Source organism: Pseudoalteromonas sp. CO342X, from assembly GCF_004208915.1.
GTDB classification, from domain to species: Bacteria; Pseudomonadota; Gammaproteobacteria; order Enterobacterales; family Alteromonadaceae; genus Pseudoalteromonas; species Pseudoalteromonas maricaloris.
In genome coordinates this window covers 1-115,343 of sequence record NZ_SGPH01000041.1, presented here as the reverse complement: position 1 = coordinate 115,343, position 115,343 = coordinate 1, and the positions used below count along the sequence as shown (strand labels likewise).

The following is a 115,343-nucleotide window of genomic DNA, read 5'->3' as shown; positions in this document are numbered from 1 at the left end:
CAAAGCCCAGCTTAACCTGCTGCACTTGCGTTGACGCATCTAAGTCAATAACCGCCTCAAGATCGGTATCGTAAAAAATCGCATAATCATCAACGCTGTAAAATTGATCATAAGCAAATTGACCATCCTGCAGCTTAATCGCAGAGCCTTCGGCGGCTAGCGAGGCAAGCGTTATTTCTTTTCCAAGCGCTAAATGAGGTGAAAGCGTTAAACGCGCATCGCCTACCAATTGCCCCAAATCGCTTACATAACTGCGGGCGCGAAGCTGCGTTTCGTCAGTTATCACTAGTGGCTTTTGATATTGCTGAGATTGTAGCGTTGGCTCGCTGCCGTCTAAGGTATAGTAAATAGCCGTGCCGGCAATTTCAGAGGTAATGGTGGCGACAAGCTGCTGCCCATTAATCTCGCTTGAAATAATAGGCTTATGGCTACTATAAGCGGTATTGAGGTGCATCTGCTGGTAGCGTTTTAAAAGCGCGGGTAAACGATATTGGCTGTAATCAGACCACGACTTTTGTGTTTTATTCGACCACAATGTTTCGGCCAGCGCACTCAAGCGCGGAAACAGCATATACTCGGCATGACGAGGTGTTTTTATATATTCAGTCCAAAGTGCACCTTGCGCACCAATAATAAAGGCTTGTTGCTCCGCAGTTAAGTGGCTGGGTTGAGGCTCATATTGATAAACGTTTTTTAGACTTGAAAGCCCGTGGATGGCTTTGGGCTCGTCAAGATTGCGCGATTGATAGGCATCAAAATAAATATATTGATAAGGACTCATGATCACCTGATGGCCCATTTTTGCAGCTTGAATGCCTCCTTCCGTGCCCCGCCAAGACATGATCACGGCGTCATCCGCCACCCCTCCTTCTAATATTTCATCCCAACCAATTACCGTTTTGCCAAGATTTTGGACGATTTTAGCGACCCGTTTAATAAAATAGCTTTGCACTTGCTCAGGTGTGGTTAACTGATGCTGTTGCATCAACTTTTTCACCTCGGGGCTTTCTAACCACTGCTTTTTTATCACCTCATCGCCACCAATGTGGATATATTGGCTCGGAAATAGCTCGGCAACCTCTTTGTATACAACACCAAGAAACGCAAACACGTCTTCACGGGGACATAGCACATCTTCAAAAATACCAAACTGCGGCTGCACCTTTACTGCGCGCTGGTGGCAAGATAACTCGGGATATGCGGCAAGCATCGCACTGCTATGCCCCGGAATATCGATTTCAGGGATCACTTCAATATGTCGCGCCTGCGCGTACTCAACCACGTCCTTAATTTGCGCCTTGGTATAAAAGCCCGATACCGTTTTATTATCAAACAATGGTTGATAATCATAGGTATGGCCAACCACGGTATGAGGCCGTGTTGCCCCAACCTCGGTTAGTTTAGGGTACGCATCAATGGCGATTCGCCAGCCTTGATCATCGGTTAGGTGCCACTGAAAGACATTGAATTTATGCATCGCCAGCCAATCGATATAACGCTTCACGAACGCCACATCGAAAAAGTGCCGACTTACATCTAAATGCATGCCACGGTATGAGAATCGGGGCTGATCTTTTATTTCTACCGCAGGTATTGCCCAATTCGCCTGATTGATGGGCATACGCGACTCTATCTCAGCAGGGAGTAATTGTCGCAGTGACTGCATCCCCCAAAATAATCCGGTCGCAGTATTCGCTTGTATTTCAACCCCTTCAGGCGTCACGCTCAGCGCATATCCCTCTTGAGATAGCGGTATATCGACAATCTTAAAGGCAATACTATTTTTAGTTGTGCTATCAGCCTGAGACACTGGCAACTGATAGCCCGTCGGCGAGCGCAAAAAGTTCGCTAATTGCTGCGCAACGCTTTGAGCTTGCTGCTGGTTAAAGGTAATTTTACTGTCATGGGTAAGGTTAAAGTGACCGTTACCAAAACTAGCACTCAGTGGTTTTGGGGTGATCTGTAGCGCTGCACAAAGTGGTGTGAGCAACAAAGAAAACAGCAATAAACTGCTTTGCAAAAATGTATAAAAGACACTCTGGTTCATAAATAACTTCCTGAGAAAAGCCCGCTTATAGCGGGCTTGAGTGAACTAATGAGCACTGGGCAGTGTGCAAATTAGCAAGGGAAATACAGGGCCTAATGACCTTTGCTATTTAATTTTTGTTCCCCTGAGTGAGTTTTGGTCGCGACGCTCGACTTGCTACATAGTGGGCTGAGCAAAAAGTTAAGCAACAATGAACTAAGCGCACTCAGGTGAACCCGATAAGGCCCTAAAAATTCAGCGTCAGCGATGCGCTGATGGTGCGCCCTAAGATCGGCCGAGCATAGTAATAGTCGTATCCTGCTTGAACATCGTTGATGGCACGCGGATTTCCTTCGGTTAACCCAAGTTCATCACTGATATTGGTCGCTTTCACATGCAGCGCAACCGCGTCGGTAAAGCGATAATTCACGCCCATGTCAATTGTGGTGTAGGCAGGGAGCTCAAACTTATTCTCACCGTCTGAGTAACGCTCTCCTAAGTGGTGAATGGTTAAATAGATATCACCATCGTCAAAGTAATAGGTTGGCGTTAACCTAAGCTGCACTTTAGGTGTGCGCTTCACTTGCTTGCCTTCCCAATGTGCAAATGCCCCGGTAAATCCTTCCATTTTTGGGTCTTGTAACACGCCTGTCAGCTCAAGCTGTAAATTGTCATGCGCCTGCCACACTGTTTCAAACTCAAGACCATCGGTGACAGTGTCTATCGTTTGATTCGCCACCTCACCATCGCTGCCGGTAAAATTACGTTCCACTAAGTCATTAAATTTAGTTCTAAACAAGGTCAGTGATGCGCCAATTGAATCGCCAGCATAGCGAGTACCCAATTCGCTAAAGGTTAAATTAACGCTGTCATTAAAGTCAGCATCAACCCCTGAGTGAATATTCTGACCAAAGCTCATTAACCTTGGCATTTCAAAGGCGTCGGCATAACGACCAAATACTGACACATCATCCGAGAAGGTATAATTGAATCCCACCGTCCATGCGGTTTCGGTTTCGCTACGAGTTTTTGACAGGAATTTGTTTGACGGCATATCGACGTAATTGTTGGCAAGATTGTTATCTATGTCATTACCAGCGCTGTCAAAAGCGCCCGCAACAGGCTGTGCAAATGTGGTTGCGGAGGCGGTGCTATCTAGCTCCAACCACTCAATCCGTACACCACCGTCAATACGAAGGTTATCGGTTGCTTGATATTGTTCATTGATAAATAAAGAGTTGGAAGTACTGGTACCAAAAGCGGTTGCCTGTCCCCAACCAGGAGCATAACCTGTTGAACCGTGGTCGGTTAATTGACCAACCACTTGCTGATTGCTGTTGACTGCAACAATATCGAGTAATCGAGCATTGTCTTTTACTTCCGTTAAAAACTGCGATTCCCATTTATCAACTGGCAAGGAATCCGCATCTACATAGGCAAATAACCACCCGATGGTCAGCGTGTGCTGATCACCTTCATAGGTAAAATTGAGCTTGTTAACAAACTGTTCGGCATCATAGCGCGAATAAAGCGGGTAGCTTGTGGTGACTAAGCCGTTCCCGTTTAAATTGCTGACATCTGTCAGTATTTCACCACTATCGACATATCGATACCGTGCGGCAACGGCGCCATCACTGGCAAACTGGTCCAGCATATTTTGCACATCTTGCTGCCCAAGCCGGGTATTGGCATTGACGAGCGTCGAGTTATCGAAGTTAAGCAAAATATACATGTCGTTTTCAAACTGTGAGTAACGGCCAGCTGTATTTAGCAGCCAACGGTCGCTTAACTCCCAATCTAAGTGATAGCCTATGGTACTAAACTTGGTATGCTGCCCATCTTTAAGGTCTCGTGTTTTATAGCTGCCATCAGGCTGTAGATAGTGTAAAAAGCGCTGACCATTACCAATCAAGGTGCCATGCTGTGGGTCGACACCAGCAATGCCTTTAGGGTCGCTTTGATCTCTAAGCGGAATAGGCACAAAGAAAGTGGTATGGTCATTGAGGTGTTTGGCAGACAGCGTGAGTTGGCCTTTGTCAAACTCACGTACTAAATTGAGTCGAAGTTGGCCGCCGTGATCTGCGGTAAACTCTGTGTCTCTCACGCCATCAGAACGACGATAAGAGCCACCTATCGACATTTTCCAGTTGTCACTAATGGGCGTGCCATAAAAGAACTCGCCGCGATACATGCCGTAATCGGCAGCAGTTAGGCGGATCGTCGCTTCTTCAATGTCATCCGGTTTACGGGTAATAAAGTTTACTAATGCCGCAGGGCCATTGGTGGTCAGTAGACCTGAGGTACCCCCACGAACCGCTTCCATATGTTCAATCGTAATATCTTGACGCTGATAAAAATCAACCCATACGCCGTCGTACACCACAGGTAGCCCGTCTTCTTCAACGCCAATGTAACGGAAGCCTTCACCGCCACGTAGTCCTCTAGGCGCAACATTATTGTTGGTTTCACCCCCTGAATCTTCAACCCAAAAGCCTGGCACACTTTCCAGTAGATCCGCCGTACCTAGCGGTGCTTCTCGCGCCAACTGCTCGGCGTTTAATGTGGTCACTGAGACCGATGATTCCAACTTAGTTTGGCCGCGCCCACCGCTGCCAGTCACGACAATTCGCTCAAGGTCGAGTAGTTTCTTTTTTTCTGTAGTTTCTTGCGTCTCTTTTGCTTTTGTTTGTGCAATCGCTGTGTGTGACCCCAATAACGCGCCACTGATAGCAAGCGCAATAAGGTGTTTGTTATAACGAGATGTATTATTGCTCATGGTATTCCCTTCATTCTTGTTGTTGGCAGAGCAAGTGAGTGAAGCTCTGTAAATCTATAAACGAACGAAGGGAAAGTTTTAGGAATATTTTTTTAGCTAAATTGATTTACCGAATTTTAGTGCGAAATTAAACATTTCTGTACCCAAATTTTTTTGGTTTAAGGTTTGGCGCTTAGTCTATTTAAATATTTTTAAAAATATAAAATTAGTGAAGTAACTTTTTGATACTAAGAGATAAAAAATGACATCGCCAACAATTATTGCTTCACTCTAAAAATTTACTGAAGCCTACCATTTGACAATTGCAATTTATAGAACTATACCCGATAAACTCACAAGGATAGAAAAACGCCTTGATGAGCTGTCCCACGCGTGCATATAAGCAAGGTAAAAGATTTTCCATAACATGCAGATTTCAGTGGGAGTTTAACCCGAAATTTTGTACAATTTACGATAAGGAATTCTTTTATGAAAGTATTATTCACCTTAATTATATTAGTATTCAGTGCCTGTACATTGGCAACTCACACTAAAAATGAGCCCTCCGCTAAAGCTGAACTAGATAATTTACTTATCAACAATCAGCAACCAATTCATTTAAACTTGGTGTCGTCAACCAGTAGAACTCCTCCTTCGTGTGACTGGAGTGAGTGTGTTGACAATTGTGATGAATCTCGAAAAGATTGCCTCAAAGGTAGCAACTCTTCTAAGTGCGGCCCTATTTACGAGCGTTGTAAAGAACGCTGTAACAAGCGCTGTAAATAGAAGCAGGCATTAGAAAGTGATATATATAGGATATAGTATATTTGCCTTAGTACTGGGGTGCTTTATTGGCGCGTCAAATACCCCAGTCGTTGCTTCTTTTTTTGCGGTTGTCGCTGCTTTATTAGGTACTATTTTTGGCGTTATTAAGATTGAGGTTAATTCACCGACTAAGCAGAAACTTAACTTACTCGGTGCATTAATTGCAATATTTTCAGTATCATTACTCATTGGCGCAATCATTGGGGAAAAATATCGAAACTATGAAATACCACTAAAGCAAAAAATAGTTCCGTGGGAAGGAAAGCAAGCACCTTCTAATACGTATGAAGCGCTCGACTGGATAATAACCGCTAAGAAACTCTCGGCGCTTGGATATAGCACGAATCAAATATCAGAATTGTATGACATTAGGCTAATTGAAAAAGTAAGACTGGAAAAAGTCATTGCTCAAGAACAAGAAAGTCGAAATGACTGTTATTCACTTGAAAATACCGCTATATATAACCAATCAAATCCATTTCACACCATGCTTCCGGATAATTTAACAACACCGAAAAAAGCCGCAGCAAGAGGCCCAGCTAGTGAGAAAGACAATTAATCGCTCTGGGCTTAGCTTTCAGAATTAATAATTTCTCATCCAGAAATTAACGAAGTGTTAGGCAGTTAGCAGGTGGTGCACTTGGATTTATGCACCAACAAGAACCTTCAAAACTAATTTTGACCTAATCTGCGCCTTTCTATGCTCATATGGGTACTGAGAATCGGGGTGATCTCTGACTCTGGGGCGGGAGCAAAAAGGTGGTTGCCTTGGATAAGGTGACAACCGTTGAGGTTAAGAGACTTAGCTTGCAACGCACTTTCAACACCTACCGCCACACATTCTACATCCAAGCTCTTTGCCATCTGTACAATCAATTTTGCAATATCATTTTGTGAGGCAACCGACTGAGGGGTCGCAAGGAAAGCCGGTGGAATTTTAATGGTTTCAAACGTGAGCTTCTGCAAGTACAGCATGCTGGTATGCCCGACACCAAAATGATCAATTGAGATCCGCATACCAGTTTGCTCTAATTCCGCCATCACTTCTGGTGCTTTATCAAGTAGCTCTATCAGGTCAACTTCTTTGATTTCTATTTCAATTTGCCGAGATGGCAACTGATGTTGCGCAGCCTGCTCCATAAAGTTTTTTATTACGGTTTTATTGGTGAGTTCAGCAAGCGAAAAATTAAAGCTAACCACGAGATTATCGTACTCGTAAAACCATGTTTTCATCGCCTGAAAGGCCTGTGTTCTGAGCTGTTGTCCAATTTCTACCATCAGATCGCCATCACATGCCGCTTCAAAAAAGTCTTCAGGTACCAACAATTGTTCATCTTGCTGCCACCTTGCGAGCACTTCAAGTTTTTTAATCTTGCGGGTATGCGCATCGACAATAGGCTGGTAATAAGGAATAAACTCTCGATTATCTAACCCCTGAATGATCCGACTTTCTTGCACTAAACGCTGCTCCGATTCGTGATCTAGGCGTGCGTTATAAAATTGAAACTCCGTTTGTGTGGCTTTTTTAGCTCGATACATTGCGGTATCAGCATGCTTTAACAAAGCTTCCGTGTTGTCACCATCATCAGGGTAAATTGCAACGCCAGCACTCACCGTAGCTTTTAGACTAACTTGGCGCAAACAATATTGTCCATTAACGCTACTCAATACTTTACTCACCACCTTACGTACATATTTTTTGTCTTGGATCCCGTCAATGAGTAACACAAATTCATCGCCTCCCATTCTGGCAACGGTGTCACATCCTCGAATTTGCTGAGTTAATCGGCTCGCAATTTCTTTGAGTAATAAGTCGCCATAATCGTGCCCCAGTGAGTCGTTGATTTTTTTGAATTTGTTGACGTCAATAAATACCAAAGCAAATTGATGACTCATGCGCTTGGCTCGTTTACAAGCCTGCACTAAACGGTCATGCAGCAATAAGCGATTGGGTAACCCGGTCAATGCATCGTGATGAGCAAGGTGATTCATTTTTTTCGCCATTAATCTCGACTCAGTCACATCTTGAAAGACCATTACAGTGCCAAGGTAGCTGCCGTCTTTAGCTATAATAGGAGAGAAGGAATCTTGGATAGCAAAGGTAAGACCAAGATGATTGGTAATGGAAGTGAGTTCAGGTAAACAAATGGTATGGCCTTGCTTTAGGCAAAGTTCAGGAAATTTATTCACCGAAGCTTTGGTTTCTTCGTGATACATAGACATAACATCATCAAATCGCCGCCCAACCACTTCTTCATTTAACATCGCGAGAATGGCTTCTGTGACAGGGTTAATATAAGTGATCACGCCATTTACGTCTGTACAGATCACGCCATCACCAATAGAGCTCAGCGTCACTTCGAGCAATTCTTTTTCTTCTTCTAGTGCCTGAGCGAGGCGGTTTTCTCTGCTGCTAGTATTAAAATAACAGAGATATCCTGTAACGGTATCCGCGACTTTAATTGGTAAAGCAACAGGAGTAATAACTTTGCCACTGTGTTTGGTCGTGCAATTACCATAACTTTGCATAACAAGCGCTTCGAACATGCTTATTGCACCACTCTTGCCCTCGCTATCGATGTTACCGCTCACAGTGATTAAATTTTCAAGTTTTAACCCTATTACTGAGCTGCCAACACCCAGTATGGATTGCATTTGCTCATTGGCTTGTAGAATAACGCCATCGCTGTCTAACAACGCTTGTGGCACGCTAGAGTCATCGTCAACCATAATTTTTTTAGTATCTTGTGCCTGCCACCAAAGTAGTGCTACAAACAAAAAAACTAAAGCGCTGATGGCAATAAAAGTAATAGGCAATAATAAGAATAGGCCCAATTTATCGGCCATAAGCATGGTCAAGGAGAGTAAAATACCAACAACTAAGAATATCCGTCTCATTGCCTAATCAAACCTAAGTATGGTGATGATGCATTTAGCGGTGTTTTGTACAATGATTGCCCTTGCCACCTGCACTTCTACGCTAAACCTAAACCCATTAGATAAGTCTATTGGCTGATTACGCAGTAAGTAGGTATCAAACACAAAGAGATGTTTGCATCAGTGTTTAATAACTATTGTTCACAATAGCAACGAATTCAAGTTTTTATCTGTTCTGAAAACGAAAGATTATTGCAATAAAACCTCAGTATTTACGTGTGCTGTAAAGGGGCTTTACAACACATCGTCTAGTTATTTACCTGAGGTTTGAATAAGGTATGTGTTAACTAATTATTTTTAAGCTCAGGTTATTTAGACCACACCGCAAATTCATTGCCGCTCGGTTCAATAAAGTGAAAGCGACGACCGCCAGGAAATTCAAATATAGCTTTGCTTATCTCTCCGCCCGCTTGCTCTACTTTGCTTTGTACGGCTTCCAACTCATCGCTGTACAACACTACGAGCGCTCCACCTTGCGCTTGTTTAGAAGACACATCGGCTCGGAAAAAGCCGCCATCAAGGCCTGAATTTGCAAACGCAATATAATCTGGCCCGTAAGATTCAAATTGCCAATCAAACACCTGCTCGAAGAAAGCTTGTGTCGCTACTAAGTCTTTTGCTGCTAATTCTACATAGTTTATATGGTTGTTCATTTTTTATTCCTTTTAAAATCTGTGCTTCATTTATGCTGTTATCGCCTAATAGAAAGCATTTTGTAGTCGCTTCTAAATCAGTGTTAAAGTGTAGGCAATTTTATTCAGCGTTTATTATTGATTGTGCGATTATTATCTCTGCTCACTACTTTAGGAACTATCACATTCATGAGTTTCATCACTTCAGCTCACGCAACAGCAGCACAAGTGCCACTGACCACTTCGCAAATGCTTGGACAAAAGCTTATGCTCGATTTCCGCTATTACTGCGGTGAAAGCAAAAAGCCAAGTGGAGATTGCAGAGCAGCGATGACAACTTTACCGCCTGAGTTGTACGAATTAATAAGCAAATACGACATCGGCGGCGCTATTTTGTTCGCCGAAAATGTGCAAAACACCGCGCAAATCGTCAGCCTAACCAATGCTTTGCAAAGTGCGGCACAACAAAGTAAAAGTCAACTTCCTTTATTTATTGCCATCGATCAAGAAGGTGGCCGTGTTGCGCGAATAAATCGTGAACAAGCAACGTCGTTTACCGGCAATATGAGCATTGGAGCAACCTATCCAAAACAGGATGATACTTACGCAACCAAAGTGGCAAGCGCAATTGGAAAAGAGCTAAATAGCTTAGGGATCAACGTAAACTTCGCCCCAACGGTAGATGTGAACAGCAACCCGAACAATCCGGTGATCAATGTGCGCTCATTCTCGGAAAATCCGGAAGTGGTCGCCAAATTAGGTCTTGCGCAGGTAAAAGCATTTGAGGCCGCAGGCGTTCTCTCTGCGCTAAAGCATTTTCCTGGCCACGGTGATACACATGTTGATAGCCACACAGGACTACCTCGTGTTGATCACGACCGCGACAAAATTAACCAGCAAGATTTATTGCCCTTTGCCGAGATAATCAAAGCATCACCTCCTGGCATGATAATGACAGCCCATATTCAATATCCGGCGCTCGACAACAGTAAAGTCGTCAACTCTCAAGGTGAGAGCATGATAAGGCCCGCGACTATGTCTTATCAGATCATGACACAACTTCTAAGACACGAGTTGGGATACCAAGGCGTGACCGTCACCGATGCGCTAGATATGGCTGGGATCAGCGACTTTTTTAATCCAATCGATGCGACAATTGAAACGTTTAATGCCGGCGTGGATATCGCGCTAATGCCTATTGCAATTCGCAATCGTGCAGACATCAAACGCTTTGAGCAATATATGGCTCAGCTAGCTAAAGCGCTTGATACCAATAAACTAAACCAAGAACAACTTAGCAGTTCTATGGCGCGTATCGCTAAGCTCAAGACAAAGCTGCCGCAATCGAGCGCTTCTTTGGCCATTGCCAATTCAACACTGGGTAATCCAAGCCATCGTCGCTTAGAAGCAGAGCTTGCACTAGCGGCTATCACCGAAGTAAAAAACGATGGTGTATTACCGCTCAGAGGTAACGCTCAAGTTGTTCACCTTATCATGCCTGATAGGCAAAAATGTTTTGCACTCGAGCAAGCATTACAAACATACAGCAAAACCTCGCTCACGCTTTCTTGTACAAGCCTACAAGCCTACGACCCAAACATTGCACATGATGCAATTAAACAGGCCGACGTGATAATCGCCGCACATGCATCACCACCACAAAGTGCGGTAGAGATTGGTGGCATGGACGATGTGAAAAAGTTACGAGAGCATGGGGTGGCGCGTAATGTACAACCTGAAGCGCTGAAAGCATTACTGCAATACGGTCAGGAACTGGGTAAAAAGCAGCTATTTATCAGCCTAAGAGCACCATACGAAATTAGTACCTTTGGCCCGCTTAGTAACGCAGTATTAGCAAGTTATGCTTATAATGTAGACGTAAATCATGATAAAAAAGTAACTGGGCCTGCCTACACGGCGCTGGCCAAAGTGATTTTAGGAATAGCGAAAGCGGAAGGTTCACTGCCTGTAACAGTAAACCACTAATTGGAGGAATCTATGGATCCCAGTGCTTCTTTAAGTGCACCACATGCAATAAGAAAAATGATCAAGGATGGTGATTATACGGGCCCTACTAAAGGGTTCGTGCCTGGGTTCACACAATGTAATGTGATTATTTTGCCGCAAAGCGAAGCATATTCATTCTTTCGCTTTTGTGAGAGTAATCAATCTGTTTGCAAGCTAATTATTCCGCCCAGCGAGCCGGGTAATTTTAACTTTGACACTTTGGGGAAAGATATAGACATTCGCTACCACCTCCCCAAGTATCAGATTTTAAAGCATGGCCAGCTCGCCCAAGAGTGCCATAATATAGAAGAGCACTGGCGCGACGATTTAGTTACCTTTGCTTTTGCCAGTTATCTTTCTTTTGATAACTTACTCGCGCAGTATGGAATAAACCCGCCATCAGCGAATCCAACCACGCCTTTACCACTTTACATCAGTAACTTGCCTTGCAACTCAGTAGATAAGTACGAGGCGAATCAAATATTGGCGATGCGCCCATTAACCAAGCAAAATCTTATTAGTGCCATTCAAGCGGCAACATTGAGCCGACTTCCCTATGCGTTGCCACTTCATTTTGGTGAGCCAAATGAGGTTGGGATCAAAGATCTTAGCAAGCCCAATTTTGGCGAGCCATTGACTTGTAAAGAGGGGCAGCTTCCGGTTTTTTGGGGTTCCAGCCTGACAGCTCAGTTAGCCATAGCAAAAGCGGCACCTGAGTTTTGTATTATGAATAGTCCGCACCATTTATTGGTGACAGATAGACAAGATTTAGAGCTTGCAGTAACGAAGTAGGAAATAAGCATGTTATTAAATTGCGACTTGGGTGAAAGCTTTGGCGCTTGGAAAATGGGGTTAGACGAACACGTAATGCCACATATCGACATGGCCAATGTCGCTTGTGGTTTTCACGCAGGAGATCCTGATGTACTCGCGCAAACACTAAAGCTGGTCAACACGTATCAAGTGACGCTTGGCGCACATCCAAGCTATCCAGACCGCCAAGGGTTTGGCCGCCGCTCAATGCAACTCTCAGAGCAAGAGATCGTCAACGCCTTACATTACCAAATTGCCGCAATTGAAGGGATGGCAAAGGTGCAAGGCTTAACACTAAATTATGTAAAACCACACGGTGCGCTTTACAACGATATGATGAAGTCACAAAGGATATTAAGCTGTGTTATCAAGGCCATTTCACACTATCCAAGTGAACTTAAGTTGATGGTGCTAGCCACTGCGCAACAAGCAAGTCACCAACAACTCGCCGACGACTATAATGTATCACTGATTTTTGAAGCCTTTGCCGATAGACTGTACACCGATGAAGGCTTACTGACTCCCCGCTCTGAAGCGGGTGCAGTGCATGACAAATCAGCGCTACTTGCGCAAGTTAAGCAATTACACCAGCAAGGCAGTGTTACAACTGCAAGCGGGAAGTCACTTTCCTTACGCGCCGATACCTTATGTGTTCACGGTGACAATGAGGCGAGCATTGCCTTAATTGAAGAAATAAGAAACGTGATAAATCAATAATTTGTGATAGTCTGGCCGTATATGTTTAATAAGTGAAAGTTAACTCAGCGAAAGGACTTTACATGCAGCTCACCACAGAAAGACTTACCTTAAGGCCTATACTTAATACAGATTGGCCGCTTTGGTTAGAACTTCATCAACAACCAGATGTCATGCGTTTTGTCGGTGAGATCACCGATGAAGCTACGCTGTGTGAAAAGTTTAACCATGGTTTAAGCGCCGGACTTGGGCAGTGGCACAAAGAAGATAACACTTGGCTCACCTTAGTGATTGAAGAAACGGCCACAGCGACCCCTATCGGGCTACACGGATTTTTAAGTATGTGGACACCATTTCAACAGGCTGAGTTAGGTTTTATGCTCTCACCCAAATTTCAAGGAAAGGGTTACGCCTTTGAAGCTTCTAAAGCCGTCATTGATTTTGCCTTGCGCGAATGTAATTACCACAAGCTCATCGCCACCGTTACCCAAGGAAATCATGCCTCTCACCATTTACTCAAGAAACTAGGATTTGAGCTTGAAGGCACGCTAAAACATAACTTCCAAATTAACGGCAAGTGGGTAAATGACGAGAAGTTTGGATTATTGAGGATATGATCCGTACAACAAGAACAAAACTTGTTGCACTCACTTCAGAGTATGCAGAGAAGCTTGCCACTTATCACCTAGAGAACCGTGATTACTTTGCACCGTGGGAGCCGTCTCGACCAGAAAGCTACTACTCAATGGAGTATTGGGTGGCACACACAGAGCAAGCCGAATATGCCGCACAATCCGATACCGCTTATCACTTTATTGCGTTATTGCCAGAACGGCCTCAGATAGCTGGGCTATGTAGCTTCACCCAAATTGCACGAGGTCCGTTTCAAGCTTGTTATTTAGGCTACTCCATAGCATCACAATTTGCGGGTCAAGGCTATATGACCGAGATCTTAGAAGCTGCAATCTCACATATGTTCGATCAGCGAAACATGCATAGGATCATGGCAAATTATATGCCCAGCAACGTGGCAAGCGCGCGAGTGTTGCAAAAACTAGGCTTTGAACAAGAAGGCTATGCTAAGCAATATCTACGCATTGCTGGAAAATGGGAAGATCATGTTTTAACAGCCAAGCTGAGAGCAGAATAAACCCCGCGTCGACTATTTTTACATTCATTAACATCAACCTCTGTACTTAAAGACCCTAAAAAGGGTAAGTTTTTAGTAAGTATATTGTAACAATCAGAGAAAATAATAATGAATAAAAAAATATTTCAACTCTCTTTAATCAGCTTAGGATTAGTACACCTGAGTGCTTGTGACCTTTTTGGCGGTGATGATAAGAATACTCCACCAGAAATCGTAACCGCAATCGAAGCAAGCATTGGGGAGCGGAGCTTCCTAAGTGGTGGGGTTACAATTTCAGACAGTGATGGATCAATTTCGTCTCGCACAATAAAACAAACCTCAGGACCAGACGTCATCGATCTTACCTTGGGCGATTCTAGTCTTTCTTTTACTGCACCAGAAGTCACTGAAGATACCAAAGTAGCCTTCTTGATAACTGCTACAGATGATGACGGTGATAAGGCAGAAAAAGAAGTTTCTGTCACCATCAAACAAATAAATAGAGCCCCTCTAATTACAGGGTCAGAACACAGCCTTGAATATAACAACACCTTAGAATTTACTCTGGATGTAAAAGATGAAGATGGCGATGCACTGGAGGTCACTTTCGAGCCGGCACTTTCGGGTGTTGTTGAATTAATTAATGCAACAACGCAGACATACAGCTATACCCCAACTCATAACAACATAACTAAAGAGATTTTGCACTTCGGCGTGAGCGATGGCGACCTCACAAACTCTGCAGAAGTTCAGATAGAAATTATCGATACAACAGCACCACGACTAATGACAAGTTTGCCAGAGTCCTCAGCGACTCGGGTTAGCTTAACAGGTGAGATCCAGCTGCACTTTGACGACAATATGTCCGCGTCTTGGTCAAGTGAAATTGGTACTTCAGAGTGTAATGGCGCAATTCATATAAGAGAATCTGGTAATCAAACTTGCGTAGAATTTTCAGTAGGACAAACACAGCAAGAAGATGGATACGCTTTTTCTTTAACACCAATGGAGCCCCTTAAAGCAGGCACTGAATATGAATTAACCATCTCAGAAACGGTGACCAACTTTTATGGGACTGCCATCGCCCAAGCTGAAAAGCTTACTTTTGTTACTGGACAGAAAGATTTACTTATCACCGAGATTTCATCGTCTAGGTATATCGATGATAACCGCTGGGTAGAAATCTACAACGGTACAGACGAAACTATCGATTTGAGTAATTATCAACTCGTTGCCGAAAGCATCGAGTTGGAAAACTACAATGATGGCGGCACTAAAGTCTTTCCGTTGAAGTCACAGCTACTTGAACCGGGCGAATATATCGTAGTGCAAAATGAACATGGACCTCAAACATGGCAGCGCAGCGTGACAAGCTCTAATCAGTTGATGCTAGTCGGCGATGGACAGTTTGCGCCAGCATGGTATATATCTGGGTATGTCGAATTACAAAACAAGCAAGGTGAAACGGTTGATTTTGTCCGTTTTGGCGAAAGCGATAAAGCACCAGCAACGCCTTCAGAATGGCAAGAGAGTGCCGAGTTATTACCAGTTTCAAATCAACTAGGTCAAAGCCTTGTTAGAACAAGCCTATTAACAGATACCAATTCGATTAGCGATTGGCAATCTGCCGCCTTTTTTACACCTGGCGGCAATAATGATGTGCTCTGTGATAAAGATGAGGACTTAGACGGAATCCCTGATTGTTCAGAGCAGCCTGGTGGCACATTCGCAGGCTTACCTTTATACGAATGGGGTGCAAGAGCTGGCGTCAGAGATATTTTCATAGAAGTTGACTATATGGAAAGTAATGATGCAGGTATTACGCCTCACAAACCCGCACTAGACAAAGTAAAAGCGGCGTTTGCAGCTCAAGATATAGCAGTGCACTTTGACGTAGGTAACTTGTATCACCAAACAGAAGGCTTATCACCTGAACAACATGATTTGGGTGGCGGCGAGCAGCTCCCCTTTGTACAAACCACAACCTTTGCCAGTTCAGAGCAAGCGCCGAGTATTCTTGATCACAAAGCCAAGCATTTTGATCTTAAACGCCGACCAATTTTTCACTATATGCTGATGGCAAACAGTCAAGAAGCAGACGGCAGTGGCGGATCTTCTGGCTTAGCTGAGTTATTTGGCAACGACCTTATTATCTCGTTGGGGAATTGGGGACTGAACTTAGAGTCTGAGCTCATGACCAATGTGACCTACAACTACCAAGCAGGAACGATTATGCACGAATTGGGGCATAATCTCGGTTTGTATCACGGTGGCAATGAAAATACTAACTTTAAGCCAAATCACTTTAGCGTGATGAATTATTTGTATCAACTCAGTGGGTTATCAACCATTGGCAATAACGAAGGCGATCGATACTTACGTCGCTGGTTCCGTAAAAACGAAAACTGCTTTCCGGAAGGCTCTGCAATTTTAAACGGCCCGACAGATGATATTACGAACTTTGTTATTGACTACTCTCATGGTAAAAACCTGCCATTAGACGAAGCCAAATTGGACGAATCAAAAGGCCTTAATAATCCCAACTCAGAAGCCATTGATTTCAACTGTAATGGCAGCACTTCTGATGTTTTAGTGGACTTTAACCTCAATGATGACAGTGAAAACACATCCATTTTGACTGACTACGATGAATGGTCAAGTTTAATACTGAATTTTACACGCTTCTGGAGCGGTGCGAACAGCGGTCATTCGCATCAAACGACTGAAATGCGTCCTAAACGGTCCATCATGCATACCGACATTCAATTAGTGCATGAGGAAACGGCACCACCGAAAGCGGTATTTGAACAAATTAAACATTGGTCAAACTATCAACAATAGATATAACGCACGAATAGGCCCTAGTTTGGGCCTATTTTTTACATTAATCACTATTACGCTCAGAAGGCAGATCACTCATATATTCCACAAACTCAATTTCATATCCGGCTGGATCAATAAAGTAAACGTTTTTTCGGTGTGGATGCTGCGCTCCGACTTTATCAACTGTATAACCCGCTTCGGTTAGCCTATTGACGACACGCTCGATACTTTGAACCACATAGGCAAAATGTGCCAAACCGACTTGGTGACCTTCGAGTGCTCTGTTTTGACCCTCACCGTGATCGCTAAACGCTATATAATGATAGTCATCACCAAAATGCAGCCAGGTTCGTGCTTTGCCGTACCATTCGCCTTGCCCTTTGCTTCTAACTTTCCAGTGAGGAAATGCGGTGCGATAAAAGTGAAGCACCTCTTCTAGGTCGCTAACTACCAAATTTACGTGTTCTAAGTACATACATATCATCCTCTTCTTTGTAAATTCCGCTAACTGGAGGCAACGATAAAACCGCAAGTTAAGTTGAGGTAAAGCACTTTTTTATGGATTTTTAATTTGTTCACCGCAAAGAGTTGATTAAGCTGCAATATGGCGCATAGTGGAAATGATAATTAGAAACAGGATGAGTCATGAAATACTTTCTAGCAGGCGTCGCTATTGCAAGCTCAGCTTGCGCTGTGCAAGCCGCATCGCTTGAGCCAACCGATATATTTAATCTTGAATATGCTAATCAAATTGACATCACCAATGACGGTGACAAAGTCTTCTTCGTACGCAACCGCATGGATATCAAAAGTGATAGAAAAGTCGGTAATATCTGGTCTGTAGACCTTGCTACCAATGCAATGCAGCCAGTTACCTCTGGATTGCACATGGATTATTCTCCTGTGCTGTCGCCTAGTAATGATCGCATCGCTTTTGTTTCTACTCGCGACGGTAGCAGCCAAATTTATGTGAAATGGTTAGCAACCGGTGCCATTGCCAAGATCAGCAATTTAGCCCATGGACCATCAGGACTACATTGGTCACCAGATGGTAAAAGCTTATACTTTAGCCAGTTTGTTCCCAGCCAAAAGGCACCACCGGTATCTGTTGCAGGGAAACCTAAAGGGGCAGAATGGGCAAAACCCCCCGTATTTATCGATGAGGTATACTATCGCGCCGACGGTGCTGGTTATACCGAACCGGGCTTTAATCATATTTTCAAAATTGACGCCAACGGTGGCAACGCAAAACAGTTAACCTCTGGCAACTTTGATCATGGCGGCGAACTGAGTTTTGCTGATGACGCAAAGGCGCTGTATTTTTCGGCTAATCGCCACAAGGATAACCAATTAAACCCAACCAACAGCGAAGTCTATAAGCTAGACCTAAACTCGCTTGAAATCACAGCGGTAACTGACCGAGTTGGCCCAGATAATCGCCCAGAGGTGTCACCTAATGGCCGCTATCTGGCTTACCTTGGTTATGATGATAAAAAAACCAATTACGAGAATAGCCTACTCTATGTCAAAGATCTCAAATCAGGCGAAACCAAAACCTATGCAGCCGATTTAGATAGAAGCCTTGCCTCTGTCACTTGGGCCGCCAACAGCCGTGGCGTCTATGTGAGTTATGACAGTGAAGGGAAAACCACACTTGGCTATCAGCCGTTAAAAGGGCGTTTTGAGCAGATAACGGATGCCATTGGTAGTGTTAGTTTTGGTCGCCCCTATTCCGGTGGTGACTATGCCATCAGTGACCGTGGATTAGTGGCTTTTACACTCGCAGATACCCAGCGCCCTGCCGATGTCGCAATTGTAAAACGCGGCGAGCCAAGACCAATTACAAAGCTTAACGAAGATGCCCTTGGCGATAAAACACTGGCAAAAGTTGAAGAAGTTTGGCTAAAGTCGACACATGATCAACTGCCAATTCAAGCTTGGGTCGCCTACCCTCCTGGGTTCGATAAATCTAAAAAGTATCCGCTCGTACTTGAGATCCACGGTGGCCCAGTTGCAAACTATGGCCCACACTTTAGCGCCGAGGTACAGCTTTTTGCTGCCCAAGGCAGCGTAGTGCTTTACATGAATCCACGAGGCAGCGACTCCTACGGCAAAGAGTTTGCTCAAACTATCCACCATAACTACCCAAGCCATGACTTTGACGACCTAATGACAGGTGTAGATCACCTGATTGGCGAAGGCTATATAGACAAAGACCGCTTGTTTGTTACGGGCGGTTCAGGTGGCGGCGTGCTCACCGCGTGGACTGTCGGTCACACGGATAGATTCGCAGCAGCAGTCGTAGCAAAACCGGTGATCAACTGGTATAGCTTTGTATTAACAGCAGATTTCTATCCATTTTTTGCGGACTACTGGTTCCCAGGAAAACCATGGGAGCACATGGAACATTATATGAAACGCTCGCCTATTAGCTATGTGGGTAATGTAAAAACCCCAACCATGCTACTGACAGGTGAAGCGGATTATCGTACGCCAATCTCAGAAACTGAGCAGTATTATCAAGCGCTTAAGCTGCAAGGTGTAGAAACAGCTATGGTCAGAATTCCAGATGCCTCACACGGAATAACCAAAAGGCCATCTAACCTGCTAAACAAAGTAGCTTATATTCAGTGGTGGTTCGACAAGCACGACCCGAAGAAATAAAACAATTATTCCTCAGGCGCATAACAATTCTGAGGGTGATAAAGTTATCGATATTGTCAGAATAAACTGACCTATATCGATAACTTCCAATATTAATTTAGAACAGTTTCATAGCCTAGTTATTAGAGAGTAAGCAGTGAATAGATTTAAATAATTTTTCTCTAGTCAAAACTCATCCATATTACCAAGAGACCGACAACGCCTCCAAAGCATCATGTGCTTCGTTTATCGCCTCATTTCTCATTTCTTCGCTTGCCCATTGATTAACTGCTGATACCGCATGAAAATCCGTGAGTCCCATGAACCCAAATACAGAACGAATATAAGGTGTACAGAAATCATAGGCTTCCATTGGCGTACCTGACTCATAGCTACCAGCACTTGAGGTAATTAATACCAGTTTTTTATCCGCTGATAGTTTTGGTTTAAAGCCCTCTACTGGGTCAATTGTGAAAGTACGCTCGTTTCGTACGATATTGTCAATGTAGCACTTTAAAGTCCATGGGACGGAAAAATTATACATAGGTGCTGAAATAACAACTCTGTCCGCACTTACAATTTCTTCAATAAGCGCATCTGATTGAGCCAACACATCCCAATCATGTGAACTTTTATCCAAATCTGGAATTGTATTTGATTGAGTCCATTGCAGGTCAGGCCCTTTAACCGGATGGTCTCCCAAGTCCCTAGAAACGACCACACTTTCAGGGAATCGAGTTTGCAACTTCGCAATAAACTCATTTGCAAGCTTATTAGTAAGTGACTGTTCGCTTCGAACACTTGAAGAAATATAAAGAATCTTCATCTATCATTCCTTTTTTGATATATTTTCAATATTACTGTTGAGTTCAACACTAATTTTTTTTGCCAAAGTAAAAAACTGACTAAGCTCGTCTTTATTTACTCCATCAAGTAAATTTACGATCCAGTCTTTATGAGAAAAAGCTATTGATTCAACAAAACTAACTCCCTCTTTTGTTAGCGTGGTATAAACCTGCCTATTATCACTTTCAGAGCGAACTTTTGTTATTAACCCATCTCTCTCCAAACGTTTACATAAGCTTGTCGCCGTAGCAGAGGAAATATCTAGTAGCTTTGAAAAATCACTGACCTGTAAAGATTTTTTTTCTTTGTATAATTTTAAAAGTATTACAAGTCTATTCTCCTGCATATCGTATTTACCTAATTCTTTCTGGCAACTTAAATTAATTAAGTTTGCCATCGATAAAATAATAAAAACGGACTGCATATTTATAATGTCAGTCTTTCGACCTTCTAATGAGAGGAGTAGCTTGTATTTTTCAGAAAAGCTGAACTCTTTATTTTCAGACATAAATCACCTCAATTTTTTAACTTTACACAACACGAAGCATCACAAAGAGAATAAATTTTTAACAAACCACCCATTCTACCATGAGTCGAGTCGATTCAAGCCTTGAAACAGCTAAAATATCGGCGGATAACCAACACTAAAGCATAAATCAACTTAAGAGATGAGGCGCCTCCGAAAACACAACATCAAATAAAACAAAAATTCACACAAAGAAACATTTTTTGTTTTTTATTTACATTGAGTTGATAATTTGATTTACTGTAGCACCAAATAGTTAGATGTCAAGTTATTAGATAGCTAAACAGTTATAGGTTATATGAAAAATGAATACGGCAACAAGGGAAAAAGGGGCTAGCCGAAAAGGACAACTAACCCAATTAGAATTAGATAAATTAAATCATGGGATTACGGAATCTAAGACATTAGTCGAATGCTTGGAGGTTGATTTTGCAGAGTTAGCAACATCTTTGCGTCTGTTCACTTCCGATGACCTTATTTCTATATCTGAATCGAGAAACTTAGGGATCACGAAAAGGATGTCAGCCATGGGAGTGTTGTTAAATTCAAAACTGTCTCCGCGAGATAAATCAGCGCTACAGAAACATCCTTCCGACTTAGTTCGAGGGTGGGTTGCCTACGCTATTGGCTGTGATAACAACCTTAATCTAGAACAAAAAATAGGCTCACTTATACCATTGATTGATGACCATCACTTTGGTGTTCGTGAATGGTCTTGGCTTGCTGTTAGGGCGGACATAGCTTCCGATATTACAGCAGCAATTAGCTTACTGGAACCATTAACATATTCCGACTCATCTAGAATTAGACGATTTGCATCAGAGAGTATTAGGCCCCGCGGTGTATGGTGTAAACATATACCTGAATTAAAGAAAGCTCCTGAATTAGCCGAAGTAATTCTAAATAACCTTAAGTCTGACCAAGACAAATATGTCATAGACTCTGTTGCTAACTGGTTAAATGACTGTGCAAAAGATAATCCAAATTGGGTTTTAAATATATGTAATAAGTGGCAGAAAAGTGAGACACCTATCTCTCATAGATTACTAGAAAAAGCTACACGCTCTATCAAAATCTAAATATTTTTATACCAAAGGAAGTATCACATGGACACGTTGAAATATAAAAAGCTGTCTTTAGAAAACTTAATACCAACTTCAGTTTATCGTTCTTTAGCATTTAAAAAAATATGTAAATCAATAAAAGAAAACAATGGTGTCATATATAAGCTTGCAAATAGTTATGACGAAAGAAAGCAAGCGATAAACTTAATTGATTACATGTATAAAGAGAGAGGCATTATACCTAAAAACCAGCCTATGCCTGAGCTTACAGCCTTCAATCTTAGTTCAAGTTCGACTGTATTTATCGCAAAGAAAGGCGATGAAGTTGTTGGTACTTTATCTCTAATAGAGGACTCATACATTGGATTACCAATGGAGAGCATTCACCAACAAGAGATATTGTCGATTCGTCAAGCTGAAAGGAGAGTTGCAGAAGTAGGTGCATTGGCAGTTAAAAAAGGATTTGGCGTTTCATTGATGCTGTATAACATTATGTTTCGCTGGGCTAAGCGCTCTCGATATATTGATAACCTCGCGATATCTGTTCACCCAAGCAGTCTAAGATTTTTCAGAGATGTGTTGTTATTCAGTCAGCTAGGAAAAATAAAAAATCATCCTAAATATAATAATGCTCTAGCGGTAGCTCTAACTCTCGATGTACCTAATGCAATCCAGAAATTTAAAGAAATATATAATCGCTCAGGTTTTATGATAAATAGCAACACAAATCTTTATGAATTTTTTTGTGAGAAAAAGTTTGACAACGTTTTCATTCCTGAAAGCTCTCCATTTGAGCCTGAGTTTCAAAAAATACCACAATGGAGTAAAGAGGATACTGAACTCGCACTAAGTGAGTTTCAAATTAATTTTGAAAACATGTCGAAAATAAAAGATTTTTATTTTGAAAGTTTTAAATCATTGAATAGGAATGGATAACAATGGACATTGGGCTTATTAAAACAGCATATAGAGAGCTACTTGGACACTCGGACTTTGTTCGAGAGGCTGAACCTGAATTAATTATGGATAATATACCGGCTGTGGAAGCTTACACTGAAGGTGGTAGAGATTCAGGAACTCTGTCTGGCACTTATTTATATCATTTATCCAAAACATGCTCTTTACTATCCCCTAATGATAGAGTGCTAGATTTAGGGTGTGGTTCAGGTATTTTGCTAAGCATGATTGCGCAGTTAAATCCGCAATGTCAATTTTTAGGTGTTGATTTATCACTCCCGATGCTTGAAAAAGCAAAGAAGATATCTAATGATAAAGGGCTTTTTAACATTAGTTTTCGTGAGGAGGATATTTGTCAATTGAGCACTATTAAAGATAATAGTATTGATGTTTTATGTTCTTCGATGGCATTACACCACCTTCCCGATTTACATCATTTAAATGAAACTTTTAAACAAATATCTAGAGTATTAAAGCCTGGTGGATTTCTATACATAAATGATTTCGGAAAATTAAAAAAAGAAAAATCTATAGATTATTTTGTATCCCGCTCTGGCTTGGAGCAAAATTCTATACTGGCAAAAGATTACTATTACTCACTTAAAGCAGCATTTTCAATAGAAGAGTTCAAAAAAGTTGTAAGTGATAACCTAAGTAGTGATTTTAAAGTATTTTCCACACCAATCAGTCCAGTATCTGTAGTTATTACAAACGGGAAAAAAAAGAAAAATAATAGCTTAGATAATTCAATATCTAAAATGTATCAGCGTTTACCAAAGGACAGAAAGTCGGATTTTAATCAACTTAAATTATTCCTACGTATTTCAGGGTTAAATTTTTAAAATGAACGACTTTACAAACTCAACAGATCTGCTCGAGACGTTATTCGATGAGCTATCAGACTCTGTCGAAGCTCACTTTGGTAACAACATCGATCAGCTCTCTATAGCAGACACAATTAAGAGAGCGAGCTCGATACAAGGAGTTGTTTACCCACTTAACGTTGAGGTAATTAAAGATATAGTCAAGATAGCTAACACTTATAATCTCGTACTACATCCTGTGAGTACAGGAAAAAACTGGGGATATGGTTGCGCCGTTCCTCCAACGGAATGCGATGGCCGAATCAGTATTATAGTTAATTTATCCAAGTTAAACGAAATTGTTTATTTCGACGCCGAACTAGGACTTATAGAACTTCAGCCAGGAGTTACTCAAGGTCAATTGTATAAATTTTTCCAAGATAGAAACGCTGACTTTTTAGTTCCTGTTACAGGGGCTGGACCTGATTGCAGTATACTTGGTAACGCACTTGAAAAAGGTTATGGAATAACACCGATTTCAGACCATTTTCAGTCCATAATCTCAATAAATGCAGTGTTGCCGAATGGGGAAGAATATAAATCTCCCATGTCGGAAATTTTGGAGGAAAAGGGATATCGTGCCGCATATAAATGGGGAATTGGCCCATATTCAGACGGCCTATTTTGCCAAAGTAATTATGGAATAGTCACTAGTGCCACAATCACTCTAGCCCGCAGAACACCTGAGGTAATGTCATTTTACTTTTGGCTGCCTGAGTCAGAAAGCCTCGAAAGCATTGTAAATTCAGTTAGAAATATTTTGTCAATTCCCAGCTTAGGAGTTGGTGGGATTAACATTATTAATTCAACTCGCACAATCACGATGAATTCTACACTAGCATCTTTAAGAAATAATAGAAATACCAACCCACTAGATCCAAATGAGATAGAAAAATATGCATCGGTACACAATATCAAATCTTGGTTTGGGTTTGGTGCCATATACGGAACTAAAGACAGTGTAAAGTCAGCAAAAAAATTCATTAAAAAACAGCTGTCCCCTAGTACTGTAAAAATTCTCTTTATCAATAAAGCAAAACTCAGTTTTCTGCAGTCAGCCGTAAGCTACTTGCCTAAGGTTTGCTCAGAAAACGTAACTACACTCCTTGAAAAAATGGGTAAAGGCCTATCAATGATGGCTGGAAAGCCAGACGAAGTAGCCCTCCCCTTAGCATATTGGAGAGCAAGAAATCCTCCACCCGATGAAAACCTCAACCCTGCGAGAGATAAGTGTGGACTGCTTTGGTATGCACCAATAGTATCTATGTCAGGGAAGGATTGTGATCGTTACGTCAAGATGGTTACAGATATATGTAACGTTTATGGCTTTGATGCTCCAATCACTTTAACGAGCATCTCACCTTTTGCTTTTGATAGCACGCTTCCAATACTCTTTTCAGCGAGCAGCACAACCGAAAGTGAGCAAGCGATAGCTTGCTATAAAGCTTTGTATGAGGCCGGTTTACGCAATGGATTTGTACCGTATCGAATTGGCTCTGGGCAAGTACAACTATTTAATGAACGACAGCTAAGTGCACATAAGCTAACTAGAAACATAAAATCTAGTATCGACCCAAATCACATTATCTCTCCAGGTAGATACGTTTAGCTTTCGTTAGATCGTAATTAAGGAAAAACAATGAAAAGCGACTTAATCATAATGGGTTCCGGTATTGCAGGTAACCTAGCTGCTATGTACTTCAGAAAGAAATTCCCTGATATAAATGTAACATTAGTAGGTAAGCAAAAGTCACGTTCTCCTTTGGTTGGGGAATCCACTGTAGAAGTGACCGTCCAATTTTTAAATGCGATTGGATTAAGTACTCTGCTAGAAGAAAAACATTATCATAAATATGGTTTGTCTTATTACTTTAAACAATCTTACGACAAAAAGTGTAACAAATATGTTGTACATGAAGCCCCCGGAATAAACCGACTCCCGTCTTTTAATCTAAATCGCAACGTATTCGATCAAGATATTAGAGATATCAATGCGACATTAGGAATACGTAGAATAGATCAAGATGTACAGGAGGTTATTTTATCTGATAATAGTGACCATAAACATCAAGTTGTTCTCAAAGGGCAAAACGGAGAGACCACCCACATTGACGCTGACTGGGTTATTGACGCGAGTGGAAGACGAAGACTACTAGCCAAACAATTGCAACTGCATAAAGCCCCAGCTTATCAACGCAGCTCTTTTTGGTTCAGGATGAATTCGTTTGACCGTACAAAACTGTTTGAAATGACGGATACTCGAGTTAACCACCACTGCTATGATCCATACTATGTTACCCATCATTTTTATGGCCAAGGATATTGGATTTGGATTATTCCTCTCAAAGCGAGTACAGGCAAAGATCACGTAAGTATAGGCATAACCTATCGGCCAGAGCTATTAGGACAAAAAAATGTTCAGTTAGAATCCTTACTAACTATTCTAGACAATGACCATCCCTCCATTTCAGCCATGATACGTTCGGGTAGCATAGATGATACATGTAGCTACAACAACTACATGTACGAAGCTGAGCAATATTACTCAAAAAGCGGCTGGTATTTACTTGGAGATGCCGCTTTCACTTTTGACCCTGCAAACAGTGCAGGTCTTGCTTATGTTGCACATGAAATCACTCAGATAGCATCTATGATTAGCAAGGATCGAAATCATGAACTTACACAGGATTATGTTGACGCAATGGAGCGTCATGTAAAAGCTCAATTAGCACTCCAAGATAGTTGGAGTAATTGGTATCTCATTATGAACGACCCTCTCAAAATGGCTTGGACACTTAAAGTCGCCAATATGGGCTATTTCCATGTCGTACTACCTAATTTCATCAACGGTAGTTACCTAGATGGCCGCTCTGCTAACCATTTTGCAAAATTGCTTCCCCGCTTTAGTAAAGAAAATGCTCCTAAATGCTACCCTTTTCCAGAGTTACTAGAGCTTATAACTGAACAAATAGATCCGTCTCAACCATTAGCTCCTGAATTAATACCTAACCTCTATGAAAAAACAATAAATTTTAGATTATACAGGGCGACTAACGATAAAGATCGCGCTCGATTCGTTTCTCGATATTTCTTTAAACTAGCTCGACTTCGCCTATATGTGATGAAAAAAGTAAAATGGCAATTCAACATAAAGCATGGAGTAGTCATGACCAAGAGTCTTATTGCAATTGCCTCAGACCTCATAAAGTCTACTGTAATTTTCTGTATTCCCTCGTTTTATGTGAAGAAAGCGAAGGTAAACTCTTCACTTTCTTCTCCGTACACAAATATGGGTGATCATTTACGTTGCTTAACGCACGATAAAAAGCACACCCCCCCTCTGCAGTCGATGATGAAAAATGACGACCAACCGGCTCAGGTTGACTCAAGAGAAATATCAGAAATGGAAATGTAAACATATGTCTGATACACCTTACATATGCTGGAAACGAGGTGCATTTGTTATTGCCGAAGACATTTTGAATGGTAAGGTGACTTCATTCCAAGTCGTACAGGCCGCCATTCAAACATGTCTACGCAACAGTAAACTCAATGCAGTTGTCATTGAGCGTTTTGCTTTAGCTTTGAAAGAAGCGAAGGCAGCGGACTTGATGATCCAATCAGGTAAGGTTGTTGGACCTTTACATGGTGTGCCGTTTACAGTAAAGGAGAGTCTTGGCTTTGAAGGACTTCCTCATACAGTTGGATCAATGAAACGCATAGAAAAATACGCATCGAATGATGCCACTGTTGTCGCCCGTTTAAAAAAGGCTGGTGCTATTGTTATTGGCCTTTCAAACTGCTCAGAAATGGCGTTGTGGCCTGAATGTAGTAATCCAGTCTACGGAAAAACCTCTAACCCTTGGAATTTGAACTACACCTCTGGAGGCAGCAGTGGAGGTGATGCTGCCGCAGTTGGGGCTGGTATCGTACCTTTTGGCGTAGGAACCGATGGTGGTGGCTCAATAAGGATCCCTGCGGCTTTTTGCGGAGTCTATGGCCATAAACCGTCGGGAGGCCTAGTTCCATTAACAGGCCACCCTCCTCTTCATGATACTGGACTAGAAAATCAGGATGCTCAAAAAGTCGCAGCATTTTTTTGCGCAGGCCCAATAGCTAAAACAGCTAAAGACTTAATGCCGCTATTAAAGATCATGGCAGGCCCTGATGGCCTGGATAAGAACGTCAAACATTTACCCGCTTTTTCTAGCTGCGACATTAATATAACAGAAATTTCTGTATTTATGTGCTCATCACCTAAGGTTACCTTTGCAAGAGCTGTTGCCGCAAACGTGAGTGAGCCTATTGATGTATTGGGTCAAATGTTTGCTTCAATGGGGGCCAATGTACAATCATGGAACCACCATGCCATTAAAGATGCATTGATGATATGGATTGAAGCAGTACAGCACCTTTCCATTGCCGAACTTATATCAGATGGTCAAGGAATCCGTCCAATTCAGGAGTTAGTTAAATACATGCTTCATAAAAGCCAGTATTCACTTCCTGCTATTTTAGCAACACTAACTTATCAGTACTCACTCCCAATCCTCAAAAAGTGCGTCAGCCTTGATCCAAAAACACGACTAGGGTTACAAAAAGACATCGAAAATCAGCTTGGAGACAATGGTATATTGATTATGCCTGTATTTCCAAGCGCGGCGCCAAAACATGGCAAAATGCTCTTCCATCCCGCCGATTTCGCTTACGCAGGCTTATTCAATGCACTAGAATTACCAGCTACATCTGTACCTTTAGGTTTTGATGAGAACGGATTGCCAAAGTCAGCACAAATAATTGCAGCAAAAAACATGGACCATCTATGTATCGCTGCCGCCTGTTTGATTGAAGAAAAGTACAAAAGCAGTCTAACCAAATCGGCTGATTAGACTGCTTTGCTAGACTAACAGAGCCAACTTTTTTATTGTTAAAGAAAATCCACAAAAATAAGGAATTCAATATGGATTATGTCTCTCTCAATCGTGCGGCATGGGAAGAACGAGCCAAGGCACATTTTGACTCTGAGTTTTATGACGTCAATCGCTTTTTACAAGGTACCTCTTCGCTCAATCACATAGAATGTGAGCTACTCGGTAATGTATCAGGCAAGAGTCTGCTTCACCTACAATGTCACTTCGGCCTAGATAGCCTATCATTCGCAAGGTTGGGGGCTAAGGTAACTGGTGTCGACTTTTCAACAGAAGCCATTACGCGAGCAAATACATTGGCTCAACAAACTGGGCTTGATGCCTGTTTTATCTGTCGGGATATCACGCAATTTGGGCTTGAGAATACCACACAATTCGACATTGTCTTTGCATCCTATGGCACCATTTGCTGGTTACAAGATTTATCTCAGTGGGCTGCCACTATTGCCCGTGCATTAAAGCCCGGCGGTCAGTTTTGTTTTGTGGAGTTTCACCCAAGTATTGACCTTCATTTAGGTTACCCTTACTTCCCACAAACTCAGCCGGATATTAGCGAAGAATCAACCTATACCGAGAACCACCAAGATAGCAAACAAACCATTGCGACTTGGCCGCACTCAATCGCCGAAGTGATGCAGTCATTAATGCAAACAGGTCTTACAATTACCCACTTTGATGAGCACCCTTTTAGTCCATATAACTGCTTTGAAGGTTTAGAGGCGGTGTCTGGACACGGCTTTCAGTTATTGAATAAAGGGCATCAAGTGCCATTGCTATTTTCAATATTGGCGAATAAAGCGGAGTAGAACTCACTACTCCGCCACATATTTTTTCATCTCCAATACAATCACGAGACTTTTTTGCACAACCCTTACGCACCTAGTTAACTACCAACATACAATATGGTCTTACAAGCTTTCTGTTCCAAGCCAATTATTGCAAAAGACTAAATTAAAGTTTCACTTCAAAAATATTCTTGCTATAGAAGATAAACATAACACTTTGATAAATTAAATTTTTTATCGATTTATTTTTCCGAATATACCAATTTGTTTTTCTGGATTTTCTCTTTCTAATTTGTGAACTAAAGTTTAACACGCAGTTTGAGACACACTTTAATTACGAGGGAACCTCCCATGAATAGAAAATCTAGAACGATGTTGTCTGCCGTCGCGCTCGCAGTAACAACAACGCTATCAGCCCCGAGCTTTGCAGCAATGAGTGAAGCAAAAACCAACCAATTTTGGTGGCCAGAACAACTAAACCTAAGCCCATTAAGACAACACAGCCCAGAATCCAATCCTTACGGCGCAAATTTTGATTATGCTGCTGAATTTAGCAAACTAGATCTTAAGCAAGTCAAAAAAGACATTGAGCAAACACTCACCGATTCACAAGACTGGTGGCCTGCCGACTGGGGTCATTATGGTCCCTTTATGATCCGTATGGCATGGCATAGCGCCGGGGTCTATCGTGTACACGATGGCCGTGGTGGCTCGGCAGGTGGCCAACAACGTTTTGATCCGTTAAACAGCTGGCCTGATAACGCAAACTTAGACAAAGCAAGACGATTATTATGGCCGATTAAACAAAAGTACGGTCGTAGCCTATCGTGGGCAGACTTAATGGTCTTAGCGGGCAACGTTGCGCTTGAGTCAATGGGCTTTAAGACCTTTGGTTTCGCCGGTGGCCGTCAAGACGATTGGGAACCAGATTTAGTTTATTGGGGTCCAGAAGATGCTTTCTTAAAAGACGAGCGTCGCGACAACAAGGGCAAACTAAAGGGCCCATTGGCAGCAGTTGAAATGGGACTTATTTATGTCAACCCTGAAGGTCCACACGGTAAACCAGATCCATTACTTGCCGCAAAAGATATTCGCATGTCATTTGGTCGCATGGCCATGAACGACGAAGAAGTGGTCGCACTTATCGCGGGTGGTCACACCTTTGGTAAAGCACATGGCGCGAAAAAGCCATCTGATTGTGTGGGTAAAGAACCAGCCGCTGCAAAGATTGAAGCACAAGGTCTAGGTTGGAAAAATAAATGCGGTTCGGGTAAAGGTGCAGACACCACAACAAGTGGTTTAGAAGGGGCTTGGACGGTCACACCAACTCAATGGTCAACCAATTATCTCGACAACCTAATGAATTTCAATTGGGTAATGACAAAAAGCCCAGCAGGAGCGACCCAATGGATCCCTGACAACAAAGCTGCGGCAAACCTAGTGCCAGACGCCCACATTGAAGGTAAACGCCACGCACCAATAATGTTCACCACGGATTTGGCATTAAAATTTGACCCTGAATATCGTAAGGTTATTGAACGCTTCCGCAAAGATCCAAAGCAATATGAGTTGGCGTTCGCGAAGGCTTGGTTCAAATTGACCCACCGTGATATGGGTCCAAGAGCCCGTTATGTGGGCTCAGAAGTACCAAGCGAAGTACTGACTTGGCAAGATCCAATTCCAAAAGCGGATTACAAGATGATTGATAATAAGGACATAAGCGCCCTGAAAAAATCAATCTTGAACTCAGGTCTAACAAAGCAAGAACTGATCAGAACGGCATGGTCTGCAGCATCTAGCCACCGTGTTACTGATATGCGTGGTGGTGCAAACGGTGGCCGTTTACGCCTCGAGCCTCAGGTAAGTTGGGAGGTAAACAACCCTGACGAAGTAAACAAAGTACTAGCTACATTGACGGACATTCAAACCCGCTTTAATAAGCGCGCTGGTAAAAAAGCGGTCTCTATTGCCGACTTGATTGTGTTAGGTGGTTCTGCAGCAGTTGAAAAAGCCGCAAACGACGCAGGCTACAAAGTAAATGTAGCGTTTAAACCGGGCCGTACCGATGCCTCACAAGCACAAACAGATGTCTTATCATTTAGCTATCTGGAGCCAAAAGCTGACGCGTTCCGTAACTATTACAGTGATGAAGCATTTATGTCACCAACTGAAATGTTAGTAGACAAAGCCAATATGTTGGACCTATCTGTACCTGAAATGACGGTACTATTAGGCGGCCTACGTAGCTTAGACGCAAACTACAAAGGTTCAGAGCACGGTGTATTTACTGACAAACCAGGTCAGTTGAGCAACGACTTCTTTGTTAACCTGCTAGATATGTCGACTAAATGGTCAAAAGTAGAGGGGCAAGAAGGCTTATATGAAGGTCGTGACCGTAAAACTGGAGAGATAAAATGGACGGCAACACCGGTTGATTTAATCTTTGGTTCTAACTCTGAACTTCGCGCAATTACCGAAGTCTATGCATCGGACGATGCCAAACAGAAGTTTGTAGACGATTTTATCGCCGCTTGGGTGAAGGTAATGCAACTAGACCGCTTTGACTTAAAATAAACCAATTAAGTAGAGCAAACAGGGCCTGATTTAGGCCCTGTTTTTTTATTCGTGCTGCACACCTACTAAGGTCAAAATATAGCTAACATGCGTTTTCGCACCACTTGCCCGCATTGTTTTCATAAGACATTTGTAAATTAGTTTCAGGTACTAGAGATCCCCGGGTAGACAAATATAGTTGATAATTTATCTGACTGGCCGTGGGTAGTTGGCTTTATGCAACAGGTAGAGAGCCGATTCTTCAATTTAGTTTATGCACAAAAAATCGGCGCTTAGCGCGCCGAGTAAACTTAATGATCAATCATATCAGCCAAAATGATGGCTGCGTGGGTTTCCACCGCACCTGAATCGAAACCATACATGTGCCCATATTTGTTCGCTAGCTCGGAATGCACATTATTGATGATCTCTTCTTGCCAGCGTTTGAACCAAATGAAGTGGTTGCCGTCACTAAAAATTGGGGTGTAGGGCGCAACTTCTAATTGTTTACCGACTTCAGTTCTAACATCAGCAATGTATTCCAGCAGATCTTTTACGTCCTTTTTTGAACCTATATTGCCATGACCGCCATTAATAAAGTTCCAGTGCTTACTGAGCGGTTTCCTCAGAAGATTTTGTAGATCCACTTCGTAACCATGGAAATCTTCCGCTCCCGCAAAATTGTAAAACGGCAGCTGATCAGGGTTAATCATGTCAGCGAAATGCAGCACGCGATCGCTTGGAATTAGAATCATCGTGTTATCCGGTGTGTGACCAGAACCTTCTGGTGCCATCATCTTCAGCCTTATGGAGCCAAATTTGACCGTTTTAGCTCTTTTCAAATCGTACACTTCATTTGGTGCAGGAACTTTAGGGGTTCTCACACCGTTTTCGTTCAATTCAGCGTGAAGGTTGATCTTGTCAGCAACGGTTTGACTAGCGATAACACGGACATGACCCACCCTTGGGTAATTTTTCTTAATTAAGTCAATAAGTTGATTACCTCCACCTACATGATCTAGGTGATAATGAGAATACATAATAGCAGTGATCGGCTTATTGGTAATGGATTGAATGCCTCGAAAAAGCGCATCAATACGACCATCACCAAGAGGGTCAATCAGCAACACCGAGTCTTTGGACACCACAACGGTAGCGTTGTAGTAATTTACTCCGATCCAGTAGGTGTTTTTACCCAATTTTTGTACAGTGAATTTACTGTCATCAAACTGGCGTTCATAAAGGTTATTGATTTTTTGGCCGATTTTCAGCGAGTGCTTTGCTGATGGTTCAACTTCGATTTGAGCCGTTTCACCAGGGAATAAAATTGCGTGTTGGTTATTATGGTCATGGCCCAACGCACTGACATTAAAAGTAAACACTGCAGCAGCAATAGGGGTTAAAGCTAGGGTGGGTAGTTTCATTTTTCTCTCCTCAATAAGATGAAAAAAAGATAAAACAAAAACAAATATATCAAAAATGCATGTTTGTTATAGTATGTAGATCATTTACGCATAACTTTATACGGTGATGGCATGGGTGTACCTGAGTTGAATCTACGCAGTATTGACTTAAATTTGTTAACGATCTTAGAGAAGGTGTTGATCCACAAGCATATTAGTCAAGCCGCTCAAGCATTAAACATGAGCCAGCCAGCAGTGAGTCGAGCCCTGATGCGCTTGCGTAAGCAATTTGCTGATCCATTGTTGGTAAAGGTGAAAAATGAGTATCGTTTAACTGCAAAAGGTGAGCGCCTTCGTAGCGAACTGGAGCTATCACTCACAACTATTCGTCATATGTTGGTGGATGATGAGTTTGACCCCCTGCAATACTCAGGCGTGTTCACTATAGGGGCGCTGGATTTCGAAATGATGATGATTGTGCCGAAATTGTTGGCGCGTTTTCAACAGCGTGCTCCAAATTTGAAATTACAAATTGTGTCTTACAACTCGTTTATACCGCTTCATGACTACTTGGAAAAGGTGGCGGATTTATTACTGTACTCCACAGATGAGACACCCACCAACGTATTTAAACAGCGTTTATTTAATGATAATTATGCCATAGTAATGTGTTGTCAGCATAAATGGGCTCATCAGCCTATGACGTTAGCGCGCTATTGCCAGAACCGACATCTAATCGTTTCTGGTAATGGCTTGTGCAAAACGGATATGGATCATGAACTGAAAAGGTTGAATGCTCAGCGGGAAGTAGTGGCATCTTTACCCCATTTTTCGATGGTGCCGGAGTTATTGATTAACACGGATCTGATTGCCACTTTACCAAAGCGGCTGGTCACTCATTTAAGTAGACGTTATGACATCACGGTAGCCGATTTACCGTTCCACACTGCCGATTTTCAAGTTGAACAATTTTGGCATCTCATTCATCACAACAGTCCAATCCACCAGTGGGTGAGGCAGGAAATAAAAAGCTTGGTGGATGAAGAAATCGGTGAAACGGTGTGAGGCGACTCGATTAAATCGCCTTTCCATTCGGTCTCCCAACTAAGCATTATCTTTATCGATAGTTCTGTTATTAAACAGCTAAACTGCGCCTCGCGCAGCTAGACACCCAGAGTTATTTTTAGGTAGTGCAACAAAGCAAAGCCGAGATACGAACTTATCCGTCACCACATCGCTTTGCGCTTTATCGCTACTGTTATAGAGATGCAATTGATTATCTTCAACGAAATAAAATCCCAATTGGTTTAATCGTGCCGCCCATCGGTATCCCGATGCTAAATCACATTTTATATAAGCACTTAACTCTCGATATTGCATTTGCTGATCACCGCCCCACAGCAACTGATAAGGCAAATTTGCACGCTGTAAAGCCCCTTGCCAAAATCGTGATAAGCGCTGATTTCTATCTTTACAAAATACCTTTCCATGTGGATTCCAAAGGCTCAAGATAGCGCCCCGTGTATCAAAGCGGACTGGCTGTATTGGTTGAAAATATACTTGTAAATAAAGCTGCCACAGGTTTGGTTCAATTTTCATGTTTTACTGCTTGTTTGATTGTATTGACTAGTTACCAAGATGGGCTCATGGCTGCAGGTTTGGCTGCTCCACGTAATCGGCCTATACATCTTATCAATAACTAAAAATTATCACTTAACCAATACAGCAACTCGCTTTTGCTCGTTCTCCGTGAAGGTTTGTTTGAGTAGTGACTCGACTTTTTCTTTTGCGATTTGGCTATCACCAAGCTCGGCTAAAATATTTTGCTTTTGCAGCATAAAGCTCTGTAGTTTTTGCTGCCAATGCTGTTGTTGCTTCTGGACTTCAAGTATACGCGTTGCGGCTTCATCGCCGTACTCAGCGCTTAGTTCGTTATAGTGTTTTTGCTGCCAATTTGCGTTTAGGGTGTGTAACTGGGCTGAGGTTTGAAATAACACTTGTTCACGCTTTGGAAGCCCACTGATATGCGTCTCAATTAATTGCTGCTTTTGCGATTCAGATATAGATGCGTCTGACAAAATTTGCCATCGGGTCAAAGCTTGCGTATCCCACGCATTATCATCTTCAAACCAAACTGCAATCACTTCATCCGTAAAAAATTGCCGCTGCAGCGCATGTAGCAGTTCAACACGTTCTTGTAGATTAAGATGTGTGTCCACATCAATTAAAGCCTGCTTAAATTGCACGTAGAGACCTGTAACTTCGTGAAGGCATTGTGGTAATAATTCCAGATAAGCTTGCCACTGCTCGGCTTGGTTATGGTTTTGTAGCTCAAAAAGCCAATCGTCGATTTGGTACTTATGCTGTTTATTAATGGTCTCACAATGTGCGCTTACAGATGCATTCCTTGTGGGTTGTGGGACCTTATGGGCATCATTTTGCTGTTCAGATAACACCGCTAACCGGGGAACATGACGCGGCGTCTCTTGCTGTTCACTCTCAATATAAACCAGCGACAGCATAGTCAAAATGATTAACAAAAGGCCCCACTTTTTCATAGCGCCAAACCTTTTAAGCGGCGAATATGCTGGCGATAAACGGTTAATGGGTCTGTTTCGAACAAGTGATGAATACCAATGGTGTGGTTTACCTGATCTAAATGATTCATTTTGAATTGGTTATTGATCACCTGACCTAAATTACTAGAACAAGCTGATACTAGGCCGTCGTTGGCCTCATCAAAAACTTGAGAGAACAGTGCAAGTGCGTTGTCAGCGGGGTCAAATACGTTGGTCCATGCTTTGCTGCCACTCCATGAGAAATAATGCACACCATTGCTCGCTAGACTTTGCGTTTCGCCACAATAATGACTTGGCACACCCTCTGGGTATTTTTGGTTAAATGCTAATGTGCCAGCCGTGGTCAAAGCACCTAGTGCTTCGAGTGCATCTTTTGGTGCGGTTGCTTTACCAGATAACAAATCAATCAACCCCGCAAGGCCGTTAGCAAGCGACGCTAAAAACTGCTCCGAAAATGAGCCACTGTCTACTCCACCGCGAACAACATCTGCAAAACGACTCCCCCAGTTTACGCCACCAATACTAGTCGCTGAGGCCACCCACTCAGGTTTAACTGAGGCGACGTAGCGAATTGTTTGCGCGCCTTGGCTGTGGCCAATCAAATTAACTTTGTCTTTACCCGTTAATGCTCGAACCAACGCAACTTGCTCTAGTAATTGCTCACCACGCAATTCTGAATTATGGGCTGATGATACTTCTGCAACATAAACCTGCCCACCTTCATCATGGATCACCTGTGGTACGCGATAAAAATAATCTACTCCGAGCAGATTATCAAAACCAAACAGACCGTGAACTAATACCACGGGATACTCTAACTCCTCACCGCTGTGGGCGGGAGAGGTAACGATCGATAGCAACCCAAGCAGGGCGCTGAGAATAAACCTTTTCATGTACTTGCTCCAATTATTACAATTTAGTAACAAATAAACTTTAGATTACAATGGTCAGAGGTCAAGCCAGAATAGTGTAAAAAATGAAATTTTGATGAATGTTACGTAAACAAAAGTAAATAATGGCAGTGTAAGTTAGTACCTAGGCCCAGAGGTTAGCACGCACAGAGTACCCCAAAAGAAGCCAAAATACGGCTCCTTTTGCGAATTTCTAAAAATTAGGATCAATCGAGGGGAAGGTCTACAAGCAGTCAGCGTGAGGATAAGTTGTGAGTTCACCTAAATGCACTTGGTAACTATTGCCGGTAATTGCTGTGGTACCGTAATGTCCGGCATCAGAACCAATAGTAAACGCCTCAGAAGCTGGGATCCCCGCTTTGATAAAGGCTTCAGCATCTGTTTTGGCATTACCATAAGCACGAACGACATCAATGCCCTGCGCCTTTAAGCGATTAATCTCCGCAGTTTTATATTCTGCCGTTTTAAACAGGCTGGTTTCATTGCTAAGTGATGTGCGTAGAAAGCCTTGCGGTAAGCCCATCCAATTTAACCATCCGCGCGTCCCTTTGGCATACCAATACACTCTGGCTGTTAAGAATACGGGTTGATAGCCCAAATCAAGATAGTGGCGAACTAAATCATAGGCGCCATCTTTGGGGTCAGCATGATCTATTCCGGTATAGTCGCCAATTTGCTCGGCATCGGATTCGGTTAATGTACCATCGATGTCAAACAGGACCGCTTGAGTACCTGGCTCAACGACCGTGACATAACCTTGTGCACCGGAGCCGTCAGCTGGTACGCCTGCGTATATACGATACTGACCTGCCGATAATTCAGGCAAGGTGATAAACGCCTTACCATCGCCATTGGTGGTTTGCTCACCAAGATACTGCCAATTTGTGTCCGACTCAGCACGGTAGTAAAACTCCACCGACTCGAATTCCAAGTCTTTATGAGTGATGCTACCGTAGTCAAATTTAGCAGTGATCTGAGTTGCAGCACCGGCAGCGGTTACTTGATCGTGTACCATATGGTAACTCGGCAGCCAAGATAAGTATTTGTTAAATGAGCTAGAAAAGCTACGCTTGACCATATTAGGTGCTGCATAATGGGTTTCTAATGCGGTAATACTTGGGCAAGTAGGGGTTGCCAGCGAAGAAAAAGAAGCGAATAACGCTGCTGTTAAAATAGAATGTCTCATGCACGACTCCGTGTTTATTATTGTCATAACGAATACGTCACCCAAGCAAATAATCGACTTACGTAGGTAACAAAGAGCAAGGCACAACTGGGTTGGCCTTGTCATAAAACGCTAGAGCATAAACTCGAAATGTGTCAAATTTGTTAACTTAAATAATTTATTTAACATTCCATAGATGTTCTACCATCTCTTGTGTACTAACTTCCATGCAACCTTGGCGGTTAACCCCAGCCCAAAGCGGGCTAAAATCGCCACTTCCTTGCTTTTCAGCAGCAGCGCGCAATGGCGTCAAAGCAGCTGATGCGTATGGAAAAGTCGGTACATCTTCATTAATGAAATTAAGATCTATCATTAAGCGATTTTCAATCCCACGCGCAGGGCGACCAGAAAACACATTGGTCACGGCAGACGGTTCAGCCAGTGATTTAAGTGCATCACGATGTACCAAAGAGGTGCTTGCTTCATCACATAGTAAGAAGCATGTGCCTATTTGTGTTCCACAGGCACCCAATTCGTGCATCATAGTGACATCATGATGAGAAGCAATACCACCTGCAGCTACTACAGGAACCGATAGCGCATCAGCGAGGATGGTGACCAATTGACGAGTATGTAGCTGAGACTCAAGAGTTGCCTTTGTAAAGGTTGCTCTATGTCCGCCCGCTTCAATCCCTTGTGCTATCACGATGTCTGCACCATTTTCAGCTAACCATATCCCCTCTTCTAAGGTCGTTGCTGAAGATAAAATAATCGTCCCCCACGACTTTACCAACTCGACCAATTCGGCATCTGGAAGACCAAAATGAAAACTGATCGCGGGAGGTTTATAAGGGGCAATGGCCTCAGCCATTTCCCTATCAAATGGGCGTCTTAAGATCCCCATGTCATCGCTAGGTGTTAACTCCAGCTCATCGTAATATGAAGCCAGCTTTTTCTTCCACTTATCTTGCTGATAAGGGTCAAGTTCCGGCATTTCATGGCAAAAAAAGTTAAGGTTGTATGGGCCAGAAGCATGCGCTTTAAAATGCTCGATTTCAGCAACGATCTGCTCCTTACTCAGCATCCCACAAGGGATTGAGCCGAGTATTCCGGCATTTGTCGCTGCGGCCGCTAAGCGCCAATTTTGCACGCCCGCCATTGGCGCTTGGATCATAGGAATGGAGATATTGAGTAATGTGGTAAGCTGCATCACAAGGTCCTTGTTTTAGGCAAAACGACATAAAGCCGAAGGTGCTTTCAGTGTGGGGAAGAAGCGCTTAACGGTCAATGATTGTTTGCTTTATAAAGCAAACTTTCTCTTGCCAAAACAACCATGTTTGAAATAGTGTTTCTATAACAATACAAGGACGCCGTGATGAATATCTCTCTAAGAGCCATTGATAAACACAACTACGAAGCCATTTGCGATTTAGATGTCAGCCCTGAGCAGCAAGATTTGGTAGCCTGCAACATGTTTTCCATCGTGGAATCAACATTTAATGATGGCTATACCACACGCGCAATTTATCAAGATGATGAAGCTGTTGGGATGCTAATGTGGGTACAAGAGAGTATAGAGCGCATCTCCATTTGGCGCTTTATGGTTGATCAACAATTTCAGCAACAAGGGATTGGGCGTAAAGCGCTCACCCTCGCACTCGAAGAAATCAAGCTGACACCAAACCTTACCACCATAGAAATCTGTTATGTACCGAGCAACCCCGTTGCAAAATCGTTTTACGCGAGCTTTGGCTTTCAAGAAATTGGAATCAATGAAGACGATGGTGAGATGCTAGCGGTGATCAAGCTACCTCTATAATAAGTTGTAATTTATGGTAATTTGCGCAAATGAAACATTAGGTTAAACTCACTTAAAAATGTAAGTTGGCCAATTAAAGGAATTACCATGCACGAGCATACTAAACGCATTTGTGATTTTCTCACCGAAATCCAGCTACCTTTTCGATTTCATGAAGTCGAGGAAAATACGTTTTTACCGGGTCTGAAAACGGTAATGGGGACACTTTATATTGATAATGAGAAATTGCTATATCCTGGCGATATATTGCACGAAGCTGGTCATATTGCCGTATGTGAGCCGATATTCCGCGACCAACTTCATGAAGACGTGTATAAAAATGGCCTAAAAAATGGCAGAGAGAAGCAAGCCATGCAAGGGGAAGAAATGGCCGCCATTGCATGGTCGATTGCTGCCATTCAATATATTGGCTTGCCTCTAGAGGTTGTATTACATAAAGATGGCTATAAAGGCGCCAGCAATAGCTTCGTAAGTGCTTTTAAGGAAGGGAAAGGGTTCGGCTACCCATTACTCAATGCATGGGATATGACTTGCCCAGAACAAGGCTTTCCTAAAATGCAGAAATGGATCCGCGAGCTTCGTTGGATCAATGAATTAAGTTAATCCCTTCACTATCTAAACCTTAAGCTCCCTAGCAGCTCGAAATAAAAAAAGCCCGACTACAAAGTCGAGCTTGGGGAGGCGTGGCGCTTTGGATTGCCACTTGCTTACTGATTAAATTCTTTCTCAGACAGTTTGCCATCTCCGTCGCTGTCTAGCTTATCAAAGATTGAAGCAAGAGATTCTGACAGTGATGCTTCGCTTTTAGAGATAAAACCGTCTTTATCTAAATCAAAATCGTTAAATTCTGCTGCCATTGCTGAGCCGGCAAAAAGTACTGTGGCGGCTGTAATTGCTGTTGCTAACTTTTTCATTGTGACCTCCTAGCCTTTAAAGTTAGAGAATTCAGAAGCGCTTAGCTGACCATTTTTGTCTGCATCTAGCTTCTCGAACTGACCGAGTAGTGTTGATGATACTGATGCTTCTTGCTGGCTGATCTGCCCGTCTTTATCCTTGTCTACATCTTGAAATGACAAGGTTGCTGCCAGTGCCATCGTACTCACCAATACACCTATGGTCGTTGCACATACCGTTCTAAGTTTCATAGCCATTCTCCTCACTATGCCCGTCTCTCATTGCGGCTCTAGTCGCAAATTAACCTTTAAAGTTAGAGAACTCAGTTTCGTTTAGTTCTCCGTCAGCGTTTACATCTAAGTCTTTAAACTGCTCGATAAGCGCTGTATTTACTTTTGCTTCGCTCATACTAATAGCACCGTTGCCATCTGTGTCATAGCTTGCGAAATCTTCACCAGCAATAGTATTTGCTGAAGCCAATGTTAGACCTGTGATTGATAGTGCGATAAGTACATTTTTCATCATTCTGCTCCTAAAATTTCCTAAATATGATTTGCTTTTGGACGGCTTGATTAGCCTTGGTAATTTGCGAATTCAGACTCGCTCAACTCACCGTCGGCATTGCTGTCTAGTTGTGTAAATTGCTCTGCAAGCGACTGATTTACTTTTGCCTCAGTCATGCTGATGGTGCCGTTACCGTCAGTATCATATTTAGTGAAATCTTCACCAGCTAATGCAGAAGCTGAAGCGAATGTTAAACCTGCAATCGAAAGTGCTGCTAATACGTTTTTCATGATAGTCCAATCCTTCTGTCGTTTTCGTAATGGTGTTAAAGGCAGTGGGCGCTATGCCCACCTAGCGATTAACCTTCGTAGTTCGCGTACTCAGATTTGCTTAGCTCGCCATCGGCGTTCGCGTCTAAGTCTGCAAACTGCTCAGTTAACGAAGTGCTTACGCTTGCTTCAGTAACGCTGATTGAACCGTTGCCATCAGTATCTAGTTTTTCGAAATCGCCACCAGCAAATGCTGATGCTGAAACCATTGATAAACCTGCGATTGATAGTGCTGCTAATACGTTTTTCATAATCTAATCCTTCAATTGTGTCATTTTGTTCTGATGAGCTAGGCATGCGACCCAGCTCTTTAACTCATTATAAAATCCAGTGCCAAATTAGCCTTCGTAATTTGCGTATTCTGACTTGCTTAGTTCGCCATCGGCATTAGCGTCTAAATCCGCGAACTGCTCACTCAATGACGCGCTTACGCTCGCTTCTGTTACACTGATTGAACCGTTGCCATCAGTATCCAATTTTGCGAAGTCATCACCAGCGAGTGCTGACGCTGAAACTATTGATAAACCTGCGATTGATAGTGCTGCTAATACATTTTTCATAATCTTTTCCTTAAATTGGGGTATATTTAAAACTTTGCTATTATGTCGTCGGCTCGTGCTTAGCCTTCAAAGTTATCAAACTCAGACTGGCTTAATTGACCGTCTTGGTCGGCGTCAAGGTCTTTAAACTGCGCCATCAAATTTGGATTTGCTTTTGATTCGCCTAGTGAGATGTAGCCATCTCCATCAACATCGTATTTATCAAACTCAGAGTTTGCGTGAGCACCTACTGATGCGAAAGAAAGTACAGCTGCTGATAGTGCGATTGCTAAAGTTTTCATAATCAGTTCCTCTCATATTTCTAAACTTGTCGTTTCTGCTTCTCTACGTTGGTTTGTGTTGAAGCGAATGTTTTTTGCTTTCGAGATAACTATTCCAACTTTGATGCCAAAGTTTAAAAGCAATTAAGAATCAATAGGTTAAAAGTAAAGGTAGATTTTCATTAAGGGCGGATTCAGTGAGATTGTTGCCATTTAGCAACAGGTGACTTTGAGATAAAATAAAAACATATTTATTTTCAATAAGTTAAGATGTCGCATAAAAGCAACACCATAAAAAATTAGGATGTAAGTGCAGCCCAAAGCGGTTAAGTTTCATGCGATAATCATTCACATTCGGTATTGAGTAGAGCCGTCAGAAAAAATTTTTATAAAAATATCGAAAATTTTTTCTTATATTTTCTAAGAAACCAGAAAACAAATAAAAACAGTTAAAAATCAATAGATTAAAACTAAAGCCCATCTTGAAATAATTGCTATAAAAGTGACTGAGTGGGCGGGAAACTGACGAAAAACACAAGTATTTTAAAAAAATAGTAGAGAAAAGAGAGGAGTGTTGCTAAAAAGCAACACCCGCTAGATTGGTGTTAGATTACGAAGCGGTACCCAACCTTGCAGCGCTGACTTTTTACTTGAGCACCACACCCAACCATTGAGTTGGTTATGCCCTAATAAGTGTTCACCATGAACTACCGATAGTTCCTGAGCGGTATAGTCCACTAATGCGATACCTTGTTTGGGATTGACTAAGCGAAACACTTGAGCAGGTACCCAACCAGACACTTGCTCCTCAGTTTCACAGAAAAACCAATTGTCCCACCCCTCTTCGCCCTCATATTCTTCACCAACGGTCAATCTGGCGCCTTGTTTAAACGTGATGGGGGTCGGAAACTCATTGATATGTTCCTTGATTACTTGATATTCGATATCTAACTGCTTATTTTCCAAGTTTTAACTCCATATAGACAGACAGCGGATCCGACTTGTGATCACCAAATTCTTTTCTTTCGATAAAACCAAACTGCGCATATAACCTGAGGGCTTCTGGTTGTTTAACTCCGGTTTCTAACCGTATCAGTGGATATTGACGATTATCTGCAAAAGCGATTAACTCGGACAAGATTGCTTTTGATAAACCAAGACCGCGATGATTTGGCTTTACATACAGTCTTTTCAACTCACCATAGAGACAATCATGATGCTTTTCGACGATTGCGCCGCAAGCAATGATCTCGTCATGCTGGACAATGCCAATAAAATGCGCAGTAGGTGAACATAACTCTTGCAATACCGATAGCTGGTTGCTTTCAGCAGGATATAGCGAATTCATCAGCGCATCGATTTCTGCTATTAATGTATCAAGTGATGGAACACTCGCATCAAGTGCAACGATTTGCATTTATCATTTCCTTGATTTTCGGTATTAATTAACCTGAGCTGCGGATAATTAATGCCTTTCTAGCAGCCAGCTTTAGCGCTAACTGCGTTGAATTCACTTCCAATAGCCAGCTATTGGTGCGTAAATTCGTCTAGTTATCCCTAAAACTCTCTGGCTAGATAAGGGGATAATTTAATGTGTGTTTAAAAACAATTAGTTAGTTCATTCCTTATCCAAACCTCAGGTTAATTAACTAGAGCCGGGGATTAAGCTGAACACCCAAGTGTAACTATTACTAAAAGTACCAAAGTTTGGTAAAGCTCAGCTTCTCACTCAGTTAGCCTTAATGTACATCAGCCATTAGACTGGCGTTTTAACTCTTCTAGCATACGCTCATCGCCCATCAAGTTTTTGAGGATGGCTTTAACCTTAGGGTCTGATGCATTTTCGTAGAGAGACAGCAAATCCTGAGCGATCCTTTGTTGCTGCTTTGGATCAGCGCCTGACTGGAAGTACTGTGACATCAATCCTTCTGCTGCGAGACTTTTCACGTAATCATTAGGCTCTTGCTCTAGCATTTTCACAAACGATTGTGACAAACGCTCATCAACGATAGGTGTACGCGACACAAGCTCAAGCGCCTGTAGCCTCAACTTTTCATCACTCATGTTGTGCGTCATATTGAGGATAGATTCTACTGCTTGATAATCATATTGCTCTAACTCATTGCGATTTAGCATAAACATGTTCATTTGCAGCTGACTCATTGCAGCTAAACGCTCCGCCGCCGGTAAACTGTTATTTAGAATTTTCTGTTTTAAATCGTTGCTGATTTGACTTGCGTACTCAGGATCAGTTTTGATCCGCATTTCGTAGTCTTCGGGTAAGTCTTCATAAAAGCCATAAATCGGGTTTTCTGCTTTCATCTCGTCGATTTTCTGCTGTTCACGCTTTTCTATCAAAGAGAAGATTAAAGACTCAAACTCATCCGGCGCCTGCTCAGAGAGTAAATCTGACTTTTCCATCGACAACGCCTGTAACCTCGTTTCAAGTTTATTGATCCGAGCCATTAACTTAGCAACTTGTTCAGACTCGTCAGTTGAAATCTGAGTGCCCTGCGTATACTCAGTTGCATTATAGTGAGGCTGTTGAGTAGGACTCTGATACACGTGCGTTGCCACCGGAGAGGTTGCTAATTTGGTTTGAATGACATTAAACCCAGAAAAAGCCAATGCAAGAGCTGAGCATGAAAGCGCTATATTGAGTTTAAGATTAGACATGAAAGAGTTACCCTTATAAAAAGTAGCAATGTAATAGATCTGCAAGACAAATACTGTAAATGATTGTACTGTAAATTGATACAGCAAGAGGCAATTACGCAGATAATTATTACACTTTGCATAAGGTGAAAAACGAGCCTCTAAACAGCTTGCCATAATTGCCAACAAGGAAGACTGTGAATAATATACTGCAAACCGTCCACTATAAACCTATCACATTGCTTTTGCTTGGCATTGCGACCGTGACGTCTTTGCTTGGCAGCAGCCTACTTTGGCAAAGTCACCAAGCCTTATTTCAATGGGTTTTACCATCAGTCTCACTACTTCTTGTGTTGCGATTAGGGTGGCATGTTCGTAAAACCAGCTTGGCTACTAGTCCCAGTACTTTACACAAAGACATAAAACTCTGTTGGATAGCCCTGCTCTTATGTACTGGCGGAGATATCGTCAACTTCAATCTCTTTGAGCTTTATCATCGTCAAGATCAAACCATAAAGCATGACTACTTGATCGACTCTATTTGGTTTTTTGCCTTTGGTTATGGGCTTTTACTCGGACTGCTTATTCGGTTTTTAAGGCGAGAATTTGCATTAACATTAGCAACCGCGACCGTATTGGTTGTGGTGTCTATTGCGTTATCGTCGCTTAGCTATCAAATGATGTACCTACCCACGATAAGCCAATACTCCCTGCTGTTGAGCGCAAGTTATAGCTTATTAGTGACCTTGCTCGGTGTTTTTGGTTTTTGGCTTATGATTCAAAACCTTAAACTCAACGAAAAAACCAACTACGCAGTTGCCAGCGGCTTTATTCTAGCAATGCTAGCGGATGCTATTATCGGTCAATTTTGGCTGTTCGCAAACCAAGGGGATGGCTACTTTCCTATTGCAAGGCACGTTAATTGGGTCATCTATATTGGCTCGCAAACGCTACTATTATTGTTTCCTGTTGCCATGATAAAAACTAATGTTGCGAGGTGTAAAGCATAGGCAATAAAAAGGCCGAGCTATGTCGGCCTTAACTATTTATGCGCTATATCGATAAGCGGCTTATCTTTTAACAATCGCATTGTGGTAAACGTTTTGTACGTCATCCACATCTTCAAGCATATTGATTAGCTTTTCGAATGTCTCGATTGCTTCTGGATCTTCAATTTCTACGTGAGTTTGCGGCACCCAAGTGATTTCGTCTACCTCAAACGTGATCCCCTCAAACGCTTCTGTCAGTGCAGTTTTCGCCTTGAAGTATTCAGTGTGAGGTGCGAAAACAGAAACTTGGCCGTCTTCAACTTCTACGTCAGTAACATCAACATCAGCCATCATTAGCGCTTCCAAAACTGACTCGTCGTCATCACCTGCAAATCCTAAGATTGCAAAGTGGTCAAACATATGCGCCACACAACCTGGGTTACCTAAGTTTGAACCAGTTTTGGTAAACGGTAAGCGAACATCTTTGATAGTACGGTTCATGTTGTCTGTTAAACAGTCAACGATGATCATGCTGTTGCCTGGACCGTAACCCTCGTAACGCGCTGGCGTGTAATCTTCACCTGCACCGCCTGCCGCTTTTTCGATTGCTTTATCAATAACGTGTGCAGGAACTTGATCTTTCTTTGCCTTGTCGATTAAACGACGTAGTGACAAGTTCGTTTCAGGATCTGCGCCGCCATTTTTAGCAACAACGTAAATCTCTTTTCCGTATTTTGAGTTTACTTTTGTTTTTGCCGCCGCCGTTTTTGCCATGGCGTTTTTGCGGACTTCAAATGCTCTGCCCATCTTAATGCTCGTTTTTATAAAAATTGGCGAAGATTTTACCAAGACATTTGAGTTACGGCTATACCCTTATTATCCGTGATGATAATTTGCTTTACGTCGCACGATTATATGCTTGTTTTGCGGCTATTTTGTGGCGGACCTAAGCAACTTTACTATAGTTAATATTGTTAAAATTTACCGCTACGGGTGGCTTATATATGATCACGTTTGGCTTGGGAAAAGCAAAAAAGCAAGATGGACAAGATACAGCGCTATTTCAACACTTTAAGGCAACTACGCCTTACTTAGAAGTGGATTATCAAACAGATATTTTTCAGGTTAGTCCAGCCTTTACCCGCTTACTCGGATACCCAGTTACCCACGAGCTGAAATCTCTCGCTTTTATATGTCACACCTCAACCGATGCCGCTGCACTTAAGCGTGGGCTCGCTCAGCTTGAGCACCAAGCACATGTAAAGATAGCGCTCTCTCTCAATACTGCGAATGACCACAAACCGAAGAAGTTGTTACTAGAGCTATCACGTACTCAAGAAGGCAGAATTTTAGTTATTGCGACTGACATTAGTGATTACCTCACAACCATTGCCAACATGAGTGCAAATTTACAAGCTTTATCAGCGTCCTTTGCGATTATCGAGTTCGACATGCACGGTAAAGTGCTAAGCGCGAATGACAACTTTTTGTCTGTTATGGGTTACAGCCTAGAGGAAATACAAGGCAAGCATCACAGTCTGTTTGTTAAGGATGACTACGCAGCCAGTGAGGAGTATAAAGCATTTTGGCAACGCCTAAACAATGGCGAATTTTTTGAAGGTGAATTCGCAAGGCAAACAAAATCAAGTAAAACGATATGGATCCAAGCCACTTATAATCCAATTTTTGATGAACAGAATAGGCCTATCAAAGTCGTAAAATATGCCTCAGATATCACCGCTCAAAAATCAAAAGCCGCTGACTTTCAAGGTCAAGTTAATGCCATCAAACAAACTCAAGCCGTTATTGAGTTTGACCCTTACGGGAATATAAAGACTGCAAACACGCTATTTTTAAATGCGGTTGGTTACACATTAAGTGAAATACAGGGTCAACATCATCGACTCTTTGTGGCACGAGAAGACGCTGAGAGCAGCGAATATCAAGACTTTTGGCACGCTTTACGACAAGGAAAGCATCAATCAGGTGAGTTTAAACGCCTAACCAAATCAGGAAACACTCTGTGGATCCAAGCAACCTATACTCCCATCTATGACGAAAATGGCCAGTTGGGCAAAATCGTCAAATATGCCTCGGATATTACTCAAGCAAAACTGGCGTCTTTCGACTTTGCTGGACAACTCAAAGCCATCAATCGCTCGCAAGCCGTTATCGAGTTTGATTTGCAAGGTAATATTTTAAAAGCAAATGAAAACTTCCTGTCTGTCATGGGCTATAAGAAAGAAGAAATCATTGGCAAGCATCACAGCATGTTCGTCGACAGCTTTTACGCGCAAAGCAGTGAATACAAAGCATTCTGGCAGCGTTTAAAACAGGGCCAATTTGAATCCGGAGAGTTTCACCGTTTAGGCAAAGGTGGTAAAGCAATCTGGATTAGTGCCACCTACAACCCCATTTTAGACGAGCAAGGCAAGCCAATAAAAGTTGTTAAGTTCGCAACGGACATTACCGAGCAAAAGGCCATTGCTGCTGATTTTGATGGTCAGCTTCAAGCCATTCGTAAATCACAAGCCGTCATTGAGTTTGCAATGGACGGTATTATTTTATGGGCCAATGAGTCATTCCTAGATACGATGGGGTACTCACTTGACGAAATCAAAGGTAAACATCACCGTATTTTTGCCACACACGAACAAGCCACTAGCTCTGAATACCAGCAATTTTGGCAAAAGCTCAACCGAGGTGAATTCGACTCAGGACAATACTTAAGATTGGCAAAACAAGGTCGAGAGGTATGGATCCAAGCGTCTTATAACCCTATCCTCGATCAACAAGGCCGTCCCTTTAAAGTCGTTAAATATGCAACGGATATCACAGAACAAAAACAAGCGGTTGAACATATTAAAGATGCTATCTTGGCAATGGAGCAAGGTGATTTAAGGCATAGGATCACCCACCACATAGGTGGCGAGTTCTCGGTGCTACAACAAGCAATGAACGGCTTATTCGATAAATTAAGCAACTTAGTTAACACCATAAACAACGGTGCAGAGCAAGTGTTTGATGTGGCTAAACAAATCGCGAATAACAACGAAGAACTCAATAGCCGCATTGAAAATCAAGCGGCGAGCTTAGAAGAAACCGCCGCTACTATGGAAGAGCTTACCGCTACGGTTAAAAAGAATGCGAGTAGCGCAAGCAATGCCGCAGAGAAAGCGACTATTGTTAGAGAAAAAGCACACTCAGGTAAAGCATCGATTGATGATGCCATTACCGCAGTGGGTAAAATCGAATCTTACAGCACGAAAATCTCTGACATTATTAGTGTCATTGACGAAATAGCTTTCCAAACCAACCTCTTAGCACTCAATGCTTCCGTTGAAGCAGCGCGGGCTGGTGAGGCTGGACGCGGATTTGCCGTGGTTGCCGGAGAGGTGAGAAACCTTGCTCAACGTAGCGCATCAGCGGCGCGTGAAATCAAAGCATTGATCAAAAATAGCGTTGATGCGGTGGCGCAAGGCAGCAAACTTGTATACGAGTCAGGCACGACTTTCGATGAGCTAATGCAATCAATTGCCGAGGTGAGCAAAATGGTGGCAGACATAGATAACGCTGGGAAAGAGCAAGCTGAAGGGATAGCTGCGGTTTCCACCACCATCGCGCAAATGGATAATATTACTCAGCAGAACGTTACTCTGGTTGAAACAACATCTCGTTCAGGTAGAAATATGGAAAATCAAGCCAAACTACTTACCGATCAAGTTGCATTTTTTCAACTAGATGAATAGTTAAGGGCGCGCACTATCTATACAACCACATACAAGTAATTTACTGTAATACCCGTTGTACCTTTAATGCATCGGGTATGTTATGCTCGTCCGGCTGGCTAATCTTCCTTTTGTTTATCGTTTTACCCATTTGGACTGTTTTATTAGGCAAAAGGAAAAATGATGATAAGTCCAGTTACACCAAGCGATTACCAGGAATTACTGGCTGTTTGGGAAGACTCTGTGCGAGCCACTCATGATTTTATCACTGAGGTGGATATCGCTTATTTTAAACCTATTATTATTGAACAGGCGTTTCCAAACGTTACGCTGCACTGTGTAAAAGATAGCGACGCGGATATTGTCGGTTTTATTGGTGTACATGACCGAAAGATCGAGATGTTGTTTGTACTCGCAAAAAGCAGAGGACAAGGTGTCGGTACTGAGCTGCTTCACTTTGCGCTTGAAACACAAAATGTGCAGTTTGTTGATGTCAATGAGCAAAACCCAGAAGCCGTCGGCTTTTATGAAGCAAAAGGTTTTAAGGTATATGAACGCTCACCAACTGACGATATGGGAAAACCTTTTCCAATCCTGCGAATGCGACTTATAGAATCTAATTAATTCATATATTTTAAGCTCAACAGGGGCTAATCGTGTTGAGCTTTACTTACCTCGAAATAAACTACTTAACGGTGAAAAACATGTGGTACGTCAAGTAACGTCAGCATTTCTCCCTCGGGTAAACACTCTTGGTTAATATACTGAGTGAGTTTGGGGTCACGCTCACAAAATAATATATCAAGTGCCAACCTATTTTTGCCATAAATACCGCGATGTATCATATTGGCTGAGAAAGCGAGAAGATCACCCGCTTTCAGTGGAATAGTTTTACCTTCTAACAGACTTTCATGATTATGATGCCCTGATTGCTCTAACCTCACATTTAACTCTTGAACTGTGTCCCAACGCTTGTGGGTACCTGGTATCAATTCTATTCCGGGCTCATCTTCCAGTGCTAACCGAAAGTGAACCACTTCGGGCCCCGACAACAACGCTTGTTTTTGCTCTTCGAGGGTTAAATGGTATTGCGGATCTCGGTGCCAATAATTGAGTTGAGTAGCGTTCACTGGGTTAAAAAATAGCTGAGTATTCATGAACCTAAACTCACCAGAAAATATGGATGCGGCTAGAGACACCAGAGGAGTAGAGGCAATGAATTGAAAAAGGACAAGCCTTTGCTGTTCGCCTAGGTACTTTGGTGCAGTAAGATAGGCAGAATTTACTGCTCTGTTTTGATAAAAGTCATTATTGTCAGCCCGCCACGCATGATGAAACGCTAAAACGACTTGCTTTATTTTGTTAAGTTCGCCGGACGGTATAAAATTGTGTTTTATAACGTAGCCACACTCGTCAAATTCATGGGCTGATTTTACCATCACATATTGACCTCTGACATTGTCGGAAAATTCCAGTAAATAAATTAACCCCCGTGCGGCTTTATAAAAGCTAAGAGGCATTTAGCCCAATCAGAGTGCATATTTATCACCTCTTATCAGTGGCTTAAAAATAGTCGTTCTTTTTCATACCAATTCGCTCAGACAAGCGCACCTTTAGGCCATTCAAAGCGAACTGGTATTATTTACCTGAACTTCAGGTCATTGACTTTTACAGTCATAGAGCATCTAAAATAACTTCTGCTTTACTGACTTCAAATTGCTTAGGTTGTTCTACGTTGAGTGTTGTCACGACGCCGTCTTCAATAATCATAGCGTAACGCTGCGAACGTACACCGCCAAATGAACCGGTATCCATTTCAAGCCCTAGCGCTTTGGTAAAGCTCGCATCGCCGTCTCCAAGCATCATAATTGCTTCTGCATTTTGTGCATCACCCCAAGCTTTCATTACAAAAGCATCGTTTACCGATATACATGCGATGATATCAACACCTTTTTGAGCAAGTTTATCTGCATTCACGACAAAACCGGGTAAATGAGACGCAGAGCAAGTCGGTGTGAAGGCACCTGGAACCGCAAAAAGCACTACTTTCTTACCAGCGAACAACGCTGTCACTTCGTGATTAACCATGCCGTCTGAAGTAAGTTCGCTCAACTCGGCTTGTGGTAATTTTTGTCCAGCTTCAATCATTGTTTAAATCCTTCATCTAAGGGCTAATTGCCTTGAGTTTGTTATATAACCTGAGCTTGGGATAGCTAATTTCTTATCCAAACCTGTGGTTATGATAGTCGAGAAATTGTGACTCATGACTACATTTCGATTCGTTTTATATCTACTTGTGGGATTTCGTAACCGGTAAATAGCAGCCACTGTTTTTCTGCTATATATACAAGCCCGCGACTTCGGCTAAAGCTACGTTCTGGAACTCGGATAATATCTTTATGCGCTTTACTGGCAAAGTCAAAATAACTAATGCGGAAGTCTCCACGACGAACATACAAATAGTAAAGTCCCGCATCGGACACGGACCAGCTTGCGCTCGAAGCCAAGTGTGCATTTTCAAATAACAGCGTGTTGACCCCAGTTGCCAGATCGATACGCCACATTTCTTGTGTCTCGCTTTTATATACGTACAACAACCCTTCATGTTCAAGTGCGGTGGTGCCAGTAGTTAACTTCACTGGAGCGGTTTTTGAATCAAGAAAAATGCGAAATACATTATTGTCATCAGAAATATAAATTGAGCTACCGTCGTGAGACCAACTGGGTTTACCGTGATACTTTAGCCCAGTTTTGAGTTGCGTTACTTGTTTTGTGGCCATATCCAAAAGTTGAAGTTGGCTTCCTTGATGTGACTTTGTGGTAAAAATCACTTTAGTGCCATCAGGTGACCATACAGGGTGCATTGCTTGTAACCCAAGCTCTGTCAGTTGTATTCGTTTATCACCTTCCAAATTAGACACCCAAACTTCATCAAACCCTGATTGGTTAGACACAAAGAGTAAACGCTCCGACACAGGTGAATAGCTGGGATAACGGAAACTAGTTTGTGATTGTAGTAATGGAAAGGGTGAACTGGTGACCTGCGCGTTAAGGTCAAGTTTCATAATAGAAGTATTAATGTTCCAGTCATGAAAATATAAACGCCCTGATTGACTAAAGCTTGGGTAACTTAACCCATCAAACGGCAATGTCCCCAATACTTTACCTTCAAGTGAAAGTTTATACGCGCGACGTGCGCCATGTTCAATCATTGATACAACCAAATAATCATCATTGGGATGCCAACTCACGCCTCGCAGGTCATCATGTCCACTTAATATTTTAACTTCTTTCCCGGTATCCAGATTTTTCAAATAGAGATTTTCAAGTCCGTTCGGCAAGTTGCGACTAATCGCGATTTGCTTGGCATCGGGAGAAAGCGCAATACTTTCAAGCCCACTCCCGTCACAATCTAGCTCACAGCCTAACTCTGTCGCTGTTTTATCGTTTAAATTTAGCAAGGTTACTTTTGGAGGATCCATAGGGCTTTGCTTTGCGATAAATCCAAGGAGGTTTTTTTCAGCTGAATAGCTTAAGGTAGTGGTCGTATCTGCAATACAGCTAGCTATATCTGATTGTGTTTTGGTCACTATATCCAGTGACTTAATCGTACATGCTTCTGAGCGCTTCTCTATATAAAAGAGCGTGCGATTATCTCGCCCCCACACGGATACCGACACATTTCCAGGGCCATCGACTAATACTTCAAGAGGTTCATCAGGACGTTTTAGATTTTTTAAATATAGTCCTGCATGACTGCCAAACTTTCGCCAAGCAAACGCTAGGTACTGCTCATTCGGGGAAACACTAGGAAAAAGCTCACGTCCAGGATAATCCGTCACGCCTTCGAGTTGATGACTTGACTGTTCAACTAAGAAGTATATAAAAACACTCAGTAGAATGAATAATGTAGCGACTCCCCCTGCCACTTTGAGCTTAAAAGGCAAATTTTGCTCGCCTGGCTTACTGGGAGTAGCCTGGATATCGACGAAGGTTGGCTGTGCTTTTAGTCTATATCCAGACTTTCTTATGGTTTCGATCACCTCAAAATCAGCGGTGCTGCTTTCTTCCTCGTTACTTGCAAGTAGGGTTTTAAAAGTTTTGCGAAGATGCCAAATTGCATTAGTTAGCGCTTTCTCTCCAACAAATAGGTTCCCCCCCCAAACCTGCTCAATGATTTCTTCTCGAGTAACCACGCTTGGGTAAGCAAGCGCCAATACTGTCAACACTTCGATAAATTTAGGTTGGACACAACACTCCTGCCCGGCATTGGACAAAATATGCCCAACCGGATCAATATTGACATCTAATAACTGATAAGTCGCACTGTGCTGCATTTTTATAACCATGAGTAAATACGTTGTAAATCATACCTAAATTAGCGACCAAAAGACAAAAGTAACGCGACAAACATCATGGCAACAATGCAACACCTCAAGAAATAAGACTTAACAAATTGAATTATATGCTTATTTTAGAATAGATATTAAATAGAGTTAAAAACGTCAAAGAATAGATGTCCAATTCGTTGCATGAATCATAGTGACGGTCACAATGGCTAAAATGAGGTGCAGTGCTTTTTTGCTTAGTCAAAACAATGAGGTGTGTACTTCTTTCAATAAGCCCTAACTATCTAATAAATAAACAACAATCAGAAATTAAAAGAGGGACTCCCGTGTCACCTAACAATAATATTAAATTACTCGCCCTGTCTATTGCGCTCGCATGTAGCAATACAGCAACTGCAGAAGAGCAACAAATCGACCGCCAACAAGTTGAACAAAGTAGTTCGGTAGTTAAAACGCAAGGTGAAGATAAAGCACTAGAAAAAATCGTCATCACCGGTTCTCGTATCAAGCGTGATAGCTTTTCGGTACCTACTCCTATCGCCACTATGGGGGCTGAGTCTCTCAATGATGCAGGCTTCGGTTCGCTTTCAGATATTCTTTTTGAAGAAATGCCTCAGGTCAGTGAAGGTACAGGCAATGGTAACTCGCAAAGCAGTGTTCAAAATACTGGGCTTTCAACTATCGACTTACGCGAGCTAGGTGTCAGTAGGACGCTAACTTTGATTGATGGTAGACGAGTAGTTTCTAACAGTTATTCAGGCAACTATATAAGCCTATCAACCATCCCCAAAGGTATGGTTGAGCGAGTTGAAATCATTACCGGTGGTGCGTCAGCGGCTTATGGCTCCGATGCAGTTGCAGGTGTTGTGAACATCATAACTCAGCAAGATCAAGAAGGGGCTACATTTAGTGCTCGTGGTGGTGAAAGTACCGAAGGCGGCGCTCGTGAATATACGGTAAATGCTGATTACGGTACGACTTACGATAATGGTAAAGGCTACTTATTTGTCAGTGCTACTTACGACGAAGAAAAAGGACTAAGCTACTGGGATAGAAAGCGTGCACAGCAACAAAATAGCTGGGACTACGATACCGACCGTATGTGCAACGTGATGCTCACTGCCAACTACGACCCTGATACAAAAAGTGCCTATCACTGCATGAGAGATATTGATAAATCCCAGTGGACAAGTTTAAGCGATTCAATTCCAGGTGGTGTATTTAACGAATCAAGTAGCTTTAAACCCGATTCAGGCTTTTGGTATGACGGCACAACCTTAAGGGATGATTGGCAAGAAGAACTTCACGGCATCGACTTTGAGCAATTTACAATGTTAAAGGTGCCTGACAAAGACCTCTCAGCGGCAGTAAAAACAGAGTATGAGTTTGACTCAGGTACAGAAGCTTACTTTCAATTGCAGTACAGCCGCAACACCTCTCGCAATGTAAAGTCGCCTGAAAGCGAAGACGAGTGCGACGCAATTGTGACCTATGACCCAAACAGTAATCAATTTGGCTCAGACTGTATGGGCCGTATTCCTTATGATAATCCATATATGCCAGAAGCAATTCGAGATAAGGCAAGCTCAAAAGGTGTGACCTGGGATCGACTATTCACAGAGGTCGGTAACATAGTGAATAGTAATGAAAGAACAACAATCAGAACATGGGGCGGTCTACGCGGTTATATTTGGGATGACTGGGAGTGGGATGTTTCTGTTGGCTACGGCAAATTTAAGCAAGAACAAACCCGCAGTAACGAAATCTACGTTGCGCGAGTTAAACAGGCGCTAAATGCTGAGCGCCTTGCTGATGGTACGATTCAGTGTAAAGACGAGCAAGCACGTAGCCAAGGCTGTGTACCAATTAATTTATTCGGTGAAGGCTCAATCACACCTGAGGCGGCAGACTATATTCGCGCCAATCCTTCCATTACAACGGATATTGATCAGGTAACGGTATCTGGATTTGTTACTGGTGATTTATTTGAACTCCCAGCAGGCGCCGTTGCTTCAGCTTTTGGTTTTGAATACAGAAAAGATACACAGAGCGTATCGACCAACGTGCCAAATGGTGGCGTCACGTTTAACTATGTGCCCACATTTGAAGGCGATGTAAGTGTTCGTGAAATCTTCGGTGAATTATCGTTACCGCTATTAAAAGACGCACCAATGGCAAAATCGCTTAGCGCCGAGGTCTCTGCTCGTATCGCAGATTACAGTTGGGCAAATACGGGATTAATCCAAAGTTACAAAGCGGGCTTTATTTATGAGCCAATCGAAGGTTATTCCATTCGTGCAAACTGGGCTCGAGCTATGAGAGCACCGACAATCACCGAGCTTATGTCACCACCTCGTGGTGACTATGATAGCTTTGATGATATCTGTGATGGTGTTACCGCGACGTCAACAGATGCAGGCCACGACAATTGCCGTAAAGATGCGGGAATACAAGCCGCTATCGCCACTGAAGGTACTTTTGAAGACGAAAATAACGGCTACTCACCCAACTCAGGAAATAGCGAGCTGTTTGAGGAAACCGCAGATACCATCACCATTGGTTTATCTTTAGCGCCTTCCTTTGCACCGGATTTTAGAATTGCGCTAGATTACTACGATATTCAAATTGATGATGCGGTAAGCTCACTTGCTAACGAAGACATCATTAAGTTTTGTTACGCTTCGTCTATGGAATTCGGTGACAGTAACGAGTTTTGTCGTGATATTAAACGCGATGAAGAAGGGCAGATTTATGAAGTCAATCAACGTGTCATCAACACGGATGAGATCCGCACTAAAGGTTACGATATCGCACTAGAATATGTGTATGACGCTAGCGATTACGGTAGCTTTAAGGTGAAAGCCGATTGGACACACGTGATCGAATACTCAATCACCAGTACGGGTCCTGATGGACAATACGAAGACCTTTATGAAGGCTACCTCAACACCGATATCTTTGAAGACAAAGGCGCTATTTCACTGACTTGGTATAAGAATGATTGGCGTGTACGCTGGAGCACAAAATATAAAGGTGCAGTGGAAGCCAGCCGTTCGAGATATGAAGACTGGCAAGCTGCTATCGCCAAAAATAACGAACGCTGTACAGCTGGTGAGACAAGCTGTATCGCAGATCCAGAGCCGCTCTGGCAAGGTGCGCTGCCATCAGTTACGACTCATAGCTTAACGGTAAACTACAGCATGGAGCTAGGCGATAACCGCACTCTCTCTGTTTATGGTGGTGTGAATAACCTATTTGATGAAAAAGGTCCGTTTATCGTCGGCGGCTCAGGTAACTTTGATAGTGCCTACGGCTCAGGTGTAGGACGTTTTGCGTTTATTGGAGCAAAATACCAGTTTTAGACTTCTGCATTGACTTGAGGGGCTACTACTGAGTAGCCCCTTATCTTTACAAACCAAAAAGTGTATCGCGTAACTTATCTGAGATTTTGTCAATCTCTGCATTGCATTGGTTGTAGCCTTGGCAATTAATAATTGCACTCATAACCATGCTTTCTGACGGCAGATACCAATTTAACGTCGCGTACCCAATCTCAGCACCGTTATGATGATAAACCGGTTTATTTCCGACTTGCTCGCTAAAGATACCCATGCTGTATTGCTGTCCGGTGACATCAGTATCCACCCATACAGATTCGCCTAGCAATTGCTCACGCACCTTAGCGGGAATATCAGGGCTCGTTATTATGATTTTAAATAAGTCACCAAGGTCCTTAGCCGTCGATACAATCGGTGCATCAGCCACACCAATATTGGCATAGTAAGGCTGCGTATTAATTTCATTGCCCTCATCATCAACAAAGTACCCTGATGCAATTTCACCAAACGCCTTTTCGATTCCTCCATAACTCATACTACTTAAGCCAAATGGTTCAAAGATATACTCACGCATCGCCTTTGAGTGATGCTCCCCCAAAACTTTATCCATAATTAGGCCCGCCAATAAATATCCGGTATTAGAATATTTCCACGCAGCTCCGGGTTTGAAATTGGCTTCTTGATTGAGGGCAAACTGCAGTGCAAAGCTATCCGTTTTTATTAAGTCTGGCTGTTGTAATACTGCAGCAAAAAATTCACCGTTAGCATCATTGAGATAATCATATAATCCAGCCGTATGATTGAGTAACTGCCGAACATACATTTCGTCACTGTTTTCTATCTGTTGTAAAAGTTCGTCAGACAAATAGTCACTTATCGGTGCATCTAGATCTAATAACTGTTGTTCATGCAACATCGCCATTAAGAGCGCTGTTACTTTTTTCCCCGCACTGCCATTTGGGATCCTAGCGTCCGTGGTCATGGGTATCGTGTTTTCTTTATCTGCTAAACCAGCCGCACCATAAAATTGAAGCGTAGGCGAGTCAATATAGAGCACAATACCAGGGATACCCGCTTCAACACTTTGTTCGAGCATCGCTTGAAAATCAACTTCGGCTACGGGAGGAGAGACAGGGCTCGGTTTAGGGTTAGACGTCGACTGACTATCATTACAGCCAAATAATGACAGTCCACCACACAATAATGTGACCAGTTTTAGTGTTCTCATGAGAAATACCTCGTTTCGTTTAAGTGATAAAACAATAACTAAGGTATGCGCGCCATGCTGTCTCTGACTTTTTCAAAATGTATCAAACAGTAACGACTTCCTTTATTTTCAGGCATAATGTCAGACCATTATGGAAAGCCAGAACAAGCTGGATACAATTCGATACAACTTGCAGAAAGTCGATACAGCTATACTCGCTTACACTCACTACAGTAACTAGCAAATTAATAACTAATAGAAATTGCTATGAAAACACATTTATTGATTGCAGCCGTGCTTATGGCCGCAAGTGCAGCGCAGGCCAAAAGCACTAACGCAAAAAAAGAAGGTCACGGCTATTTGGCCATTGGTTACGGGATAAATTACAACAGCGATATTTACAATAATGCCGAGACCTCGTTTTCGCCCACTGTACATGGCGCCTACTATTTTAGTAATGGTCTATTTGTCGAATTTCCAGGCCGCGCTGAGAAGTTTGACCCAGCACTTGCACTCGGTTATCAGTTTTATGAAACAGAAAATTGGGAATTTGATGCCCTACTCTCAACCGCTCATGGGCGAATAAATTACCGTTTTGGCGGGACTCGCTATGAGCTAAACACTTCGTCTTATCTTGGGGTAAGAGCTACAGGGGATGTATTTGGCTTACAAATTAGAGCTATTGTTGCACCAAAAGTGATTAACTCAGATTATTCAGATGGTAGCTACGCTTCATTATGGATCGCTAAACCCTGGCAATACAAAAACTGGCACTTTTATAGCGCAGTCGGTGCACAATACCGAAACTCGGCCATGTTAGATTATTACTACGGTGGCGCACCATTTAAAGGTTACGATGCCAAAGGCGGGGCTAATCTTGGGGTAAAGCTCGGATTTTCACGCGCTTTAACAGAAAATTGGATAGTCGATGGCCACGTCAGCTACACCAAATATGCATCAGGTATTATGGATAGTCCTATCACCAAAGCAATTGTCAGTTTTAACGATAGAATTGAGCATGGTGAAAGCATTGGCTTGTCACTTAGCTACGTTTTTTGAGGAGCTAAATATGAAAAAACGACTATTTGGCTTAGCCCTACTCGCAATGCAAACTCAAGCGAAAGAAGAAATTAACGTCCCCGTATGGACCGTAAAACCAGGGCAATGTGTTGCGCTCGAACAAGGTCAGCAATGTTTTATCGACCTCTCAGTGACCTGGCAAACCTCTGTGGCCGGTAACTTTTGTCTCCATGCCGATGAAAAAGAGCTGGTTTGTTGGCAGCAGCAAAAAACCGCGAGTTGGCAAGGCGAGATTTTAGTTGAGAAAGATTTGCTTATTACCTTAGAAGATAACAAGGATATTCTCGCAAGCTATGCGCTGCAATATGCTTGGGTGTTTAAACAACAAAAAAGTAACGCCGTGCGTTGGCGACTTTTCTAGGAGTAGTTGTGGTAGCCGAGTTAGTCCTAATAGAAGACGATAAAGAATTGGCCCAGTGGCTGAGTGATTACCTCTCTACCAAGGGATTTTCAGTGGGGCTATATCATGATGGTCAAGACGGGCTGGAGCACGTTTTAGCCTGTCCTCCCGATTTGGTGATTTTAGACGGTATGCTGCCAAGTTTAGATGGCTTTGAAGTCTGCAAGCAACTTCGTCAGTCGCTAAGCATCCCAATATTAATGCTAACAGCAAGGGATGAGGAAATTGATGAAATTATCGGCTTAGAGATGGGTGCTGACGACTATCTCAAAAAGCCAGTAAGAGGCAGGTTATTAGAAACTCGCATAAAAGCGCTATTAAGGCGCCATCATCCTCAAGATACCGCTCCCAAACAAACACTTGAGTTTGGCGCTCTCTATATCAATAAAGAAGACAGAAGCGTTACTTTTGCTGGGCAGCCCGTTAACTTATCCAGCAATGAGTTTGATGCGCTTTGGGTACTTGCCAGTAAAGCCGGAAAAATTGTTACCCGAGATGAGCTTACTAAAGCACTCAGAGGATTTGATTATGATGGGTTTGACCGCTCTATAGATTTGCGTGTTTCGCGACTGAGAAAGAAGCTAGGTGATGATGGCCAAAACCCATTTAAAATAAAGACGGTATGGGGTAAAGGATATCAGTTGGCGAAGGACGTGTGGTAATGTGGCGCTTCGTGTTTGCTTTGCTAACCATCTTAACGCTCGCAAGCGTTATCACAGGTCTGATATTTGACACACTTATCGCCTCATCCTCAGAGAATAATGAAGCCCACTACGATCCACTTAGCACAACCGCACCAATTATTGCCGCAATGGCTAAAGACAACATACCTGAATCACAAATTATTGCGATCCCACTGCACCAAACACTAACCGCTCAACTTGTACCAAGAGCCGACTATCCACTTCCTGTGAGCTTAAGCCGCAAACTCTCTCAACAGCGGTTTATTTACCTCGAAAGCGAATCATCAGTAAGCGCTTGCATACTTATAAACCAAGAAAGTGTCTATATTTTAACAATGCAGAAGCAATTGCAGACTAAATATGGCCTGCTCATGACCTTGTTATTTTACGCTATCGTTATCGTTGTCGTCGTCGCCTTTTTAACCCCATTTATTGCCAGACTGTTAAAGCTCAAAAATGCCGCACATCAGCTGGGTAAAGGCGAACTCAACGCCCGCGTGCAAGTCGGTACGGTATGGTACTTAAAGGATATTGAGCAAGCGTTTAATCAAATGGCACGACAAATAGCCGGGTTAATGACTGACATGAAGCTATTAAGCAGCGGACTTTCTCATGAGTTACGTACGCCACTTGCAAGGGTAAGAATGGGGCTAGACACACTGGTTGAAACTCATGATGATGAGCTGCGGACACAGTACGAAAATAGGATCAACCAAAACCTTGATGAAATGGAGCAAGTGATTGATGCTATTTTAGATTACGCAAGATTGCAGCACCGTCTTGACGACGTGGAACTTCAGCCTGTTGACTTGAATGCGATGACTCGCCAGTTAGCTAATAACGCCCACCATCATGACTTAACACTAAAACTGTCGTCAAAACCTTGCTGGGTCATCGGTGAAGGTCAGTACTTACGCATGCTAATCAATAACTTATTATCTAACGCGATAAAATATGCCAACGCTAAAGTATCACTAGCAACCCGAGTCGATAATGACAAGGTTAAGCTTATAATTGAAGACGATGGAATAGGTATAAGTAACGAGGTTCGAGACAAAGTGCTACTACCGTTTTATCGCGACGATTCTCAATCGCAATCAGGGTATGGCATTGGTTTGGCCTTTGTGCAACGTATAGTCACTCGTTTTGGCGGTACCATTGTAATTCAAAAAAGCCCCGCGCTGGGCGGGGCCAAAATCACTGTTTCGCTGATACAGACTCAGCAAAAGTAACGTTAACTCTGAAGCTGTGGTAAGCAGTGCTACAGTTCACCGCTTGGCAACGAAACAGTGTACAACAACCTAATATTCAAAGGGAGTTAGGTTAATGTGGTCCACTGTTGTCAGCAGGCGTTTGCCAATTACTCTGCCACACGTAGTTGCCATGGATATAAAGCAGTTTATCAGCCTGAATAAGCCCTCTATCTGCTTCGGTATACCCGAGTGCTTTGTCACTCGCTATGGGCGTTGCTACCTCGGCACGGCTACTCCCGCGATAAGTGAGTGTTGAGTCCACGCCGTAGATAATTTCAAATGCGGCGAGATCGTTTTGGCTATACCAGTTATAACTACTTTCATTCACTTGCTCTGTATTCCAGTAAACAATCGGCAAAGTGAACCGGGTTACTGAGGCATTGTCTTTTAGCATGGCCAAAGCGCGATAATCATATTCCAGCGGTGTAAATCCCCCTGCAAACGTATGATCTTTTAATAGCTTGGGTTCAGCAGGATTTGCAACATCAAACAAGCTCACTTTGGTGCCGGGCTGCACGTTTCCATCAGGGTCTCCAAGGTGCTGACCTACCCCAAGAAGCAAGCCGTCACCAACAGGGTGCAAATAAGAAGAGAAACCGGGGATCTCTAAACTTCCCGCGATTTTAGGCTGTGATGCGTCAGATAAATCCAGAACGTAGAGAGGGTCTATTTGTCTAAAGGTCACGATATAGGCGGTATCGTTAAAATATCTAACCGCATAAATGTCTTCATCCACAAGCCCTGTATCCGGATTAATTTTGCCAATAGGGGTTGGATTTTGGCTATTTGGTAGCGTCGCCACGGTGTTGAGTTCATTCCCTTGTGGTTTGAGCATATACAACTTATGACTATTACCGATATCTGTATCATACTGACTCGTTACTACGCGCAGAACGCCATCTTTTTCATCAAATCGAGTTGCAGCCATCGTATCGCTGACACGAGCAAGTTGACCTTCCACCTCACCAGTTGCTTGGTATGTCACCCCTTCATCCGTTAACAATAACTTATGTAATACTATGCCTGATGGATCCCAGATTGATGTGTTGACATCACCATCACTGTCATTAAAGGAGTAATTGTAAAGATACACAGCTGTTGCAGACATATAAAAGCCAAAGGTGCGCGTACTGACGCAAGTTGTTTTCACCTCATCAGGATTGCGAATGTCAATCTCAGTCACTGTTGTTAAGCCATTATATCCATCTTGCGCAGTAGCATCGGCAGGCAAATAACAGCCATCTGCGGCAACCAGTGGCGCTACACTTCCTTGCTTTAAATTTCTAAATTGAGGTAATAAATCGTTAATGTTAGTGTCCATTAAGCGATTGTAGCTTGCTACTTTGTCAGCGCTATTAAAACCACTGTAGCGTATAGTATGGTCGGCGATAACATAGAGTTTGTCACCGATTAATCTGCTGCCAACTAGTGAACCATCAATTTGAAAGCGTTTTTCGACCTCAGCCTGTGCGGGTAGGGATACGTTACTAAAAGCAAGCTCAATCACGCCTTGATAATTGACCTCAGGTTGCACCTCTTGCGATGACATATCATCAGCAAAATCATACTCATAGTCCATTAATACGCTGATGAGTTGATTGTTTTTAAGGTAAAGATTTTGGCTTGCAAACTCTGAATCTGATACCGCTAATTCATTAACTTGTGTAGGGACATCCGTAGCTTCTGTATCTAAGATCCTAACGAAGGTTTTGCTGTCAGTATCCGCATATGCAACGCTGGTCGAGCCACCGATGAATAAGTAACGGCCATCGAATTTAATCCGGTCGCTTTCTGATACCCCTTCAACCAGTTGATTGGTGCCTGAGTAAGGTGCACTATCTGTGGTTGCTGATGGATTTTCCAAATCATCGCCATTATTCAACCCACCGCTGGCAACGAAAATGCCGTTTTTAATAAACTGACTAAACTGTGCTGATGAAGCTGACTTCAACGGCGCAGAGCTATTATTAAGCGCGTTAAGTTCTGGTAATTTATCTTCATCATTGTCGTTACTACCACCACATGCGCAAAGGCTAGCGGCAAGCGGAAGACTGAGCCAAATTTTGCATCTCATGATATGTTTCCTTGTAAGTTAAGTGCCAACGTAAGCCTAAACTTTCACACTAAAATTTCTGTTATCTTCGCTACTTGTTTTGTTATTTAATGTTACCCTTTCTGGTAATTTGTACAGCGACTGGTAAATTACACTGGTAGTAATAATGCGCTTTGATTGACACCTCTAAAAAGCCAGTGCAAAGCCCAAATTCAGAACTGGAGTTCCAAGTTGAATAAGTTATTAATGGCCTTAACCTTGCTGATTACCACTCAGGTAAATGCCACGGCGGTGCCATGTGACGCCAATGACAGCGAATGTACGCCAGTCGATGAATGGCGATTTGGCATTGCGCTTGGCGGCGGCGTGATCTCCAACCCACTCCATGACGGTGAAAATATTCCCTTAGTTGTTGTGCCCTATATTAGTTATTACGGTGAACACCTCTTTCTTGATAATGGGACTTTGGGCTATACCTTTCACTACACTGATAAATTTGATCTTAGCTTGATCGGCACATTTAATACCGAGCAGGCCTATTTCGAGAAATTTCACCCAAGTAATATATTCGTGCAAAAAATGGGGTTTGATGCCAGCAATGAGCTGCCTGGCGGTGAATTTGCCGCAGAGCAAACCGCTATCTCCTTAGACGATATTGAGTCGAGAAAATGGGCCATAGATGGCGGCGTTTTAGCCCACTGGATAATGAGTGATAGCGTAAAAATCAGCGCATCATGGCTCACCGATATCACCAACACTTATCAAGGTTACAATGCTGATGTTGGAGTTAGCTATCGTTTTAGATTCGATAATTCACCTAACACTTATGTGTTTATTAAGGCAGGGCTAAAATGGAAAAGTCGACAACTGGTGGACTATTACTACGGCATAGACAAAGCAGATACACCGAATAGTGAGCTATGGTATAAAGGCAGTTCAAGCTTCCAACCTTATGTTAGCTTTGCCTACTCTTATCCCGTAAGTGAGTCTTGGACCTTTAAATTTAACGCCAAATATCAGCAACTTGATAGCACAATGACAGATAGCCCGATAGTCGAGGATAGCTATACCGCGACGGTTTTTGTCGGGGGAAAATATGAATTTTAGGTTGTACTTAATCATAATTATAATTTTCAGCGCACCAAGTAGAGCTTTAACCAAACCCAACAATGGCATTAATTTAGAAATAAAACCGATTACATGTATGGTGAAACAAGCAGGGCAACGCTGTGAAATGACGGCAAAAATTGCTTGGCAATCGCCCTCTAAAATGAACCTATGTTTATTTCAGGAAAAACAAAAATTACAATGCTGGGAGCAGGCCAAGGAGGCAAAGTCAACACAAATTATCCAACTCTCAAAGTCCATGCTCTTTACCCTAAAAGATGCTAAAAATAACGTTGTTGCAAAACAAAATATTGAAGTACACACAAGCGTCAACCAACAGTATAGACGCAAACTCAGAAGCGATTGGAGTGTGTTTTAATGGCCAAGGTATTACTTGTCGAAGATGATGTAAAACTAGCGGAGTTAACCGCAAAGTTCTTAATCCATAACGGCTTTGAAGTCGTTCAATTACACAATGGTATTAACGCCATTAAAGCGATAGAAGCCGAAAAACCAGATATTTTAATTTTAGATATTATGCTTCCAGGCCTTGATGGTTTTTCTATTTGCAAAGCTGCACGCGGTGATTTTAAAGGGCCGGTTTTATTTCTTACCGCCAAAGATAGCGACTTCGACCATGTAAAAGGACTTGAAATCGGTGCTGATGATTACATTATCAAGCCCGTTGAGCCATATGTGCTACTTGCCCGCTTGAATGCGCTATTAAGACGCACACAAAATGATGAAGTTCAGTCTGACTCCATTACCTTAGGGGAATTACAAATAGATAAATCGGACCGTAAGGTCTACTTGGCAGGTGACGAAGTTGAACTAACCAGTTATGAATTTGATTTACTAAAGACATTGGCAGGCCATGCGGGCGAAACGCTGAGTCGAGACTATATCTATAAACATGTTGTTGGCCGCGAATATGACGGATTAGATAGAAGCGTTGATGTACGTATTAGCCGTTTACGTAAAAAACTTGGCGACAATCTAGAGCAACCTGCAAGGCTTATTACCGTGTGGGGCAAGGGCTACCTCTGCTCTAAGTCTGCTTGGGGCTAGTGTATTTGTGCTAAAACTATTACTCAGCCTCTATTTGGCTGTGTTTACCAGTATTGTCGTCATCAACCAAGTGAGCGAAGCTATTTGGTCTCATTGGGTGCACTCCGCGCCCGATGAGTTGCGACACGCAAAAGCGGTTGCCAACACACTGAAATCCACGATTTCCTCAGATCAGCTACCCCAAGAGTCAGAAACGCTCAAAATACTCAACATGGACGATGTCGCTTGGCTGCCTGAACAAGCCAGCACTTTAGTTCAAGGTGGTATTTTAACGAGTTTTGATGATGAAGGCCGCGCATGGCTGACTTTCAAAGTACCTGATTCAACATTACTGATGCAGCTAGGGCCATTAGCACCAGCCGCTTCAGCTGCCAATAAACAATGGGTCATCAAATTGCTTTCTTATGCCGTGCTCGCATTTTTACTTATGCTGTGGATACGGCCCTTGTGGCTTGATTTATTGCAACTGAGGTATATCACCGAAAATCTCACTCAAGGTCAACTGCCCAAAGCGACCCGACATTCCCGGTTTTCTGCTATTTCAAATTTAACCGAGCAGATCCGCGATTTGGCATCTCAAGTCGCAAGGCTAATTGAAAATCAAAAACTACTCGTTAATGCGGTTTCTCACGACCTGCGAACTCCACTTGCCAGACTCAAATTTGCTCTCGCCATGTTACCAGAGCAAAGCCGTGAGCAAGCAAACGATATGGCGGATGATGTGGTCGAAATGGAAGCCATGATTGATGAAATGCTAGCCTACGCACGGCTTGAATTTGAAGTAGATAAACTTGAGGTAACACCACTGGATCTTTGCGCGCTTGTCGACGACCAGATAAACAAACTCCGTAAGCTCACCGATAAACAAATAACTCTTAATAAAAAGAGCACACAGGTTATCGTCTCAGGTAACGCTCACTACCTCTCTCGAGCCATTCAAAATATTGTGCAAAACGCCGATAAATACGGTCGCTCAAATATCGAAATTAGTCTTGAATGTGACAAAAGCAACGCTTATCTTCATATTGAGGATGACGGTGATGGAATTCCTAAATCTCAGTGGGAGTCGGTTTTTATTCCCTTCTCGCGCTTAGATGAAAGTCGCAGCAAAGATAACGGTGGCTATGGCCTTGGACTGGCTATCGTACGCAAAATCGCCACTTGGCATCGCGGCAGTTGCCATGTCGGATTCTCTGAACTTGGCGGTGCTAAGTTTACTCTGACTTTGCCACTGGCAAACTAATTTATCTAGGGATAGGTATAGCGGTGAATACCGCATAAAACAAAAATTTTACCTTGACCATTTTATTTGGGTAAAATTTTATACCAGTTGTATTTAAACATGACTTACAAGGAAAGTTTATGGCTTTATTAGACCAAAGGTCTCTCCATCATATTGATCCACGCCTAGCTGGTGTTGAGATGCAATTAAAAGAGGCCTATTACAATTTAGATAAAACCACATCTAGCTTTGATAGCGATCTTGACAATAAATTGAAGCCGCTTAAACGCTATAAGTGGTGGGCAATTGGTATTGCAATCCCGTTACTATTTCTTGCGCCTTTTCTCTTAATCTCAATAATTCCTATCTACTTTTTGTTAAAACACTCTCTTAAGTCTTTCACTAAGGGAGTGTTAACTCGAGCTTATATGATGGCGCCAATTGCTTCAGCACTTAACTTAGAATATTCAGTCGGCGGTAATTTACTTATCTGCGAGGAAGCTATCAGTGCAGGTATATTAACCGAAGGAGGACGAGCTGTAGCTGAAGATGGATTTAACGGCGAAGTGAATGGCATTCATTTTTACTTTACTGAAGTACATATACGCACGCTTCATCAGAATAATGACAGTAAACGTTTGTTTAATGGTGCAGTTATAAAACTGAGTATGCCTGAACCTGTAGATACTCCAATCGTGGTATTACAAGATGCGGGACTTTGGAACATGCTGATAAGTCGACGTCAATCTCTAAAAGGATTACAGCGAGTTAAACTTGAACAAAAAGACTTTGAAAAAGAGTATCAAGTCTATGCTAAAGATGAACAAACCTGCCGCGAAGTACTCACGCCAGAATATATGGCGAAATTGTCGCAAGTCAAAACGTTCTTTTCATCCGGTAACCTACCAAAAGGGTTAAAAATCCCCGAAGTAAAAGCCCAAATGTTTATAGAAGGTAGCGATATACTGATCTCTCTTGACTATGGTGCCAATTTATTTAGTCCAAAAAAACTGCAAAATGAATATGATCCCAGCTGGGCTGAAGATATCGCAAAACAATTTTTACTGATTGAAAATCTAGCAAAAAGCCTGGTGCGCTAGCGGCAGGCTTGTTTTTTGTAGTTGAAAATACGATAACCCGACGATGAATACAGCGACACCCACCAAAAATTGAACGTGGATACAGCGGTGGTAATAACAACCGCTGTAGCAATCTTAACAATCAAGGAACGGAACTATTTAGTGATTTAGTTATTGTTTTACATTAGTTTACACGTGGCTTTACGCCATAGCTGATACAGTGTTCTCTGTTCAAGAGAATAATGTAAATCGCTTACCCCCTGCTACTGTAAGCAGGTTTATCTAGCGCTTAAGGAGAACAGCATGAATATTATAAAACCCGCCACCCCCTTACTTTTTGCAGCCGTCATGCTCACCAATCATGTCTATGCTAACGAAGCCTTTCCAACGCTAGAAGGACCTTGGCTTGGCCAGACACCGCCGGGGTTAACCGCGCAGCTTTTTGCCCCCGATATCATCTCGATTAACGGTCGTTATGAATTCGGCGTGTCGTTCTCTCCCGACCTTACGGAAGTGTATTTTACTGCCTTTGAAGAGCAAGAAAATGTGGATTCAAGCCCACGGATCATGTATTCAAAAATAGAAAACGCACAGTGGACTCAACCTCAAGACGCAAATTTTACTGGTGGAATAATGAGTTATGAACTGGTCCCCCATGTAAGTTTGAACAGCAATCGGATTTACTTTACCGCGCGTTCAGATGACTCCAAAGCGTCCGGAATTTGGTACGTTACCCGTAGCAAAGGTGGCTGGAGTGAGGCTAAAAGGTTCGATTCGGCAATAAATACGGGTAAGTTTTCAGACTTCAACCAAAGCGCGAATGGCGACACTATTTTTTCCAATATGTCAGAACGCAAAATGTATACCGCTGAAAATAAAAACGGCACGCTTACGACTCCCAAAGCCATTGATATTGAGTTTGGATTTCATGGTTTTATTTCGCCCGCTAACGATTACCTATTGGTTAATAGTCGTCACAGAGGCGATAAAAGTCGAAAAGATAACGACCTATATGTCTATTTTAAGGAGCAGGATGGCACTTGGTCTAGCCCTATAAATTTAGGTGAAGGGGTCAATACCCCTTATTCAGAAACCGTCCCAAGAATTACACCTGATGGTAAATACCTGTTTTTTGGTAGATATAATGAACCCGGTGATGTATCAAACATTTATTGGGTAAGCACCGAGGTCATTACCCGGCTAAAAGAAACTTATTTTGCAGGAAAGTCGACTAAGCAGATTTAGCAGCGTATTCGATATGGCAGCTCAACTTCGAGCTGCCAGTTACCTATCTTTAATGGCTAATTTACACTGAGCCGAACTATTTATCTCGTCCGGCAAACTCCACCTCAGCCATCTCGATAGCGCCACGTTTTTGCATGGTAATAAATAAGCGTTTCCCCTCCTCGCCACCAAAAGCCACATTAGTCGGGTGCTTGCCTTTCAGTTTAATTTCTTTCATTAGCTTGCCCTGAGGTGAAACCACAGCGACCACACCAGCACCATAACGGGCGATATAAAGATTGCCTTGGTTGTCCGTGCGCATACCATCTAAGCCAAAATCGGTAAACGAGATAAATAATTGTTTGTTACTAATATTGCCTTGTTCATCTAACTCATAGCGCCATACTTTACGCTGCACGCTTTCGTTCACATAAAGTGTTTTATTGTCAGGGCTAACTTCAATGCCATTGGTGGTGCCCATATCCGCTTCTAATAGGGTTACTACTCCGTTTGTATTTACACGCCAAAGTTTACCGCTACTGGCTTGCCAATTAGGATCGCTGGCGAAAAGAATTCCGTTGTCCATGAGCGCAAGGTCATTAGGTTGATCCATGCGATTATCGTGAGCAAATACCGTCACGGTTCGTGACAAATCACCACCTTGAGCAAGTGCCGCCTTGGTGACTTTGAGCACGTTATGATTGACGTAATCGGCTATATACATATTTCCTTGCTTATCAAAGCGAATACCGTTACCAATAGAGCCATTTTTTAACGTCAGCAGGGTTTCCGCTCTGCCTTGCGCAGTCACTTTACCAATGGTGCCTTGCTGTTGATGGTTAACCGCATACAACACGCCGGCATCATCCACCGCAGGTCCCTCAATACCTTGCGTGAAAACACCATCCGTTATCCAATCTTGTGTATCTACAACCGTGTTGGCAGCTACATAACCACTGCTCTGTAGCAAAAATAAACTGAGTATGACCTTTCTCATGACTTTCCTAATTACAATGAAGGTAAAGCGCTCGAACTGGATATATTCCAGTTATGACCACTTCATCCGTTAAATTTTGCAGCGCTAGCAGCTGGCTATCTAGGTGCGGAGCCTGTAAAGCCCCTTTACAAACCTCAAGCACTTGCTGACTCAATGCAATAAACTGCGTCACCGTTAACGCCGCTGAGTGTGCTTCTGTAAGTTTGGGACTTTGCTGTAACAGAGTTAACGCCTCAAGCCCCGCTTGCCAACGTTGCAATATCGCGCCAATGTGCGCTAAGGCTGTGTTATCACCAGCGATATAGCTTTCGACTCGCTCCTCAAGCAGCCTCACCTGACGGCTTTCAACCGCAACATAGTCGACAAATTTATCAAGCGCTGCAAACTGGTGATACTCGTCGTTTAAGAACTTAATATGGTGACGCGTGTAATAGTGACTTGGTTCTACAAGCTCTGCAAGATGAGTGAGTAATTCAAGCGTAGCCTTGCGCTTTGGCTCATCCAAGGTTGTGCTGATAAGCCTATTAAAACCCGCTTGTTGCTGCGTTTTATGACCTAAGCCAATGACGTTATGTGCAAAATCGCTAATATGATCCAATCGCGCATACATCTGCTTGCTATCTGTAAGCGTTTTAGCGGACCATAAACGCTCAGCAATCACAAAAAGTCGCGGCCATATTCTGACATCAAGATTATGTTCGGTGACCATTTCGCTCCAAATGGTCGCCTCACTACCTAAAATACGCCCGTCGTTTACTTGGCTTAACGGTGTTGAAACCTCGACAGGCTGTGGTTTTTCAAGCGCCTCAAGTGTGAGCGGATAACGGCTATTACCAATCATTGCCGCGCCTTGTTGCTGCGCTGTATTAAACTCAAACTGTAACGGTCCCATCCAACTATCCATGGCTGCGGTAAATTGCTGAGTCTTGCTAGTAATTGGCCTATCTGTTTGTACTAACTGATGGCGATTGTTATTAAGCTTTATAAGCACTTGTCCACCCAACACCACAAGCTCGCCTTTGACTGCGCTGCCTTTTAGGCGTGGGACCGTAAAGGCTAAGCTTAATACTCGCGGCTGAGTGAGATCCACTGTCGGTAAAACCGGATGTGGGTCGTTACGGTAATGAAATGATGAATACTGCGGCTGATCAATATAAAACCCGGTTGATAAAATGCCTTGATAACCTGCTTCTGCAATTGCATTTAGCGAATCATGACCACGCCAAGACTGCACGACAGTATCTTTAGGCAACGCCGGATGAAAAATTTCATCCCACCCCATCATCACACGTTGGTGCTTAGCGATAATCTTTTGTACACGAGTATTAAAGTAGTTTTGCAGGTCATGACCGTCTTTCAACGCATGTTTTGCCATTAGCCCCTGTATTTCAGGGCTTTCCAACCAATGCTCAGGCTCTACCTCGTCACCCCCAATATGCAGGTAGCCGTCTGGAAATAGACTCGTCATCTCAGCCAGTAAATCGTCGATAAAGATGTACACATCAGGACTTGCGATATTGAGCAGTGGCTTAAATACTCCCCAATGGCGCTCCATCTCATAAGGTTGCGATTTAGTCATCAGCTCTGGGTAAGCGACGGCAATCGCGCTTGCATGCCCCGGCATACCAAATTCAGGCACCACGCGGATCCCTAAAAGGCTTGCATACTCAATCACTTCTTTCACTTCTGATTGACGATAATACAATCCGTCTGAGGCCAGTTGAGTTAGCTTAGGAAACACCTTACTTTCCATTCGCCAGCCTTGGTCATCAGTTAAGTGCCAGTGCAAAACGTTTAGCTTTGCCGCGGCCATACCATCGAGTTGGCGCTTTATTGTCGCAATTGGCATAAAGTGGCGAACACTATCAATAAGTAGCCCACGCCAAGGGAAACGGGGACTATCGCTGATAGCCGTGTAAGGGAGTGTTAACTGACTCAAGACCTTGCTCTGAGCTAGTTGTAATAGGCTAGCAAGACCATGCTGCGCGCCGAAAACGGAGGTTGCGCTAAGCACTATTCCATCCTCTTCAATATGAAGCTGGTAGTCTTCTGGCATATTCAGCTGAGGAAACTGTAACTCGGTTTCGATATTTTCCACGCGAATGGTCAAGTCCGCTTTGCCACCTTTTACTACCCGTAAAAGAATAGGTTTTCCAGTAATGCGCTCAATGTATTGCTGCATTCTGGCGAGCAGAAATGCCTGCCTCTGCGCACTAAAGCCGTGTATCGCAACCTTGATTTCGTTTTCAAATACCAGCGAGCCTTCGGTCATACTCACTTGTTGCGGCATGGGCATAAGCGACAGTGGCGTTGCCTTAGCAGTTAAAATCGGCAACAACACGGTGAATAAAAAAACACTAAAGTACGTTCTCATAATGACACTATTCCTGAGTAACAAGCTTTGGCAGAAAGTCGGCGGATATCAGCGCGCCGTGATGCTGAATAGCCTCGGCGGCAATTTGATGTGCAAAGCACGCAGCCGTTTGCAAATCGCAACCTTTCAGCCAATGCGCTAAAAACCCTGCCGCAAACGCATCGCCCGCACCACAGGTATCTAAGATAAGCTGCGGCGCTATGTTTTGCGCCGCGATATAAATAGGTGAAGAATCATCAGCTGGCGCGAGCACGCATGGCTGAGCGCCTTGGCGAATAACTAAGAGTTGTGAGCTTTGCTTTTGATGCTCTGCGATTATTTCGTCCACATTTGCGGTGCCATACACTGCATATTCGTCCTCGTCGGTTAAAAATGCGATGTCCGCCAGCGCCATTACAGCCTGATAACTCAATTTTGGGTTATCGCTACGCCAAAGGGTTTGGCGATAGTTGTTATCAAAAAATATGAGCCCATCTCTGTTTTTAAACGCGGCTAACGCCTCAAACAAGTGCTTTCTCTGCGACTCACATATAATGGCGAGGCTTATTCCAGAGAGGTAAATCGCATCAATAAGCTTGTTGTGAAGTGCCTGAGTTAAGGTCTCATCACGCTTAAAATAATGCCTTACAGGGCTGTGCTCACGGGCAAAGGTAAAGCGTCGCTCTCCTTTCTCATCGAGCGTAATCCAGTACTCGCCAAGCGCGCTATGTGGTTCAAGCGAAATATAGTCTTGTCTGATGTTGGTGTTTGATAACATATCAAGCAAGTTTGTGCTGGCCTTATCCGTACCGATGGCGCTGGCAAAACTGACTGCGATGTGGTTTTCGTGGCTTTGCTTGAGTAACTGAGCCAAGTACCAAGCCGTGTTAAAGGTATCACCGCCAAACGAGCTAGTACCATCAGCTCTATGCTCCACCATACATTCACCAAAGCACACCAACTGTTTTATTGCGCCTTTCATGATGTCACTTCCGTTTTTTCGGACGATGCGGTAACACTGGATTTTGTCACCACACTCGTCAATACACCAAACACCAAAGCACTGATCAGCGCAGGAATAATCGGGTTACCAAAATAAGCCAGCCAATCGTCGTTCATACCAACGAGCAGAGCAGCCACTGAACCTGCCATCAAGGTGACTAAACTGCCTTGCCAAGTATAACCTTGCCAAAAGCGTCCCAATAACCCCATCACACAAAGCCCCGCTAATACAACAGAAATCATTTTGGTGATATAGCTGATAATGTCGCTCGACAACACCGCCATAAATAATGCCAGCGATACGGTAGTCAACATGGCAATACGAGAGACCAAAAGCGGATTGTGTGGCGCAATATTTCCCTTACACCAAGTCAGATAAATATCAGCAACCAACACACTGACTCCAGCAATAGCGTCGGAGCTGGCACTAGAAAGCGTTGCGGAAATACCCGCCAATAAAATAAAGCCGCCAATCAACACCGGCATCGCCGTTAACGCCAAATAGGGAAAAGCAAATGAAGGATTGTCTAAACTCGAGTTAACTGCATAAGCACCAATACCAATCACAGCAGGAATACATGAAAACCCTAAATAAAGTAATCCCGAGATAATAAACGACGTACGAATACTGCTTATGCTTTTAGCGGAGTAGATCCGCTGCCTAAACGATGGTGTTGCCAATACGCCCACCAGCACCGCCAGCGCCATTGAAATAGCAGGCAATAAACCAATATTTTGATATGAAAAGAGCCCAGCTCCCGCTGCAACCGAAGCGCTGGTTAGCGTTTGCCAACCACCGACCACCTCGACTACAAAGTAGGTCATCAACAAAAAGCCCGAAAACAAAATAACGGCCTGAATAGCATCCGTCCAGACTACCGCCGAATATCCGCCTAAGGTCACATATACCGCAAGCCCCAGTCCAATAATCAGTTTTGCACTGGTCTCATCTAGCCCAGTGAGCCAAGCTAAGTACATGCCCCCGCCAATCAAATGTGCGCCAAGCCAGCCGACACTTGCCGCGTAAATCAATATTGCTAAGAGCTTTTTAACGACTTGATGATTGCCTACATAGCTTGCTAACTCTTCACTCATTGTCGCGAAGCGCTCAGCCCTAACCGGCGCAAACAACCAAGCCAGCAATAAAATACCCAGCGCGCCGCCAATGCCATAAAGCGTGCCCGCCCAACCGTGTTGATAGGCAAAGCCGACCGCTCCCATCGACGAGCCGGTGCCGACCATAGTGGCAACGGTGGTGCCTAGCGTCAGCATCAGCGGTACTTTTCGCCCAGCTAATAAATAGTCGCAATTTGACCGTTGCCACCGAGATGCCAGCCAACTCACCAATATCATGGCAGACAAATACAACAGAAAAATAAGCAAATACACTTGCTGACTATCCGTCATGCTTCTCCTCCTGTGAACATTGTTGTTCGTATAACGTCTATTCGCCTTTGTAACAGGTGACATCAACCTCAACTTTACAATCCACGACTAAGTCGGCCACCATGCAAATTCGCGCAGGAGGATGCGCTGAAAAATACTCTGCAAAAACCTTATTAAAGGACTGAAAATATCTTGCGTCAGTTAATACCACAGAAACATGCGTAACATGCTCAAGGCCATAACCTGCCTCGGTCATAATCGCGATACAGTTTTCTATGGCCAGACGCGACTGCTCAACAATGCCACCCTCAACCACTTCACCATCTCGCATTGGCGTTTGCCCCGAGACTTTTAACCAACTGCCAGCTTCAACCGCTCGTGCAAAGGGTAAGTGTTGTCCACCAGTACCCGTACCGCCTTCAGCACCTATTCTTCTTATTGTCATGTTAACCTCTTGATGATTTTTTGATTTTTATTAGTTTTGACGCGTTAAAAATCGTCCTGCTCGGCCGAAATCGACAATGGTGTCTGCATTCGCGCCTTCAACATAGCTGAGCTTGCCATTCACCCAAACCTTCACAATGCCTGAGGCAAGTTGTTTTGGATTGCTGTAACTTGCTTGGTCTAACACCCGGTTGGGGTCAAATAACACCAGATCGGCGAAATAACCAATTTGAATATTGCCACGTTGCCGCAGCTTAAAGCGCGCCGCTGGCAGCGCTGTCATTTTGTGGATAGCCAATGCCAACGGCAGCGATTGTTGTTCTCTACAGTAATGTCCAAGCACCCGCGGAAATGTCCCCCACAGTCTCGGATGCGGATGCGGATCGCACGGCAAACCATCAGACCCCACCATGCTGTGTTCATAACTTACAAACCGCTGCACATCATCTTCCAGCATACAGTGATACACAGCGCCCGCTGGCTGCAAGCGCTTTGCAGCATCACGCTGAGACACTTGCCATTGCGTGGCAATGTTTGCCAAGCTTTGCTGTGCAAGTTCTGGATGAGACTCCGACCAAGTGATAAAAATATCCGTCTCCTCCGTCACTTGATTAAGATCTAAGGTGCTTGAGCTCGCGGCGTAAGGGTAGCAATCGCAGCTCACTGGATGCGTTTTTCTATGCAGTTCAAAATGCGCTAATACCTCAGGCGCTCTGCCCCAATTCTCTCTACCAGCGCATTTTATATGTGAAATAACCAGCGGCAGTTTGGCATGCTCTGCCGTAGCAAAGGCTTCATCCATAGCTCGGATGACTCCTTGAAATTCTGTGCGTAAATGCGTGGTATAGATACCATCAAATGGTGTAACAACCTCGGCCAACGCATTCACTTCAGCTTGACTTGCCCCCTTCGCATTGTAATAAGCAAGGCCAGTACTAAAGCCTATCGCCCCCTGCGCCATCGCTTGATGCAGCAAGGTTTTCATCTGTTCAAGTTCTTGCGCATTGGCGGCTTGAGATAAATCCGTCATGACCTGCGCTCTGAGCGTTGTATGACCAACTAACGTGGCTAAATTGACACTCGGAGCAGCCTTACTAAAGGCGTGTTGATAATCCTGTAGTTCACGATAGGCGAATTCTGACTGTTCCCCGAGTAAGTTAATGGGGTCAAGCGGCGCTTGATCTGCACAATAAGGCACTGCGCTAATGCCACAATTACCGGCAATGACGGTGGTGACACCTTGGCTCACTTTGCTCAGCATATATGGGCCTCGCAGAACTTCAAGATCATCATGGGTATGTACGTCAATAAAACCAGGCGCGAGCACTAAGCCCGTGGCATCGATGCATTGCAGTGCTTGCAAATGGCTGCAGTTGCCAAGCGCAACAATTTTGTCTTTGCTAATCGCGACATCCACCACTTGCGCTTCAGAATCTGGTTCAAAATACACCGTTGCGCCTTGAATGAGGGTATCAACATAAGGAGATGAGCTCAGCATTAATCCCCCAGCGGAAAGCGTTTATCGGCAGGTGGCATATTGCTGTTTTTATCTCGATGCTGATCTAACTGGGTTTTAAGCCGTCGGAGTTTTTCTCTTGAGCGCTTTTGATTACGGATAGCAACTTCGCTCGACAAAATGTCCACCGCTGCCATCATGGCATAGCGTGCAGCGCTGGGCTTAAAGATGTAATCACTTTCTTGAGTTTTGATGACTAAGTGGTGATCGGCAATGTCCGCCAAGTCGCTCACTGGGCAAATAGCAATAATCTCTGCACCATACTCTTTGGCGATAAGCGCCGCCGCTTTCACATCAGGAGAAACACCACTAAGCGAGAGACAAATCACCACATCCCCTTTATTCACCGTCGCAGCAACCATGCGCATCATCATAGGATCGGAGTGAGCATTACTAAGTACGTCCAAGCGAAATAAGCGATTTTGACATTCTTGTGCCATCAAGCTGCTACCACCACCAACCCCAAAAATTAAGCAATGACGTGTGGCGCAAATCACTTCACTCGCCTGCTCCACAACCGCTTCATCGATGAGTCCCGCATTGAGCGTGAGGATCTCCTGAATAGAGGTATAAACATGAGAAATCTTTTCTTTTTCAATTGGCTCAGGATTTGTAAAACGCTCACCAATTGCGGCTGATTGTGTAAGCTGAAACTTAAGGTCACGTACATTGGTACAGCCTAAGCTACGCGCTAACCGTGTGATGCTGGCATGACTGACCTGTGCTTTTTCAGCTAACTCACTAATGGATGCGCTTGCGGCAAAGTTAAGCTCAGCCAAAATAAGCCGGGCAACTTTTTCTTCCGCAGGGCTAAAGTGCCCCAAACCTTCCTTAATTTTGCTAATAATGTCCACAGCTTCGCCTCAATTAAAAATAGGTAGAAATGGTTTGGGTGATCACCCAATCTCGCTCAACAACACCAATTTGTCGCCACTTATCAAAGGTCAAGCAAGGATGAGAAGTCGAAAAACAGATCATATCGCCAACCTGTACCTCGCACCCAGATGCAATACTTACCATAGCATGTTGATCCATGATTTTTTCGACCTTTACCGCGCCGCCTAATGAGCACAGCTGCTTTGACGGCGGAGAGTAAATCAGCTCAGGTGTGGGCATGCCAGCATCAAATGCGACATCCCTTTTACCCATGCCAATTATCGCGACACCCGGCTCTGGAGTCGAAAGCACGTAAGCCCATATACTTAAGCTCGACACCAAACTTTCCCCCAAATCGCAAGCGAGATTGCTCCGTGATAACACCGCTTGCTGCGCATCCTGATAGATCCCAGTATCGTGAATAAGGTAGCAGCCGGGACGGATCACAAAACGAAATTGCTGAGCCTGTTCACTTTTGTTTAGTGTCTTTGTCACAACATCGTACCAAGCAGACCCCGCCCCCGTGATAATAGGTAACGCCTTTGAAAACACGTTTTTTTGTCGTAAATTTGCCGCCGTTTTTATTACTGAACTAACGAATGTGGCAATCCTTTGCTCGGCATTATCACCGTGGATCACGCCTTCATAAAACCCAATGCCAGCTACCTCTAAACTAGCATACTGTTGGCATACATTGGCTAGCTGCACTAACGTTGCAAGATTGCGCCAACCAGCGCGACCACCTTCAACTCCCACCTCGAGTAAAATGGAAATGCACAGCGAATGCTGAGTAAAAAATGTGCCTAAGGCATGGGCATTTGCAATAGAGTCAACAAAACAATAGAGCTCAACGTCAGTATCAGTAAGCATGCTAGCAACTTGCTTCATATGATATTCGCCAACAAGTTGATTCGCTAAGATCACTCGTTTTGCGCCCGCAACTATGGCTACGGAAACTTGTGGTACGGTCGCTACCGTGATGGCCCATGCGCCATGTTCAAGCTGTAGTGTAAATAGCGCTGGAGACATCGTCGTCTTGCCGTGGGGTGCCAATAATACTTGGCTTTCCTTTGCAAAATTCGCCATCCAATTCGCGTTGTGGTTGATGGCGTCTTGCTTTATCACTGCAACTGGCAAACTGACCTGCTCTGCGAGAATATCCCAGCCGCTATCTTCTAGTTGCAGTGGATTGCCAGTGCCTTTCGCTAATATTGTCATCGTTTATTCAAATCCTTGAGTTTAAACATTAATTCTCCACATCAAAATAGCGCATTGACTTACTGCGATTGGTATCAGGCCAAGCTGCACTTGGCCTTTGCTGACGTTAGAAAGTCGCACGGACGCTCAATGCAAAACGTCTATCCGTGGTAAAGTTGAGTGCCTGCGTTTTTGTCCCAGCTTGGTCCATCTGATACTTGGTTTTGGTTTCCGTATCCAATAAATTGCTGGCTTCAAAACCCACTTTCCAATGGTCGTTGATGGTGTAATACAAGCTTGCGTCCATCATACCTGACGCCTCTGCATAGGCAGGGACATACTCTTCAGATTCCCTAAGCGTGAGCAAATACTCAGAGCGCCAAGTGTATGCAAGGCGAAAAGAAATATCCTCGTACTCATACATACCGATGATATTAAAGTTTTGGTCTGAGTAACCTTGTAGCGGCAAACCTCCAAACACTCGGAAGGTATTACGATTATCGGTCAGCGGGTTACCACTTTCATCGAAACCAAGCGTGCCTTTAGAGACTTCATTTGGATCTTCAAGTCCATCTTGATCGATATAGGTAAAGTTAAGTTGCAAACCTAAACCGCTCCATGCTCCCGGTAACATGTCGTAGAATTGAGAATAGGAAAACTCCATCCCACGAATGGTGCCAGAGCCAGTGTTAGCAGGGCCATAAGCAGATACATCATAATCTTCACCGCCATAAGACACATCAAGATCAAAGGCGCGGCTACGGATTATATTATCTAGCTTTTTGTGGAATAACCCTACCGTCACGTAACCTGCGGATGCGAAATACCATTCGGTAGTTAAGTCAGTATTGATCGCTTCTTCAGGCTCTAAATATGGATTCCCAGAAAGTGCGGTTAGACTGATATCGTCTAGCCCAACAACGGGGTTAGTTGCCTCGTCGTAATCAGCGCCGGGAGTTTGCAGCACGCGAGTGTAATCCAAGTTAAGAATACTGATATTTCTGGCATCAACTAAACTTGGGTAATACAGCGCTTTTGATGCGCCAAATCGCACCACTACATCTTCTGATACACCAAAACTCAAATTTAAGCTCGGAAGCAAAGTGCTGTAATCTGTGCCTTCAACGGTACTGAGTTCGGACTCTCCTCCAGCAATGTCGTAATATCGCTTATACTCTGCTTGTTGCATCACATTATTAAGTGATGTCCCCTCTTCACCACGCTTGATAAGGGCCGGTTGCACCAAAGCGCCCGTAGACTCAAGTTGATAGTTTACGTAGCGCAGGCCAATGTTGCCCACCACTGGAATGTCTTGAAACTCGAAGTCAAAATCACCGCGAATGTAAAATTCAGTACGCTTCTCGTTGGTCGAACTTATATTGTGTGCGGCGAATGGGCCTTCAACGCGATTGGGTTTGTCTGCATAAGGTACATAAGTGCCAGAGCATGTGCCGTTGTTTGCCGCACTGTTGGTGGCATTGTGCCAACCATCACGACAACCTTGACGCAAAGAGTCGGCGTAGTTTTTCACCAGATCCATACTTGGGAACAAGAAGTTATTGACCGGCCCCTGTAACACCTGACCATTGTAATAATCTGAAAAATCAACGCGCTCAAATAATTCTGGACGATTTACTGCCGCGGCGGCATTCCGGTCATCTTGGATCCAAGGAGTGCCAATTGCAGACCAGCCCTCGTAAGCGGTATCTCGCACCGTTAGGTCTTTATCTGACATATAAAAACCGGAACTGACACTCGTGAAATGACCGTCTAGCTCATACTTAAAATCCAATTTAACGCTGTCTGACTCTGCCGTATTGCGCTCAACCTGCTCCATACCGCTGCCCAAAAACAGGTTAGGCACAGGTCCATTCCAATCTTCATTGGGTGACCAACCTGCCGTTAGAATATTGTCACTGAGAAACTCCACTGTCGGCCTTGAGCCACGCATATCGAGGAAATAAGGCGAGACAACGTGGACATGGTTTCCCCGTGTTTGACCCGACATACTGTAGTTTTGCACTTCTTTGTCGGAGTCGATCCGCTGGTAATCAAAATCGACCGTCAATCTATCTATTGGTTTTAACGTTAGTTTAAATGAAGTGTCCTTCACGGTATTTTCGTTGTAATTCCAGCGGCTACGATAAAAGAATGGCGTTTCTGGACTCACGCCAAGTGCAATACCGGAAGTCACAAAACCATCATCTGTAGTGAGTGGATGGCCGCTTTCCGTATTTTCAGTCCAATTTTGTGAAGACCCCATGAAACCTTTAAAGCCTTGAGCTGCTTGTCCTATTTGGCGCTCATTCCACTCAAGAGACGCTTCTGAGCGAATGTGCTCTAATGTCGCAACTATGGTCTCATCGGCATTTGCCCACTGCAGTGAAGAGGTTAAGCCGGTACGTTCACGGTCATTAGTTGCTGTGCTCATATGGATAGCGACAGGCACATGCCATACACTGCCAGCTGGTTGCCCTGGTAAAGCGGGGCCATCCACAGGCGATGATGGATCAACACCGGTTATGCCACCCCATTGATCCAAGGTAGGAATAAAGGAATCGCCTCGAGAGTGGAAATTGCCAAGGCCAACACCATCTCCTCGAGTCTGATATTCTGATGAAGAAGCCGCAATTAAAAATCCGAACTTACCTGCACTGGTTTCCCAACTGTCGGAGAACAGCGCTGAAAACGAAGGCGTCACTTCTTCTCTAAAGTCGCCATAATTGGCCTTTGCATTGAACGAGATAAGCCGCTCATCAGAATCGAATGGTTTGCGGGTGATAAGGTTTACCGTGCCAGATATACCGCCTGAAATAAGATCCGCAGTTTGGTTTTTAACCACTTCCACTGCGCCTAGCAATTCAGCAGGAAAGTCTTCATAGCTCAAACCGCCTGACGGATTTGCACTAAAAGCGTCTCTGCCGTTCACCTCAGAGCGAACCCTGTCTAGGCCACGAACCAGCACGCCTGTACCTTCATCAGCATAATGTTTAGGGTCATCGGATGATGCAAATCGCTCAATCGTAACACCCGGCACACGCTGCAGCGCTTCAGTCACCGATTTGTCTGGTAATGCCCCGATATCTGACGCCGTGATCACGTCTTTGACCGTATCAGCGAAGCGCTTAATGTTTTGTGCGCTATTGATACTGCCTCTGATCCCACGAACTTCAATGACTTCAACCGCTTCGTTCTGCTCCGAGATTTTGACATCGCTGTCATTTTGACCCACAGTTTCAGCAGCAACCCAAAGTGGAGAAAGCCCAAGAAGTACAGACGAAACCGCAAGGCTCAGTTTGCTTCGTTTAGGGTTATGTTTACCAATATCGGTGACTAGTTTTGACATTTTGTTGTTCCTTTCTTCTTTTTAAAAACCAGTGAAAAAGCCAGCAATGCCATCACTAGCACCACAGCCCAAAAACCTACCACACAGTGACGTGCTCTAAACGCCCCTACACATCACATGTTACTTACTAACAAAAATCCAATATTACTCTGTTACTTTTTAACATTACAGACTAAAAAGCAAACACTTTTTTGCGAAAAATTTGGCTCTGTGGACTATAGCTTTGAAATATAAGGAATTAAAATTAGTTACATCTAATCTAATGTTTAAGAAAAAAATATTGACAGTTACGTTTACATATCTGGTTAATGACTAGTTCAAGCAGCTTTAAATCGAATGAGTTTTGTATTCAGTTTGCCGTACACTGGCGGGAAAATTAAGAAACCACATCATCAACAACTAAGGTCATTACCAGTTCACCGATCCCCTCAGTGATTTGGTTTGCCCGCGCTTGGTCTTTTGATTCAGGCGCTTCTTTTGCGAGCTTTTTGTTGGCTTGGTTGCTCTGCGTGCTTTTTCAACTTTGGTGGCCTCTAAGATCAGCGTTTTTAAGCGCTCCAAGGCATCTTCCTTATTTTGCTCTTGGGTACGAAAGCTTTGGGCTTTAAGCACAATGACACCCTCTTTGGTCACTCTAGAGTCTTTAAGTGCAAGCAGGCGCGCTTTGTAAAAGTCAGGCAGTGTTGAGCGGTTGATATCAAACCTAAGATGAATGGCACTGGAGACTTTATTGACGTTTTGTCCACCCGCACCTTGGGCACGAATAGCGGAAATATCGATTTCCCACTCTGCTAGAGTGACATTATTTGAGATTTTAAGCATAGTAATTTCAAGCCTCCACTTGCTATTTTAACAAAGTAAGGGAAGGCTTGAAATAGCAGCGCTCAGTGCGGAGCGTGTAGCTATGCTGTTCGAGTTGCGATAGCTGGAGGCACTCTTGCAGCAATCATAGCAGGGTAAGTAACCGCCAACTGACCTGCGAGCAACATTACTATCGCACCTGCAATCAAATAATCACCGGGTACACTGGTAAGCCCAAAGTAATTAACTAAATAAATATTCGCAGTGATTGCGATGACTATGCCTAGTGTAATGCCAAACAAAGACACCACCGCATTTTCAATCATAAAGTAACGTAGAATATCAGCCTGAGTCGCCCCAAGAGCACGACGAGTACCGATTTGCTTACGACGTTTATAAACGGTGTATCTTGCCTGACCAAAGATACCCAGCATAGTTACGCACGCCAGAGCTGCGATCACCACTTTTAGCGTTTGGCTCACCGCATAATCTGCTTGTAAATTTTCCGTTTTTATTTGCTCGAAGGATTTAAAGGCATCAAGTTGACGGCCAGGCTTTTTAAGCATTAAGGCTTGAACTTCATCCATTGCAATTTCTCTTTGACCAGACTTTGCTTTTACTACTATGATGCTTTCTTCATAATGTTCTCTAACCGAACTTATTACGGTCATATCGTAAGCGTACCAAAACCGCCAAGGTGACTTCATAGTTTCAACGATACCCACAACCTTTTGCGGTACCGATTCAACATAAATAGTTTCTCCAATCACACTGCGCCAATCGTTAGGACGAATTTTATGTGCCAAGTCCTGCGAAACTAACACGCTGGCTGATTCCGTATGGCCATCAAAATACGTGTGTACTACATCATTATGTTGTAAGTTTCTACCCGCAACCACTCGCAGTCCAAGCGTATCTACAATGGTGTCATCCGAACCATAGTAGCCTGCGTGAGTTATCCTTTCATCTTCCTCAGGGGTTAAACCAACATCTAGTGAACGGCCCCAGTTAGTAAGCGGCATACTAGTGATCGTACTTACACTCTCAACACTGGCTAGTGCACGGATATCGGCAAGGTCGGTATCAAGAGCTGCATTTTTTTCTTCATCGCTGCCTTCAAAATGAGTTCTAAAGCTGAACAACTGGCTCTCGGCTAACCCTGTCGGTTGCACCAATTCTTGCTCTTTAAGTATCATCATATAAATGGCATTAACCAAAATGGTAAATGTAAGCGCAATTTGCAAAACGAGTAGTAGCGGAGAAGTCTTATTTTTGTTTAAGGTTTTTAAAATTGGCAATAAATCTCTCATGGTCACGCTCCTACAGGCTTTTTAGCTGACTAGATGGTTGTACTTTTGCCGCATGTAAAGTCGGTAGCAAACCAAAAGTCACAGCACTCGCCACAGCCAATACAATCGTCATGATGACTATACCTGCGGTCATCTCAAGCATCTCAGCATAAAGATGGCTGTATAATTGCGCTGTGACACTCAAACCAATTTGCGCAAGTAATAGCCCAAGTATCCCTCCCAAGAGCCCAATAATACAGGTCTCAACAGTAAACTGAGTGATAATATCTTGTTTAGAAGCTCCAACCGCTCTACGAAGCCCAACTTCACCAGCTTTACCATGAAACTTTGCGACCATCATTGCCATACAGTTAAGCAGACAAACCGCAAGAAATGCGAATGCAAGCCACACAGCTACATTGCCATCATCTTTGATAATTTTTCTTTCAATTAATTGCTCCTTCACATTAAATAATTGATGTAAAGGCTCTCGTAAAAAGCGACCATACTCTCTTTGTTCCATCGAGTAATTAACCAAAAAGTCCATGTAATTATCACGCTCTGACGCGGAGTTTAATTCAACCCAGTAGGAGACCCATACGCATTCAGATGCTAAAATTGCCGAAAATGAGTCATCAGCGGGTTCTTTCCAGCATTGATAAGACACGTCGGAGCCTGTCCACAACTCGTTATTAATTTGCGCTTGGAATGGGACAATAACGTCTCTAGGTTTGTTGAAAGCACGAGTTCTGTAATCAAAAAACTTGGGGATAGGATACCAATCGTCGGTAACACCAACCACTCGGTACTGTAAATCTCCTAAGAGCAATGACTTACCGACGGAGTTTTCTCCATCAAATAACTTATCATTCAGCTCGCTACTGATCACCGCAACTTGCAGCCCATCCTGATCGGCAATCTCATCCCATGCACCACCAAACTTAAACGGCACCTCAAACATGGTGAACATGTCTCGGTATGCACTTCTAATTGGGGTCATTTTTGCTTCAGTGATTGATTGCTCTGTGGTGCGAGTCATCATTTTGAAACTACCAAGAGGTGTTTGATTAACGCCCTGTTTTGCTTTTTGTAGATTGATTGCATCTTGATAGGTAAGAATAAAAGGTGGAACTTCTTTCCCTTGGGAAATATTGAACGGCTTATCTGGGCCGTAGCTATTCAATCGAACATTAAACAAGCGATCACTTTTTGTAGGGATCGGATCTTTTTGTAGCAGATAACTCACTGTATAAGTAGTCATTGCTGCGCCAATTCCAATCGCGATTGTCATAATCATTAACAATGATAAAAAAGGCGTTTTCCGCAATGAGATAAGCGCTAATTTAAGATAATAACTAAACATAACTTATCCTTAAGCAATGGCCTTATCGTAGTTCTTTCTCTCGCTCAACATACCATCACGGATTTCAATAATACGCTGAGCTTTTGCCGCTTGTTGAGCATCATGAGTCACCATCACAATGCTTGTTCCCTGCGCATTGATATCTTTGAGCAGTTCCATAATACCATCGGCCATTTTACTATCTAAGTTGCCCGTTGGCTCATCGGCGAGTAGAAAGGACGGTTTACCAGCAATCGCTCGAGCAATTGCTACCCGTTGCTGCTGACCTCCAGACAGTTGCGATGGGTAATGCGCTTTGCGTGATGCAAGACCCACTTTATTCAACGCATCCATGATCCGTTCGTGACGCTCTTTTGATGATAATTTGCGATAGCGTAAGGGCATGTCGACATTATCGTAAAGATTTAGCTCAGGAATTAAGTTAAAGCTTTGGAAAATAAAGCCGACTTTTTCGTTACGCAGCTTTGACTTGGCTTTATCACTTAACTTTTCAACATTAATACCATCCAGCTCATAACTGCCATCGCAGAAATCCTCTAATAAGCCGGTGATATTTAGAAAGGTCGTTTTGCCTGAGCCTGACGGGCCAATAACGGAGACAAACTCGCCTTGCTCTATTCTCAAGTCAAATGGCTGCAAAGCTTGAGTTTTTATTGTGTCTGTATAGTAAGCTTTTGATAGATGACGCATGGATAGCATGTTGCAGCTCCTTTATTGAATTATTTTCACACTGGGAGCATCTTTAAAGATCCGCGCGTCAGAGGTGATAACCTGATCGCCGATATTAAGCCCCGATAGTACTTCTACTTGTCCAATACTTCTCAGTCCAATCTTTATTGGCGTTTTGACGGCCGTGCCTTCTTTTACTACATAAGCAAACTGTCCATTGTACGCTTCTAAATATTGACCATGTGGTAGGTAGGCGATATTTTCTTTTTGCTCGAGTACAATTCGACTAGTTAACCTTTGGTTTTGCCTTAATCCCTGAATTGTGTCGTCTCTAAATCGGATTTTCCCGGCAACGCGGCCATTTTCAATTTCAGGCGAAATGGCAACGATTTCGCCACTATAAACATCACCATTGAGGTTCACCTCGGCTAACATTCCTAAGGCTAAATCATCTGAATAGCTCTCAGGTATTTGCATCTCTATCTCGTATTTGGAGAGATCGACCACGCTTAATAGTGGCTGATTTTTAGCCACTGAATTTTTTTGCTCGACTACTAAATTACCAACGAGTCCCCCTACTGGTGAGACAATTTTAAGCGCATCGACTTGCCTTTCAAGCTCTGCTACTTTGACTTTTTGTGCTTCAAGTTCAAGCTCTTTGGTCCGAATCTCAAACTTCTGACTTTCTTTTTGCAATTCAACTTCTTTAATTGCCAGGCGGTATTCTCGAAGCGCATTTTCGAGATCATCTTTGGCTTTTTGATAATCAATATCGCTGACAACTTGAGTTTTTAAACCATCTTCAGAGCGACGCATTTCACGCTTAGCAGCATTCAATACAACGGTAGCCTTACCTAAATAATTTTCCTGTGCTAAATCTTGTTTTTTAGCTTGAATGATTTGTCGCTGAAGTTCAGTATCTAACTGATTTAGCTTAGCTTGATGCTGTGCAAACTCGCTCTTTAATTCCGGACTATCTATTACGGCAAGAGTTTGACCTTCAATAACACTATCTCCTGATTCGACTAAATAGGTCACAGTCCCTTGAGCAGGGCTATATATTGTCGGACGCCGTGCTGCGACGACTTTTCCCTGAACAGAAATATCGCGAACAAAGTCACCTTGTTTAACTGCTGAAATATGAATTTTATCGCTTGAAACTGCTGTTTGACCACTTGCCCATTGCCCGACAATTGGTGCAAAAAAGGAAATAGTAATTAATATCAGAATACTTGCTATCGCTATCAATATTTTATTTTTTTTAGGTCTTTCAACCTCAGAGTCTTGAGCACTCGTATCTGGAATATAGGCCATGAAATAATCCTTTTACCACTGCCTTAGTTATTGAGAAATATGCACTTTATAAGAGTTTATCAAAGCTAATCGCTCAACTAGCGTTAACGTCACTTGATAGAGTTTGGAACCGACCAAGTGTCTCTTTCTCGCCATTTTTCAAGTGAAGCAAATCTCAAAAGATAAAAAGCAAAATAGGTAATGTGAGTGCCTAAACCTTACACAAACTCAAGACTAATGTCACGAGAAATAAAACACTTTGTTAACTATTTGGTTTGATTCTTGACGACTTCCAAATATCGGCTTTCTATAAATTTCTTCTCTTTGGACAAGTGCTCAAGTGCATCTCGGGTTTGCTCCAACTCTTTTTGAATAGCTTGCAACTTTGGACCATCTTCAACCTCTTGTTCTTGAACCATTAGCTGTTGCAGAGCCTGGCTTTGTTCGGCAATTTGTCTTTTGTATTCATTGATAGTTTGAGACATATCTTGGCGCTCTTTTTCAAAGGTTGCGACCAGTTGCTCTAGCTCTTGCTCGGATGTACCTCCCACAGACTTAGAGGCTTCTAGTTGCTGCTTTAATGTGTCATTTTCTTTTTGTAGTTCCTCTGTAGACTCATATTGGTCATAGAGCTTTCTTCTCGTTTGCTTAAGTCGCTCTAAACTTTTCGACAAATCTCCTCGAAGTTTTTTTATTAGCCGATGCGATTTAAGTAACTGACTGTTTAAATCATCCATGCGGGTTTGCTCTTCTGGCGAGATATGATCCTGTGTTGAGCGTTTAACCTCAGCTAGTTGCTGTTCTAAGTGAACTTGTAAGTTAGCCAATTCTTGAATGGTGTGTTGGTTATCTTCGACAAACTTCATTGACTTGTTAATTGCATCGCGACAATGCTGAAGCAGATACTGTTGCTCTGCATTGGATGTCCCAGCTCCACCAGCAGTCTTTGCAAACAATCTAAATTCTCGAAGGATTAACAGCAAAATATAAAACCAAAAAGCTAATATCAGTAGCCCGATATTCACCGCCATATAGATAAATACATCGACTGGTAGTTTGCCTAGAAACATATTACGCACTCATTATTTTCTTACTTTCATTTTAGTATTGGTTAAAAATCATGCCTATAATAAATCTATATTTTTCAATAAAGTGGTAATGTGTGAAGATATTGCTCGTGGATGACAGTGCGGCAACACTTGAGATTATTCGTCGCGGTTTAGTACGTTTTAGATATCGTAAGCTGTTGATAAAGAAAGCACAAAGTGCAAAAGAAGCACTAAAGATTATTGGTTCTTGGCATCCAGATATTGTATTGACCGACTGGCATATGCCCGATATTTCAGGACTCGCTCTCGTCAAAGCAATCAAACAAAAACAGCTTGATGTCACCATGGCGATGGTAACGACTGTCGACGATCGTGAGCAAATTAAGCTCGCCCTTGACTATGGCGCTGCGTTTGTACTGTCAAAGCCGTTTGCTGACGACGACCTTCATAACAAAATCATGCCGCTAGTCAAAGCCGCAGAAGAAAGCAGCAAAACGAGAGAAATTCATACGCTACATAAAGGCGTGCCCTTGCCTCAAGTTGGGCAACTTGAAAAGCTAATGAACAAACATATTGATACAGAGCTGAGACTCTATCAGGTGCATCAAATGGAATATAATCCCGATAACCTTCCGTGTGTCATGGTCGCATACGAAGATCCGAGCAGCCAGAAAGTTCGCGCAATCGGAATATTTGATGTGTACTCTGTCTGTGTGCTTGCCGCATCCACAGGGAATTTAACTGATCAAGCTGGGTTTGAAGCGATTCATCAACATCAGATAACAGACGACATGTTAAGCGCCTGCCACTCAGCACTAAACTCTACGTCTTATGCATTTCTAGACGGCATAACCAGAAGGAGCCTTAGAGTAAAAACCCTACAGTTGGTCACTAAGCCTTTTCCTAAGTTAAAACGCTTGTATAAGTCCGCCGCAAACATGCGCATAGATTTATGTTGCCAACGTCCAAATATGGCACAAGGTAAAATATTGTTGGTTGGGTTTTTAAGCTAACGCTTTAAGCAAGATGCCAGGATCGGTTATCCCAGCTTCTTTTAAAGCTTTTTGGATATTTTGGGTTAATTCAATAACTTGATTCTGCATACGTAAAATATATTCAAGTTTTTGTGTAACTAGCTCCGCTTTCATTTCATCTGAATAAGCGTCATTTGCTTTTAGCTCTTCGAGTAATTTTTGCTCTTCCTTTATTTTCTCTCTGAGTTCTTCTAGCTTTTCAACCATTTTTTGAATGTGAGGTGGTAGTGCTGCTTCTTCCTGCTCCTCTCTTACCTCTTCTCCAGATAACTTAGATATATCTTTTTCTGATAATCTGAGTGGTTTAGATTCTGCCGTTTCTTCAACCTTGGTTTTCTGCTCCATCTGACTCGAGGTTGATTGAGCTGGTGAGTGAATTAAAAAGTTCACGTTCATTTTCTTTGGCCAATATGATTTCCTTTGACCTACATATCGGTAATTTATCGAGGATCTTTAAGAAAAATTGCGCGGCTTCCTTGCCGCTGCAAGTGCTTGGGAATGGAATCACTCGGTACTGAAAACTAACCGAGTTTAAAATAATTCTGTTTTAAGATTTGCTTGCAGTTGCTTAATGCCCGATTTAATGCCTGCAACAAAGTTTTACCTTTTGCCTTGACCTTTAATGTTGGTAATCCGGGTAATAAAAGCTCAACTTGGCATAAGGTAAACTTGCCAATCTGCTTGTCCACCTGTTTTTCAATTCGTACATTTATTTTTCGAATATTGTTTGCATAGCCGCACAACGCTTCATTTATTGTTTTAGCAAAAGCCACTTTACTTGACACCGCTATCGGCTCATTTACATCAACAAGGTTCAATTTCATCATTACCTCAGACAATCGCATCACATATAACTTTGTTGAAAACTTAGAATGACTCGAATTAAAAACGCTTACGCTATCCGGGACATTCTCTCAACTTCTACTTGCGCCATGAGATCAAATCTACTAATGTTCAAGAAAAGATAAAAGCTGATTATATCTAACTAAAAGTAAGATTTTTACGAACAATATGAACATAAACTTCAATCACCTTTACTATTTTTGGCAAGTAAGCAATGAAGGCAGCATCGCAGGTGCAAGTAAAGTCCTTCATTTGACGCCTCAAACCATCAGCGCGCAGCTATCAAGCTTAGAAGATCGGCTAGGGAAACCTTTATTTATAAGAGAAGGCAGAGGACTCAGGTTGACTGACTTCGGCATTTTAACAAAGCAATATGCGGACGATATGTTTTCGATTGCCAAAGAATGGTTAGAAACAACACAAGATGGTGCAACAGCCATACATCGCACATTAAAAGTAGGTATCTCAGATGCCATTCCAAAATCGTTAGTATCAAAATGGCTTGCGCCTTTGATAGAAAATGAGCAAGTTGCCAACTTGCACTGTATTGATGGTCAGCAGTCTGAATTATTGGCTCAGATGGCGATGCATAAACTCGATATCGTACTAGCGGACAAACCTCTTGATAGTAATCTGCCATTTAAAGTATTTTGTCACGAAATAGGAAAGAGCCAGATTGGCTTTTATGGTTCAATTTCTAGTTGTGAAGAACTTAGGGCAAACTACCCAAAGTCATTACAAGCACAACCAATCATTCTTCCCGCGAAACACAGCCCAGTAACGAATTCGATTCAATTTTGGCTGCAAGAGCAAAATATAGAAATCAAAGTCGCAGGTCATGTGGATGACAGTGCCTTGATGAAAGCATTAGGTCAGCAGGGATTTGGCATTTTTCCAGCCCCACTTTCGATAAAATCAGAATTACAACGGCACTATGATGTCTGCCTCATTGGCACTATCGAAAGTACGTATCAAAACTATTACGCTTTCACACCCGATAGATTAATTAAAGACTCTATCTTCAGCGAGTTCGTGAATTTTGCCAAAGGAGTGAGCTGACACTATAGTCAGCTTATGTTGGCTGTAAAAGAGAAGACAAGTTTTGTTTATAACGTCTTGATAGGTGGAGTGAATCTCCGTTTTCTAGAATAACGTCGTAATCTCCATTATCTCTTGTCTTCAGTTCACTGATAGCATTCAAATTAACGAGTGAAGACTTATGGATCCTAGAAAAGCCAAAGGTTTTAAGACTTTTTTCCATTGCTGACATCGTGTCCCTATGCAAGATTGAGCGCTGCCGATTGATCATATGAAGTTCGACATAGTTTCCCGCACCACCAACCCAAGCTAAGTCTTCCACTTTTATCACATGAATGTGCCCCGAGTCTTTTACAATCAATCTTTGATTCGGGACATACTCTGATGAAGCTTCTTTAGAATGCGAGAATACCAGCTGAAGAATATTGGTGATCAGAGCACCTTCTGTATCTTTACCATCAACACTCATTGTTGTAGAAGCATTTAATTTAACATCTGTCGTTATTTTAATAGTTGGCACAGAGTCAAAATTTCTGGTGATTAATTCTTGCTGTCTCAGGTCAATATCATGTGAAATATCAATTAACAAACAGTCGATTTCACCCACTTTAATAGTTTCTAAAACATCAACAATATTTTGATAATATACAAACTGGGAACAAACTGCGACTTCTTTTAATTTTGTACTTATTTCGACGCCAAGCTCAGATAAATAGCTAGGAATAGAGATCGTCACTCTTTTCATTCATCACCTTAAACACATCAGCAGGTTAACAAGGATACTAATACTTTGTATCCTATTTCACAATAGTTAACATGTTATTGTTATAGATTGTCACTATGTAATCTGCAAATTAAATTTGATCTTTTTTTTCTCGCCTGTCGTCACTGATTCCCATCACCTTACGTATCTCAACTGGCATATTCCAAGCTTCCGTCATAACTTCGTCGTGATACTAATAAGCCTTTGTGATGAGTTATTAGACTCGCCAAGGGTATCTAAAACAAACCTATCAGGGGATATCATGAAACAATTCAAGCGTTCTAAGTTAAGTATGCTTATCACCTCCGCGTGCCTAATCGGTGGAAGTTTAAGTATCCAAGCATCAGCCGAGGAAGCAGCTGATGGTGCTAATGAAGAAGTCGAAAGAATTTCTATTACAGGTTCTCGTATTCAACGTGTTGCGTTAACTGCTAAAACACCAGTTATCGAACTAGACGGTTCTGAATTTGCCATGTCGGGTAACTTAAACGTTGAGCAAAAGCTTGCCGAACTACCGCTAACAGTTCCTTCTTTCGGCCCTAGCTCAAATAACCCTGGTGACGGTACCGCTCGAGTAGACTTACGTGGTCTTGGCAATGAGCGTACCCTTGTACTTGTTAACGGTCGCCGCTGGGTACCAGCGACACAAACAGGTGTTGTCGACTTAAACACTATTCCAGCGTCTCTTATTGAAGGTGTAGACATCATTACAGGTGGTGCAGGTGCGGTATACGGTTCTGATGCACTAGCTGGTGTTGTAAACTTTCGTTTGAAAGATGACTTCGAAGGCGCTGAAATTTCTGCGTTATACGACATCACCGAAGAAGGCGATGGGGAAAAGTTCAACACTGACCTTACCTTGGGTGGGAACTTTGCCGACGGTAAAGGTAACGCAACTGTTTATATCGGTTACGCCAAACGTGAATCAATCTTCCAAGGAGACAGAGATTTCACTAGCGTAACACTCACTGAAGGTGATACAGGTTTAGTACCAGGTGGTTCGTCAGGTATCCCTGGCACTCGTATATTTGCCGGCCCTACACTTCCTAACGGTACAACTTTAGGCCGTTTTGGTCCTAACGGTGAAGGCCTACCATATACATCATCAGACGCGTTCAACTATGCCCCTGATAACTACCTACAACTACCGCAAGAGCGTCTAACACTTAACTCTTTTGCACACTATTACATCAATGATGAAACTCGCTTATATAGCGAATTGTCTTTCATCCGCAACGAAGTTCCGCAACAGCTAGCTCCAACTCCTGCGTTCGTAAATGGCTTGGTAGTTAACCCTGACAGTCCATTCTTCGGTGCAGATGTTCAAGCTGCTATGAAAGCGTTAGTACCTGAACTTGATGCTGACGGTGAACCAACGGGTAACATGGTTAGTCAACTTGATGCCGATGGTAACTTTACATTCGCTACAATCGGTCGTCGTATGGTTGAAAACGGTCCACGCCAAGCGATTGATACACGTAATGCGATGCGTTTATTGGTCGGTGTAGATGGCTTTATCGGTGACTGGGCATACAATGCTTACTACAGCCGCTCTGAACTAGACCGCTCTAATCTACTTAATAATGACGTTTCTGAAACGCGTTTCAGACAAGCTATTTTAGTTACTGATGACGGTAGCGCATGTCAAGACACATCTGGTGGATGTGCACCATTGAACATATTCGGTGAAGGTAATATTTCACAGGCTGCGATTGATTTTATCAATGTTGGTGCATCTAACGTAACAAACATCAAACAAGAAATCTTCCACATCGATTTTGCTGGTGAGTTACCATTTACCGTACCATCTGCTGATATGCCTATAGGTTTCGTAATTGGTTACGAAAGCCGTTTTGATGACTCAAGCTTCCGCCCTGATGAATTCTTAGCATCAGGTGATGTTTTGGGCTTTAACGCTGGTGAACCAACAGTTGGTAGCTATAGTGTTGATGAAATCTTCACAGAGATTGATATTCCATTAGTAACTGATGCGGCATTTGCTGAAGACATTACACTGTGGTTTGCGGGACGTCTTTCTGATTACTCAAACATTGGTAATGCTTCTTCATTTGCAACCACGTTAAACTGGAAAGTAAACGAATACGTTTCGTTCCGAGCTGGTTATCAAGAATCTGTACGTGCGCCTAACATCGCCGAACTATTCCAGGGCGCTGCAAATGGTTTCCCAAGCGCAACCGATCCATGTAGCGTTGATGGCTTTGTAGAAGGTACCACTGACAGAGCGCTTTGTGAGGCTCACGGTGTTGCGTCTTCTCAAGTTGGTGTATTTGAACAAGCAAACGCGCAAATCGAAGGCAGTTTCGGTGGTAACCCTGACCTGAAAGAAGAAACATCAGAAACGGTTACTCTAGGTCTTGTTATTACACCGACCGAAAACTTCGACATTACAATCGATTACTTTGATATCACGATTGATGATGCTATCGATGTACTAGGTGGTGGCGTAAACAATATTCTAGATATTTGTTACAACCAACTTAAAGATCCTAACTCAGAGTTCTGTCAAGCAATTACTCGTCGTCCTGACGGTAACGTTGACCTTGTTACAGCGCTCAACGCGAACATCGCGTCGCTAGGCACAAAAGGTTATGACGTTAACTTCAACTGGACCACAGAGCTTGATTTTGGAATTGGTGAGAACGGTTCAACACTGAACATTAACTCTAAGAATACCATCCTAGATGAGTTCTTTAGAACGCCAAGTGTTGGCTTCACTGAAACAAATTACTGTGAAGGTAAATTCGGTAATACCTGTGGTACGCCACGCCCTGAGTTCCAAAGTAATAACCGTTTTACTTGGACTTCAGGCGACTTAAGCATTACAGCTCTAGCTCGCTACATGAGCGAAGTTGATGACGACTCAGGCACTAACGAAATCGCTCCGATTTCTAAAGCAGAATGGTATCTTGACCTTAGCGCAAGCTACCACTTCACAGACCATGTACAAGCAACATTTGGTATTAAAAATGTGTTAGACACTGAGCCAACGCCATTAGGTGATGCTCAACAACAAGCAAATACATTCCCAGAGTTGTATGACGTAATTGGCCCACGTTACTTCGTGAGTGCTGTGTACACGTTCTAATCAGTTGATACTGAAAGACTAGGGAGCTTCGGCTCCCTTTTCTGTTGTTGCTGTATTAAGTCCTTTATCTACAGTGAGTTACTAAATTTTCCATCGCGTTTACTGAAAAATTGATCGAAACCAACAAAACTTCAAAAGAACAACACTTTACTCGCAACTAAGTCGAGTTTGGCTAAAATAAAAAGTATGCCGCTCAGTCTAATTGACCGTTTAAGAAAAAATAATATGAAGCAAGCGCCCGAAATTACTATTGCAGTTCAAGATGCTTTCAAATTGATCCAACAAAAACAATATCAACAAGCGTTAACTAAGTTACAGCCTTTTACTGACTCGCCTCACCCCGATCTGCATTACCTTTTGGGAATTTGCTATAAATCACTAGCCGAGTGGCAAAGCGCAATAACCTCATTAAGTGATGCCGCTAAACTCGCTCCACTTAAAACTGAAATCTTAACTCATCTAGCCAAATGTTACTGGCTATCGGGTGATTTACAGCAAGCAGAAGCCCACTACCTTGCGCTGTATGAAGCTGAGCCCAAAAATCTAGATTTACTTAAAAACTTGTCGCTTCTGTATCTTGAACAAAATCAGCTCGACATGGCAAGCCAATGGGCTCTCAAAGGACAATCTCTAGATGATTCTGGACAACTCATCAAAATACTCGGGGACGTTGAAAAAACAAGAGGAAACCTCAGTGAGGCGATCGGTTATTATCAACAAGTTCCTCAACACTCTCCGGTTGTCTTTCGGGCAATACACAATTTGGGCCTTTGTTATAAATTACAGGCTAAATTTAACCAAGCGATTCAATGCTTTAAATTTGTGCATCAAAAAGCACCTGAGCACTATGAACCGCTTTACAACCTCGGCGACTGCTTTTTTGCAAATGGTCAATTTGAACAAGCACAACAAGCCTACAATCTGGCTTTGAAACAAGCCCCATACAATCCAATCATACATAAAGCGATTAACGAGCTTTATTGGCAAAGTGGGCAGCATCAGCTTTTTGCTACCAGTTTACTAAACGCGATGGAGTCAGCAAATAACCGCCTAGAACTCATAGAGTGCCTAGCTGAACTTTACTGGAATGCCAATCAGTACAGGTTATGTGAGGAATGTATCAAGACGTCGGGTTACGCCGATACTTCCGCTACATTACTCGCGTTAAGAGGGCGTCTGGCGGCCACAAACAATGATCTAAATGCAGCCTTTGAGTATTTCGATAGTGCCAATAAGATAGTCATTAATTACGACAGGATATGTGAGCAAGCAAAATTTGCAATCCAGCTTGGAGAGTTCGGTACCGCACAATCCCTGCTCGAAAAAGTGTTGCAAGCGCAGCCCAACTCACAACTTGCATTAGCTTGGCTAAGCGTAGTATATCAAGCTACCGATAAACAAAAGCACCACGCTCTATGCAACCCTGATTTTATTCTGACCACAACTTTAGGTGCTCCGAGCGGCTATCAAGACACTGAAGACTTTCTTAAAGCGTTGGAGTCATGCTTACTAACACTTCATCAAGGTAAACAAGCTCCAAGTGAACAGACCTTAGTAAATGGCTCACAAATTTCAGGAGGCTTGCTTAATAGAGATATCGAAATCATCTCCAAAGCTCGAACTCAACTGCTGCGAGATATAGATAAATGCCTTAATAAGTTAGATTTAGATCCAGAGCATCCCTTTTTAGCTCATTTACGCAAAGAGAAATGCATTACAGGCTCATGGTCTGTCAAACTGACGGAGCAAGGTTTCCACGTAAGCCATATTCACCCCGCAGGCTGGATTAGTGTAGTTCTATATATCAACACGCCAAATGACGATAGCAATAATGGTGTAATTGAGTTTGGGCGGCCACCACTGGCACCACCCTACGATTTTCCACCATTCAAAACCGTAAAACCTCAACGAGGGCAAATCGTGATCTTCCCCTCTTATTTTTGGCATGGAACACAGCCATTTAACCCTACGAGTAATAACTATCGAATGACTTTGCCATTCGATATTGGCGTTCTTAATAAATAACCTGAGGTTTGGATAAGGAATGTTCAAACTCATTGTTTCTAAAGAACAACTTAGTTTTTCCTTGTCTAGCCAGAGAGTTTTAGGGAAAACAAGGCGAATTTACGCACCAATAGCTGGCTATTGGAAGTGAATTCAACGCAGTTAACGCTAAAACTGGCTGCTAGAAAGGCATTAATTATCCGCAGCTCAGGTTAAATAGAAAGAGAAACCACTTTAATGACAAACGAAGAGATACAACCACTCAATATAGATTCACTTTTACAGCCAATTCTCGAATGCGAGCCACAAAATAGTTGGCCATTATTATTATCGAAGCTAATCGATAGCTATCCTCAGAGTGCTGAACTAAGCTATCGGGTTGCTGTAATTTTAGAGCAAATTGGAGCGTTACCTGAAAGTGAAAAGGCCTACTTTCACTGCCTTACTCTGGCACCCAAAAACTACTTAGTGTATCTCTACCTTGGACATTTATTAGAGAAGAGGGGAGAAGACAGTACAGCACTCGTATGTTACACCCTATGTGAAGCACTCACAGGCAGCTTTAAGCGCCTTCAACTCGCCAATAGCACCGCCCCTCAAACACTTGAGCGCTTCCAAAAAGCTTGGCAGTGTATGGAAAAGAACCTTGGTACAGCATCAAGCATTGAGTCGGGTCGCTGGGTGCAATACAGTAGTAAACCTTTTGAAACAGCCCAAGCCCCACACCTTTTTTACGTTGCGAATCTAAGTGCTCATCCTATCTGGCCCGCGGAGCAATTTGCATGGTATGAAAGCTTTAACGCTACGATCCCCGACATCATCAAAGAATTCCACACTACGTTTAGTAGCGCATCTTCACACCTTACGCCTTATTTGTCGGGTAAAGAGTATGAAAGCGCATTTCCAATGCTCGCAAACAGTAACAACTGGCAAGCGTTATCCCTTTTTAAAGAGGGTGTGGAAAACGTTTCAGTGTCAAAGCACTTTCCTATACTCAAAAAGGCCTTAGAGAAAGTACCTTGTTATGGCTTAACAGCATCTCCATACGAAGTGTTTTACTCTAAATTAGCCAAAGGCCAAACCATCACTCCACATTACGGCCTTTCGAACCACAGCTTAACAGTGCATTTAGCCATAGATATTCCCCATGACTGTTACCTAGACGTCAATGGCGAGCGTGCTTCATGGCAAGAACATCAACTCACCATCTTCGATGACTCCTATTTGCATATGGCACATAATGGCAGCGACCGTGACCGAATTGTACTTATATTCTCAATTTGGCATCCTGATCTAACATCGACTCAACGCCAGGCAATACAATCAGAATTTAAAAATAGACAACGTTGGATTGATAATTTAAACGCAACTTTGGTTCAATATAGAAACGATCACTAGAATCCTAATTTTCATCACGTCTCCCCCTCAACTTACCACAAAAGGGGTTGTTACTATGTGAATAACCCGTAACTTAAAGTTTGACCTTATGATTGAGGTCTCCCTGGATAATTTCGGGGGGTAACCCCCGTTTTTTTAATACTAGCCACACCATAAATCACAGTGCTAAAATCCAACCACAATCTTCAAGTTAATGTAAATTCATGCAAAAACCGATCATTACAATTCATTACTGCGTGCTTTGCCAATGGATGCTGCGAGCTTCTTGGCTTGCACAAGAGCTGCTTTCAACTTTCTCCGACGATTTAAAGCAAGTTGCGCTCGCGCCTGCAAGTAAAGGCGTATTCGAAATTTACTACAACGATACGTTAATTTGGTGCCGCAAAGCAGATGATGGCTTTCCAGAAGCCAAGGTGCTCAAAAGAAGAGTGAGAGATTTATTAGATCCTGAGCGCGATTTAGGCCATGTAGATAAGTAACCGGCGAACAAGGGTGGCTATCACTTAATCCGGAGCGTGTATGAGCAAGTCCAAAGTCCCCACCGGTTAACAGCTTCATAAATAAATTCCAGCACATGATCCAGACCTGAGTAACTCCGATTTAGTCCCGTGCGTACGGGGGCGAAGTAGGACCGACAAAAATATCTGGAATATTTTTGAACAGCTCTGCTGACCCGAAGGGCGAAAGGCAGGAAGTCTGGAGTCATCATCGTTTCGCAGCCTGCTGAGGTGAGCGCATGGATGCGTGAGGGATGCTGCTTCACGGACGAATTACAGCACATGATTCAGACCTGAAAAACTCAGGTTTAGCCCCGCGTCTGCGGGGAACACTCTAAAAATATATCATTGTTTCTATTAATAAAAATCACACTTACAATATTCACCAAAAATATTGGGTACAAATTCTACGTATGTTTACTCGGCTCAATTGTTAAAGATCGGGGTTTCTCTTCAAATAATGTATAGCCAACAGGCCAATAAACTTCACTATACTTGCTCAGCAAAATCGATGAGCTCTTGCCCTGATAGGCGATAAATAATCCATTCGTTTTGTGCTTTAGCACCAATACTTTCATAAAAATCGATTGATGGTTTGTTCCAGTCCAGCACCACCCACTCAAAGCGACCGCAGTCCTTTTGCAGTGCAAGTCTTGCTAGGTATTTCATGATCCCTTTACCTGCACCAACACCGCGTTTGTCTTGTGACACATATAAGTCTTCAAGATAAAGTCCGTGCTTGCCAAGCCAAGTAGAATAATTAAAGAAATACACTGCGAACCCGATTGCTTCACCATCTAGTTCACAAATAACGCTGTGTGCTCTGGCTTCTTTACCAAACAATTTCTGTTCTATTTCTTCCACGGTATTGAGCACTGCATCTGGCTCTTTCTCATAAATTGCAAGTTCGTGAATAAAGTGCAGTATTGTCGCGGCATCAGCTACTTCTGCTGGGCGAATTGAAAGGCTCATAATAACTCCTGTATGTAGGTTTTAGTCAGCTTAGCAAATTGTAAAGGGGGATGACAGCACCTTTCAGACATCAGCAAAGTGAACAAACTTTCCAGCTCGTTCGTATAAGGAGCTAACCGTTTTTACATAGGAAGAGGTTAGTATGCAAAGGACGATCTTTACCTTTTTGATGTTGCTATTCAGCGCTCAGGGTTTCGCAAGCACCAGTGATCTTGTAAATCAATTTATAGAGAACCCTCAACAAGTCGGCAAAACAAGTCGAATGACCTATTTGTTTTGGGATGTTTATGATGCCAGCCTTTATGCGCCACAAGGCGCGTACTCTCAAGACCAGCCTTTTGTATTGGCACTACATTATTTACGCGAGCTTGATGGCAAGGAGATAGCAAAACGATCTATTAAAGAGATGGAAAAGCAAGGATTCAGTAATTCAAGCCAAGGTGAGCAATGGCTGGCAGAAATGGAAAAAACTTTCCCCGATGTCTCTAAAGGGACCGTGCTCTTTGGTGTAAGAACCCCCGAAGGAACTACACAGTTTTACCAAGATAAAAAGCTTATTGGCGAAGTGAAAGATTCGGAATTTACTACCCGTTTTTTCAATATTTGGCTCGGCGAAAAAACATCCGAACCAGCCATGCGAGCCGAGCTTCTAGGTCTAAAGCGGAAGTAGCATATGGCTTTTTTCCATTAATTTCATCTTCGCTATTTGACTCATATATAAAAAGCAATAGCACTCAAAGTGGCTTCAAGCCTAAGGAGAAAACAATGCGCATCACTCTTGCAGTACTCACCTTATTTTTATTGTCGGCATGCAGTTCGGGCATTGACGGTAAAAAATACTCGACACTTAAACCGCAATTTGACCCCTATGAGTTTTTTGTTGGTGACATAAAAGCATGGGGGATAGTCCAAGACAGAGATGGTAACTTAGTTCAACAGTTTACCGTCGATATCAAAGGCTCGATTAATAACAAGTCAGAGCTTGTTTTAGATGAGTCCTTCAACTATCTACTCGGTGATGGCGTGAAAACACGAGTTTGGACTATTACAAAAGCATCTGGCAACCAGTACTCAGGCCGCGCCGACGATATCCTCAACTCGGCATCAGGTGAAACCTTCGGCAATGCGATGAATTGGCAGTATAGAATGGACTTACCCGTTAACGACACCAGCTACGAGGTACACTTTGATGACTGGATGTGGTCTTTTGACCAAACCACTCTTATGAACCGCTCTTATATTGAAAAGTTCGGTATTGTAATGGCTGAAGTCACAATATTTATGCAAAGGCAATAATAATTACGCCAAATCAACTTCAATTTAACCTTCTTACTCGTGTATTTGTCTACAATTTGTAGACAAATACACGAGCTTCACTACAATCCACAGCAATTCTAGTAGCGTAATCATGTCCCACACTGATAAATGCTTAACGAAAAATGCCGTATCGAAAAGTCTTATTGCTGAGTAAGGCGCAAGAAACTGCGGCGAGATAGTAGCTAATAAGAACCAATAGGAATCCCCACAATGATAAAGAAGATACTAGCTGGAGCCATTGCTCTTGCGCTTGTCGGATGTGTTAATACCGAAAATGAACAATCTAATAATGCGGCATTGACGCAATCTGTGAAATATCCAATCACTAAAACAGGCACAGTGATAGACAACTACTTCGGTACGCAAGTGGCAGATCCATATCGCTGGTTAGAAGACGATAAAAGCGCAGAAACCGCTGCGTGGGTAAAAGCACAAAACGAGGCTACTCAAGCATATTTATCGCAAATACCATATCGTAAAGACATTGAAAAGCGCCTCACCGAACTACTTGATTACGAGCGTGTTTCTCAACCTTTTAAACACGGCAACTATACCTATTTCTACAAAAATGATGGATTGCAAAACCAAAGTGTTTTGTACCGCCAAAAAGAAGGTGGAGAGGCTGAGGTATTTTTAGACCCAAATACCATGAGTGAAGATGGCACAACATCGCTTGCAGGATTAAGTTTTAGTAAAGACGCCTCATTAGTGGCTTATCAAATTTCAGAAGGTGGAAGTGACTGGCGTAAAGTGATTGTGCTAAACGCCGAGACTAAAGAGCAGGTTGGTGAAACGCTAGTCGACGTGAAGTTTAGTGGTATCTCTTGGTTTGGTAATGAAGGCTTTTACTACTCAAGCTATGACAAGCCCAAAGGCAGTGAACTTTCTGCAAAAACTGACCAACATAAAGTGTATTACCACAAGATTGGCACACCTCAAGATCAAGACAAGGTCATTTTTGGTGCTACTGATGCGCAAAAACACCGTTATGTTTATGGTGGTGTAACAGACGATAAAAAATACTTAGTGATCTCTGCTGCGGTATCAACCTCAGGTAACAAGCTATTTATTCGTGACTTAAGCAAACCAAACAGTGACTGGGTAACGATTTTAGATCATACCAACTCTGATACCAGCGTGATCCACAGTGAAGGCGACACATTGTTCTTAAGCACTAACTTAGATGCGCCGAACCGTCGTATCGTTAAAGTCAATGCGAAACAGCCACAACCAGAAAAATGGCAAGATGTGATCCCAGAAACCGACAATGTACTATCGGTTTCAACAGGTTCAGGTTACCTATTTGCGACTTACATCAAAGATGCAATTTCATTGGTAAAACAATATGACTTCAAAGGTAAACTGATCCGTGACATTGCGCTTCCAGGTGTAGGCACTGTGAGTGGCTTTAGCGGTGAGGAAGAAGATAAAGTACTTTATTACTCATTCACTAACTACAACACCCCGAGGTCTATCTTTGCTTTCGATGCAGAATCAGGGCGTAGCGAGTTATATAGTTCAGATAAAGTAGATTTTGATTCAGATGCTTACGTGTCTAAGCAAGTTTTTTACACCTCAAAAGACGGCACCCGTGTGCCGATGATCATCACCCATAAAAAAGGGCTGAAACAGGATGGTAACAACCCGACTCTGTTGTACGGTTATGGTGGATTTAATGTCAGTCTTAAGCCTTACTTTAGCCCAACACGTGCAGCTTGGTTAGAGCTGGGTGGTGTTTATGCGGTAGCAAACTTACGTGGCGGCGGTGAGTACGGTAAAAAATGGCACAAAGCAGGTACTCAAATGCAAAAACAAAACGTCTTTGATGACTTTATTGCTGCAGGCGAATATTTAGTATCTGAAAATTATACTTCAAGTGAAAAGCTTGCAATTAACGGTGGTTCGAACGGTGGTTTGTTAGTAGGTGCAACGATGTTACAACGTCCAGACCTATTCAAAGTAGCTGTACCTGCGGTAGGGGTACTTGATATGCTGCGTTACCACACGTTTACTGCTGGTGCTGGCTGGGCTTACGATTACGGTACGGCGGAAGACAACAAAGAGATGTTTGAATACCTGAAAGGTTATTCACCTGTGCATAACGTAAAGGCTGGTGTAAATTATCCAGCAACTATGATCACTACAGGTGACCACGATGACCGCGTAGTACCTGCACACTCTTATAAGTTTGCCGCTGAGCTACAAAGCAAACACACAGGTGCTAATCCGACGCTTATTCGTATCGAAACCAATGCTGGACACGGCGCAGGCACACCGATAAGCAAGACAATTGAACAGTATGCCGATATTTATGGCTTTACGCTTTACAATATGGGAATTAAGTCTCTTTAGCCATAAGCCAAGCTTCAAAAGCCACCTGTGAGTAGAGGTGGCTTTATTCAATAAGGACGTATCTATGCTCAGTTGCCAACAGTATGATTATATTGAACTGGCGTGTATAAAACGCCTAGCGGTTACTATTGAGATGAAAGATGGTGACGTTGTGCGTGGCAGGTGCGAAAACACGGCCATAGTCGGCAAACAGGAGTGTTTAGTTTTAGAGCGAGAAAATCAAACGGTCACTGTGGTACTTGCAGAGATTGCCAGTATCTCTGCCGATACCGACAATCCCTATTTTACAGTGTTAAGATTTCAGCGATAACGCCATAAAGACACTTAACGGGTTGTCACGATACATACCAAAGCGTTCACATCGCTCAAATCCCAAGCTCTCATAAAGACTTATCGCACTGGCTTGCTTAGAGCCGGTTTCCAGCCGAATAAGTGGGATCTGCGCTTCACCCGCGTAGTGAAGCAAAATTTGCATAATACGTTTAGAAAGCCCTTTACCTCGATAGCTAGGTTTTACGTACAAGCGTTTAATTTCACCGTATAAGGTTTTATCAAACTGCTTTACAATCGCACCGCACGCTACAATGCCCTCTTCATTTTGTAAGCCAACGGCATACACGTTAGGTTGGTTAATTTCTTCTATTGATAAAGACTGTGCACTTGCGATTGGATATAAGCTGTTCATAAGCTTATCGATTTCAGAAAACACCGCGACTACTTGTGGGTCATCTGACTTTAACTGAATTAATTGCATACCTGCCTCTGAGAAGTAAGGCCAATTTGTCCCGTGCTCATAAACTGAGCAATATTATTACTATTCTGGCCGACGTCAAACTATACCGAGTTAGAAATAATAAGCAAATTATAGAGGCAAGATGATAGGCTGAATGCCTACGGAAACTTTATGGTGGTGTTAGCTCAAGATACTAACCATATGTTTTAAATAAATAAAATTTAGTAACCCCGAACTGTTACAAAGTGTAAGGTGATGGTGTGAATTAGATACTTTAGGTAAATACGAATTTTTCATTCTTATTCTGTCTGGCGGACTTCATGCTTTATCGCGCCGCTCTTATGTATTGCTACTTTGGTTTCTACAGGCTGTTTGCTCTTACTTGGAAAGCTCAGTAAAGTCAGTAATAACAACACGCTTGTTAGCGCTACAATCAGCGGGATAGAGGTATGCGAACTTGTGTGTGATGCTCTATGGGGCATAAACAAACCTACGAAAATTAATTTGTCTTCCCTAAAAACCAATCCTTTTTAACCAACAACTAAAATAGCACTTAGTTAAATATGATTACTTTTTATCACACCTAAACTTTTAGTGCTATCTCATTTTAAAAAAAACACCAAAAAGTATTAATACAACCATTTACCAATGACATTACTGTTCATTCACTTTCCACCTATCCAACTGACGGACCCCAACCAAAGTTATTAGCTTGCAGCTTGAAGGCTAAACTGTTTGTTCACTAGGCTTTGGTAAAGTGAAGAATGTTGCATCAGATACTGATGGTTTCCCTGTGATTCAATCTCACCTTTGTTAATGACGATAATATTATCAGCATCCATAACCGTACTGAGCCGATGCGCAGCGATAATTGTAGTACGACCTTTTTTTGCATTTTTCAGGGCAATTTGAATAGCGGCTTCACTTTGTGAATCAAGGCTTGCCGTTGCTTCATCCAACAGCAGCAATGCAGGGTCTTTTAATAGTGCTCGCGCCAATGCAACTCGTTGCCTTTGTCCGCCAGATAGAGTAATGCCACGCTCACCAATTCGAGTATTCAACCCATCAGGTAGTGTCGCTATAAACTCTGCTAAATCGGCCGTGGCGATGGCATGCTGTAATTGTCCATCATCTATTGTTTCATCAGCACCGTAGACCAAGTTTTCGTATAAGGTGCCACACAGCAGCGGGCTCTCTTGCGCAACGTAACCGATTTGCGCTCTCAAATTGGCTCGGTCTAGCTCTTCAACATTAAGCCCTGCAATTTCAATGTAACCACGCCTCACTGGATAAAAGCCCTGCAACAAAGCAAAGAGTGTAGACTTACCAACTCCTGATGGCCCAACAATAGCGGTCGTTTTTCCACTTAAGAATTCACAGCTCAAGCTTTTAAATACTGGTTTATCATCAGTATAACTAAAAGATAAATTTCGAACATAAATTGACTTATCAGTCAGGTTAATCGTATGACCACTTTCATTTTCCGGTGCCGTTGCTAAGATCTCATTAATACGAACGGCCGCTCCTTTTGCTTTATTAAACGCGGCTACCACCATGCTCAACTGCCCCATCGGCAACACAATGTTCAGTAAAAACATGATAAACGCAACAAAAGCGCCCAGAGTCATTGCACTATTGGCAACCCTTGATGCGCCAAATCCTAGTACTAACACTATCGAAGCCATGATCACTAAATTCACCAATGCGCCCATGGTCGCTAAAAGCGTATGTTCTGACATTGCAGTTTTATAGAGTGACTTCAATTCATTGTTATTCTTTTTAGCTTCTATTTTTTCTGCACCTTGTGCTCTTAGTAAGCGGATATTAGCAAACAGCTCGGTTAACCTTCCTAGCATAGAGGCTTCAGTATCTTGTAATGACTTAGACAGATCCGTTAGCCTCACGGAAAACGGTAAGATAATCAGAAAACTAGCCGTCACTGCACCAAGCATTACAAGTGTCATTTGCCAGTCTAAAAACCATAGAATAATAAAAGAGCCAAATAATGAAACCACACCAGATATAAAAGACACAGACTGCTCGCTCACAAGGTTTTCAATAATTTCAGTGTCTTTTACGATACGATTCGCGGGCTCCCCAGCTCTAGTATTATCAAAGAAGGAAACAGGCAAACGAATGAGGTGCTGAAAAAGGTCTCCGCGTAATTTAAGCTTTTGCTCATTGCCAATTTTACCCATGATGTAAGTCATCAGCCCTGTTAGCACAGCGGAAAACACTAACACCATAATTAATATGACTACCTGTTCATTTGAAAAATGACCATTTTCTCCGAGTTCTTCCAGCAACTTTTTCGTTTGCAAAGGCACCAACAAACCTAAAGCACTAGAGATAAGCGTAAATAAAACCAGAGTGGATAGTAATAGGCGGCTTGGCCGCGTGCGCCTGACTAGCTGTATTAAAGATGATGTATTGTTCATAATTATGATGTTCCCGTTGAATAGACAACATAATAATTGACCACATTTTAAATTTAGTCAATTTAAAAATGACCTATTGGTCATTTTTAAATTGACTGTATACTGCAATGTGAACAGGAGGAGCTATGTCTGATAAGCGGAAATTAATACTGGCATGCGCGGAGCAGTTACTTTTAGCAGAGGGCGATAGTGCCTTTAGCATGCAAACCATCGCCAATAAAGTGGGCATTTCGAAAGGTGCTATCTACCTACACTTTAAGTCAAAAGACGAACTACTATTAGCCGTTTTTGAGCGTCAAACAGCGGATCTGCTAGATAAAATAAGAGCAATATTAGAAAGTGATAAATTGACACCAATTGCTAAGCTAAAACAACAAATCCGCTTCCAGCACGAAGATTTAAAGCAGTACCAAGCGATGTTTCAACTCTTATTACAGGAGGAGTCACTGAGCTTTTCAAATAACTTGATCATGTTCTATCAAGAGTTTCGCTTGACGTGGCTTACGCTACAAGAAGGCTTTTTACTTGAAAACTATGGCGAGCAAGTCCGGCCTTGGAAAACCGATCTCGCGATGACGCTTGATGGTATTATTGCTAATTATCTTTCGCTGCCCGTGATAGAAGGTATTGATTTCGACACTGAAAAGCTGGTTAATTGGGTGGTGTCATGCATGGACTCAATTTGTGCAGCGCTACCAAATCAAGCACTGTTGCCGGTGTTAACCGAACAGGATTTCCCGTCCCAAAAAGCGATCGAAGCCAAAAAACGACAACTCCACGAACAAAAAGTCCAACAAGCTTTTTTACAGCTCCAAGAAAAATCCCAAAAGCTAAAGCTTGCACCACAAAAGCGTGAGATCGTAGACCATACAATCGCTCTGTTGGAGGCTCAACTACAAGGTGAAAACCCTGATACCGTATTAATCAGGGCGCTTCTCGCAGGACTTCGAGACTACAGAGGACTAAATACTGAGCGCCAGCTACTCGCAGAAAGACTCAATGTAGAGGCAGTGTAAACCACCGAGTAATGTGATACTCGTATGGTTAGAGGAAAGCAAAATATTGCTTTACACTGCTAACTATTTTTCTTTTAAGAATAAGACTCTCTTAATCAATCCATCGACGACTTCATAGGTCGCGATGGCTTTCTACTTTAATTTATATTCCTCACCATCACGCATTAGACAAAACTCTATAACCTCAGTATCTACAATTTACAACCTTTACCCATCCTCCTAAACCTCACTAGATCGACCATAAATCCAGCAAGTTAATCATGAACTGCTATATTGTTTTATGAGGATATTATGGGGGATACGATGCTAACTGCGCTTAAAGACAGTATGCCAATTTTGATTGTTACATCTGAATGGTATGTCAGTCATACAACCGCCGTTGCGGAAAAACTGTTCGCACCTGTCGATAACGTCATCAATAAGCACCTTGAAGACTTATTTATCTTTCCTTTATGCGTAGAAGAACAGCAAAAAACAATTGCTGACGGCTCTTTGGTACAAGTGTCGTTGCGCACATCGCCAAATGTACAATTTTTACTGTCATTTTATGATGTTCGCAGCAACGAAATATTTGTACATATTGCCGAGCTCTCTACTTATTATTGTCAAAACCCTTTGGAAGACGAACAAACTCGAATTTTGCGCCACGCCGTCAACAGCGCAAACCTAGGGGTTTGGTGCTACGATCTCCTTAATAAGACAGCGTATTTTTCTCCTAAATTCAAATCACTGATAGGCCTCCCAGCCTCGGCAGAACTAGACTGGGACACCTTAAAAAGCATGATTTACCACGAAGATCAGCCACTATTTGCCGAGCTACTCGCTCACCATATTGAACAAGGTCTTATGCTGCATTTTGAGTTCAGGCTTGAGGTAAGGGGAACAATTCATTGGTTTGAGTTCAAGGGAGAACAAGTTAAGTATTGTATTCGCACACACAGTGTTTATGGGATTTTAGCTGACTGCACTCACGAAAAAGACATGCTAGTTGCATTACATGATGCAGAAGAAAGCAAAGAACTTGCCATGCAAGCGGGGAAAATAGGCACTTGGCGAGCAATACGAGTGGCGAATCAATGGATCTGGAATTGGGATCATCAAGCGAATGAAATTTTTAAGCTTTCGGAAGACGATATTGGCAATTTGCATCTTTGGGAAGCAAGCCTTCACCCCGACGATAAAGCACGTGTTACTCAAGCGCTGGAAGCGTCGCTAAACTCAGGTGAAACCTTTGAGCAGCGTTATCGCGGCCTGCTCAACGATAAAGACATTGTTGTAGTGTATGCCAAAGGTGTTGTGGGGCTTGATGAACAGGGTCAGCCAGCACGTATTGACGGCGTTGTTATCGATCAAACCGATGTATATATTGCCCAGAAAAAACTCCAGCACATCAATCAAGAATTAGAGCAACGCGTCGCAGAGCGCACCGCCGATCTTGAGGCTGCTATTATTAAAGCTGAGCAGGCCAATCGCACTAAATCAGACTTTTTGTCCATGATGAGCCATGAACTCAGAACCCCCATGAATGGCATTATCGGCTCCTTAGATCTCATGGCGCTATCAGAGCTTGATGAAGACAATCAAGAGCTTTTAGAAACCGCGTCTATTTCAGCCAATAATTTAGTCTCAATATTAAATGATATTTTAGACTTAGCCAAAGTTGAGCAAGGGAAAATGGAGCTTGAGAGCTATCCTTTCTCCCCTTCTAAAATGCTCAATAACATCATCAAAACCTTTGAAGCCCACGCGCGCGACAAATCAGTAAAATTAACGGTGCATGAGGACATAAAGCTACCGTTAGAAGTGATTGGCGATGAAAATAGAGTACGGCAAATTATCTTTAACGTTGTCAGCAATGCCATCAAATTTAGCGTTGCAGATCGCGAAGGCGGCGCGAAAGTCACCATCAATGTGCACTGGGCATGTGAAGGCGTAGCCTTATCTCACTTGATATTTAAGATAGAAGACAACGGCATTGGCATTGCACCAGAAGTACAAAAGAAACTGTTTACCCCCTTTACACAAGCCGAACGCTCTATCACGAGAAAATACGGTGGTACGGGGTTAGGGCTTGCAATATGTGGCAAACTTATTGACTTAATGGGCGGCAAGGTCGTCTTAAAAAGCAAATCCGGTGAAGGCTCAACTTTTACCATTACCATTCCTATTTGGCGCCCAAGAACACAACAGCAACCCAATATTCTATTTAATACGCTCTATTGGTTAAGTGATATCCATTGGCAAAGTTCGTTGGCGCTGACTCAGTTGTACAATGCCTGCACGCATTTTTGCAATGAGCTCAAAGTCATCGAGTCACCCAATGAAATCAAAGAGACAGACGATACCGCACTTATTCGTGTTGTCACAACGCAAGCCGGAGCCTCTGCAGAGCAAATACGATCACCTATTCCAGAGTTAGTATTTCTTGATGAAAAGGCGTTTGCTAACTTGAACAGTACAGCGTTAACCACACAAAAACCAAAACCAATTGCACCACAGACTCAATACGCCATCGGTCAATTACTGAGTAAACTTAAAGCAAGTCAGCAAAGTGACGAGACTGATTTAGGTGAATTAAACGATCTCAGTGAACTAGATGCGCTACTTTCACTAGACGATAAAGTATCTAGTCCTACCGATGATGAATCGGATACGAGTGGTAAGCAGCATATACTCCTTGCCGAGGATAACCCCTTTAACCAAAAACTCATCGTCAAACAGCTTTCTAGACTTGGAGTTTCCTGTGATATCGCCAATAACGGTAAAGAAGCCTTGGCGATGTATAAAAGCCAGCAATATCAGCTTTTGTTGACGGACTGCCATATGCCAGAAATAGATGGCTATGAATTAACTAAGTTAATTCGCGCATTTGAGTCCAAAGAAGAGCGCAAAGCCATTCCTATTGTTGCCGTCACAGGCGCTGCTATGAAAGGGGATAAAGAGCTTTGTTTAGATAGTGGCATGAATGACTATGTTAGCAAACCGGTGCGATTACAAGAGCTTAAAAACACCTTAGATAAATGGTTAGATATGGACCTTACACAATGAGCAAAACCCTCAACCCTCAGGTGCTTATCGATTTAATCGGTGATGATTTTGCTACGGCGAAAAAGTTTTACACCGACTTTCTAGTGCAATCAAAATCTAGCTGCGCAAAAATTAAAACTGCATACCAAACTCGTGCTTTTCAAGCGTTAAAAGACGAAGCCCATTACCTCAAAACCTCCGCCAAAGCAGTGGGTGCAGAGGTACTAGCTGAACATCTACAGGCGTTAGAATATTCGGCACTTGATAACAACACCACTGAGTGCGCCGAAAAAATAAAAGCGATACACCATGAGATCGGCAGCGAGTTTGTTCGAGAATTAAAAGCCTATTTAACTTCTCAGTCGCAAACTTAAAGCGCAATCGGCTGCTCAGCGATAGCCGCTTTGAGTCCTGCGCGTTCGAACTTCACAACATCTTCTTGATGCTGGTAATGATAGACCCAAATATTTTTAATGATGTCTTCACGATAGCTCATCAACAACTCATTAAGGGAGCAGTGACTGGGATTGTTTGCAAAACCGCAATCATGAAAAATAACCTCGTCGTTACTGACGTGATGATGGAGCAGCTCAGGAATAGCTTTGGTATCACCACTGTAAAACAGGCTACCTGGGAGATGTAAGGAAAAAGCGCTATTGGGCTCATGATGACGAACGGCATAACTATGTATACGTTGCCCACGATGAAGAAAGCTCTCTGAGATTGGAAATAAACGAAAAACCTGCCATACGCCGCAAGTCCCTTCGCTCAGTCCGGTGTAAGCAAGCATATTACACAACCCAACGATTAGCTCTGCTGGGGCATATAACGTGATTTGGTGCTGACTCAATGCAGCCTGAAAGTAAAGCTGCTCCAATCCACTAACATGGTCATAATGAAGGTGGGTGATAAACACAGCATCGGGTAATGACGAAAAATGCTTTTTATAACGCGACACCGTATCAAAGCCACAATCTATCAATAACCAAGGTAGGCCTTTATGGGTCAATACACAGGCAGAGCACCCGAGAGTTGCAGCGCTGGCGGCACTTCCCACTCCCAAAAAAACAGCAGCGTCTGGTTTACAGTGACTGTCAACGAATGATTTCGGATTGACAGCGTGTAGTTCGGTTGTCTTGGTTATGTCTTTCATTGCACTGCCAGAAAAATCAACAAACAATAGCGCCAGACTACATTGTCGGATTTACAGCCATATGACAGTCATATCTGCAATCTTTTGGTTCAGCTCACTATTTGATTTCGCTATTTTGACCACCCTAAGGTTCGCTACCTGCTTAATCCATTGATTTTTTTATAACTTCATTCTGGTATAACTATTGCTGAATGATAACCTTATGTCATCACCACTATGGAAAATAACAACGATGAAAAAGCTCTTCACTAGTTTAGCTGCACTTAGCCTTTTATCTGGCTGTGTCGTACATATCTCTCCAAGCGCAGCCGCAACCAAAACACTCCATAAATCTTTGCAACTCAACGCTGCAGACATCAGCAAACTTGATGCAAATACCACCTCGGGTAATATCCAGATCATTGGATACGATAACCAACAAGCGATCCAAGTGGAAGCTTCAGTGTTAACCACAGAAGCAGAGAACTACCAACTTACACTGGAAAAATCCGGTGACACCGCTATGTTGGTGGCCGACTCAGATACAAGCTCGGGTGTACAATGGTATCGCAATAATAGCCCTAGAATTGACTTAACCATCACCATGCCAAGCCAACTTGCGCTAACACTTGATGACAGTTCGGGGGATATAGCCATCAAAAATATCAAAGGTTTTATCAAACTAGATGATGGCTCTGGCAATATCACATTAGAAGATATTCAAGGTGCTGAAATTGATGACGGCAGTGGCAATATCCATATCACTAACGTCCAGCAACTTGTTATCGACGATGGTTCTGGCGACATAACCATAAAGGGATTAGTCGATACACTAGAGTTGGAGGATGGCTCGGGTAATATTGATGTGACTGGCGGCACGGATATCAAAATAGAAGATGAGTCTGGCGATCTAACCCTTCGCGGTTTTAGCGGCAACGCAGATATCATCGATGGCTCTGGCTCACTGATTGTTGAAGGCGGACGCAATATTAAAATCGATGATGAATCCGGTAATATTCGAGTTCGTCACGCCCAAGGCGATGTCATTATCGTTGATGGTTCGGGCAATACGGATATCGAAGCAGTTAAGGGCCACGTTCAAATAGAAGACGGTGCTGGAAATATTCGTGTGGTAAATGCTGGCTCCTTGACCATTACCGAATCAGGCTCAGGCTCGGTGAAAATAGATAGGATAGCAGGAACCGTAAAGCTAGATGACTAGGCCTGCTGAATGATTTTAGTGTGGAGCAATATACGATTGCTCCACTGTCGGTAAAGTTCAACATTAACTCGACACTGTGTAAAGTCAGCTCGTCTTCCTGACAGGAGGTGTCGACGCCCATCCATGGGCTTCTTTGATGCCTAATGACAAGGCACTCTCTCATCCCCAAAAAGCATAACTTATCGGCGGGTGAACCGTCTCCTACAACACTATTTGCACTGTGAATTAGGAAGCATTCTGCGATGATAGTTTTTGAAATGCTTTAAAGCAGCTTAATCGCTAAAATCGTAGAAGATCTCACAAGCAACGTATTCCCCTCCACCACACCCGAAAGGCATAAGTCGATATGCAATGTGCCGACAGGATGTCGGCTAAGTCTTGTCTGGCACAGGGACGTGCCTTACAAGACGGTTGCACTATGTCGGCTTAGGGTTTGAGGATTAAGTGTGATGCTGGGGCGACGTTTTCTTGGTTCGTTCTTTTTCGTCGTTTCAAAAGAATGAACGAGGAGCGCATGGATGCGCTTTGATATTAAACACGGAGGTTTTTTTGCTAACGGCTGATAGCTCGAAACTTATCGTAAAGTCAGCCCGTCCTCCTGACAGGTTTCGACGCCCATCCATGGGCTACGACTATCTTTTCTTTGCTTGCCCAAAGAAAAGGTAGCAAAAGAAAGGGCACTCCCAACATCACACTGACTCCTCAAGTAAATTGCCAATATGAACGTCACCTCGGTGTAAGGGCCATCCTTGGCCCTGTCACCACTTTTCACGCATCCATGCGTTGAAATGACTCATTGGCAATTTACTTTCAGGTGTGATGAGGGAGACACAAGGCGCTGATAGTTTTGTTTGGTGCTTGCAGGAAAATTAGCTGCTTTTGAGAGAAAAACTAGTGCACACGGCCAATACCACACCAGAAAATATAACTGTTCGGCGAGTGAATCACCTCCCACAAAACTATTTAGACTGTTAATTAGGAGTTCACACCGATCGTTTTTGTGGTGCTTGTAAGCTAATTAGCTACTTTACTGGATAAAACCAGAACTAACAGACAGCGCGATTCCCCCCTCCATCACACCCGAAAAGCATAAGTCGATATGCAATGTGCCGACAGGATGTCGGCCAAGTCTTGTCTGGCATCATGGACGTGCCTTACAAGACGGTTGCACTATATCGGCTTAGGATTTGAGGATTGAGTGTG

98 protein-coding genes (1 of these 98 running past the window's edge) are annotated in these 115,343 nt (G+C 42.9%); 47 read left to right on the top strand and 51 right to left on the bottom strand.

All coding sequences use genetic code 11. The annotated features are described in order from the left end of the window. Window positions 1-2,047: the 5' portion of a beta-N-acetylhexosaminidase gene (locus EXT47_RS21805; RefSeq protein ID WP_130127577.1), read on the bottom strand. It extends 239 nt beyond the left edge of the window; only the first 2,047 of its 2,286 coding nucleotides appear in the window; the start codon lies at window positions 2,045-2,047; its stop codon lies beyond the left edge, outside the window. A 226-nt stretch (window positions 2,048-2,273) separates the two neighbouring features. Next, a complete protein-coding gene (locus tag EXT47_RS21800) occupies window positions 2,274-4,802 on the bottom strand; it encodes a TonB-dependent receptor (protein ID WP_130127576.1) in 2,529 nt (842 codons plus the stop codon). 781 nt (window positions 4,803-5,583) lie between these two features. Between EXT47_RS21800 and EXT47_RS21790 the strand changes: the two genes are divergently transcribed. After that, window positions 5,584-6,165: a hypothetical protein gene (locus EXT47_RS21790; protein ID WP_010375730.1), complete on the top strand. Its 582-nt coding sequence runs from the start codon at window positions 5,584-5,586 to the stop codon at window positions 6,163-6,165. A 113-nt stretch (window positions 6,166-6,278) separates the two neighbouring features. Here the strand turns inward: EXT47_RS21790 and EXT47_RS21785 are convergent, their stop codons facing one another. Together EXT47_RS21785 and EXT47_RS21780 are read right to left on the bottom strand one after the other, a co-directional pair. Then, window positions 6,279-8,504, bottom strand: a complete 2,226-nt coding sequence (locus tag EXT47_RS21785; protein WP_240701650.1) for an EAL domain-containing protein — start codon at window positions 8,502-8,504, stop codon at window positions 6,279-6,281. Window positions 8,505-8,851: 347 nt separating this feature from the next. Beyond that, window positions 8,852-9,196, bottom strand: a complete 345-nt coding sequence (locus EXT47_RS21780) for a VOC family protein (RefSeq protein WP_010603872.1) — start codon at window positions 9,194-9,196, stop codon at window positions 8,852-8,854. A gap of 168 nt (window positions 9,197-9,364) precedes the next feature. Between EXT47_RS21780 and EXT47_RS21775 the strand changes: the two genes are divergently transcribed. The 6 genes from EXT47_RS21775 (at window position 9,365) to EXT47_RS21745 (ending at window position 16,661) form a co-directional block, all read left to right on the top strand. Then, complete coding sequence (locus EXT47_RS21775) at window positions 9,365-11,161, top strand: glycoside hydrolase family 3 protein (RefSeq protein WP_130127574.1); 1,797 nt, start codon at window positions 9,365-9,367, stop codon at window positions 11,159-11,161. 12 nt (window positions 11,162-11,173) lie between these two features. After that, entirely contained in the window at window positions 11,174-11,974 is an 801-nt protein-coding gene (locus tag EXT47_RS21770) for a DUF1445 domain-containing protein (RefSeq protein ID WP_039496315.1), read from the top strand. Between the two features lie 9 nt (window positions 11,975-11,983). Further along, on the top strand, window positions 11,984-12,712 hold the full coding sequence (locus tag EXT47_RS21765; protein ID WP_130127573.1) for a 5-oxoprolinase subunit PxpA: 729 nt from the start codon (window positions 11,984-11,986) through the stop codon (window positions 12,710-12,712). 62 nt (window positions 12,713-12,774) lie between these two features. Then, on the top strand, window positions 12,775-13,308 hold the full coding sequence (locus EXT47_RS21760; protein WP_130127572.1) for a GNAT family N-acetyltransferase: 534 nt from the start codon (window positions 12,775-12,777) through the stop codon (window positions 13,306-13,308). Then, the gene (locus EXT47_RS21755; protein WP_039496310.1) at window positions 13,305-13,841 is read left to right on the top strand and encodes a GNAT family N-acetyltransferase; all 537 of its coding nucleotides are present in this window, start codon (window positions 13,305-13,307) and stop codon (window positions 13,839-13,841) included. The genes EXT47_RS21760 and EXT47_RS21755 overlap by 4 nt, the downstream gene beginning before the upstream one ends. 108 nt (window positions 13,842-13,949) lie before the next feature. After that, entirely contained in the window at window positions 13,950-16,661 is a 2,712-nt protein-coding gene (locus tag EXT47_RS21745; RefSeq protein WP_165383834.1) for an Ig-like domain-containing protein, read from the top strand. A gap of 43 nt (window positions 16,662-16,704) precedes the next feature. On the opposite strand, the gene EXT47_RS21740 is transcribed toward EXT47_RS21745, so the two are convergent. Continuing rightward, a complete protein-coding gene (locus EXT47_RS21740) occupies window positions 16,705-17,118 on the bottom strand; it encodes a VOC family protein (protein ID WP_039496307.1) in 414 nt (137 codons plus the stop codon). A gap of 170 nt (window positions 17,119-17,288) precedes the next feature. Here EXT47_RS21740 and EXT47_RS21735 point away from each other — a divergent pair, with 170 nt between their 5' ends. After that, window positions 17,289-19,307 (top strand): S9 family peptidase, encoded by a 2,019-nt coding sequence (locus tag EXT47_RS21735; protein WP_130127571.1) that lies wholly within the window; start codon window positions 17,289-17,291, stop codon window positions 19,305-19,307. Between the two features lie 181 nt (window positions 19,308-19,488). Here EXT47_RS21735 and EXT47_RS21730 read toward each other — a convergent pair whose 3' ends face one another. Together EXT47_RS21730 and EXT47_RS21725 are read right to left on the bottom strand one after the other, a co-directional pair. Further along, a complete protein-coding gene (locus tag EXT47_RS21730) occupies window positions 19,489-20,112 on the bottom strand; it encodes an FMN-dependent NADH-azoreductase (RefSeq protein ID WP_039496302.1) in 624 nt (207 codons plus the stop codon). 3 nt (window positions 20,113-20,115) lie between these two features. Next, window positions 20,116-20,640: a MarR family winged helix-turn-helix transcriptional regulator gene (locus EXT47_RS21725; RefSeq protein ID WP_039496300.1), complete on the bottom strand. Its 525-nt coding sequence runs from the start codon at window positions 20,638-20,640 to the stop codon at window positions 20,116-20,118. A gap of 323 nt (window positions 20,641-20,963) precedes the next feature. On the opposite strand from EXT47_RS21725, the gene EXT47_RS21720 reads away from it, so the two are divergent. The 8 genes from EXT47_RS21720 (at window position 20,964) to katG (ending at window position 31,829) form a co-directional block, all read left to right on the top strand. Next, entirely contained in the window at window positions 20,964-21,737 is a 774-nt protein-coding gene (locus tag EXT47_RS21720; protein ID WP_039496298.1) for a hypothetical protein, read from the top strand. Window positions 21,738-21,764: 27 nt separating this feature from the next. Next, window positions 21,765-22,658: a hypothetical protein gene (locus EXT47_RS21715; RefSeq protein WP_039496296.1), complete on the top strand. Its 894-nt coding sequence runs from the start codon at window positions 21,765-21,767 to the stop codon at window positions 22,656-22,658. A 2-nt stretch (window positions 22,659-22,660) separates the two neighbouring features. Then, window positions 22,661-23,521, top strand: coding sequence for a class I SAM-dependent methyltransferase (locus EXT47_RS21710; protein WP_039496294.1), 861 nt, complete (start codon window positions 22,661-22,663; stop codon window positions 23,519-23,521). 1 nt (window position 23,522) lies between these two features. Continuing rightward, window positions 23,523-25,151, top strand: coding sequence for an FAD-dependent oxidoreductase (locus EXT47_RS21705; RefSeq protein WP_130127570.1), 1,629 nt, complete (start codon window positions 23,523-23,525; stop codon window positions 25,149-25,151). A gap of 30 nt (window positions 25,152-25,181) precedes the next feature. Then, window positions 25,182-26,957, top strand: a complete 1,776-nt coding sequence (locus EXT47_RS21700) for an NAD(P)/FAD-dependent oxidoreductase (protein ID WP_039496292.1) — start codon at window positions 25,182-25,184, stop codon at window positions 26,955-26,957. A gap of 4 nt (window positions 26,958-26,961) precedes the next feature. After that, window positions 26,962-28,431, top strand: a complete 1,470-nt coding sequence (locus EXT47_RS21695) for an amidase (protein WP_017218739.1) — start codon at window positions 26,962-26,964, stop codon at window positions 28,429-28,431. Between the two features lie 71 nt (window positions 28,432-28,502). Further along, complete coding sequence (locus EXT47_RS21690; protein WP_130127569.1) at window positions 28,503-29,276, top strand: class I SAM-dependent methyltransferase; 774 nt, start codon at window positions 28,503-28,505, stop codon at window positions 29,274-29,276. A 330-nt stretch (window positions 29,277-29,606) separates the two neighbouring features. Next, complete coding sequence (gene katG / locus EXT47_RS21685) at window positions 29,607-31,829, top strand: catalase/peroxidase HPI (RefSeq protein WP_165383833.1); 2,223 nt, start codon at window positions 29,607-29,609, stop codon at window positions 31,827-31,829. Window positions 31,830-32,119: 290 nt separating this feature from the next. On the opposite strand, the gene EXT47_RS21680 is transcribed toward katG, so the two are convergent. After that, entirely contained in the window at window positions 32,120-33,232 is a 1,113-nt protein-coding gene (locus tag EXT47_RS21680; RefSeq protein WP_039496288.1) for a VarG family subclass B1-like metallo-beta-lactamase, read from the bottom strand. Window positions 33,233-33,343: 111 nt separating this feature from the next. Between EXT47_RS21680 and EXT47_RS21675 the strand changes: the two genes are divergently transcribed. Next, window positions 33,344-34,276 carry a LysR family transcriptional regulator gene (locus tag EXT47_RS21675; RefSeq protein ID WP_039496287.1) on the top strand — a complete coding sequence of 311 codons (933 nt, stop codon included), beginning with the start codon at window positions 33,344-33,346 and terminating at the stop codon, window positions 34,274-34,276. Between the two features lie 78 nt (window positions 34,277-34,354). Here the strand turns inward: EXT47_RS21675 and EXT47_RS21670 are convergent, their stop codons facing one another. The 5 genes from EXT47_RS21670 to EXT47_RS21650 all read right to left on the bottom strand — a co-directional run bounded on the left by EXT47_RS21670 (window position 34,355) and on the right by EXT47_RS21650 (window position 39,076). Then, window positions 34,355-34,810 carry a hypothetical protein gene (locus tag EXT47_RS21670; RefSeq protein ID WP_039496286.1) on the bottom strand — a complete coding sequence of 152 codons (456 nt, stop codon included), beginning with the start codon at window positions 34,808-34,810 and terminating at the stop codon, window positions 34,355-34,357. 110 nt (window positions 34,811-34,920) lie between these two features. After that, window positions 34,921-35,769, bottom strand: coding sequence for a lipase secretion chaperone (locus EXT47_RS21665; protein ID WP_039496284.1), 849 nt, complete (start codon window positions 35,767-35,769; stop codon window positions 34,921-34,923). After that, window positions 35,766-36,683 carry a triacylglycerol lipase gene (locus tag EXT47_RS21660; protein ID WP_039496282.1) on the bottom strand — a complete coding sequence of 306 codons (918 nt, stop codon included), beginning with the start codon at window positions 36,681-36,683 and terminating at the stop codon, window positions 35,766-35,768. The genes EXT47_RS21665 and EXT47_RS21660 overlap by 4 nt, the downstream gene beginning before the upstream one ends. A gap of 241 nt (window positions 36,684-36,924) precedes the next feature. Then, complete coding sequence (locus EXT47_RS21655) at window positions 36,925-37,887, bottom strand: phosphatidylinositol transfer protein (protein ID WP_039496280.1); 963 nt, start codon at window positions 37,885-37,887, stop codon at window positions 36,925-36,927. A 157-nt stretch (window positions 37,888-38,044) separates the two neighbouring features. Continuing rightward, window positions 38,045-39,076 carry a nitronate monooxygenase family protein gene (locus EXT47_RS21650; RefSeq protein WP_039496279.1) on the bottom strand — a complete coding sequence of 344 codons (1,032 nt, stop codon included), beginning with the start codon at window positions 39,074-39,076 and terminating at the stop codon, window positions 38,045-38,047. A gap of 165 nt (window positions 39,077-39,241) precedes the next feature. On the opposite strand from EXT47_RS21650, the gene EXT47_RS21645 reads away from it, so the two are divergent. Both EXT47_RS21645 and EXT47_RS21640 read left to right on the top strand, forming a co-directional pair. Beyond that, entirely contained in the window at window positions 39,242-39,685 is a 444-nt protein-coding gene (locus EXT47_RS21645; protein WP_039496277.1) for a GNAT family N-acetyltransferase, read from the top strand. Between the two features lie 87 nt (window positions 39,686-39,772). After that, a complete protein-coding gene (locus EXT47_RS21640) occupies window positions 39,773-40,288 on the top strand; it encodes a hypothetical protein (RefSeq protein ID WP_039496275.1) in 516 nt (171 codons plus the stop codon). A gap of 104 nt (window positions 40,289-40,392) precedes the next feature. Here the strand turns inward: EXT47_RS21640 and EXT47_RS21635 are convergent, their stop codons facing one another. From EXT47_RS21635 to EXT47_RS21590, 10 genes are all read right to left on the bottom strand, one after another. Beyond that, window positions 40,393-40,599, bottom strand: coding sequence for an EF-hand domain-containing protein (locus tag EXT47_RS21635; RefSeq protein WP_010375685.1), 207 nt, complete (start codon window positions 40,597-40,599; stop codon window positions 40,393-40,395). 9 nt (window positions 40,600-40,608) lie between these two features. Beyond that, window positions 40,609-40,830, bottom strand: a complete 222-nt coding sequence (locus tag EXT47_RS21630) for a crotonobetainyl-CoA--carnitine CoA-transferase (protein ID WP_010375684.1) — start codon at window positions 40,828-40,830, stop codon at window positions 40,609-40,611. Window positions 40,831-40,879: 49 nt separating this feature from the next. Continuing rightward, a complete protein-coding gene (locus EXT47_RS21625) occupies window positions 40,880-41,101 on the bottom strand; it encodes an EF-hand domain-containing protein (RefSeq protein ID WP_010375683.1) in 222 nt (73 codons plus the stop codon). A 50-nt stretch (window positions 41,102-41,151) separates the two neighbouring features. Next, the gene (locus EXT47_RS21620) at window positions 41,152-41,373 is read right to left on the bottom strand and encodes a calmodulin (protein ID WP_017218753.1); all 222 of its coding nucleotides are present in this window, start codon (window positions 41,371-41,373) and stop codon (window positions 41,152-41,154) included. Window positions 41,374-41,441: 68 nt separating this feature from the next. Continuing rightward, on the bottom strand, window positions 41,442-41,663 hold the full coding sequence (locus EXT47_RS21615) for an EF-hand domain-containing protein (protein WP_017218754.1): 222 nt from the start codon (window positions 41,661-41,663) through the stop codon (window positions 41,442-41,444). Window positions 41,664-41,750: 87 nt separating this feature from the next. Further along, entirely contained in the window at window positions 41,751-41,972 is a 222-nt protein-coding gene (locus tag EXT47_RS21610; RefSeq protein WP_039496274.1) for an EF-hand domain-containing protein, read from the bottom strand. Between the two features lie 59 nt (window positions 41,973-42,031). Beyond that, window positions 42,032-42,253 (bottom strand): calmodulin, encoded by a 222-nt coding sequence (locus tag EXT47_RS21605; protein ID WP_010375679.1) that lies wholly within the window; start codon window positions 42,251-42,253, stop codon window positions 42,032-42,034. A gap of 573 nt (window positions 42,254-42,826) precedes the next feature. Continuing rightward, window positions 42,827-43,198, bottom strand: a complete 372-nt coding sequence (locus tag EXT47_RS21600; RefSeq protein WP_039496272.1) for an SH3 domain-containing protein — start codon at window positions 43,196-43,198, stop codon at window positions 42,827-42,829. Next, window positions 43,188-43,649 (bottom strand): GNAT family N-acetyltransferase, encoded by a 462-nt coding sequence (locus EXT47_RS21595; RefSeq protein ID WP_039496270.1) that lies wholly within the window; start codon window positions 43,647-43,649, stop codon window positions 43,188-43,190. Before EXT47_RS21595 ends, EXT47_RS21600 begins: the two co-directional genes overlap by 11 nt. A 332-nt stretch (window positions 43,650-43,981) precedes the next feature. Continuing rightward, on the bottom strand, window positions 43,982-44,908 hold the full coding sequence (locus EXT47_RS21590) for a hypothetical protein (protein WP_130127568.1): 927 nt from the start codon (window positions 44,906-44,908) through the stop codon (window positions 43,982-43,984). 176 nt (window positions 44,909-45,084) lie between these two features. Between EXT47_RS21590 and EXT47_RS21585 the strand changes: the two genes are divergently transcribed. After that, a complete protein-coding gene (locus tag EXT47_RS21585; protein WP_130127567.1) occupies window positions 45,085-45,897 on the top strand; it encodes a hypothetical protein in 813 nt (270 codons plus the stop codon). A 60-nt stretch (window positions 45,898-45,957) separates the two neighbouring features. Here the strand turns inward: EXT47_RS21585 and EXT47_RS21580 are convergent, their stop codons facing one another. Beyond that, the gene (locus EXT47_RS21580; protein ID WP_010375669.1) at window positions 45,958-46,683 is read right to left on the bottom strand and encodes a YebC/PmpR family DNA-binding transcriptional regulator; all 726 of its coding nucleotides are present in this window, start codon (window positions 46,681-46,683) and stop codon (window positions 45,958-45,960) included. Between the two features lie 197 nt (window positions 46,684-46,880). Here EXT47_RS21580 and EXT47_RS21575 point away from each other — a divergent pair, with 197 nt between their 5' ends. Both EXT47_RS21575 and EXT47_RS21570 read left to right on the top strand, forming a co-directional pair. After that, a complete protein-coding gene (locus tag EXT47_RS21575; protein WP_130127566.1) occupies window positions 46,881-49,625 on the top strand; it encodes a methyl-accepting chemotaxis protein in 2,745 nt (914 codons plus the stop codon). A gap of 162 nt (window positions 49,626-49,787) precedes the next feature. Further along, window positions 49,788-50,228 carry a GNAT family N-acetyltransferase gene (locus tag EXT47_RS21570; protein ID WP_130127592.1) on the top strand — a complete coding sequence of 147 codons (441 nt, stop codon included), beginning with the start codon at window positions 49,788-49,790 and terminating at the stop codon, window positions 50,226-50,228. Between the two features lie 65 nt (window positions 50,229-50,293). Here EXT47_RS21570 and EXT47_RS21565 read toward each other — a convergent pair whose 3' ends face one another. From EXT47_RS21565 to EXT47_RS21555, 3 genes are all read right to left on the bottom strand, one after another. Continuing rightward, window positions 50,294-51,043, bottom strand: coding sequence for a phytanoyl-CoA dioxygenase family protein (locus tag EXT47_RS21565; RefSeq protein ID WP_226899056.1), 750 nt, complete (start codon window positions 51,041-51,043; stop codon window positions 50,294-50,296). 235 nt (window positions 51,044-51,278) lie between these two features. Beyond that, window positions 51,279-51,752: a peroxiredoxin gene (locus tag EXT47_RS21560; protein ID WP_039496262.1), complete on the bottom strand. Its 474-nt coding sequence runs from the start codon at window positions 51,750-51,752 to the stop codon at window positions 51,279-51,281. Between the two features lie 119 nt (window positions 51,753-51,871). Further along, complete coding sequence (locus EXT47_RS21555; RefSeq protein WP_130127564.1) at window positions 51,872-53,941, bottom strand: winged helix-turn-helix domain-containing protein; 2,070 nt, start codon at window positions 53,939-53,941, stop codon at window positions 51,872-51,874. A gap of 338 nt (window positions 53,942-54,279) precedes the next feature. Between EXT47_RS21555 and EXT47_RS21550 the strand changes: the two genes are divergently transcribed. After that, window positions 54,280-57,315: a TonB-dependent receptor gene (locus EXT47_RS21550; RefSeq protein ID WP_130127563.1), complete on the top strand. Its 3,036-nt coding sequence runs from the start codon at window positions 54,280-54,282 to the stop codon at window positions 57,313-57,315. Between the two features lie 46 nt (window positions 57,316-57,361). On the opposite strand, the gene EXT47_RS21545 is transcribed toward EXT47_RS21550, so the two are convergent. Next, on the bottom strand, window positions 57,362-58,519 hold the full coding sequence (locus tag EXT47_RS21545) for a serine hydrolase (protein WP_130127562.1): 1,158 nt from the start codon (window positions 58,517-58,519) through the stop codon (window positions 57,362-57,364). A 246-nt stretch (window positions 58,520-58,765) separates the two neighbouring features. Between EXT47_RS21545 and EXT47_RS21540 the strand changes: the two genes are divergently transcribed. Genes EXT47_RS21540 through EXT47_RS21525 form a run of 4 tightly spaced genes read left to right on the top strand, consistent with a single transcriptional unit; the run spans window position 58,766 to window position 61,893 of the window. Next, window positions 58,766-59,557 (top strand): MipA/OmpV family protein, encoded by a 792-nt coding sequence (locus EXT47_RS21540; RefSeq protein ID WP_130127561.1) that lies wholly within the window; start codon window positions 58,766-58,768, stop codon window positions 59,555-59,557. 10 nt (window positions 59,558-59,567) lie between these two features. After that, complete coding sequence (locus EXT47_RS21535) at window positions 59,568-59,939, top strand: DUF3019 domain-containing protein (RefSeq protein WP_039496252.1); 372 nt, start codon at window positions 59,568-59,570, stop codon at window positions 59,937-59,939. A gap of 8 nt (window positions 59,940-59,947) precedes the next feature. Continuing rightward, window positions 59,948-60,640, top strand: a complete 693-nt coding sequence (locus tag EXT47_RS21530) for a response regulator transcription factor (protein WP_039496249.1) — start codon at window positions 59,948-59,950, stop codon at window positions 60,638-60,640. Then, window positions 60,640-61,893, top strand: a complete 1,254-nt coding sequence (locus EXT47_RS21525; protein WP_039496248.1) for a HAMP domain-containing sensor histidine kinase — start codon at window positions 60,640-60,642, stop codon at window positions 61,891-61,893. Before EXT47_RS21530 ends, EXT47_RS21525 begins: the two co-directional genes overlap by 1 nt. Window positions 61,894-61,984: 91 nt before the next feature. Here the strand turns inward: EXT47_RS21525 and EXT47_RS21520 are convergent, their stop codons facing one another. Then, a complete protein-coding gene (locus EXT47_RS21520) occupies window positions 61,985-63,988 on the bottom strand; it encodes a beta-propeller domain-containing protein (RefSeq protein WP_039496246.1) in 2,004 nt (667 codons plus the stop codon). A gap of 210 nt (window positions 63,989-64,198) precedes the next feature. On the opposite strand from EXT47_RS21520, the gene EXT47_RS21515 reads away from it, so the two are divergent. From EXT47_RS21515 to EXT47_RS21490, 6 genes are all read left to right on the top strand, one after another. Next, window positions 64,199-65,074, top strand: coding sequence for a MipA/OmpV family protein (locus EXT47_RS21515; protein WP_226899030.1), 876 nt, complete (start codon window positions 64,199-64,201; stop codon window positions 65,072-65,074). After that, complete coding sequence (locus tag EXT47_RS21510; RefSeq protein ID WP_010375649.1) at window positions 65,064-65,453, top strand: DUF3019 domain-containing protein; 390 nt, start codon at window positions 65,064-65,066, stop codon at window positions 65,451-65,453. The genes EXT47_RS21515 and EXT47_RS21510 overlap by 11 nt, the downstream gene beginning before the upstream one ends. Next, the gene (locus EXT47_RS21505) at window positions 65,453-66,142 is read left to right on the top strand and encodes a response regulator (protein ID WP_010603913.1); all 690 of its coding nucleotides are present in this window, start codon (window positions 65,453-65,455) and stop codon (window positions 66,140-66,142) included. Before EXT47_RS21510 ends, EXT47_RS21505 begins: the two co-directional genes overlap by 1 nt. Window positions 66,143-66,149: 7 nt before the next feature. Further along, on the top strand, window positions 66,150-67,385 hold the full coding sequence (locus tag EXT47_RS21500) for an ATP-binding protein (RefSeq protein WP_130127560.1): 1,236 nt from the start codon (window positions 66,150-66,152) through the stop codon (window positions 67,383-67,385). A gap of 119 nt (window positions 67,386-67,504) precedes the next feature. After that, window positions 67,505-68,464 carry a DUF3137 domain-containing protein gene (locus tag EXT47_RS21495; RefSeq protein ID WP_130127559.1) on the top strand — a complete coding sequence of 320 codons (960 nt, stop codon included), beginning with the start codon at window positions 67,505-67,507 and terminating at the stop codon, window positions 68,462-68,464. A 282-nt stretch (window positions 68,465-68,746) separates the two neighbouring features. Next, window positions 68,747-69,688 (top strand): PD40 domain-containing protein, encoded by a 942-nt coding sequence (locus tag EXT47_RS21490; RefSeq protein WP_130127558.1) that lies wholly within the window; start codon window positions 68,747-68,749, stop codon window positions 69,686-69,688. 76 nt (window positions 69,689-69,764) lie between these two features. Here the strand turns inward: EXT47_RS21490 and EXT47_RS21485 are convergent, their stop codons facing one another. From EXT47_RS21485 to EXT47_RS21415, 15 genes are all read right to left on the bottom strand, one after another. After that, window positions 69,765-70,664 (bottom strand): SMP-30/gluconolactonase/LRE family protein, encoded by a 900-nt coding sequence (locus EXT47_RS21485; RefSeq protein ID WP_130127557.1) that lies wholly within the window; start codon window positions 70,662-70,664, stop codon window positions 69,765-69,767. Window positions 70,665-70,671: 7 nt separating this feature from the next. Further along, a complete protein-coding gene (locus EXT47_RS21480) occupies window positions 70,672-73,038 on the bottom strand; it encodes a family 20 glycosylhydrolase (protein ID WP_130127556.1) in 2,367 nt (788 codons plus the stop codon). Window positions 73,039-73,045: 7 nt separating this feature from the next. Beyond that, window positions 73,046-73,999 (bottom strand): sugar kinase, encoded by a 954-nt coding sequence (locus EXT47_RS21475; protein ID WP_130127555.1) that lies wholly within the window; start codon window positions 73,997-73,999, stop codon window positions 73,046-73,048. Continuing rightward, complete coding sequence (locus tag EXT47_RS21470) at window positions 73,996-75,426, bottom strand: sodium:solute symporter family protein (protein ID WP_130127554.1); 1,431 nt, start codon at window positions 75,424-75,426, stop codon at window positions 73,996-73,998. Before EXT47_RS21470 ends, EXT47_RS21475 begins: the two co-directional genes overlap by 4 nt. 37 nt (window positions 75,427-75,463) lie before the next feature. Continuing rightward, a complete protein-coding gene (locus tag EXT47_RS21465) occupies window positions 75,464-75,850 on the bottom strand; it encodes a RidA family protein (RefSeq protein ID WP_039496231.1) in 387 nt (128 codons plus the stop codon). Between the two features lie 30 nt (window positions 75,851-75,880). Continuing rightward, window positions 75,881-77,347, bottom strand: coding sequence for an amidohydrolase family protein (locus tag EXT47_RS21460; protein ID WP_039496229.1), 1,467 nt, complete (start codon window positions 77,345-77,347; stop codon window positions 75,881-75,883). Further along, on the bottom strand, window positions 77,347-78,219 hold the full coding sequence (locus EXT47_RS21455; RefSeq protein WP_130127553.1) for a MurR/RpiR family transcriptional regulator: 873 nt from the start codon (window positions 78,217-78,219) through the stop codon (window positions 77,347-77,349). Before EXT47_RS21455 ends, EXT47_RS21460 begins: the two co-directional genes overlap by 1 nt. A gap of 13 nt (window positions 78,220-78,232) precedes the next feature. Next, entirely contained in the window at window positions 78,233-79,459 is a 1,227-nt protein-coding gene (locus EXT47_RS21450; RefSeq protein ID WP_039496225.1) for an amino acid deaminase, read from the bottom strand. 106 nt (window positions 79,460-79,565) lie between these two features. Beyond that, window positions 79,566-82,784: a TonB-dependent receptor gene (locus tag EXT47_RS21445; RefSeq protein WP_039496223.1), complete on the bottom strand. Its 3,219-nt coding sequence runs from the start codon at window positions 82,782-82,784 to the stop codon at window positions 79,566-79,568. A 408-nt stretch (window positions 82,785-83,192) separates the two neighbouring features. Beyond that, the gene (gene arfB, locus EXT47_RS21440; protein ID WP_010375624.1) at window positions 83,193-83,606 is read right to left on the bottom strand and encodes an alternative ribosome rescue aminoacyl-tRNA hydrolase ArfB; all 414 of its coding nucleotides are present in this window, start codon (window positions 83,604-83,606) and stop codon (window positions 83,193-83,195) included. Window positions 83,607-83,686: 80 nt separating this feature from the next. Continuing rightward, window positions 83,687-84,895 carry an ABC transporter permease gene (locus tag EXT47_RS21435; protein ID WP_130127552.1) on the bottom strand — a complete coding sequence of 403 codons (1,209 nt, stop codon included), beginning with the start codon at window positions 84,893-84,895 and terminating at the stop codon, window positions 83,687-83,689. 10 nt (window positions 84,896-84,905) lie between these two features. Next, the gene (locus tag EXT47_RS21430; protein WP_130127551.1) at window positions 84,906-86,237 is read right to left on the bottom strand and encodes an ABC transporter permease; all 1,332 of its coding nucleotides are present in this window, start codon (window positions 86,235-86,237) and stop codon (window positions 84,906-84,908) included. Window positions 86,238-86,246: 9 nt separating this feature from the next. Next, window positions 86,247-86,936, bottom strand: coding sequence for an ABC transporter ATP-binding protein (locus tag EXT47_RS21425; RefSeq protein WP_045988992.1), 690 nt, complete (start codon window positions 86,934-86,936; stop codon window positions 86,247-86,249). A 12-nt stretch (window positions 86,937-86,948) separates the two neighbouring features. Next, entirely contained in the window at window positions 86,949-88,220 is a 1,272-nt protein-coding gene (locus EXT47_RS21420) for an efflux RND transporter periplasmic adaptor subunit (protein WP_130127550.1), read from the bottom strand. A gap of 245 nt (window positions 88,221-88,465) precedes the next feature. Next, a complete protein-coding gene (locus tag EXT47_RS21415) occupies window positions 88,466-89,269 on the bottom strand; it encodes a chromosome partitioning protein ParA (RefSeq protein ID WP_130127549.1) in 804 nt (267 codons plus the stop codon). A 92-nt stretch (window positions 89,270-89,361) separates the two neighbouring features. On the opposite strand from EXT47_RS21415, the gene EXT47_RS21410 reads away from it, so the two are divergent. Then, a complete protein-coding gene (locus tag EXT47_RS21410; RefSeq protein ID WP_130127548.1) occupies window positions 89,362-90,261 on the top strand; it encodes a response regulator in 900 nt (299 codons plus the stop codon). Here EXT47_RS21410 and EXT47_RS21405 read toward each other — a convergent pair. After that, window positions 90,253-90,678, bottom strand: coding sequence for a hypothetical protein (locus EXT47_RS21405; RefSeq protein WP_130127547.1), 426 nt, complete (start codon window positions 90,676-90,678; stop codon window positions 90,253-90,255). The two genes, EXT47_RS21410 and EXT47_RS21405, sit on opposite strands and share 9 nt — an antisense overlap. A 125-nt stretch (window positions 90,679-90,803) precedes the next feature. Beyond that, the gene (locus EXT47_RS21400) at window positions 90,804-91,109 is read right to left on the bottom strand and encodes a hypothetical protein (RefSeq protein ID WP_223193636.1); all 306 of its coding nucleotides are present in this window, start codon (window positions 91,107-91,109) and stop codon (window positions 90,804-90,806) included. Between the two features lie 184 nt (window positions 91,110-91,293). Between EXT47_RS21400 and nhaR the strand changes: the two genes are divergently transcribed. Beyond that, window positions 91,294-92,184, top strand: coding sequence for a transcriptional activator NhaR (gene nhaR / locus EXT47_RS21395; RefSeq protein ID WP_039496207.1), 891 nt, complete (start codon window positions 91,294-91,296; stop codon window positions 92,182-92,184). 13 nt (window positions 92,185-92,197) lie between these two features. On the opposite strand, the gene EXT47_RS21390 is transcribed toward nhaR, so the two are convergent. Beyond that, entirely contained in the window at window positions 92,198-92,908 is a 711-nt protein-coding gene (locus EXT47_RS21390; RefSeq protein ID WP_017218795.1) for a LytTR family DNA-binding domain-containing protein, read from the bottom strand. Window positions 92,909-93,188: 280 nt separating this feature from the next. Here EXT47_RS21390 and EXT47_RS21385 point away from each other — a divergent pair, with 280 nt between their 5' ends. From EXT47_RS21385 to EXT47_RS21370, 4 genes are all read left to right on the top strand, one after another. Continuing rightward, window positions 93,189-96,032: a TonB-dependent receptor gene (locus EXT47_RS21385; protein ID WP_039496205.1), complete on the top strand. Its 2,844-nt coding sequence runs from the start codon at window positions 93,189-93,191 to the stop codon at window positions 96,030-96,032. A 225-nt stretch (window positions 96,033-96,257) separates the two neighbouring features. Next, window positions 96,258-98,057 (top strand): tetratricopeptide repeat protein, encoded by a 1,800-nt coding sequence (locus EXT47_RS21380; protein ID WP_130127546.1) that lies wholly within the window; start codon window positions 96,258-96,260, stop codon window positions 98,055-98,057. A 216-nt stretch (window positions 98,058-98,273) separates the two neighbouring features. After that, window positions 98,274-99,434 carry an aspartyl/asparaginyl beta-hydroxylase domain-containing protein gene (locus EXT47_RS21375; protein WP_039496201.1) on the top strand — a complete coding sequence of 387 codons (1,161 nt, stop codon included), beginning with the start codon at window positions 98,274-98,276 and terminating at the stop codon, window positions 99,432-99,434. Window positions 99,435-99,637: 203 nt separating this feature from the next. After that, window positions 99,638-99,913: a SelT/SelW/SelH family protein gene (locus EXT47_RS21370; RefSeq protein WP_099029779.1), complete on the top strand. Its 276-nt coding sequence runs from the start codon at window positions 99,638-99,640 to the stop codon at window positions 99,911-99,913. A gap of 507 nt (window positions 99,914-100,420) precedes the next feature. On the opposite strand, the gene EXT47_RS21365 is transcribed toward EXT47_RS21370, so the two are convergent. Next, window positions 100,421-100,903: a GNAT family N-acetyltransferase gene (locus tag EXT47_RS21365; RefSeq protein ID WP_130127545.1), complete on the bottom strand. Its 483-nt coding sequence runs from the start codon at window positions 100,901-100,903 to the stop codon at window positions 100,421-100,423. Between the two features lie 142 nt (window positions 100,904-101,045). On the opposite strand from EXT47_RS21365, the gene EXT47_RS21360 reads away from it, so the two are divergent. From EXT47_RS21360 to EXT47_RS21345, 4 genes are all read left to right on the top strand, one after another. Then, the gene (locus tag EXT47_RS21360) at window positions 101,046-101,573 is read left to right on the top strand and encodes a chalcone isomerase family protein (protein WP_130127544.1); all 528 of its coding nucleotides are present in this window, start codon (window positions 101,046-101,048) and stop codon (window positions 101,571-101,573) included. A 95-nt stretch (window positions 101,574-101,668) separates the two neighbouring features. Beyond that, window positions 101,669-102,199, top strand: a complete 531-nt coding sequence (locus tag EXT47_RS21355) for a DUF3833 domain-containing protein (protein WP_130127543.1) — start codon at window positions 101,669-101,671, stop codon at window positions 102,197-102,199. A 231-nt stretch (window positions 102,200-102,430) separates the two neighbouring features. Continuing rightward, window positions 102,431-104,572 carry a prolyl oligopeptidase family protein gene (locus EXT47_RS21350; protein ID WP_130127542.1) on the top strand — a complete coding sequence of 714 codons (2,142 nt, stop codon included), beginning with the start codon at window positions 102,431-102,433 and terminating at the stop codon, window positions 104,570-104,572. Window positions 104,573-104,636: 64 nt separating this feature from the next. Further along, window positions 104,637-104,882, top strand: coding sequence for a Rho-binding antiterminator (locus EXT47_RS21345; RefSeq protein WP_130127541.1), 246 nt, complete (start codon window positions 104,637-104,639; stop codon window positions 104,880-104,882). On the opposite strand, the gene EXT47_RS21340 is transcribed toward EXT47_RS21345, so the two are convergent. Next, window positions 104,865-105,326 (bottom strand): GNAT family N-acetyltransferase, encoded by a 462-nt coding sequence (locus tag EXT47_RS21340; protein ID WP_010603965.1) that lies wholly within the window; start codon window positions 105,324-105,326, stop codon window positions 104,865-104,867. The genes EXT47_RS21345 and EXT47_RS21340 overlap by 18 nt on opposite strands. A 686-nt stretch (window positions 105,327-106,012) precedes the next feature. After that, the gene (locus EXT47_RS21335) at window positions 106,013-107,743 is read right to left on the bottom strand and encodes an ABC transporter ATP-binding protein (protein ID WP_130127540.1); all 1,731 of its coding nucleotides are present in this window, start codon (window positions 107,741-107,743) and stop codon (window positions 106,013-106,015) included. A gap of 125 nt (window positions 107,744-107,868) precedes the next feature. Here EXT47_RS21335 and EXT47_RS21330 point away from each other — a divergent pair, with 125 nt between their 5' ends. From EXT47_RS21330 to EXT47_RS21320, 3 genes are all read left to right on the top strand, one after another. Then, window positions 107,869-108,759 carry a TetR/AcrR family transcriptional regulator gene (locus tag EXT47_RS21330; protein ID WP_130127539.1) on the top strand — a complete coding sequence of 297 codons (891 nt, stop codon included), beginning with the start codon at window positions 107,869-107,871 and terminating at the stop codon, window positions 108,757-108,759. A 303-nt stretch (window positions 108,760-109,062) separates the two neighbouring features. After that, window positions 109,063-111,807 carry an ATP-binding protein gene (locus tag EXT47_RS21325; protein WP_130127538.1) on the top strand — a complete coding sequence of 915 codons (2,745 nt, stop codon included), beginning with the start codon at window positions 109,063-109,065 and terminating at the stop codon, window positions 111,805-111,807. After that, on the top strand, window positions 111,804-112,160 hold the full coding sequence (locus tag EXT47_RS21320; protein ID WP_039496183.1) for an Hpt domain-containing protein: 357 nt from the start codon (window positions 111,804-111,806) through the stop codon (window positions 112,158-112,160). Before EXT47_RS21325 ends, EXT47_RS21320 begins: the two co-directional genes overlap by 4 nt. Here the strand turns inward: EXT47_RS21320 and EXT47_RS21315 are convergent. Continuing rightward, the gene (locus EXT47_RS21315; RefSeq protein ID WP_130127537.1) at window positions 112,157-112,939 is read right to left on the bottom strand and encodes an MBL fold metallo-hydrolase; all 783 of its coding nucleotides are present in this window, start codon (window positions 112,937-112,939) and stop codon (window positions 112,157-112,159) included. The two genes, EXT47_RS21320 and EXT47_RS21315, sit on opposite strands and share 4 nt — an antisense overlap. Window positions 112,940-113,141: 202 nt before the next feature. On the opposite strand from EXT47_RS21315, the gene EXT47_RS21310 reads away from it, so the two are divergent. Next, a complete protein-coding gene (locus EXT47_RS21310) occupies window positions 113,142-114,140 on the top strand; it encodes a DUF4097 domain-containing protein (RefSeq protein WP_240701649.1) in 999 nt (332 codons plus the stop codon). Window positions 114,141-115,343 lie beyond the last annotated feature (1,203 nt).

Excerpts from the sequence above, each read along its gene's own strand:
- EXT47_RS21800 (WP_130127576.1), bottom strand. The coding sequence starts at position 4,802 with ATGAGCAATAATACATCTCGTTATAACAAACACCTTATTGCGCTTGCT.
- EXT47_RS21785 (WP_240701650.1), bottom strand. The coding sequence starts at position 8,504 with ATGAGACGGATATTCTTAGTTGTTGGTATTTTACTCTCCTTGACCATG.
- EXT47_RS21780 (WP_010603872.1), bottom strand. The coding sequence starts at position 9,196 with ATGAACAACCATATAAACTATGTAGAATTAGCAGCAAAAGACTTAGTA.
- EXT47_RS21775 (WP_130127574.1), top strand. The coding sequence starts at position 9,365 with ATGAGTTTCATCACTTCAGCTCACGCAACAGCAGCACAAGTGCCACTG.
- EXT47_RS21770 (WP_039496315.1), top strand. The coding sequence starts at position 11,174 with ATGGATCCCAGTGCTTCTTTAAGTGCACCACATGCAATAAGAAAAATG.
- EXT47_RS21765 (WP_130127573.1), top strand. The coding sequence starts at position 11,984 with ATGTTATTAAATTGCGACTTGGGTGAAAGCTTTGGCGCTTGGAAAATG.
- EXT47_RS21760 (WP_130127572.1), top strand. The coding sequence starts at position 12,775 with ATGCAGCTCACCACAGAAAGACTTACCTTAAGGCCTATACTTAATACA.
- EXT47_RS21755 (WP_039496310.1), top strand. The coding sequence starts at position 13,305 with ATGATCCGTACAACAAGAACAAAACTTGTTGCACTCACTTCAGAGTAT.
- EXT47_RS21745 (WP_165383834.1), top strand. The coding sequence starts at position 13,950 with ATGAATAAAAAAATATTTCAACTCTCTTTAATCAGCTTAGGATTAGTA.
- EXT47_RS21740 (WP_039496307.1), bottom strand. The coding sequence starts at position 17,118 with ATGTACTTAGAACACGTAAATTTGGTAGTTAGCGACCTAGAAGAGGTG.
- EXT47_RS21735 (WP_130127571.1), top strand. The coding sequence starts at position 17,289 with ATGAAATACTTTCTAGCAGGCGTCGCTATTGCAAGCTCAGCTTGCGCT.
- EXT47_RS21730 (WP_039496302.1), bottom strand. The coding sequence starts at position 20,112 with ATGAAGATTCTTTATATTTCTTCAAGTGTTCGAAGCGAACAGTCACTT.
- EXT47_RS21725 (WP_039496300.1), bottom strand. The coding sequence starts at position 20,640 with ATGTCTGAAAATAAAGAGTTCAGCTTTTCTGAAAAATACAAGCTACTC.
- EXT47_RS21720 (WP_039496298.1), top strand. The coding sequence starts at position 20,964 with ATGAATACGGCAACAAGGGAAAAAGGGGCTAGCCGAAAAGGACAACTA.
- EXT47_RS21715 (WP_039496296.1), top strand. The coding sequence starts at position 21,765 with ATGGACACGTTGAAATATAAAAAGCTGTCTTTAGAAAACTTAATACCA.
- EXT47_RS21710 (WP_039496294.1), top strand. The coding sequence starts at position 22,661 with ATGGACATTGGGCTTATTAAAACAGCATATAGAGAGCTACTTGGACAC.
- EXT47_RS21705 (WP_130127570.1), top strand. The coding sequence starts at position 23,523 with ATGAACGACTTTACAAACTCAACAGATCTGCTCGAGACGTTATTCGAT.
- EXT47_RS21700 (WP_039496292.1), top strand. The coding sequence starts at position 25,182 with ATGAAAAGCGACTTAATCATAATGGGTTCCGGTATTGCAGGTAACCTA.
- EXT47_RS21695 (WP_017218739.1), top strand. The coding sequence starts at position 26,962 with ATGTCTGATACACCTTACATATGCTGGAAACGAGGTGCATTTGTTATT.
- EXT47_RS21690 (WP_130127569.1), top strand. The coding sequence starts at position 28,503 with ATGGATTATGTCTCTCTCAATCGTGCGGCATGGGAAGAACGAGCCAAG.
- katG (WP_165383833.1), top strand. The coding sequence starts at position 29,607 with ATGAATAGAAAATCTAGAACGATGTTGTCTGCCGTCGCGCTCGCAGTA.
- EXT47_RS21680 (WP_039496288.1), bottom strand. The coding sequence starts at position 33,232 with ATGAAACTACCCACCCTAGCTTTAACCCCTATTGCTGCTGCAGTGTTT.
- EXT47_RS21675 (WP_039496287.1), top strand. The coding sequence starts at position 33,344 with ATGGGTGTACCTGAGTTGAATCTACGCAGTATTGACTTAAATTTGTTA.
- EXT47_RS21670 (WP_039496286.1), bottom strand. The coding sequence starts at position 34,810 with ATGAAAATTGAACCAAACCTGTGGCAGCTTTATTTACAAGTATATTTT.
- EXT47_RS21665 (WP_039496284.1), bottom strand. The coding sequence starts at position 35,769 with ATGAAAAAGTGGGGCCTTTTGTTAATCATTTTGACTATGCTGTCGCTG.
- EXT47_RS21660 (WP_039496282.1), bottom strand. The coding sequence starts at position 36,683 with ATGAAAAGGTTTATTCTCAGCGCCCTGCTTGGGTTGCTATCGATCGTT.
- EXT47_RS21655 (WP_039496280.1), bottom strand. The coding sequence starts at position 37,887 with ATGAGACATTCTATTTTAACAGCAGCGTTATTCGCTTCTTTTTCTTCG.
- EXT47_RS21650 (WP_039496279.1), bottom strand. The coding sequence starts at position 39,076 with ATGCAGCTTACCACATTACTCAATATCTCCATTCCTATGATCCAAGCG.
- EXT47_RS21645 (WP_039496277.1), top strand. The coding sequence starts at position 39,242 with ATGAATATCTCTCTAAGAGCCATTGATAAACACAACTACGAAGCCATT.
- EXT47_RS21640 (WP_039496275.1), top strand. The coding sequence starts at position 39,773 with ATGCACGAGCATACTAAACGCATTTGTGATTTTCTCACCGAAATCCAG.
- EXT47_RS21635 (WP_010375685.1), bottom strand. The coding sequence starts at position 40,599 with ATGAAAAAGTTAGCAACAGCAATTACAGCCGCCACAGTACTTTTTGCC.
- EXT47_RS21630 (WP_010375684.1), bottom strand. The coding sequence starts at position 40,830 with ATGAAACTTAGAACGGTATGTGCAACGACCATAGGTGTATTGGTGAGT.
- EXT47_RS21625 (WP_010375683.1), bottom strand. The coding sequence starts at position 41,101 with ATGAAAAATGTACTTATCGCACTATCAATCACAGGTCTAACATTGGCT.
- EXT47_RS21620 (WP_017218753.1), bottom strand. The coding sequence starts at position 41,373 with ATGAAAAACGTATTAGCAGCACTTTCGATTGCAGGTTTAACATTCGCT.
- EXT47_RS21615 (WP_017218754.1), bottom strand. The coding sequence starts at position 41,663 with ATGAAAAACGTATTAGCAGCACTATCAATCGCAGGTTTATCAATGGTT.
- EXT47_RS21610 (WP_039496274.1), bottom strand. The coding sequence starts at position 41,972 with ATGAAAAATGTATTAGCAGCACTATCAATCGCAGGTTTATCAATAGTT.
- EXT47_RS21605 (WP_010375679.1), bottom strand. The coding sequence starts at position 42,253 with ATGAAAACTTTAGCAATCGCACTATCAGCAGCTGTACTTTCTTTCGCA.
- EXT47_RS21595 (WP_039496270.1), bottom strand. The coding sequence starts at position 43,649 with ATGCAAATCGTTGCACTTGATGCGAGTGTTCCATCACTTGATACATTA.
- EXT47_RS21590 (WP_130127568.1), bottom strand. The coding sequence starts at position 44,908 with ATGTCTAATCTTAAACTCAATATAGCGCTTTCATGCTCAGCTCTTGCA.
- EXT47_RS21580 (WP_010375669.1), bottom strand. The coding sequence starts at position 46,683 with ATGGGCAGAGCATTTGAAGTCCGCAAAAACGCCATGGCAAAAACGGCG.
- EXT47_RS21575 (WP_130127566.1), top strand. The coding sequence starts at position 46,881 with ATGATCACGTTTGGCTTGGGAAAAGCAAAAAAGCAAGATGGACAAGAT.
- EXT47_RS21570 (WP_130127592.1), top strand. The coding sequence starts at position 49,788 with ATGATAAGTCCAGTTACACCAAGCGATTACCAGGAATTACTGGCTGTT.
- EXT47_RS21565 (WP_226899056.1), bottom strand. The coding sequence starts at position 51,043 with ATGGTAAAATCAGCCCATGAATTTGACGAGTGTGGCTACGTTATAAAA.
- EXT47_RS21560 (WP_039496262.1), bottom strand. The coding sequence starts at position 51,752 with ATGATTGAAGCTGGACAAAAATTACCACAAGCCGAGTTGAGCGAACTT.
- EXT47_RS21555 (WP_130127564.1), bottom strand. The coding sequence starts at position 53,941 with ATGCAGCACAGTGCGACTTATCAGTTATTAGATGTCAATATTGATCCG.
- EXT47_RS21545 (WP_130127562.1), bottom strand. The coding sequence starts at position 58,519 with ATGAGAACACTAAAACTGGTCACATTATTGTGTGGTGGACTGTCATTA.
- EXT47_RS21540 (WP_130127561.1), top strand. The coding sequence starts at position 58,766 with ATGAAAACACATTTATTGATTGCAGCCGTGCTTATGGCCGCAAGTGCA.
- EXT47_RS21535 (WP_039496252.1), top strand. The coding sequence starts at position 59,568 with ATGAAAAAACGACTATTTGGCTTAGCCCTACTCGCAATGCAAACTCAA.
- EXT47_RS21525 (WP_039496248.1), top strand. The coding sequence starts at position 60,640 with ATGTGGCGCTTCGTGTTTGCTTTGCTAACCATCTTAACGCTCGCAAGC.
- EXT47_RS21520 (WP_039496246.1), bottom strand. The coding sequence starts at position 63,988 with ATGAGATGCAAAATTTGGCTCAGTCTTCCGCTTGCCGCTAGCCTTTGC.
- EXT47_RS21510 (WP_010375649.1), top strand. The coding sequence starts at position 65,064 with ATGAATTTTAGGTTGTACTTAATCATAATTATAATTTTCAGCGCACCA.
- EXT47_RS21505 (WP_010603913.1), top strand. The coding sequence starts at position 65,453 with ATGGCCAAGGTATTACTTGTCGAAGATGATGTAAAACTAGCGGAGTTA.
- EXT47_RS21495 (WP_130127559.1), top strand. The coding sequence starts at position 67,505 with ATGGCTTTATTAGACCAAAGGTCTCTCCATCATATTGATCCACGCCTA.
- EXT47_RS21490 (WP_130127558.1), top strand. The coding sequence starts at position 68,747 with ATGAATATTATAAAACCCGCCACCCCCTTACTTTTTGCAGCCGTCATG.
- EXT47_RS21485 (WP_130127557.1), bottom strand. The coding sequence starts at position 70,664 with ATGAGAAAGGTCATACTCAGTTTATTTTTGCTACAGAGCAGTGGTTAT.
- EXT47_RS21480 (WP_130127556.1), bottom strand. The coding sequence starts at position 73,038 with ATGAGAACGTACTTTAGTGTTTTTTTATTCACCGTGTTGTTGCCGATT.
- EXT47_RS21475 (WP_130127555.1), bottom strand. The coding sequence starts at position 73,999 with ATGAAAGGCGCAATAAAACAGTTGGTGTGCTTTGGTGAATGTATGGTG.
- EXT47_RS21470 (WP_130127554.1), bottom strand. The coding sequence starts at position 75,426 with ATGACGGATAGTCAGCAAGTGTATTTGCTTATTTTTCTGTTGTATTTG.
- EXT47_RS21465 (WP_039496231.1), bottom strand. The coding sequence starts at position 75,850 with ATGACAATAAGAAGAATAGGTGCTGAAGGCGGTACGGGTACTGGTGGA.
- EXT47_RS21460 (WP_039496229.1), bottom strand. The coding sequence starts at position 77,347 with ATGCTGAGCTCATCTCCTTATGTTGATACCCTCATTCAAGGCGCAACG.
- EXT47_RS21450 (WP_039496225.1), bottom strand. The coding sequence starts at position 79,459 with ATGACAATATTAGCGAAAGGCACTGGCAATCCACTGCAACTAGAAGAT.
- EXT47_RS21445 (WP_039496223.1), bottom strand. The coding sequence starts at position 82,784 with ATGTCAAAACTAGTCACCGATATTGGTAAACATAACCCTAAACGAAGC.
- arfB (WP_010375624.1), bottom strand. The coding sequence starts at position 83,606 with ATGCTTAAAATCTCAAATAATGTCACTCTAGCAGAGTGGGAAATCGAT.
- EXT47_RS21435 (WP_130127552.1), bottom strand. The coding sequence starts at position 84,895 with ATGAGAGATTTATTGCCAATTTTAAAAACCTTAAACAAAAATAAGACT.
- EXT47_RS21430 (WP_130127551.1), bottom strand. The coding sequence starts at position 86,237 with ATGTTTAGTTATTATCTTAAATTAGCGCTTATCTCATTGCGGAAAACG.
- EXT47_RS21425 (WP_045988992.1), bottom strand. The coding sequence starts at position 86,936 with ATGCTATCCATGCGTCATCTATCAAAAGCTTACTATACAGACACAATA.
- EXT47_RS21420 (WP_130127550.1), bottom strand. The coding sequence starts at position 88,220 with ATGGCCTATATTCCAGATACGAGTGCTCAAGACTCTGAGGTTGAAAGA.
- EXT47_RS21415 (WP_130127549.1), bottom strand. The coding sequence starts at position 89,269 with ATGTTTCTAGGCAAACTACCAGTCGATGTATTTATCTATATGGCGGTG.
- EXT47_RS21405 (WP_130127547.1), bottom strand. The coding sequence starts at position 90,678 with ATGAACGTGAACTTTTTAATTCACTCACCAGCTCAATCAACCTCGAGT.
- EXT47_RS21400 (WP_223193636.1), bottom strand. The coding sequence starts at position 91,109 with ATGATGAAATTGAACCTTGTTGATGTAAATGAGCCGATAGCGGTGTCA.
- nhaR (WP_039496207.1), top strand. The coding sequence starts at position 91,294 with ATGAACATAAACTTCAATCACCTTTACTATTTTTGGCAAGTAAGCAAT.
- EXT47_RS21390 (WP_017218795.1), bottom strand. The coding sequence starts at position 92,908 with ATGAAAAGAGTGACGATCTCTATTCCTAGCTATTTATCTGAGCTTGGC.
- EXT47_RS21385 (WP_039496205.1), top strand. The coding sequence starts at position 93,189 with ATGAAACAATTCAAGCGTTCTAAGTTAAGTATGCTTATCACCTCCGCG.
- EXT47_RS21380 (WP_130127546.1), top strand. The coding sequence starts at position 96,258 with ATGAAGCAAGCGCCCGAAATTACTATTGCAGTTCAAGATGCTTTCAAA.
- EXT47_RS21375 (WP_039496201.1), top strand. The coding sequence starts at position 98,274 with ATGACAAACGAAGAGATACAACCACTCAATATAGATTCACTTTTACAG.
- EXT47_RS21370 (WP_099029779.1), top strand. The coding sequence starts at position 99,638 with ATGCAAAAACCGATCATTACAATTCATTACTGCGTGCTTTGCCAATGG.
- EXT47_RS21365 (WP_130127545.1), bottom strand. The coding sequence starts at position 100,903 with ATGAGCCTTTCAATTCGCCCAGCAGAAGTAGCTGATGCCGCGACAATA.
- EXT47_RS21360 (WP_130127544.1), top strand. The coding sequence starts at position 101,046 with ATGCAAAGGACGATCTTTACCTTTTTGATGTTGCTATTCAGCGCTCAG.
- EXT47_RS21355 (WP_130127543.1), top strand. The coding sequence starts at position 101,669 with ATGCGCATCACTCTTGCAGTACTCACCTTATTTTTATTGTCGGCATGC.
- EXT47_RS21350 (WP_130127542.1), top strand. The coding sequence starts at position 102,431 with ATGATAAAGAAGATACTAGCTGGAGCCATTGCTCTTGCGCTTGTCGGA.
- EXT47_RS21345 (WP_130127541.1), top strand. The coding sequence starts at position 104,637 with ATGCTCAGTTGCCAACAGTATGATTATATTGAACTGGCGTGTATAAAA.
- EXT47_RS21340 (WP_010603965.1), bottom strand. The coding sequence starts at position 105,326 with ATGCAATTAATTCAGTTAAAGTCAGATGACCCACAAGTAGTCGCGGTG.
- EXT47_RS21335 (WP_130127540.1), bottom strand. The coding sequence starts at position 107,743 with ATGAACAATACATCATCTTTAATACAGCTAGTCAGGCGCACGCGGCCA.
- EXT47_RS21330 (WP_130127539.1), top strand. The coding sequence starts at position 107,869 with ATGTCTGATAAGCGGAAATTAATACTGGCATGCGCGGAGCAGTTACTT.
- EXT47_RS21325 (WP_130127538.1), top strand. The coding sequence starts at position 109,063 with ATGCTAACTGCGCTTAAAGACAGTATGCCAATTTTGATTGTTACATCT.
- EXT47_RS21320 (WP_039496183.1), top strand. The coding sequence starts at position 111,804 with ATGAGCAAAACCCTCAACCCTCAGGTGCTTATCGATTTAATCGGTGAT.
- EXT47_RS21315 (WP_130127537.1), bottom strand. The coding sequence starts at position 112,939 with ATGAAAGACATAACCAAGACAACCGAACTACACGCTGTCAATCCGAAA.
- EXT47_RS21310 (WP_240701649.1), top strand. The coding sequence starts at position 113,142 with ATGTCATCACCACTATGGAAAATAACAACGATGAAAAAGCTCTTCACT.